This is a genomic window from Streptomyces sp. TBY4, assembly GCF_024213195.1.
In the GTDB taxonomy this organism is placed as follows: Bacteria; Actinomycetota; Actinomycetes; order Streptomycetales; family Streptomycetaceae; genus Streptomyces.
In genome coordinates, this window is sequence record NZ_JANAVF010000002.1 from 564,945 (window position 1) to 680,287 (window position 115,343).

Sequence of the window (115,343 nt, forward strand, 5' to 3'; positions counted from 1 at the left end):
GCCCGGGGCCTGGTGACCTCGGCGTACGACCTCACGGCGGGCCGCGAGGCCCTGGCCCCCGGCAGGGCGGCCAACCTCCTCCAGCTCCACCAGGACTTCCCCAACCAGTACGACGCCTGGGACATCGACGCCTTCTACCGCAACACCGTGCACGACCTCGACGAGGCCGAGTCGGTGTGCGCGGAGGCGGACGGCGTGCGGATCGTGCGGACCTTCGGCGACTCCCGGATCGAGCAGTTCCTCTCCCTCCGGGAAGGATCCCGGCGCCTGGACATCGACACCGGGATCGACTGGAACGAGCGGGAGAAGCTCCTCAAGGCCGCCTTCCCGATCGACGTACGGGCCGACCACTCCAGCGCGGAGATCCCCTTCGGGCACGTCCCGCGTCCCACCCACACCAACACCAGCTGGGACGCCGCCAAATTCGAGTTCTGCGCCCACCGCTTCCTCCACGTCGGCGAACGGGGCTGGGGCGCGGCCGTCGTCAACGACTCCACCTACGGGCACGAGGTCACCCGCGACGTCCGCTCCGACGGCGGCACCACCACGACCGTCCGCCTCTCGCTGCTCCGCGCCCCCCGCTACCCCGACCCGGAGGCCGACCGGGGCAGGCACCGCCTGCGCTACGGGTTCGTGATCGGCGCCGACATCGCGGACGCGGTCCGGGAGGGTTACGGCTTCAACGTGCCCGAGCGCGTCGTGGCCGGTAGCCCGGCGCAGATCGCTCCGCTGGTGGTCACGGACGCGGCCGCCGTCGTCGTCGACACGGTCAAGCTCGCCGACGACCGTTCCGGCGATCTCGTCGTACGCCTGTACGAGGCGCACGGAGGGCGGGCCACGGCACTGCTGACCACCGGCTTCCCGCTGGAGTCGGCCACCGTGACCGATCTCCTGGAGCGCCCGCTCGCCGACGGCGAGGAATCCGGAGCCGCCCGGCGTACCTCCGGGGGGCAGGTGTCCCTGACCCTGCGCCCGTTCCAGATCCTCACCCTCAGGCTGCGGCCGGCGGCCACGGCGCCGACGGCGAACGGGTGACGGAACGAGGGGGAGCACCCGTGTCGCCGCTCCTCTGGGAGCCGACCTTCCGGAGCCTGTGCACTGCCTGTGAAGGGCGTCGCGACCCGGTGTCCACAGCGGTGCAGTGGCTCCGCGCAGAGGAGGGGGCGGAGTCGGCGGCGGGTATCGGGACCCCGTCAGCCGGCTCGGAGGCCGACCGCCAGCGTCAGTTCGAGGACCCGCAGTGGCGATGCGAGATCCGGGAACAGCTCCCGCAGCTGCGACATCCGGTACCGGACCGTCTGGGGATGGACGAACAGCGCTGCCGCCACCTCGTCCCGCCTGCCCTGGTGCAGCAGCCACTCCCGCAGCGTGTCCTCCAGCCGCCGTGCGGTCGCGGCGGGCAGGGTCCGGAGCGGTGCGAGGGCTCGGGCACGCAGGTCCGCGAACGCGTCCGCGTCGGCGCTCAGCACCAGCTCGGGCAGGTGTTCCTCGGTGTCGCGGATGTCGGAGGAGAGGGAGCGCGCGCGTACGGCCCGGGCGTACGAGGCGGACGCGCGCGTCCACGGCCTGGCCGGGCCGACCACGGCGGTGCGGTCGGCCAGCTGCCGCAGGAGGTGCGGTCGGTCGGCATCGGGGACCAGCAGCACACCGGTGGCGTCCGGCAGGTCATCGAGGACGAGGGTGCCCGGGTCCAGCGAGCGGTAGGCGGGCCGGGCCTGGGCGGCGGGCAGCAGGACCGCGGTCAGGGAAACCGGAGCGTGCCACCCGGCCCGTTGAACGGAGGCGAGCAGCACGTCGGTGCTGGCGCCGGCGAGGAGGTCGCGGGCCAGGTGTTCCAGGTGGCGCTCGTGGTCCCTGCCCCGGGCGGCCAGTTCGTCGGCGTGGCCGGCGGCGCTCGCGGCGGAGAGCTCGTCGATGTAGGCGAAGGTCAGCTCGGCGAACTTGGCGACCTCGGCGGCGGGCAGGCCCACGGGTACGGCACCCGCCGCCAGACATCTCCAGGCCACGCGGGCGCCGACGCGGTAGGCGCTGAGCAGGGCGTCCATCGAGCGGCCGTCGCGCACCTCGCCGCGGCCCAGCTCGTAGGCCGCGTCACCGGCGTCGCCGCCCGTGGCGCGTCCGCTCGCGAGGTCGAGGTAGTGCCCCAGGGCGGTACGGACCGATCGGCGGATGGTGGCGCCCATGCGGCCCGAGAGGGCGTTGGCGTAAGGAGGGACCTCGTCGATGATCGCCTGGACGACCTCGTCGGCGGTGTTCTTCAGCGCGGCCCGGAGCGCGGTGACGGTCGTCTCATCCAGGGCCAGCTCACTGGCCCTCCTGACTGCATGACTCACTTTTTGTTCCCTGCGAACAATTCGGCCGGCCAGATTTACGTCCTGTGGTCAGGACTTTACCCCCTGAGGCATACCAAGCTGGGGCCATGACGAGTACAGCCCTCCGCAGCAGGGCCTGGAAGCTGCTGGAGATGGTCACGACGCCGCTGCTGCCGTCGGACTACCTCGACCTGGTCAGCCCGCTGCGGGCGGGCGCGGACCTGCGGGGGCGCATCGAGGCCGTGCACCCGGAGACGGGGGACGCCGCGACCATCGTGATCAGGCCGGGACGGGGCTGGCGCGGCCACACGGCCGGTCAGTACGTGCGGATCGGGGTCGACGTCGACGGGGTGCGCCTGTGGCGTGCCTACTCCCTCACCTCGCCGACGAACCGCCAGGACGGCCGCGTCACGATCACCGTGAAGGCCATCCCGGACGGCAAGGTCAGCAACCACCTGGTCCGCCGGGCCACACCGGGCACGCTGATCCAGCTCGACCAGCCGACCGGTGACTTCGTACTGCCGCAGGCCAAGCCCGCCAAGGTGCTGTACCTGACGGCCGGCAGCGGCATCACGCCCGTGATGGGCATGCTGCGCGACGCCGAGCTCGACGACGCCGTCATGGTCCACAGCGCGCCACAGCCGCAGGACGTGATCTTCCGCAGCGAACTGCACGAACTGGTCGCGGACAAGAAGCTGCAGCTCACCGAGGTGCACACCGATACGGACGGCATGCTCGACATCGCCCGTCTCGACGAACTCGTGCCGGACTGGGCCGAGCGCGAGACTTGGGCCTGCGGGCCCGCGGGCCTGCTCGACGCCGCCGAAGCGCACTGGACCGCGCACGGCGTACGAGAGCGCCTGCACACCGAACGCTTCCGCGCCGGCATCGTCGTCGCCGGTGAAGGCGGCGAGGTCACCTTCAGCGCGAGCGGCAGGACCGTCGATGCGGACGGAGCCACGCCCTTGCTGGACGTCGGCGAGGAGGCCGGCGTGCTCATGCCCTCCGGGTGCCGCATGGGCATCTGCTTCGGCTGCGTCACGCCGCTCAAGGCGGGCGCCGTCCGCGACCTCCGCACCGGGGAGATCACCGAGGCCGAGCCGGGCGTCCTCATCCAGACCTGCGTGTCCGCCGCGGCGGGCCCCTGCGACATCGAACGGTAGGAACACCTTGACCGCCATCGACCCCACCGCCCACCTGACCGCGGAGCAGATCGAGGAGCTCGGCCGCGAGCTGGACGCGATCCGCGACGAGGTGATCGCCAGCCGAGGTGAGAAGGACGCCGCCTACATCCGCAAGGTCATCTCGGCGCAGCGCAAGCTCGAGCTGGTCAGCAGGGGTGTGCTGCTGTTCTCGATCTTCCCGCCCGCGTGGGTGATCGGCACCGCCGGCCTGTCCGTGGCCAAGATCATGGACAACATGGAGATCGGTCACAACATCCTGCACGGCCAGTGGGACTGGATGCGTGACCCGAAGATCCACTCCACCACCTGGGAGTGGGACCACGTCTCGCCGTCCGAGCAGTGGAAGCACTCGCACAACGAGCTGCACCACACCTACACCAACGTGATCGGCAAGGACAACGACCTCGGCTACGGCATCATGCGCGTCGACGAGGACCAGCGGTGGCACCCGTTCCACCTCGGCCAGCCGCTGTGGAACTTCCTCAACGCCTGCTTCTTCGAGTACGGCATCGCGGCGTACGACCTGGAGCTCGGCAGGAACCTCAGCAAGCGCCGCCGCAAGAACCCCGAGTTCCGCGCGCGGGCCAGGGCCGTGGGCCGCAAGATCCGCAAGCAGGTGCTCAAGGACTACGTGATCCACCCGCTGCTGTCGGGCCCGTCCTTCCTCCCCACGCTCGCCGCCACCTTCACCGCGAACCTGGTCCGCAACGTCTGGACCCACTCGGTGATCATGTGCGGGCACTTCCCCGAGGGAGTGCAGGTCTTCGAGCGCCGGTCGATCAAGGGCGAGACGCGCGGCCAGTGGTACCTGCGCCAGATGATGGGCTCGGCGAACATCAGCGGCAGCAAGGCCATGCACTTCATGACCGGCAACCTGTCGCACCAGATCGAGCACCACCTCTTCCCGGACCTGCCGAGCAACCGCTACGCCGAGGTCGCGGTGAAGGTGCGCGCACTGTTCGAGAAGTACGAGCTGGAGTACGTCACCGGGCCGCTGCCCAAGCAGGTGTTTTCCGCCTGGCACAAGGTCTTCCGCCTGTCGCTGCCGAACAAGAAGCCCAAGGTCAGGACCCCGGACCGCGAGCAGGAGCTGGTCGCGGCCTGATTCACCGGTCAGTCGAGCGGTACGGCCGCGAGGCGGTCGACGGTCTGGGGGTAGAGCCGGTTCCCCCGCTGGACGATCATGTTCGGGCCGTCGGGCATGTTCACGGCGCCCGCGGCGAGCGTCCAGGCGACGCGGCGGGCGGCCACGTCCACCGCGACGACCGCCTGACCCTCGCCGCCGACCGCCGCGTAGAGCTCCCCGCCGAACGGGGCGGGAGCCGCCAGCATGGAGACGTACGCGCCCGGGGCGTGGGTCCACACCTTCTTCCCGGTCGACTCGTCGAAGGCCTGGAGCTCCCCGTCCGCCACGTACACCGTGCCGTTCACGCAGACGGGCGCGCTCAGCAGCTTCGGGGCCTCCGGTTCCAGCTTCCAGGCCACGGCACCCGTCAGCAGGTCCACCGCGGTGATCCGCTCCTCGAAGTCGAAGACGTGTCGGTCCGAGACGACCGGGGGGTTGATGCCTCCCGACTTGTCGGTGGAAGTCGCCTCCTGGTCGGTGCGGACCCGGCAGGTCCACAGAACGCGGCCGTCGCGCAGGTCGACGGCGAAGACGCGTGCGGGATCCGAGCAGACCAGCCGGCCGCCGGAGATGACCGACGACATCATGAGGGAGCCGAGCGAGTCCAGCACGGCGCCCTCGATGAGGGTGCGCCAGCGCAGCTTCCGGGCGCCCAGCTCGTAGGAGAGCAGCCAGGCCTCCTCCTCCTGCCGCCGGTCGGAAGAGCGGAAGTACGCCTTCAGGTAGAGGCATTCGGCGTCCGCGGCGAGCAACTGGGTGGTGTGGGTGAGGCCGCCCAGCACGGCCGGGTCGGCCGCGTCGGCGGGGAGACGGCCGGTCGCCGCGTCCAGGTACCCCGCGCTCGCGTTGCCGTCCTCGTCGAAGACGAGGCCCGCGAGGCGGTCTCCGGCCACGACCACGTCGACCTTGGCGCTCTGGGTCTCCCACAGGATCCGGCCGTCGGTGGTCGAGATGCCGCTCAGGACGTCGCCCGTGTGGATCAGGACCTCGCCGGACGCGACGACCGGGGTGGCCGAGAACGGGGACGGGACCGACCACAGCGGGGCCGGTGGGGAGCCCGGCTGCCGGGAGCTCCGGCGGGCGCCGGGCGACGCCGTACGGTTCCCCGAACCGGAGCCGGAGCCGGAGCCCGAGCCCGAGCCCGAGCCGGGGAGGTTCCCAGTGGCCCAGAGTGCGGAGGCGCCGGCCACGGTGGTGAGCGCGGCGGCGGCCGTGCCCGCGATCAGGGTGCGGCGGGAGAGCGCGCGGCGTGGAGCGGGGGCGCGCAGCGGGGCGGCCGCGACGGTGGTGACCTCGCCGATCCGGCGGGACAGGTCGGCGAGGAGCGCCTGCGGCAGCAGCTCGGCGAACTCCCCGGGGTCGAACGGCCCCCACGCGTCGCGCAGTCGGCCGGGTCCGGGCCGGTCGCCCGGTTCCGGTGACAGACAGGCGGTGAGCGTCCCGCGCAGTCCGTCGGGCAGGCCCGTCAGGTCGGGGTCGGCCCCCTGCCGCAGCAGTTCGAGGGTGCTCTGCCGGCCGCGGGCGTCGTAGGGGCCGTGACCGGTCGAGGCGAACACCAGGACCCCCGCGAGGGCGAACACGTCGCCTTCCGGGCCGGGCGGCCCCCCGCGCGCCTGCTCCGGTGACATGTACGCCGGTGTCCCCGCGAGCCCCCCGGCCTCCGTGAGGCGGGGGCTGCCCGGGGCCTGGGCGAGCCCGAAGTCGATGAGCCGGGGGCCCTGCGCGGTGATCAGTACGTTCGACGGCTTGACGTCCCGGTGGACGAGTCCGGCGCGGTGCAGGGCGGTGAGGGCGGCGGCGAGCGCGGAGCCGAGCCCGCGGACGACCGGTTCGGGCAGCGGCCCCCCGGCCGCCACCGCCTCCGTCAGCGAGGGCCCGATGAGGTAGGCCGTGGCCAGCCAGGGCCGGGCCGTGTCGGGGTCGGCGCCGAGGAAGGCCGCGGTGTGCTCCGCCCCCAGGGTCCGTGCGGCCTCGGCCTCCAGCCTCAGCCGCTGGCGGTACTCGGGCCGGTCGCGCAGGTCGGACCGGACGGTCTTGACCGCGGCGAGGCGGCCGCCGGCGGTGCGGGCCAGGAAGACGGTCCCCATGCCGCCGGCGCCGAGCCGGCCGAGGAGGGTGTACTCCCCGAGCAGTTCGGGATCGTCGGGCAGCAGGGGCAGGAGCGTGGACATGACCGGTGGACTCCTTCGGGGCGGCGGTCGAAGAGCGAGGGGTCAGTCCGCCGGGAGGGCGACGACGGCGGACGGCCGGGCGACGAGCAGGGCGCCGGGAACCGCGGCGAGTTGGAACGGTTCCCGGGCCTCCACCCCCGCGAGCCCGGTCTGCCACAGCCGTTTGCCCGAAGGGAGGCCGGTCGCGGTGACCTGGTGCAGGGTCGAGAGGTAGAGGGTGCGTCCGGAGGTGCTCGTGGTCATGGTCCCGAGCATGTTCCACTCCAGGTTCTCGTTGAGCGCCTGCTCCCACCGCGTCCGGCCGGTGTCCGGGTCGACGGCGACGATGGGGCCCGTGCCGTCGTCGGTCAGGTACAGGGTGCCGCCGCTGAAGAGGGGCGGGGCGTTGGTCCCGGCGACCAGGGCCTGCGACTCCCACAGCCGGGTGCCCGTCTTCAGGTCGTAGGCGTGGGCGCGACCGCGGGAGAGCAGGAACAGCCGTCCGCCGCCCGCAGGGTCCACCACGGAGGCGGGGCCGTCGTGCACGTCGGGGTAGGAGCGGTTCCAGAGCATGCGTCCGCTGCTCCGCTCGAAGCCCGCGATCGTGAGGGTCCGCACGGCCGTGACGTCCCGGAACATCTGCCGGGAGACCTGCACCTCCACGACGACCGTCTCGGGTCCGACGGCGGTGGCGAGGTCCCCGATCCCGAAGCCGCTCGGCAGCGGGGTGCGCCACACCTCCTTGCGGTGGTCCAGGTCGAACGCCGCCAGCAGGTATCCGCCCGTCGGACTCCCGTCCCCCAGGAGCAGCCACGCGGTGGCGCCGTCGGCGGCGAGCACCCCCGCGAGCCGCTCGTTGCGCTGGAGCCACTGGGTACGGCCGTCCCGCATCGAGCAGAGCGACAACCCTTCGCGCGTGGCCGTCAGGAAGCGGTCGCCGTCCACGTGGACGGGCGGGGTGCTGCCGCTGTCGGGCAGCTGCCACAGCTCCTTGCCGGTGCGCAGGTCGTGCCCGTACAGGACGTCGCCGCGCTTCATCAGACAGTGGTCGGCGCTGCTCACCGGGAGGAGCCGGGTGCGGGCCGTCGGGTCGTCCAGGCGCCACAGGGCGGCCGGCGGCATGCCGGGCACGCGGGGGCTCGTACCGGAACCGCTTCCTGCCGCGGCCGGCCCGGTACGGGCGTCCGCGCGGGTCAGGGCGGACAGGGCGAGGGTCCCGGAGACTCCCAGGGCCGCGCCCGCCGCGCCGGTCAGCAGGCCGGCCAGGACCCGGCGGCGGGTGGGCGGGTCCGTGTCCGGATCCGGGCCGGGGGCCGAGGGCGTCGCCACCTGGGTGGCGGGGTGCGGGGGCTCGTGCGCATCGGCATCGGCATCCGCATAGGCATCCGTATCGGCGATCTCCAGGTCGGCGATGGCCTGCGTGCGTACGGCCAGTGCGGCGACGACCCGGCCGGGCAGCGGGTCCGGTGTCCGCTCCGGGTCCTGCCCGCCGGGGAGCAGGGTCCGGCACAGCTCCGCGGCGGTGGGGCGGTCCGTAGGGGAGGCGGCGAGCGCCGCGGCCACCACCTCGGCCAGCTCTCCCGGCAGGCCGGGCAGTTCGGGCCGGTTGTGGAGGGCGCGGTAGGCCAGCACGGGCGGCGGGCCGTCCCCGAAGGGCAGCCGCCCGGTGGCCGTGTGGAGCAGCAGCACCGCGAGCGAGTACACGTCGGCAGCGGCGGAGGCAGGCCGTCCCGCGGCCACTTCCGGGGCCATGAAGCCGGCGGGCACGGTCGACACCCGGCTGTGCGGTTCGGGACTCCCGGGCTCTGCCGGGGGGCGCGGCTCCTGGCCCGGTCCCGGTCCCGGCCCCTGGCCCGGTCCCGGCCCCTGGGCCCGCCGCCGGTCCGGTTCGTGAGCCGAGCGCGGGGACGGCGTACGGCAGGCGTGCACGGCCATCAGCAGGGGGCGGCCCGTGGTGAGCCAGACGCCGTCGGGTGCCACCGCGCCGTAGCTGATGCCCAGGGCGTGCAGGGCGGCCAGGGTGTCGGCGATCTCCGCGGCGAGCCGCACCGACTGGTCGAGCGGCAGGGTGCCGGACTCCGTTCCGGGCCGCCGCCCCACGTCGGAGAGGGACACGGCCGGGGTGTGTCCGAGGGCCGCCCAGGCGGGCTCGGTGCCGGTGCTCAGGTCCAGTACGGCCGGCACTCCCGGAACGGGGCCGCGGTTCAGGATCTCGGCCGCCCGGTACGCGGCCGGGGGCAGCAGGCACACCACGGCGTGCCCGTGGTTCCGGTCGCGGCCGATGTACATGCCGCCCCGCGGCGGTGCCGGCGGGGGGCCCGGCCAACGGGCCAGCAGCCGGTACGGCCCGGCCGACCGCGGGTCTTCCGGGCGCAGGGCCTCGCCCAGACGTCCGCCCCCCATGCGTTCCCCCCTCACCTCGTGGCCCCGCGAGGGGCTGGTCACATGCCCGGCAGGGCGCGGACCGCGCTGCCGCGTTGCCAGATGACGCTGCCCCCGGCGACCGCACCCCGCCAGGGAACCTCGGCCCGGACCTCCCCGGCCGGGGCCGGTGCGTACACGTACTGTTCGGCCGCTCGCCCGCCGTGTACCACGAGGATGCCGAGCTCGGGCCTCCGCAGCGGCGCGAAGATCCCGGATCCGGCCACCAACGGAGCCTGTTCCCGGTCCAGTTCCTCGGTGGCCAGTACGGTCCAGGCGGGGGCTCCGGTCTTCGCACCGATGCTCCGGAGCTGGCGGCCGTCGGCGACGTACACGTGCTCGCCGGCCGGCGCGGGCACGCCGAAGCCCGCACTGTCGTCCGCGGGAAGGGTCCACAGCTGTTCGCCGCGTCCCTGGTCCAGGCAGGTCAGCGTCCGGTCCCCGGCCCCGCCCAGCAGCACCCCGCCCGCGGTCAGGGCCGTCCGCGAGCCGTCGCTGCCGGCGGGGCGTTGCCACACGGGGCCGCCGTCGGCGGCGGACAGGGCCACCACCCCGCCGGCGGCGGAGGCCAGGAGCAGCCGCCCGTACCCGGCGGCCGCCGAGAGCACCGTGCCCGACAGGGGGAGGGGCACGCGCCAGCGCACCGCGCCGTCCGCCCGCTCGAATGCGGCCAGGCGGCCGTCCGCGTGGAGGACGTACACCTGGTCCTCGTCGGCGGCGAGCAGCCCGCTCACCCCGTCGCGCGCGCGGTGGCGGACCGTACCGCTGCCGGGGTCCAGGAACAGCAGGGCGCCGTCCGGGTCCAGGGCGACGGGCCGGCGGCCGCCGACGAGGCCACGCACCACCGGTCCGAGCCACCGCCGTTCGCCCGAAACCGGATCGTGGAGGAGGAGCCTGCCGTCGCCGTCCGCGAAGCACACCCGGCCGTCGACCTCGACCGGCCCGAAGGCCGGCTGCGCCGCGGCGCCGTCGTACGACCACAGGGGCTCCGGCACCGTGCCGGGCGGGCCGCTCCAGCGGGGGGCGGCCCGCCCGTGACGCCGCAGGCCGGAGCCGTCGTCCTCCCGGAGGGCGCGCAGGGCGGTGACACCGGTCGCCGCGAGAAGGACGGCGGCACCGGCGCCGGTGAGCACCCTGCGCCGGGTCGGCAGCCGGCCTGCTCCCAGAGCGGCTGCGACCCGTGCGATCTCGGCGGCGTCGGCGAGCACCGCGGGCGGCAGCCAGCGGGTGGCGGCGCGCAGGGCGGCGCCCTGCGGGTCGAGTTCCGCAGCCACCTCCGCGGCGGTGGGCCGGTCCTCCGGCTGCTTTTCGAGGCAGCCGCGGACTACGGGCGTCAGCCCGGCCGGAACGCCGGTGAGGTCGGGGGGCTCGTAGACGATGCGGAAGTCCGAGCGGACCGGGTCCCCGTCGTAGAAGGCGTGCCGGCCGGTCAGTGCGAAGACGAGCAGCGCGCCGAGGCAGAAGACGTCGCTGGGCGGCCCGAGGGGACCCTTCACCACCTGTTCGGGCGACATGTAGCCGGGCGTTCCGGGGCGCTGCCCGGTCGCGGTCAAGGTGGCGTCGCCGGTCACCCGGGCGATGCCGAAGTCGACGACGCGGGGGCGGTCGGCGCCGAGGATGACGTTCGACGGCTTCAGATCGCGGTGCACGACCCCGGCCGCGCCCAGGGCCGCCAGTGCCCGGCCGAGCGCCCCGGCGAGGACGCGCACGGCGGGCGCGGGCAGCGGGCCGTGGCGCCGTACGGCGTCGGCAAGCGTCACGCCGGGGACGAACTCGGCTGCGATCCAGGGCACTTGCTCGGCGGTCGAGGAGCCGAGCACGTTGGCGACGAAGGGGCTGCGCACCGCCGCCGCGGCGGCGGCCTCGCGGATGAACCGCTCCCGCAGCTCCACGTCCCGGAAGAGTTCGGGCCGGATGGTCTTCAGGGCGACCGGACGCCCCCGGCGGCGGGCGAGGTAGACCGTCCCCATGCCGCCGGCCCCGAGCACCCCGAGGATCCGGTGACCTCCGAGCTGCGCGGGCGTACCGCCCGGCAACGGGGCGATCACTGGTGTCATGCCGTTGATCGTATGCGCGCGGTCATCAACCATCCTTGGAATCAACAAAGTTGACGCACCCCCTGGACGGACGGGGGAGCACCGGCGCTTCGGCTTCCCCGAACACCGAAGACCTCCACGGCCGCGTCGGCCACGATCCGGCGCACCGGGCGGGTAGAAGGGATGGCACCGACGAACCCCGGAGTCCGGTTCCGGGACGAGGAGCACCATGTCGCATGCCCGGTCCGCCCTCCGCCGCCCGGAAGCCGGGCTCGCTCTCGTACTGGCGTTCGCGGCTGCCGCCGTGGTCTTCGCCGCCCTCTTCCTGTTCGGACGGGCGATCACGCCGGACTACACCGCGACGCTGTTCGGGCATGCGGACACCGACGCCGTACGTCTCAAGGCGCAGCTCGCCACCGGCGTCCTGGGGCTGGCCGCTCTCCAACTGCTCCTGGCGCTGTGGATGTACCGCCGACTGCCCGGGGTGCGACGGGTGCCGGGCCCGGTGCCGGTCGTCCACCGGATCACCGGGGTGGTCCTGTTCGCCCTCACCGTCCCGATCGCGGTGCACTGCGTCCGGGCGTACGGCGTGCAGCTGACCGGCTCGCGCGCGGCAGTCCACTCGATCGCGGGCTGCTTCTTCTACGGAGCGTTCGCCGCCAAGGTCCTGCTCGTGCGCAGCCGCCGCCTGCCCGGCTGGGCCCTGCCACTGGCCGGGGGCGCGCTGGCGGTCGCGGTCGTCGTCCTCTGGTACACGAGCGCGCTGTGGTACTTCAACGGAAACAGCGTGCCGCTGCTGTCGCTCGGACACCACCAGCCGGGACCGGGGTAGACGGCCGGGCGGGAGCCCCGTTCCTCAGGCGGGATCGCCATTGCCGTCGTCCGGCCCTGCGGGCTCCTCCGGCTTCCCCGGGGGAAGGAAGGCGACCGCCACGACCGCGGCGAGCAGTACTGCCGAACCGGCGTAGAACGCGGCCGACACGGCATCGGTGACCGCGCCCTTGAGCGCGGGCAGCAGATCGGCCGGGATCCCGGCAGGCAGGCGCGCGCCCTCCTGGGTCGCCTCCGCCGTCCTGCCGATCGACCGCTCGACCTCGTCGAAGCGCTCGGGAGGGATGCGGGCGTCCCGGTGCAGGATCTCCTCCAGCCGTGAAGCCTGCACGTGCGCCACGATCGCGCCCATGACCGCGAGCCCCAGCGCCGCGCTGATCTCCCGGGCGGTCTGCATCACCCCGGCCGCATAGCCGCGCATCGGGCCGGCGGTGCCGTGCAGGGCCGTCATCCAGGCAGGGCTGACACAGAGGCCCATCCCGATGCCCATCACGCAGTAGAAGGCCACCAGCCACGCGTAGTCCTGCCGGTGCAGTGCCACCGCCGAGCCGAGCAGGGCCGCCACGCACAGCACCATGCCGATGCCGAGGGGAACGCGCGCTCCCAGGCGGTCGTAGAGCCTTCCGCCGAGAGGAGCGAACAGGACCGTGGGCAAAGTGAGCGGCAGTACGGCGACACCGGCTTCGAAGGGCGACAGTTCCATGACGTCCTGGAGCCAGATGACCCCGAACACGGCGAATCCCACGAACGCGAAACGGACCGTGGAGATCACGGCCGTCCCCACCGCGAACTCCTGGTGCGCGAACAACTCGAAGTGGAGCAGCGGATGGGAGATCCGGCGTTCGCGCACGATCAGGAGCGTCAGCAGCACGACCCCGGCGCCCAGCAGCGTGATGACGGCGACCGAGGCCCACCCCCAGTGCCGAGCCTGCATGAGGGCCAGGACCACGCACACCAGCCCCCCGATCAGCAGCGGTGCGCCACCCCAGTCGACCCGTTCGCGCCGAGGCGGGTCGCCGGTGAGCAGGAGGCGCGCGAGGACCACCGCGGCGATGCCGATGGGAGGGTTGACGAAGAAGATCGCGCGCCAGGAGAGCGCCGAGGTGAGCAGCCCTCCGATCAGGGGCGCCATGCCGTAAAGGAGGGTCGAGACGCTGGAGGAGATGCCCATGGCCTGGCCGCGCTGCCCGCTGTCGAACTCCTCGTAGATGAGTACTTGGGAGGCGGGCCGCAGGACCGCCGCCCCGGCCCCCTGAGCGGCGCGCGCGGCGATGAGCCAGGCTTCGGACTGGGCGAGGCCCGCAGCGACCGATGCCAGAACGAAGATCAGGGTCCCGATGCGGAAGGCGCGCTCGTGCCCCAGGACGTCCCCGAGGCGTCCGCCGAGCACACTCACGCCGGCGAAGCTGAGCAGGTAGGCATTGATGATCCACTGGAGTCCGGTGGTCGAAGCGCCCAGGTTCCGCTGGATCGTCGGCAGGGCCACCAGCACCGCCAGAGCGTCGATGGCGATCATCGACGAAGCGCAGGTCATCGCGGTCAGGACCCACCACCGGTGACGCCTGGTCAGGAATTGCCGGGGCCGTTCCACCCGTTCCCTTCCGGTAGATCCGGAGTGAGCGTCCGGGTGGCCCCGTCCGTCACACGGGTTCCCGGATGCAGCAGTGCACACAGGAAGGCCATGCCCAGGGCGATGGCCATCCCGTAGAAGACCCACTGGTTGCCCGCGGCGTAGTCGGCGCGGATGGCGCGGCCGGAGCTCCGTATCAGAACGGCCGCGGGCCCGTCACCGGTGGGGGCGCGGTCGTCCGGATGGCCGGTGATCGCCTCCGTGACCTTGCGCGCCGCGCTGCGGGCCTCGCCCGCCGGCATGCCGTTCGCCGTGAGCGTCGAGGTGACCCGACTGGTGGTGACGTGGACGAGGACCGTCCCGAAGACCGTCATGCCCAGGGCGGAGGCGTAGTTGCGCAGCGTCTGGGTCAGGCCGGTGACCTCGCCGTACGAGGAGTCGATCGCCCGGTTCACGGCGTCGGTGGAGGCCGGGGAGAGCAGGAAGCCGATGCCGGCTCCGGCGAGGCAGACGTAGGGCCACTGGTCGTGGGCCGACAGGACGGTCAGCTTCCACGCCCACAGGGCGAAGCCCAGGCAGCCGAGCGCCGAGCCGATCAGCATCGCGGGCCGGGCACCGCGCTTGTCGAGGATCCTGCCGCCGGCCTGGGCCGCGAGGGCGAAGCCCGCGAAGAAGTACAGCAGGTAGAACCCGGCCTGGTACGTCGAGGCGCTGAGCGAGATCTGTGCGTACACCGAGGCGAAGAACATCACCGGGACGAACGCCAGCATCGCGCAGAAGAGCACGAGGACGTCGGCCGTGAACGCCCGGTCGCGGAAGACGCGCAGCTTGATGAGGGGATCGGCGGACCGCAGTTCGTGCCGGCAGAAGAGCACGATCAGGGCCAGCCCGCCGATGATGCACGCCCATGTCGCGAAGGAGCCCCAGCCCCAGGACGGAGCCTGCTGCAGTCCGAGGACGCTCAGTCCCAGTCCGGAGGCGACGAGTACGGCGCCCGGCACGTCCAGGCGTTCGGGCCGCCGCGGGTTCGGGATGCGCGCGGCTGCGACGAGGAGGAGCGAGACGAGTGCGATGGGGAGGTTGACCCAGAAGATGGCCCGCCAGGTCCAGGTGGTCAGCACGCCGCCGAGCAGCGGGCTGACGACGGTGAGCGAGCCGGCCACGACGTAGAACACGGCCAGGGCCCTGCCCCGTTCGTCGACGGGGAAGGCATCGACGACGATGGCGACGGCGGCCGGGAAGAGCAGGGCCGCGCCGATGCCCTGCAAGGCGCGGGAGAGCACGAGCCAGCTCTGGGCGAGGTCTCCCACCGGCGCCGCACTGCACAGCAGGGACGCTCCGGCGAAGACCACGATGCCGATGACCACCATGCGGCGGTGCCCGAAGATGTCGGCGAGTCGCCCGCCGAGTGCGAAGAACGCGGCGAGGGCGAGCAGGTAGGAGTTGACCACCTGTTGCATGCCGGACGCGCTGAGGCTGATGTCCGCCACGATGTAGGGGGCCGCGATGCTGACGATCGTCTGGTCCACGAAGATCATCGAGACGGCGAAGAGCATGGCCGCCAGGGTCAGGACCCGCCTCGGGCCACCGTCCCGCCCCTTGCTGCCGTTCACACGTTCCATCCTCCCCGCGGGGGATCGGTGGCGCACACCGGGGGAGACCGGCGGTCCGTCAGGGCCGGCGGCGGTCGTGACCGGGGCAACCGGGTGCGCGGGTGGCCGCGTGGGTGGTGGTGCCGAGGAAAGCGGCCCTGTAGCAGTCGGGGGCGCCCTTCCCGCCCGGGACCGTGCAGGTGGCCTCGCCCCGGCCGTCGGCCGTCTCGATGCAGAGCACCTTCGAGCCGGTGGAGAACAGGACCTCCTCGCCCGCCAGGGGCCGGCCCCCGCTGGTCAGCCGGGCCTTCAGGGTGGCACCGGGGTTGCTCGGCGCACCCGGTGCGTCCGGGCGCGAGGCCGGCTCGGCGGCCCGGCCCTTCCCGTGGCCCTGGACCTCCAACGTGAGGCCGGCCGGGGTCGTGCCGACGGTCCTGGTCCCGATGGCGATCCCCAGCGGAATGTCGAAGCCGTCGATGGGGGGCTCGATGACGGTGTGGGTGGTGGTGTCGATCGCCGAGACGCTGTCGTTCCCGGAACTGGTGACGTAGACGCGCGAGCCGTCCGGGGTGACCGCCACACCCTCGGGCTGCTGTCCGGAGTCGACGTTGGCGATGACGGTGGGCGGGGTGGCGAGGAGGTCGATCACCGACACGTTGCCCGCGCCGAAGTTCGCGGTGTACGCACGCCTGCCGTCCGGGCTGACCGCCACGTCCGCGGGGCTCGTCGTCCCCCCTCCGACACTGAAGGTCTGGACGACGGTGTCGTTCGCGGTGTCGATCACCGAGACCGTTCCGTCCCCGAAGTTGGTGACGTAGACGCGCGTGCCGTCCGGGCTCGCCGCCACGCCCTGGGGGAACGAGCCCACGGGGATGGTGCGTTCGAAGGTGTTGTTCACGGTGTCGAACACGGCCACGGCCCCCACGCCGAAGGAGGGGCGGACGGCGATGTACGCCTTGGTGCCGTTCGCCGCGAGCGCCAGGTCCTGGGGGTTGTTCCCGACGCCGAAGGTGGCGACCTGCACCGGGACGTCGACGGTGTCGACCACCGACAGGGAGCCGTCGTTCTGATTGGTGACGTAGGCCCGGCCGCCGTCCGCGCTCAGCGCCACGGCCGTGGGGTTGTTGCCGACGTCGACGGTGAGGAAGCTGTTGTCGGCGGGGAAGACGATCGCCATGGTGTTCGCCAGCGCGTTGGCGACGTACACGCGCGTGCCGTCCGGGCTCACCGCCACACCGTTGGGGTCGGCATTGGGCTCGGGGCTGACGGCGAAGGTGCCGGTGACGGTGTTGTCGGCGGTACTGATCATCGTCAGGCGGTCCGACCCGCCGTTGGCCACGTAGGCGAAGGTGCCGCTCTGCGCGCCGATCGGCGGCGGCGGGGTGGCCGCCGAGGCCGGGGCCGCCACCGAGGCCAGCACGGCCAGTCCCGCCACCCACCCCCGTGCGGGCGTCCACCACCGGCCACCGGCGGGGCGCGGCCCCGTTGGTTCCTGTTCCGCCTCGTTCAGGACCGTGAGGGCCGACACCATGAAAGACCTCCTGCAGGGGACGACACGACGCTAGGAGCGGCGGACGCGGAGATGCGCCCGACACCCCGGACGAGAACCGTTCGGAGGATCCGAATGGGCCGTCCGGCTCCGACGGCGGTCCGGTCATCGACTGCGCGGGCTCCACCAGGATCGGACTCACCGTGCGCGGTGGCCCTCCGGCGGGGCGGACGCGGGCCACACTGACCCATGAGCGAACTCACGGTCACGGCTCCGAGGAGACTCCTGGCCGGCGGCCTCCTCTGGGCGTCACTGGTCCAGATCTTCATCGTGAACAACGCCGTCGTCATGCCCCGCGCGTCGCGGCAGAGCCTGACGGACGAGATCATCTCGGCGCTCGGCGTCACGCGGTGCGCGCGGGTCGAGGGCATCCGGTTCTGCTCGCCTTGGCACGAGGCCGCGAACAGTGCATGGATCGTCGGTGGGCTGTGCCTGGCCGTGGGCGCGGTCCTCAATGCGGTGATCCTCCCGGCCGGCCGGCGGCGGGCCGTGACCACCGGCGCCTTCGTCCTCAGCGGACTGGGGCTCGTCTCGGCCGGACTCAACCCCTACAACCTCCGGCTGGCACTCCACCTGTTGTCCGCCGGGACGTGCTTCATCGCCGGGGCGGTGGGCGTCCTGCTGCTCGGCAGTGGGTTCCGGCACATGAACCGCTCCTCCTGGGGAGTGACGGGCATGGTGTGCGGGGTGGTGTCCCTCGTGGGCACCGCCGTCACCGCGGTGCATCCGGCGCCCTCGTTCCAGGGGCTGTTCGAGCGGGCGTCCGCATGGCCGAGCGTGTTGTGGATCATCGGTACGGGGGTGGTCCTGGCCCGTGCGGCCTGGCGTACGCACCGCCACCGGGACGACCGCCCTACCCTCTGACCATGCCTTCTCCAGAGCCGGATCCAGCTCCGGAACCGTTTCCGCCCGCTCGGGCGCTGCCGGGCAGTGACTTCGCCCGGCTGTCCAAGAAGATCAGGGCCGCCGGCCTGATGGACCGGCGCCCCGCCTATTACGCCCTGCGCATCGCCGTCGTGAGCGCGCTCTACGTCGCGGGCTGGGCAGCGCTCGTAGCGATCGGCGACAGCTGGTGGACGCTGCTGGACGCGGTCTTCCTCGCCTTCGTGTTCGGACAGGTCGCCCTGCTCGCCCATGACATCGCGCACCGGCAGGTCTTCCGGTTGCGCCGGGCGACCGAAGCCGCGGGGCTCCTCGTCGGGAACTTCTGCATCGCGATCGGCTACGGCTTCTGGCGGGACAAGCACACCCGCCACCACACCCACCCCAACAACGAGGAGCTCGACCCCGACGTCCGTCCCAGCGTCATTCTCTGGACCCAGGACCAGGCCCGCGCCGCGAAGGGTCTGCCGCGGCTCGTCGCCCCCGTCCAGGCGTTCCTGTTCTTTCCCCTCCTCACGCTGGAAGCCTTCAACCTCCACCTGGGCTCGATCCGGTCACTGTCGGACAGGTCCCTGAAGAACAGGGGGTGGGAGGCGGCCCTGCTCGGCGCGCACTTCGCCGCCTACCTGGGCGCCCTGTTCCTGGTCCTGCCGCCCGGCAAGGGGATTGCGTTCCTGCTGGCCCACCAGTGTCTCTTCGGCATCTACCTCGGCTGCGTCTTCGCCCCCAACCACAAGGGCATGCCGACCCTGCGGGGCACGGACCGGACCGATTTCCTACGCCGCCAGGTACTCACCTCGCGCAACGTCCGGGGCGGCCGGATCACCGGCATCCTCCTCGGCGGCCTCAACCACCAGATCGAGCACCACCTCTTCCCGAGCATGCCCAGCCCGAACCTGCGCAGGGCCCAGGCCATCGTCCGCAGCCACTGCCAGGAGCTCGGGGTCGGCTACCTGGAGACCAGCCTGACCGAGTCCTACCGACAGGCCCTCGCCGGCCTCCATCACGCGGGCGCGCCGCTCCGGGAAGCCCGTACGACCTGACGTCCCGCACGGCTGTCAGCCGACTGGGGCGGGGTTGCGGGGGTCGGTCGGACGGGGATCCGCCGGGCGGGGGACGAAGACCGGGGAGTCCGACTGGTAGAAGAGGTCGATGTCGGCCTCCTCGCCGCCGACGATCAGGGTGTCCCAGGCACCGCTCTCCCGCAGGGTGCGGAGGGTGGCCGGAGCGATCGAGGCGAGGTGGGAGCGGAGTTCCCCGTCGCCGGGCAGTCCGGGCATCCGGGGCGCCAGCCGCTCGCGGATTGCGGCCATCCGGTCCAGCAGTGCTTCCAGGTCGCTGCCGCCCCCGGTGTCGGCCGTGCCGGGGAGGCCGGCTGCACCACCGCCGGCCTCCGCGCTGCGCGCGATGATGTCCTTGATGGCGCGGGTGACGCCCTGTTCGTCGGTGGTCACCATGGCGTTCCAGGCCCGGCTCTTGTGCCGGTACTGGAGCATGGACATCGCCGCCTCGTGCCGGATGAAGTCGGCGTCCCGCAACGGCTTGCCCCGCCAGGCGCGGCTGAGCGAGCGGGCCAGCGAAGTGGCCGAGGCCAGGCCGCTGTTGAGGCCGCGGCCGGGCCAGAAGTGAATGGCGTTGGCCGCGTCGCCCAGGAGGAAGCCGTAGGTGCCGGGGGCGGTCGTGGTGGGCCGGTGCAGCTGGGCGGTGAACCGCGGACGCTGCACCATGTCCAGGCGGAACGAGGTGATGGCGGACAGGTCCTCCTCGGCCACCCCGAACAGGCTGAGTCCCTGGCGGATCTCCTTCCACAGCGGGGAGCCGCGCAGCAGGGCGGGCAGGAACAGGGTGCCGTGGGTGGGGCAGCGGAACTCGTTGTCCTCCTCCTGCCGGCTCATCAGGCAGGGTCGGGCGGCGATGCACTCCTCGAAGACCTGGCGGACCGGGTCGATACCGATGACGTTCTTGGTCTCCTCCCGGGTGAGCCGCATGTTCAGGAAGCCCTCGCCGCGCAGCGAGTTGAGCAGGAACCGGTTCTGCGACACGGTGAGCAGCACGCTCATCGGGTCCGGCAGCCTCGACTTGACGCGCAGCCCCAGCACGACGTCCTGGAGGTGCTCGCCGTCGAGGGAGTAGATCGAGGCGTCGGCCGCGCCGAAGCGGTCGGCGTAGTGCTCGCGGGTGCGGGAACGGCCGCCCTCGGCGATCACGAGGACGTGTTCCTGGGAGATCCGGTTCTGGCTCTCCGCCGCGTCGAAGCGCTGGGGGACCAGGCGGATCGACGGCCTGTCGTTGGCCAAGTCGAGCAGCCGGTCCTCGATGTGGGCGATCCGGATGTTGCGGGGCGGGCGGCCGTCGACCGAATCGGGGCCCACGGGCCACATCTCGGAGTAGGCGCCACCGTCGTCGAAGAGGGCACCGAGCACCTCCTCGGACAGGGCGAGGTACTGCCGGCTCTGTACGGTCACCACCTGCTGGCGGCGGAAGTTCCCCTGGGTCTCGTCCTTCCAGACGACTGACGGGCCCTTCCTGGTCCAGCGCCCGTCGTAGACGGTGATGGCGGTCCGCCCGGGCAGCATCTCGTCGAGGGCCAGGGCGAAGGCGAGCCCGACAGGGCCGCCGCCGGTGACGGTGACCCGCAGGGTGCCGGGGTCCGCGGCGCTGGGCCGGGGCGCATCCAGGAGGGAGAGGTCCATGACCGTCTCCATCACGTCGGAGGCCTCGTAGAGGAACGTTTCATCGCCGATCCGGATGCAGTCGTTCGGACGCAGCACATGCCGGGTGACGCGCTGGTCGTTGACGAAGGTGCCGTTGCGGCTGTCCCGGTCGTAGAGGACGAAACCGGCGTCCTCGGCAAGGATCTCGGCGTGCAACCGGGAGGCACTGGGGCTGACGATCACGACGCCGCTGTCGCTCTTGCGCCCGAAACTGAGGGGCTCGCTGCCCAGGACCAGGCTCTGCCCGGTGAAGGGACCCGTGCATCCAACGATGACCGAAGGCACGCCACACTCCTTGATGAAGACGCCTGCTGACTCCTCGTACGACAGCAACACGCCGTGCCGAAGGTGTTCGGTTCAGCCAATCCCGAAAAATCTCGACCACCCCGTTGAACCGGAGGTCCCGGTCCGTACGTGATGTCGGCGTCGGTAGGCGATCAGAGGAGAACCGCCCCATGCAGAACGAGGAATCCGAGACCGTGACGGAGAGCGCGCTCGCTGCCGCCGCGACGGGCGCGACTCTGGCCGCCACCGCAGCCGGACCGGCCGCCCCGGGCGGGGAACGCCTGGTCGCGGGCCGCTACCGGCTGCTGTCCCGGCTCGGCGAGGGCGGTATGGGCACCGTGTGGCGGGCCCGGGACGAGACGCTGCACCGCGAGGTCGCCGTCAAGGAGGTCCGGGCTCCGGCCCACCTGCGGACCGGCGACATCGAGCGGATGTACAGCCGGCTGGAGCGGGAGGCGTGGGCGGCGGCCCGGATACCCGACCGCAATGTGGTGACGGTCCACGACGTGGTCATGGAGGACGACCGGCCCTGGATCGTCATGGAGCTGATCCGCGGGCGGTCGCTGGCCGATCTGCTGCGCGCCGAGGGGCCGCTCGCACCGCGCCGTGCCGCGCACATCGGCGCGGAGGTGCTGAGCGCGCTGCGCGCCGCGCACGCCGTCGGGGTGGAGCACCGGGATGTGAAGCCGGCGAACGTGCTGCTCGCGGAGGACGGGCGGGTGGTGCTCAGCGACTTCGGCATCGCGGCGGTCGAGGGCGGCACCGCGCTGACCATGACCGGCGAGGTGGTCGGCTCGCCCGAGTACCTGCCGCCGGAGCGGGCGCTGGGGCGCCCCTCGGGCCCCGAATCGGACCTGTGGTCCCTCGGCGTGCTGCTGTACGCGGCCGTCGAGGGGATCTCGCCGTTCCGGCAGGACTCCGCGCTGAGCACCCTGCGGGCCGTCGTGGACGAGGAACCGCCGCGGGCCACCCGGGCCGGCCCGCTCGCCCCGGTCATCGAGGGGCTGCTCCGCAAGGAACCGGCCGAGCGGACCCCCGCCGCAGAGGCCGCCGCGGCCCTGCGGGGAATCGCCCACGAACCGGATGCCACGACGACCGCCGCCCGAGTCCTGCCGGGCCCGCCGGAACCCGCCACGGCCACGGCCGCCGCAACCGCGCACCCGACGGCCACGGCCACGGCCACGGTCACGGCCGCGGCACCCGCGCACCCGACGGCCATGGCCGCCGCACCCGCACCCGCGCACCCGACGGCCGGGGCTCCCGCCGCCCCGCCCGGCAAGCGGCGCCGTACGGCTGCCTTCGTCTCGGCCGGCGTGGCCGGCTGCGCACTGATCGCCGCAGGGCTGGTCTACGCCCTCAGCGGCAACGGCGAGGAGTCCAAGGCGGGTTCGGGCGGCGTACGGATGTCGGTCGCGGGCGCGAACACCACGTACACCGGCAGCTGCCCGACCCCCGAGGGCCGGGCCCCGGCCTTCACCGCGACCTTCACCGCCTCCGAGCCCACCCTGATCTCCTACCGTTGGGTGTCCGGCGACGGTTCGGTGGTGGATCCGCACTGGCGCACGATGTCCATCGGGGACAAGGCCAACCCCACCGGGCACGACACCGTGCGGCTGACGACCTACGCGAAGGCCGGCACCCTGACCACCGGAATGGCCGTGGAACTCCAGAGCCCCACCCGCACCACCTCCAACCCGGTCCCCTTCTCCATCACCTGCACCGGCTGATCCGGCGATCGGCCTTCGCGTCAGCGGGCGGCGCCGAAGTCCTGGGTCCAGTACTGGCCGGGCTGTGCGAGGCCGATGCCGATCTCCTTGACGCTGCAGTCGAGGATGTTCCGCTTGTGGCCCGGACTGTTCATCCAGCCCTCCATGACCGCGGCGGCGGTGGGGTAGCCGTACGCCACGTTCTCGGCGTACGTCCTCCACTGGTAGCCGGCCCGGGTGATCCGCTGGCCCGGGTCGGAGCCGTCGGAGCCGGTGTGGGACATGTTGGAGTGGGCGGCCATGTCCTCGCTGTGGTCCTGCGCCGCCTTCGTGAGCTTCTCGTTCACGGTGAGTACGGGGCACCCGACCGCGGTGCGCTCCTTGTTGACGAGCGCCAGGACCTCGGCCACGGCACCGGAGGGCGCCGCGGAGCCCGCGGGTGCGGGGGCTTCGGCCGGCGCGGCGGGCGGCTGCACCGGCTGCTGCGCCTCGGGCTGCGCGGGGGGCGCGTACTCGACGGGCTGCTGCACGGGGGACTGCTCGACCGACGGCTGCTCGAAGATCTCGGTGGGGGCGTCGGCCTGAACCGGGACCTCCACGGGCTGCTGAGCACCGGGGTCGCCGTACCAGGGACGGCCGTCCCGCTCGGCCGCGACGGACCGCATCCGGTCCGTTCCCTGCGGGTCGAGGCAGGCCATGGCCGTGGCGGGTACGGCCACGAGGGCCAGTGCTCCGACCGCGACGGCTATCTTCCGGTGGTGCGTCTTCTTACGGTGCTTCTTCATGCGGGACCTCACTCGGTGATCGCGAAGCTCCCGGCGCCGGACCGCGAGGGCGCCGGAGGAATCGCCATTCTTAGAAGCCCTCCGGCGGCCTGGCAACCCGATGCCGCCCGGGCGCGCCGGATGCTCGGAGCGGGGCTTGAAACGGCCGGAAGATCGTGCATCCGCGCGGCGCGGCCCCGGCGGCACCCACCTGGCCCGCCGCCAGAACCCGTCCCCGCCGGGCCTGTTGGAGCCGGAGAAAAGGGAGTGTCAGATTCCGTTTCCGGCGGAGTGCGGCATGTCAACGCCAAACAGGGACATACGGGTAAATGTCCCGAGCGGATGGATCTCCGTGGAGGGCCGCAGGGTGACCTGCGGGCCGTGAGGCATGTCACGGCCCGCGACGGGAACCGGACGGTGCCCGGACCGGGGCCCTCTCGGAGCGGCGTACCTTATTGCACATAGCTTGCAATTACTTCCCCAGTGCGAAAGGGGCTCCCGTGGGCCTTCCTGTGGTGCTCGGCATCGAGTCGTCATGTGACGAGACCGGTGCCGGGATCGTGTCCGGCGGGCGGCTGCTCGCGCACGTGGTGGCGTCGAGCATGGACGAGCACGCGCGGTTCGGCGGGGTCGTGCCCGAGATCGCCGCCCGCGCCCACCTCCAGGCCTTCAACCCGGTCGTGCGCCAAGCCCTGGACCAGGCGGGACTGCGGCTCTCCGACATCGACGCCGTCGCCGTCACCACCGGGCCGGGTCTCTCCGGCGCCCTGCAGGTGGGGCTGGCCGGGGCGAAGACCCTGGCCTACGCGGCCGGCGTGCCGCTGTACGGGGTGCACCACCTCGCCGGGCACGTCGCCGCCGACACCCTGGAGCACGGGCCGCTCCCCAACCCGTGCATGGTGCTGATCGTCTCGGGCGGGCACACCTCGCTGCTGTTCGTACGGGACCTCGTGCGCGACCCGATCGTCCACCTCGGGGACACCGTGGACGACGCGGCCGGGGAGTGCTTCGACAAGGTGGCCCGGGTCTTCGGCCTGCCCTATCCGGGCGGGCCCGCCATCGACCGCGCGGCCCGCGGGGGCAACGGGTGCGCCGTGGCGTTCCCGCGCCCCCTCACCCGTCCGGGGGATGCTCCGTACGCCTTCTCCTTCTCCGGGCTGAAGACCGCCGCCGCGCGCTGGGCCGAGCAGCACCGGATCGCCGGTGAGGAGATCCCGCTGGCCGACGGCGCGGCCTCCCTCCAGGAGGCCGTCGCCGACGTGCTCACCCGCAAGGCGCTGGCCGCCTGCAAGGAGTACGGGGTGCGCACCCTCGTGGTGGTCGGCGGGGTGGCCGCCAACTCCCGGGTGCGGGAGCTGGCCGAGGAGCGCTGCGCCGCCGCCGGGGTCGAGCTGCGGGTGCCGCCGCTGACCCTGTGCACCGACAACGGAGCGATGATCGCCGCCGTCGGCGACCTGCTCGTGCGGGCGGGCGCGGCCCCCGCGCAGCTCGACATGTCCATCGACCCGTCGGCTCCGCTGGAGTACGCGGCCCTGCACCCCGCCGCCCGGAAGACTCCGTCAGCTCCGTCGGATCACTCCGCCGCCAGCCGCGGGGTGCGGGACGGCACCGTGCGCCGGGAGCCGGTCTTCTCGAAGGCCGCGGCGAGGGTCAGCAGCGCGTTGTCGTCGTAGGCGCGGCCCGCGAAGGTCAGCCCGACGGGCATGCCGGTGTCCGCCATGGCGCCCATCGGCACGGTCACCGTCGGGATGCCGAGGTGGCGGGGGACCAGGTTGCCGTTGGCGACCCAGACGCCGTTGCGCCAGCCGAGGTCGGCGGACTCCCGGCGGACGTCCATGTCGGCGGGGGCCACGTCCGCGACCGCGGGGAAGACCACCGCGTCCAGCCCCAGACCGTCCATCCACAGCTCCAGGTCGACCCGGCGCGTCTCCTCGAGACCGCGCAGCCCCTGCTCCAGGTGCGGCATGTCGGCGAGGGAGGCGTACGGGCGCTCGCGCACGAACCGCGGGTACTCGCCGATCGTGTCGTCGAAGCCGTCGTAGCGGTCGGGCAGTTCGCCCTCCTGCTTGGGCCAGATGCGGGAGCTGTCGACCTCGGCCAGCGAGGACAGGGCCGGGTCGCCGTTGGCGCGCAGGAAGTCGTCCCAGGCCCAGGCGGACAGGTCCTCGATCTCGAAGGTGAGGTAGTCGCGGCCGACCAGTCCGCGGGTGAACAGCGAGGGCGCGCCGGGGCGGTCGGACTCGTAGTTGGTCACGACGGGGAAGTCGACCTCGACGACCTCGGCGCCGGCGGCCTCCAGGTCGCGGCGTGCGGCCTCCCACAGGGCGATGACCGAGGGGCGCGTGTCGATGCGCTGCCCGGTCTGGCCGCCGATGCCGCCATCGGGGTTGGTTCCGGCACCGGGGTCGGCGTTGATGTACATCGCGGGCACCCCGACCCGCTTGCCGGCGAGCGCGCCGGACGCGGCCTCGACGTCGGCGGGCGCGAGCGCCGGGTACGAGGCGGGCCGTACCTCCGAGGCCGCGGGCAGCGCCACCCACGGCTGTGCGCGCCACAGGTCGCCGCGCGTCTGCGCGTCGTCGGCCACGACGACGTCGAGGAGTTCGAGCAGGTCCGCCATGGTGCGGGTGTGCGGGACGACCACGTCCATGGTCGGTACGAGCGGCCAGTTGCCGCGGACCGAGATCACGCCGCGGCTGGGCGTGTAGGCGCACAGCGCGTTGTTCGACGCGGGCGCCCGGCCCGAGGACCAGGTCTCCTCGCCGAGGCCGAACGCGCCGAAGGACGCCGCCGTCGCCGTTCCGGAGCCGTTGGAGGAGCCTGAGCCGTACGCGCTGGTGAGCCAGTCGGCGCTGTACGGGCTTTCCGCGCGCCCGTACACACCGCGCTGCATGCCGCCGTTCGCCATTGGCGGCATGTTGGTCAGGCCGATGAGGACGGCCCCGCCCGTGCGCAGCCGCTCGATGGCGTAGGCGTCGCGCTGCGCGACGAGGTGCTCGAACGCGGGCGAGCCGGAGGCGGCCGTCAGCCCCTTCGCGAGGTAGCTGTCCTTCGCGGTGTACGGGATGCCGTCCAGCGGGCCGAGGGTCTCACCGCGCGCGCGGCGCGCGTCGGAGGCCTCCGCTTCCGCCCGGGCCTCCGGGTTCATCACGACCATCGCATTGAGAGCGGTGGCCGTACCGGGCCGGTCGTACGCCTCGATCCGCGCGAGATAGGCGTCGAGCAGCCCCACGGACGTGGTCTCGCCCTTCTCCAGCGCAGCGCGCAGGTCGGCGATACAGGTCTCCACAACATCGAATCCGCGCGTCATGCCGGTGTCTCCAGGGGTGATCGGTGCACTGACTAGATTTTCAGTCTAGACTAGCGCTCTAAATTCGAGAAGTGAGGTGAGCCCATGCCGGCGCCAGAGACCGGCCCGCGCGACCGCAGGCGCCAGCCCAGCGGGGACGAGGCGCGGGGGCGGGCGATGAGGGCTGCCATCAGCGTCATCGCCGAGAAGGGGACGGCGGCCCTGCGGATGTCGGACATCGCCGAGCGTGCCGGTATGAGTACCGGGCACATCCTTTACCACTTCGGCAAGAAGGACCGGCTCCTGCTCGAAGTGCTCGCCTGGAGCCAGGCGGACCTCTGGACCCGCTTCCAGCAGGCCGCCGACCGGGCCGCGTCCCCCGCCGAGAAGCTGGACCTGTTCGTCCGCTTCTACCTGCCCAGCCACCAGGGCGACGAACGCTACGCCCTGTGGACCCAGGTACTGGCCCAGCGCCACGACGAAGAGGGCCGCCGCATCCTCACCGCACTGCTGGACGGCTGGGACGAGCGGCTGGAAGCCATCCTCCGCGAGGGCCGGGAGCTGGGGCACTTCGCCGAGGTGGACCTCACCGAGTTCACCATCCGGGCCGTGGCCCTGCTGAGCGGGATCTCGGAAGACGTCATGTTCGGACGGTCCCGCTGGCAGCACGCCTCCCCGCACGCCTTCGCGCTGTCCGCCCTCACCCGCGAACTGCTTCCCGCCGGCGGATGAAGTCCACGGGCGTGAGCATCCCGTGAGCGGTTCGCTCTGGACCGAGCCCGGCCGCACCGTCGGCCTCCCCCTGGACGAACCGCCGCGCGTGGCCGGACTCGGCGTCCTGTACCGCTACGGCGCCGAGGTGTGGGGTGCGCTGTGGCGCGTCGCGGCCCGCGGGCGTACGGCGTACGGCGTGCCGTGCGCGGTGCCCCAGAGAGCGACCCCGTCGTGGTGGCGGGCCGTGAGCACGGCGTACCCGGCTCCGGCGCGGGCCGGGGCCCGGTGGGCGCGTGGTGGCCAGTCGCCAAGACTGGTCCGTTCTCACCTGGCGGGGCTCTCCTCGCGCGCCGCCACCACGTCAGGTGTCGGAGGTCCGGGGCGAGGGGCCGCGTCGCAGGCGGCTCACCCGGATGCTTCACCGTGTTGCGAGGGCATCCGGAGCAGGGGGAAAGAAGGCGAGTGCTGGCCGGCTCGAACCGGTGACCTGCAAGGAACCAGGAGATCCGAAGTGCGTGTGCTGCTGACGACGTGGGGATCGCGCGGGGACGTCCAGCCGCTGGCGGCGCTCGCGGTGGCCCTGCGGGAGCTCGGCGCGGAGGCGGTGGTGTGCGCTCCGCCGGACGAGGAGTTCGCGACGCTGCTGGATCGTGCGGGGGTGGAGCTGGTGCCGGTCGGCCCGACCGTGCGGTCGGTGACCGCCGGCGCGAAGCATCCCACGGCGGCGGACGCGGTCCGGCTCGCCTCCGATCTGGTCGCCGAGGGCTTCGGCACGCTCGCGGCGGCGGCCGAGGGGTGCGACGCGGTGCTGGCGAACGGCATGATGGCGGCCGCCGGGGCGCGCGGAGCGGCCGACCGGCTGGGCATCCCGTACGCGTACGCGTGCTACCACGTGCGCGGACTGACCCCGCGCAGGACCGCCCCCGAGGCGAGCGGACAGTCCGAGAAGGACGCGGCCGACAAGGCGCACTGGGAGCAGGGCCGGAAGGCGACCGCGATGTTCGCAGAGGCCCTCGGCAGCCACCGGGCCGGCCTCGGCCTGCCTCCCGTGGACGACTACATCGACCACGTCTACACCGCCCGGCCCTGGCTGGCCGCGGACCCGGTCCTGTGTCCCGCGCCGCCGGAGCGGACCGACATCGACGTCGTGCAGACCGGAGCGTGGATCCTGCCCGACCACCGACCGCTGCCGCCCGAGCTGGAGGCGTTCCTGGAGGCCGGGGCCCCGCCGGTGTACGTGGGATTCGGCAGCATGGCCACCTCCTCGCCCGCGGACACCGCCCGGGTGGCCGTCGAAACCGGCCGCGCCCTCGGCCGCCGGGTCCTGCTCGCCCGCGGCTGGGCCGGGCTGGCCCCGATCGACGGAGCGGAGGACTGCTTCGTGGTCGGCGACGTCAACCAGCAGGCCCTGTTCCCGCGGGTCGCCGCGATCGTGCACCACGGCGGCGCGGGCACCACCACCGCAGCCTCCCTGTCCGGCACACCCCAGGTCGTGGTCCCCCAGATCGGCGACCAGCCCTCCTGGGCCGCCCGCGTCGCCGCACTCGGCATCGGCGTCGCGCACCAGGGCCCCACAGCCACCGTCGACTCCCTGACCAGCGCACTCACCACCGCCCTGGACCCCCACACCCGTACCAGGGCCCGGGGCGCGGCCGACACGATGCGCACCGACGGAGCGAGCGTCGCCGCGCGGCTCCTCCCCGAGGCAGCCCGTGGGGCAAAGCGGTGAAAGCGCTTTCTGCGGCGGCGGGCGCCCGGTAGCCTGCGGAGGCATGGCACCTCTGTCTCTGATCGTCGTCGGCGCGGGCGACCGCGGTACCGGGCACGCCCGATGGGCTCTGCGCCATCCCGACCGGGCTCAGGTCGTAGCCGTCGCCGAGCCGCGCCCGACGCGGCGCCGGCGGTTCGCGGCCGAGCACGGCATAGCCGAAGCCGGGGCCGTCGAGGACTGGCGGGAGCTGGCCGCGCGCGGGCGGATCGCCGATGCCGTGCTGATCTGCACGCAGGACCGGCTGCACCTGGAGCCCGCGCTGGCCTTCGCCGAACTCGGCTACCACATCATGCTGGAGAAGCCGATGGCGCTGGACGAGCCGTCATGCCGGGCCATCGTCGAGGCGGTCGAGCGGGCCGGGGTGATCCTGTCCGTCGGCCACGTCCTGCGCTACACCCCCTACACCCAGGCGCTCAAGGCCGTTCTCGATTCCGGGCGGCTCGGCGATGTCGTGAGCGTCCAGCACACCGAGCCGGTCGGGCACTGGCACCAGGCGCACTCCTTCGTCCGCGGCAACTGGCGCCGCGCGGACGAGGCCACCTCCATGCTCATGGCCAAGTCCTGCCACGACCTGGACTGGCTCCAGTACATCGTGGGACAGCCGCCCACCCGTGTCTCCAGCTTCGGCAGGCTCTCCCACTTCACCCCCGCCAACCGCCCCGCCGGCGCCGCCGACCGCTGCCTGGACTGTTCCGTCGAGAGCCAGTGCGCCTTCTCGGCCCCGCGTTTCTACGGTGAGCGGCTGGCCCGCGGACAGCACGGCTGGCCGCTGTCCGTGGTCGTGGACGAGCCGACCGGGGAAGCGCTCGAGGCGGCGCTGCGGTCCGGCCCGTACGGCCGCTGCGTCTACGCCTGCGACAACGACGTGGTGGACCACCAGGTCGTGTCGATGGAGTTCGCCGACGGCGCGACGGCCTCCTTCACCATGACCGGCCTCAGCCGGATGGCCAACCGCCGCACCACGGTCTTTGCCACCCGCGGCGAACTGCACGGCGACGGCACCACCCTGCGCATCCACGAGTTCCTCACCGGCCGCGACGAGATCATCGACACGACTCCCAAGGGCGACATGTCCGCCGGCGGCGGCCACGGCGGCGGCGACGCCGGACTGATGGACGCCTTCGTCACCGCCGTCGCCACGGGCGACGCCTCCCTCGTCCGCTCCGGCCCGCACGAATCCCTCCTCAGCCACCTCACCGTCCTCGCCGCCGAACGCGCCCGGCATGCCGGAACCGTCGAAGAGGTCGCGACCGGCAGCTAGTTCCCGGCCGGAGGTCTCGAGGGCCCTGGCGGGGCCGGGCCGGACAGGTCGCCGCTCACATGTTCACGCCCGAGGAGATGGCCAACCACCTCGGGATGCTCCAACTCGACCTGTCCGAATCCGAGTTCCGCGCCCATGCCGCCGCGCACACCCGGGCCGTCGACGCGGCGCTGCGGGAGCTGCTGCGCGATGCCGTCGCGCAGGGCGAGCTGCCCTCCGGGACCGACGTGCCGCGCCTGGCCCGCGCCGTCAAGATCACCACCGACGGCTCGCTGCTGCGGTGGGCGCTCACCGGTGACGGCGACCCCGCGGCCCTGCTCCACGACGACCTCGACCACCTGCTCGGGAGGATCTCATGACCTTCACCGCCACCGTCTTCATCGGCACCAGCCTCGACGGCTACATCGCCCGCCCCGACGACGACATCGAATGGCTGACCTCGCGCGGCGAGAAGGCCGGCGACATGGGCTTCTTCGAGTTCCTCGCATCGGTCGATGCCGTGATCATGGGTCGCAACACCTACGACAAGGTCATCGGCTTCGGCGAGGAGAACTGGCACTACGGCGACCGTCACGTGGGAGTCCTGAGCACCACCCTCGCCGAGGACGCCGACCCCCGCGTCACCGTCTACCGCACGATGGACGACCTCGTCTCCGACCTGAACGAGCGCGGGATCCAGCACGTCTACCCCGACGGCGGACGCCTCGTCCAGAGCTTCCTGCGCGCCGGCCTCGTCGACCGGCTCATCATCAGCATCGCCCCGGTCCTGATCGGGGCCGGTCACGGCCTCTTCGGTGACCTGGCCCAGGACGTGTCCCTCCGCCTGGAAACGGCCGCGGACCTCGGCGGCGGCTTCGCGCAACTGCGCTACACCGTGGAGAAGTAGCAGCCCTGCGGCAGCCCTACGAGGTCCGGCGCAGGACCAGGCAGACGAAGCCGAAGCTGTCCCGGTACACGCGCAGCCAGTCCGAGCGCGCGGCGGTGGCCGTCTCCAGCACCTGTGCGGCAGCCGGATCGTCGGGGTGGTCCAGAGCCCATGCGGCCAGCGAGCCCCAGCAGGCCCACTCGTAGGCGTCCAGCTCGGCGCGGGTGCTGACATGGCCCTGGACGGGGGTCCATCCGGCGGCGACGACGCTGTCCACGGTCGTCGCGAGGTCGGCGAGCTCGCCGAACATCTCGACCGCCTCGGGTGAAGGGGCGCGGTCCCAGAACGACTCGCCGATCAGCACGCGGCCGCCGGGAGCCAGGTGCTCGCGGGCCGCCGCGAGGGTGGGGAGGAGGCCGCCGAAGGCATGCGCGGCGCCGACGCTGATCACCAGGTCGAACGGCTGGGAAGAGGTGAAGGCCGCGGCCTCCTGCTGGTGGAGGAGCAGCCGGTCCCCGACTTCGAGTTCGTCCGCCGCCCGGCGGGCACTCGTCAGGGAGACTTCGGAGACGTCGACCCCCTCGGCGTGCAGGTGCGGGCGCGTCGCCAGGGCGCGCAGGAGCCACTCCGCCGTACCGCATCCGAGGTCGAGCACGCGCTCGTCGCCCCGCGGGAGGCCGCTTTCCAGCAGCCGGCCGACCGACTCGTCGGCGAGCGGGGACTTGATCGGATGGTCGGCGTGGGCGATCGCGGAGATCTGTTCGCGGCTCAGCGGTGCTGCATCCGTTGCACCCGCGGTGGGCGCTGCGGGCGCCGTGTCGAGGAGCAGCTCCGCGGCCACCGCCGTGCCGTCGGTACGGATCGTGAGGGCGACCTCCTTCGCCCGCGCTGCGGTCGCCGGGGTCAGAGCCTCCCCGAGGGCGGCCGAGAGGGACTCGAAGGTCGGGGTCGGGCCGTCGTGTGCCGCGCCGATGCCCAGCCCGGCCACGCGGGCGGCCCAGTACGGCTGGTCCGCCAGCTGGGGGACCACCACCTGGGGTGCGCCGGCCCCGGCGGCGGTGGTCGTCGTACCCGCGCCGCCGTGGTGCACGACGGCGGCCACGCGTCCGAACAGCTGCTGGTGGTTGACCTCGCCGACGGCGAAGCAGTCGTCCCTGTCGTCGATGAGGCCCAACTCCGCCCAGCCGCGCCCGAGGAGGACCCGGCGGCCCTGCGCGCGGACCGCCTCGACGGCCACCCGGGCGGCCTCCTCGCCCCCGCGCACGGCCATGCTGCCGAAGCCCACGTACACGGGCGGCGCGCCGGCCTCCAGGAAGGCCACCAGCTCCGCCGGGAGCGGCCGCTCGTCGGGCAGCACCCACGCCCCGGTCTGTACGACGTCCAGCTCCGGGGTCTCCAGCCACGGATCCAGCACCGGATCCGTCGCCAGCCAGGGCCGGTCGCCGAAGGCGTAGTCGCGGACGTTGACCACCGGAGCCAGGCCGATCGACGCCCGGCTGGTGTTCAGCGCCTCGCCGAACAGCGCGTCGATGCTCCGGGCGTCCAGCTCCCACAGGGCCCGGTTGTCGGTCACCTCCGGCGGGAACGGCCGCCCGGGGTACGCCAGCGGCGGGCGCTGGGGCGAGGGCAGCGTCAGCTGCTGGAAGATCACGGACACGCAGCCGATGCCCAGCTTCTCGGCCACCGACCGGGCCCCGGCGATGGCCGGCATCGCGCCCGTCGCCACCATCAGGTCGCAGCCCTCCGCGACCGGGGGGATCACCTCGAACTGACTGGCAATCAACCCAGCGGCACGCTGCGGCAGATTGGTCCCGGACGGCGGCGGCGCCGCGGTCGTCAGCGCGCGCGCCGACTGGCCTACGCCCACCACGGACACGCCTATCCCGGCCAGCCGCTCCGCGAAGTCCTCGTCCGGTGGCGCGCACACCCGTACCTCCGCGCCGAGTTCCCGCAACCGCACCGCGAGCCCCACCAGCGGCTCGACGTCCCCGCGCGACCCGTAGGTCGACAACAGCACTCGCACGTCTCGAATCTCCTGATCTCCGTGGTCCGGCGCATCGTGTCGTGCGCCTTCAGCTCTTCCTGCCTTCACCCTGCACCCCGGAGGGCGAAGGCCGCGGGAATGATCAACTGTGTCTCCAGGCGAGGGAGATGGCCGCCGTTCAGCCGGCGGGCGCGTCGAGGTCGAGCTGGAGCTCGCAGGTGCGCCGGTAGGAGCGGAATCCCAGGCGGTGGTTGACCGCCAGCATGTGGACATTGTCGTCGGCGTTGTCCGTCTCGATCTCGACGACTCCGGGGTGCTCGGCGCGCAGCCGTTTCACCATGGCGGCCTTGACCCACAGGCCCAGCCCGTGACCGCGGTGTTCGGGTACGACGGCCGTGTCGTACTGCTGGACCCGCGGCGGCGCCCCTCGGGGGATCACGATCTCGGTGTAGCCGGCCAGGGAACCGCTGTCGTGCACGGCGGCGACGGTCAGCAGCGTGTCCCCGCGGTCGGCGACCACCCGGGCCATGGCGCGCACGCGGTCTGTGTCCCACGCCACGCTCCCGAAGTCCACGTCGCCCATGGGCATGTCGTTCATCGCGCTCTTCGCCGCGGCGAAGGCGGTGGCGAGGCCGTCGGGAATGGTTCCGGTCCAGCCGGTCAGCCGGTACCCGGGGTGCTCGGCATCGGCGATCCGGAGCAGATCGGGCCCGTCGGCCCCGTCCGTCCCGTCGAGGCGCAGCACGAGGTGAGTCAGGGCCAGTGCCCGGCGGAAGCCCCGCCGTCCGCCGAACGCTTCGCCCGGACCGTCGGCCGCGGTCGTGGCGATGAGGCTGCGCCGGTTCTCGGCGCGGCAGGCCGCGAGGGCCGCCGACAGCAGGCGGGAGCCGGCTCCCAGGCGGCGGTGTGCGGGGGAGACGTGGAGTTCCAGCTCGGCGAGGTGGTCCTGGCCCGGGGAGGTGAACACCCGCAGGGCGGCGACTCCGACGGGGACGCCGTCCGCGGCGGTCGCCAGCCACATCAGGCGGTGGCTGCCCAGAGCGGGCCGGGCGAGCTGGGCGTGGATCCGTTCGGGGTCCGGGACCGGCACTCCGGGCAGGTCGTGGGCCGTCGAGGCGGCGACGACCTGGTGCCAGGCGAGGGCGTCGGCGGCCGAGACCTGCTGGAGCGGGCTGACGTGTACTGATGCGGGCAAGGTGGTGGCCTTCGTGGTCGAGCCGGTCGTACGCCGGCTACGGGGAGCGCTTCGGATGGGTGGTGTCTTCGTCCAGTCGGTGTGGCGCACGAGCGGCCAGTCGACTTCGGCGCGGGCAGCCGTCGCCAGGTAGTTGGTGAACACGTTGAGGGCGACATGGGCGATGACCTCGACGATCTGCCCGTCGGTCAGCCCGGCGCGCCGGGCCGCGGCAAGCCGCCCGTCGGCCACGGCCCCGCGGTCACGGACCGCCGAGGCGGCCAGCTCCAGGACGGCGGCTGCCCGCGGGTCGTCGGCCTCGCCCCGGCGTGCGCCGGTGGCCCCGGCCGCACTCAGCCCGGTCGTCCTGGTCCCGCGGAAGGCATGTACGGACAGGCAGTAGTCGGATCCGTTCTCCTGCGCCACCAGCAACGCGATGCTCTCGCGCACCTCCGCCGGCAGGGTTCCCTCCGCGCTCAGGGTGGTGACCGCGCCCAGGTACCCCTTCAGTACGGCCGGGCTGTTGGCCATCACCCTGGCCAGGTTGGGGACGACCCCCAGGACCCGGTGCGTGGCGGTGAACAGAGCTGCGGTTTCACCGGTCGCGGTCTCCGGTTCAACGGTGTGGAGTGACATGCAGGCAACCATGCGGGTCGATCTTGATACATTCGCGATGCTTCTTCGATGCACGTACTGGGGACCCCGGGAGGAACGGAATGCGGTTCACGATCCTCGGCCCGGTGGAGGCCGTGGCTCCCGGTGCCGACGCCCCCGGCCTGGCACCCCGGCATCGGGCCGTACTCGCCTACCTGCTGCTGCATGCCGGGGTCGCGATCAGCGCGGATCGGCTGGTCGACGCGATGTGGGGGCCGCTGCCGCCGGACTCCGCCCGCGCACAGATCCAGACGACCATCGCGGCGATCCGGCGGATGCTGCGCGCTTCGGAAGCCGACGGGATGCTGGCCACACGGCCCGCCGGGTACGTGATCACCCCGGAGCCGGGGCAGCTCGATCTGGAGGAGTTCACCAGCCTGACCGCCGGGGCGGCGGGCGCCTCCGACGACCCGGGGAAAGGCGCCGCGGACCAGTTGCGTGCCGCGCTGGCGCTCTGGCGGGGAGAGCCGCTGGCCGACGTCACCGGCCATTACGTCCAGAGCGCCCGAGCGCGTCTCAACGGCCAGCTGCTGACCGCCGTAGAGCGCCTGGCAGAGCTGGACCTGGCCCGGGGGCGGCACGACGACCTCATCGACGAACTGTCCGTCCACGTGGCGGCCAACCCCTTGCGGGAACGGCTCTGCTGCCACCTGATGCTCGCCCTGCACCGCGCCGGACGCCAGACCGACGCGCTGGAGGTGGCAAGGACCTTCCGGACGACCCTGGCCGATCAGCAGGGACTGGACCCCGGCCACGCCTTCACCAAGCTCGAACAGGACATCCTGCGGGACGCCCCCGAACTGCGGACGCCGCCGGCCGACGCACCGGCGAACCCGCCCGTGGACCCCCCGGCGAATCCGTCGGTGAAGCCGCAGGGGATCAATTTCCTGCCCTACGACGTCCCGGACTTCACCGGCCGCGAAGACGAGCTGGACGGCCTGATCCGTCTGTGGTCGGGCAGCGACGGCGGCCTCGTGACCATCTCGGCGATCGACGGGATGGCCGGGGTCGGCAAGACGACGCTCGCGGTCCACGCGGGGCACCGCATGGCGGACCGCTTCCCCGACGGACAGCTCTTCGTCGACCTTCAGGCGCACACCGCCGGTCAGGCGCCGCTCGACGCCGGTGCCGCGCTCGAAATCCTCCTGGGGCAACTCGGCGTACCCACGCAGCAGATACCGGCGTCGGTCACAGACCGCGCCGCGCTGTGGCGGTCCGAACTCTCCGGCCGCCGCGTGCTGGCCGTGCTGGACAACGCGCTCGGCGCCGAGCAGGTACGCCCGTTGCTGCCCGGGTCCTCCCGCGCCCTCGTCCTGATTACCAGCCGGCGGCGGCTGACCGACCTGGACGGGGCACATGCCCTGTCCCTGGACGTGCTGCCCGCCGAGGACGCCCTGGAGCTGTTCCACGCGATCGTCGGCCAACGGGCGGAGACCGAACCCCTGGCCGTCCTCGACGTCCTGCAGCTGTGCGGATTCCTGCCGCTGGCCGTCCGCATCGCCGCCGCGCGCCTGCACCACCGCCCGCGCTGGACCGTCGCCCACCTGGCCGACCGGCTCCGCGACCAGCGCCGCAGGCTCTCCGAGCTGGCCACCTCGGAGCGAGGAGTGGCGGCGGCGTTCACCCTGTCCTACGAGCAGCTCACCGCGGACCAGCAGCGGATGTTCCGGCTCCTGGGGATCCAGCCGGGCCGTGACATCAGCCCCGAGGCGGCGTCCGCGCTGTCCGACCTCCCGCTGGACGAGGCCGAGGCGCTCCTGGAAGACCTCCTGGACGCCCACGTCCTGACCCAGCACCAGCTCGGCCGCTACACCTTCCACGACCTGCTGCGCGAACACGCCCTCGCCACCGCGGCCGCCCAGGAAACACCGGGCGCCCGGCACGAGGCCCTCGACCGGCTGTTCCACCACTACCTCCACACGGCGTGCGCGGCCGTCGACCACCTCTACCCCGAGGGCAGGGACCGCAGGCCGCGCATCCCCGCGCCGCAGAACCCGGCCCGGCCCCCGCAGGACGAGGCCGAGGCGATCACCTGGCTGGACGCCGAACGCGCGAACCTCATGGCGTCCGCCCAGTACGCGGCCGACCACGACCGGCTCCCGCAGGCCGGCCAACTGGCCGTTACCCTGCACCGCTACCTGCTGGGCCACGCCCACCAGGCCGACGCAATGATCCTCAACGGCCTGGCCCTGGAAGCCGCCCGCCGGAGCGGCGACGCGGCCGCCGAGGCCCGTACGCTCATCGACCGCGGCCAGGTCTACTTCTGGTGGCACGGCGACTACGGGCAGGCGGCCGAGCACTTCCGCAGCGCCCTCGACCTCGCGCACGAGGCCGACGACCGGGGCCTCGCGGCCAGCGCCCTGGCGGCCCTCGGGACCGTCTCCACGCGGCGGCGGGACTACGACCGGGCCCACGACCAGTGCGCGCAGTCCCTCGCGCTCTTCCGGGAGCTCGGCGATCGCGGCGGCGAAGCCAGATGCCTGACCGATCTCGGCATCGTCCACGAACGCCGAGGGCGGTACGAGGAGGCCCACGAGCACCACCGGCAATCGCTGTTCGCGTACCGCGAGAAGGGATCGCGCATCGGCGAGACCGTCGTACTGAACAACATCGGGCTGCTGTACCAGCGGCAGGGCCGCTACGACGAGGCCCGGCGCCATCACTGCGAGGCCCTGGAGCTGAGCCGCAGGTTCGACTTCCCCGGGGACGAGGCCGAGTCGCTCAACGCCCTCGCGGAGGCCGCCCGGTCCATGGGCGACCTGGAGCGGGCGGCGTCCGAACACGACAACGCGCTCACCATGGCCCGGGAGTCCAGCTACCGCCCCGAACAGGCCCGCGCCCACGACGGCCTCGCCCGCGTCCACCACGACCTCGGCCGCATCGACCTGGCCCACGACCACGCCCGACAGGCCCTCGACCTCTACACCGCCCTCGCCGTCCCCGAGGCCGAGGAGATCCGCAGCTTCCTCACCGGCCTGCCGGCGACCACGAGCACGGGCGAAGGTTCGGCCGTCCCTTGACCTTGCCGCGACGTCAAGGTCTCTACTGGGGGCATCCCAGTCCCGAGCGATCACATGGCTCGCAGGACGGCCCCCGGAGAGGACATCGAGATGACCAGCTCGCCCGAGAAGAACATGACCCTGCTGCGCACCGCGTACCGGGCGGTGGAGAGCGGAGACCTCGACTCGGCGGAGCGGATGCTGACGGAGGACTTCATCGCCCACGTTCCGGGCAGCCCCGTGCCGCTGGTCGGCCGTGACGTCTGGCGCCTGGGCACGCAGGCGATGAAGGAGGCCTTCCCCGACCTGAGGATCGACGTCCGGGACATCTTCGGTGTCGGCGACAAGGTGACGGTGCTGGTCCACTTCGAGGGAACGCACCAGGGCGCGTTCCAGCAGATCGAGCCCACGGGGCGGCGGGTCGGCTTCGGCAGCATCGAGGTCTACCGCATTCAGGGGGACAAGATCGCCGAGGAGTGGGTCGCCCCGGACATGATCAGCCTCATGGGCCAGATCTCGCCCGCCGCCGGGCACTGAACCCCGCCGGCCCGCCTGCCGCGGCTTCGCCGGGCCCCCGCCCCGCGCAGCGGTCTAGCATGAAGTATGGCGTTCGACTCGGCCGGCTTCGGGCAGGGGGACGGCTGCCGCTACATCCCGATCTCCGAGCACGGCCTGATCGGAGATCTCCGTACGGCCGCGCTGGTCGGCACGAACGGCACCATCGACTGGTACTGCTGTCCGCGCTTCGATGCGCCCAGCGTCTTCGGGGCCATCCTCGACGCCGACCGGGGCGGCTCGTTCGAGCTGGCCGCCGAGGTCCCGACCCGTACCCGGCAGTTCTACTTCCCCGACACGAACGTGCTGATCACGCGGTTCTTCGCCGCCGACGGGGTGGCGGAGATCCAGGACTTCATGCCCGTGGTCGACGCGTCGCGCGAGGCGGCCCGGCACCGGCTGATCCGGCGGGTGATCTGCGTCCGCGGAACCCTTCCGTTCAGGGCGCGGATCGCCCCCCGCTTCGGCTACGGCGCCGAAGCGCACACCACCCACCTCGACGGCCGCACGGCCGTGTTCCGCTCCCCGTCGCTGACCCTCGCGCTGACCGCCACCGCACCCCTGGAAACCGACGGCCTGGACGTGTGGAGCCACTTCAAACTCCTCGAGGGCGAGTCCAACGTGTTCGCCCTCGACCAGATCGGCGACGACGTCCCGCCCCGGTCGTGCCCGCGCGCCGAGGCCCAGGAGCAGGCCGACGCCACCGTCCGGTTCTGGCGCCAGTGGCTGGCCGGCTCGCAGTACCACGGGCGGTGGCGGGAGATGGTGAACCGCTCCGCACTCCTGCTGAAGCTGCTCACCTACGCGCCGACCGGGGCGATCGTCGCCGCACCCACCACCAGCCTGCCCGAGCAGATCGGCGGCGAGCGCAACTGGGACTACCGCTACGTCTGGGTCCGCGACGCCGCCTTCTGCGTCTACGCGATGCTGCGCCTGGGGTTCACCTCGGAGGCCGAGGCCTTCATGGGGTTCATCTCCGATCGGGGCGTCCTGCGGGGCACGGGGGAGAGCGGTCCCCTGCAGATCATGTACGGCATCGACGGGCGCACCGACCTGCCCGAACACGAGCTCCCGCACCTGGAGGGATACCTCGGCTCCACACCCGTCCGGGTGGGCAACGCCGCCACCGGCCAGCTCCAGCTGGACATCTACGGTGCGCTGATCGACTCCGTCTACCTCTACGACAAATGGGGGCAGCCGATCAGCAGCGACCGCTGGGACGAGGTCGGTGCCGTGGTCGACTGGGTCTGCGCGCACTGGGACCAGCCCGACGAGGGGGTGTGGGAGACCCGGGCGGGCCGGCAGAACTTCGTGTACTCGCGCCTGATGTGCTGGGTGGCGCTGGAGCGGGCGATCCGCATGGCGAACCGCCGCGGTCTGCCGGCGGACCTGACCCGCTGGCGGGAGTCCCGCGACGCCATCTACCGGCAGATCATGCGACGCGGATGGTCGTCCGAGCGGGGGGCGTTCGTCCAGGGGCTGGACGGCCACGTGCTGGACGCCTCGCTGCTGATGATGCCGATGGCCAAGTTCGTCTCGCCCACCGACCCCAAGTGGCTCTCCACCCTGGACGCGCTCACGGCGGACCTCGTCTCCGACTCGCTCGTGTACCGCTACGACCCTCTCGCCAGCCCGGACGGGCTGCACGGTCCCGAGGGGACCTTCTCGATCTGCTCCTTCTGGTACGTGGAGGCGCTGGCCCGCGCCGGCCGGCTGGAGGAGGCCAGGCTCGCCTTCGAGAAGATGCTCACCTACGCCAACCACCTCGGCCTCTTCGCGGAGGAGATCGGCCCGACCGGTGAACAACTGGGCAACTTCCCCCAGGCCTTCACCCACCTCTCCCTGATCAGCGCCGCTTTCAACCTCGACCGCGCACTGGGCTGACGCAGGCCGCTCTTCCGTGCGTCGAGCCGGTCCCGGGAGGGGCGGAGCTCTAGCGTGGGTCCGGAATGATCCGGTGCGGACCGCCGCGCGGATCCAGGCCCTACGGAGACACCTTGACCACGAGTCCCGCCCTCGCCGAGCTCACCGGGGACTACGTCCTCGACCCCGCCCACACCCGGATCGGCTTCATCGCCCGCCACGCCATGGTGACCAAGGTCCGCGGTGCGTTCCACCAGTTCGAGGGCACCGCCCACCTCGACGGCGCTGATCCGGCCCGTTCCACCGCCCAGGTGTCGATCAAGGCCGACAGCATCGACACCGGCGTCGAACAGCGCGACCAGCACCTGCGCACCAACGACTTCCTGGACGCTCCCAACTTCCCGGAGCTGACCTTCCGCACCACCAAGGTCGAGCCGCTCTCCGGCACCGAGTACCGGGTCACCGGCGACCTGACCATCAAGGACACCACCCGCCCCGTCGCCATCGACTTCGAGTACACGGGCAACGCCGTCGACCCCTACGGCAACCTCCGCGTGGGACTGGAGGGTTCGGTGAGCATCTCCCGCAAGGACTTCGGCGTCACCTGGAACGCGGCCCTCGAAGGCGGCGGCGTCCTGGTCGGCGACAAGGTCGTCCTGGAGTTCGACATCTCCGCGATCAAGCAGGCCTGAGGCCCCGCGCTGCCCGCCCCGCCGATCGGCCGGCCACGGCCGGTCCGGCGCGATCTCCCCTTCCTCCTGGTGTCGGAACAGCGGCAGTGTCGGTTTTCCGGCGTACTGCCGCGGTGCTGTGGGCCCTACTGTCTGGCCCACATCCCCACCCCCACCAGGAGGAAACATGAAGCGGTTCGCGATATCCGCGGGCCTCGCGCTGGCAGTCGGCGCGGCGTTGGGTACGGTTCCGGCCGCGGCTCAGGACGGCGCAGCGGCGGTCGACGGAGGAGGCCGGTACGTCGTCGTGCTGAAGAGCGGTGCCGCCGCCGACCCGGCCGCTCCTGGACCTCCACGACCCGGCGCTCTTCCCCGCGGGTGGCACCGGCGGCCCCGACGCCACCTTCACCGGCGCCTGCGACAACACCGGCAGGACCTGCACCCTCGACGCCGGCCTCTCCACCGGCTCCGGCCTCACCTACCGATGGGACTTCGGGGACGGCACCACCGGCACCGAGCTCAAGCCCAGTCACACCTACCCGGCCGCTACCGCCACGTACACGGCCAAGCTGACGGTCACCGACGCCAAGGGCGCCACCGGCACCACCCCGGCGACCATCGCCTGCACCAAGCAGACCTACCTGACCATCTGCGCCGCCTCCTGACGCAGGTCCACCAGCAGCGCGCCGGCCCGAAACCGGTGCTCGCCATGTGCCGGAAATCGGTGGAGCCGTGATCCCCACGGCTGTTACCGTGCTCCCGCCCGTAGTCGCCGCTGGTAAGGACGCGCCGTTGTACACCAAGTGAGATCCCCCGAGCGCTGAACCGTCGCGCGTCGCACCTGTGCGCCGTGCTCCTTTTCGCTGCGGTCTTCTCACTGGAACCGGTGTATTTCTATGTCCACAACCTGGGTGGTCGCTCCCACCTGTCTGCCGATCGTCCTCCGCCGGTGCGGGGACGCCATCAAGCTCGCCGTACGGCCCGAGCTCCTGAAGCTGCTGCACGCCGGCGGCCACGTGCCCGGGCCGGCGGCGGTGCTGCTTCCGGGGCCGGTGCTACGGCGCCACGAGCTGGGCCTCCCGGTCCGGAGCGACCGGCCGGCCTGGCAGTCCCCGTACGGTCCGCCCTCGCACCGGGCGCACCGCGGCCGGTGGGCCCCCGTGCCGGGGGTGGCCAACCCCCGGTCCTCCCTGCCCCGCGAGTACCTCTGCGGCCGGTGCGACTGATCAGCGAAGGCGCAGCGCGGCGCGGACCCCGCCGCTAGCATGCCGGGATGGAGATCAGAGTGGGCCCGACGGAGGTCCACTACGTGGAGCACGGGACCGGCCGGGCCGTGCTGGTGCTCCACGGCGCCGGCGTCGACCACCGTGAGGCCGAGGCCTGCTTCGAGCCGGCCCTCGGTGGCGTCGCGGGGCTGAGGCGGATCTATCCCGACCTTCCCGGCATGGGCCGGACGAGCGCTCCGGAGACGCTGCGCAGCGCCGACGACGTCCTCGGCACGCTGCTCGACTTCGCCGACGAGGTGACCGGCGGGAGTGCGTACCTGCTCGTCGGTCACTCGGCGGGCGCCTACTACGCGCGGGCGATGGCCGCGAGGCGCCCGGCCCGGGTCGCCGGTCTGGCGCTCGTCTGTCCCCTGCTGCCGGGACTGCGGGAGGTTCCGGAGCACCGTGTCGTCGTCGCCGGGCCGGGCGAGATCGGTGACGAGGTGTTCCGGAGCTACTTCGTGATCCACACACCGGAGATGCTCGAACGGTACGAACGTCACGTCGCCCCGTCCGCCGCGCTCGTCGACGAGGCGGCGCTCGAGCGCATCGGCGGGCGGTGGGAGCTCGCCCCCGATCAGGGGCCGCCCTATGCGGGTCCGACCGTCGTCGTGGCGGGGAGGCTGGACTCGGTGGTGGGGTACGCCGCCGCTCGCGACCTCGCCGACCACTATCCGCACGCCTCGCTCGCGGTGGTCGACGACGCCGGACACGCCCTGCCCCACGAGCAACCGGACCTCCTGCGCGCCCTCCTCACCGAATGGCTCGTGCGCGTGGAGCGCTCGGACTGACCGCCTACGGTTCTCCGGCCGAGGTCAGGCCCGCCTGGTGGCCGAGGATCGCCGCCTGGGTGCGGTTGTCGACCTTCAGGACGGACATCAGCCGTGACACGTAGGCCTTCACGGTTCCCTCGGACAGGTGCATCGACCGCGCTATCCCGGCATTGGACATCCCGGCGACGAGGTGGCGCAGGAGCTGGCGCTGCTGGGTGCTCAGGCTCTCCACCGCCGGCGGTCCGGGGGCCGGTCCGGCGGCGGAGTCCGACCCGCACGCGAAGCCGGGAGGCGGAAGCGGCTACAGACAGGCCCTGGAAGAGACCCGCGCCCTGCTCGACGAGGCGGTCCTCCGGGTCGAGGAGCTCATCGGCCGGCTGGCCCACCTGTACGAGGCCGAGACCCAGGCGGGCCTGCGCACCGCCCGTGCGGAGGCCTCCCTCGAGGCGGCCGTCGCCGCACACGACGCCGCCGTCCGTCGGGCCGCGGCCGCGGAGGAGGAGCGCGCGGTGGCGGAACGCCAGCGGTGGGCGGCCGACGCGGCGGCCGTGGAGGCGGTACGGGCCCTGCACACGGCCCAGCCGCAGTCCCAGTCCCAGGACGCGGCCCGCCGGCCGGCGGCGCCGGAGGTGCAGGTCACCCCGTCGCACCTGGCCCTGGTCCGGGAACGACAGCGCTCCGCCGCGCCCGCCACACCGTCCATGCCCGTCGTGCCCCCCGCGCCGAGGCCGGAGCCGCCCGCGTCCACCGGTCCGGAGCCGGGAGAAGGTACGGCAAGCCACTCCACCGCCGCTCCCGCCGGGGACCGGAACCCGATCCGTCCCGTGACCGCGTGAGCGGGTGTGTGCAGGCGAGATGGGCCGTGATGCTGGAGGGCATGGACGCGAGGACCCGGTTGTCGGCGCGGGTCGGCTACCGGAGCGACAGCCCCTTCGAAGTGTCGATGACCTTCTTCCACGGGCGAACTCCGCTCCGTAGCTGGGTGTTCGCCCGCGACCTGCTCCTGGACGGCCGCACGGCGTTCGCCGGCGAAGGGGACGTCTTCGTCTGGCCTGACGAGGAGGACGGTACCGACCGCCGGATCTGCATCGCCCTCTCCTCTCCCGACGGCGAGTGCCTCCTCGCCGTGGCCGAGAGCGACGTCGACCTCTGGTGCCGCCGGATGACGGACCACGTACCCCGGGGGTCCGAAGCCCGCCACTTCGACATGGACGAGAAGTTGAGGCAGCTCCTCCGCTGACGCCAGGGCCGTCCCTATGGCCTCGGCGTGGGGGCAGCGCGTCCGGGCGACAGGACGACACTCCGAAATGCGCCCAAAGTGGCGATATGGCCGGATATTGAGAATGATCTCCCTGCGCCGTCCCGTGCCGCCGGCCCATCCGTTGGGCGCCGTCCTCGCGGCCGGCCTTCTCTCTTCCCTCCTGGAGGCACCCCCGTGAACACCCCCCGACCGGCGCCGCAGACCGACCGCACCACCGCGTACCGCTACCCCGAGCGCGTCACCTACGACCGCGCGGACGCCTACGCGATCCTCGACGAGGCCCTCCACGTCCACGTCGGATTCACCACCGAGGACGGCCCCTTCGTCATTCCCTCCCTCCACACGCGTGAGGGGGACCAGCTGATCCTGCACGGCTCGGCCCACGGGCGGTTCGTGAAGACCGTGTCCTCCGGAGCGCCGATCTGCGTCACGGCGACCCTCGTCGACGGTGTGATCCTGGGCCGGGCCGCCTCCCATCACTCCGCGGCCTACCGCTCCGTCATGGTCTTCGGAACCGCCACCCCCGTCGAGGACGCGGCCGAGCGGGCCGAGGCCCTCGCCCGCGTCGTCGAAAGCGTCGTGCCCGGCCGCATGAGCGGAGCCAACGCGGCACGCCGCCCCTCCGTCCAGGAGGCCGAGTACACGGCCATCATGACGATGCCCATCACCGAGTTCTCCATCAAGGTCCGCGCCGGATTCGCCCGCGACGAACCGAAGGACGACGAGGTCGAGGCGTGGGCCGGGTGGATCCCGCTCACGACCACCCCCGGCGCCCCCGTTCCCGACACCATCACCGCGGGCCGGTTCCCCGCCCCGGCCTACGACCCCACCGTCCACCGCTTCCGCCAGGACCTCTGAGCCCCCCGGCGGAGCGGCGCGCCCCGGCCGGGGCTCAGTCCCCGGTGAGGAGGCGGAGTTTCGGGGTGGCCGCGGTCATGGCGAGTCCGGCGACGACCGCGAAGCCGCCCAGTGCCACGTAGAGCACGGCTCCGGTCAGGTGGGTGGCGACCTGGCTGCCGATGGCATCGCCCGCGGCCACCGCCAGGAAGAACAGCCCCACGAGCTGCGATCCCGTACCGGCCGGTGCCAGTTTGTGGCTGATGGACAGTCCGGTCGGCGCGAGGATCAGCTCGCCGGCGCTCAGCAGTACGTACAGTCCCACCAGCCAGAGCAGCGAGACGTGCACGCTGCCCGTGGCCCTGGACGCCGCGAGGGCGAGCAGGAGGAACGACATGCCGCCGAGGACGAGTCCGGTGGAGAACTTGGCCGGGGCCGAGACCTTCACCCTGCGCCAGACGGCGGCGAGGACCCCGGCGAAGGCGATGGTCATGACCGGGTTGAGCGCGGCCTGCCAGGTGACGGGCAGCCCCATCATGTCCACGTGGTCCGCGGCGAACAGCTGCACGCTGGATCCGGCCAGGTCGAGGATGCAGAAGAAGGCCACGGCCGCCGCGAAGAGGCCGGCGTAGGCGCGCAGACCCGCGCGGCCGCGCTCGTCGAGATCCCTGCGGCGCAGCAGCCTGCCGATGCAGACGGTGGGCACGATCACGGTCAGGACGGCGAACGCGGTGAGGACGTGGGGGAGGGTCAGCAGGCCGGCCGTCCAGAGTCCGGGGCCGACCACGAGGACCCCGGCGATGGTCCACACCACGCGCACGGCCACCGAGTGCGCCTCGGCGGGGCTCAGCGGGCGGCCGGGCCGGTTGCCCGTCTCGCGCAGGCTGCCCGAGAACCAGAACACGACCAGGCTGAAGGCCATGGCGACGACGGCGGCGCCGAAGGCGACGCTCCACCCGAAGCGGAGCCCGAGCCAGCCGACCAGCAGGGTGGCGACCAGTCCGCCGGCGTTGACGCTGGCGTAGAACCGGCTGTAGGCGGAGTCCCGCTCCTGGTCCGTGTGGTCCGTGTACAACGTGCCGACCATGGCGGTCATGTTGGGCTTCTGCAGGCCCGTACCGACCGCGATCAGGACGAGCCCCGCATACACGCCGGCCGTTCCGGCCTCCAGGGCGAGCACGATGTGGCCGGCCAGGATGGCGCAGCCGCCGGCGAGGGCGGCCCTACGGGCGCCGATCAGCCGGTCGGCGATCCAGCCGCCGGGCAGGGCGGTGAGGTAGCAGGCGGACAGGTAGGCCCCGACCAGGCCCACCGCCGTGGTCTTCGACATCCCGAGGCCGTTGGAGCCGTCGATCAGGAAGAGTGCGAGCACCGCCCGCATTCCGTAGAAGGACCGCTAAGGAGAACCGCTCCGCCGCCTCGCTCAGACAGAGCGGCAGCAGACCCTTGCGGGTTCGGTTCCCTGCGATCACCTCCGTCCTCGGCTCGGTGGACGTCGACGTCGACATGGTGGAGCTCCAGCCTTTCGGGGGTATCCGGTCACCGGCCCAGGCGGGGTACGCACCGGCCTCTCGGTCCAGTTGTACCAATCAGATACCAAATGGACCCCGGGTCCTTCGGCCCGTCCCGCACCCCTTTCGGCTCCTCCCTTCGTCCTACGGGTCCCGGGCCGAGCGGACTTCCCCTAGGGCCTGTCGTCAAAATCCCGTCTGCCGCGCGGCGCCCGGCACGCGCTCTCGGGATTTTGACGACAGGCCCTAGGCGGGCGGGGCTGCGGTCGAGCCGCGTGCCTGGAGTACGGGCGGGGGGTCCTGGATCTGGCGGGGTGCGTCGCCGTCGAGGAGGGCGAGCAGTTCCAGGGCCGCGCGGTGACCGAACTCGTCGGGCTTCCTGACCAGTGAGGTGAGCCGGACCGGGAGGCTGCGGCGCAGGGCCGAGTCCTCCCAGGAGACGACGGACAGGTCGCCGGGGATCCGCAGCCCGAGCTCCGCGGCCACGCTCAGCGCCGCCATTGCGATGACCTCGTTGTCGCAGATGAGGGCGGTGGGCGGAGCGGGTGCCGAGAGCAGCAGCCGGGCCGCCCGCGCGCCCTGGCGGTCGGTGAAGTCGGAGGTGACCGAGACGGCGTGCTCCAGGCCGAGGTGGCGGGCGGTGGAGCGCAGCGAGGCGATGCGGCGGGCGGTGTGGGCGAAGCCGGGGGTGCCGGCTATGTGGGCGATGCGGAGGTGCCCGAGCCCGTGGAGGTGGCGGACGATCAGGTCCATCGCACCCACGTCGTCCGCCCAGAGGTTGGACAGCTTGGCGTGGGCCGTCAGCGGGGGAGTGCCCGCCGAGCGCGGGGCCTCCATCCCGCCGACGACCACGGCGGGGAGGCCGAGCACGGCGAGGGCCTCGGGGCGCGGGTCGCTGACCCTGGGGTCGACCACGATCACCCCGTCGACCCGGCCCTCCGCCCACCAGCGCCGGTACAGCTCGCACTCGGCCCGGACGTCGCCGACCATCTGGAACACCAGCGCGTGGTGGCGCGGGGCCAGGGTGGCCTGGATGCCGGACACGAGCTGGAGCAGGAAGGCCTCGATGCCGAGGCTGTCGGCGGGGCGGGCCAGTGCCAGTCCGACGGCGCCGGACCGGTCGCCGGACAGGGCGCGGGCCGCCGAACTGGGGCGCCAGCCCAGCCGGTCGGCGACGCGGACCACCCGGCGGCGGGTGGCGTCGGAGACGCCCGGGCGGTCGTTGAGAGCGAAGGAGGCGGCGCTGACGGAGACCCCCGCCTCCCTGGCGACGTCCTTCATGGTCGGGCGGCGCGGAGCCGCGCCGCCGCTGTTGCGCATCGTCTGGCTCACCCCGTGATCGTATCCGGCGGAGGGTGAAACTAACGCGGTTTAGCCAGGCGAAAATAAAGCGCATTAGTTAGTCCCGCACAAATCAGGTCGTTAGTCCTCTTTAGTGGCTCTGACCTGCGGTTTTGCTTCAATCAGGCACTTATCTGGCGTTGACGTGCGGAGAAACTCTGGTGCAGGGTGTCGAGCAATGTCACGGACGATGGCGTCCTGTATGAGGCGAAGGAGTCAGTCACTCATGTCCCTGAATCGCAAGTCCGCGATCCGGACCGTTGTCGGCGTCGGAGCCGCCCTTTCCCTGACCATGCTCACCGCTTGCGGCGGGGGCGGTGCGGGGTCGTCGACCTCGGGAAAGGCCGACGGTGAGATCAAGTTCCAGACGTGGAACCTCCGGGCGAAGTTCAAGGACCATTTCGAGGGCCTGATAGCCGAGTTCGAGAAGGAGAACCCCGGCGCCAAGGTCACCTGGGTCGACCAGCCCGCCGACAACTACGCGGACAAGCTGAGCGCCGACGCCTCCGCAGGATCCCTCCCCGACGTCGTCAACCTCTCCCCGGACCTCGCGTTCCCGCTCGCCAAGGCCGGGGTCCTCATGAACCTCGACAAGGACGAGACCGCCGGGAAGTTCAAGGACGAGTACCTCGAAGGGGCCTGGGCCGGCTACGAGATGCCGGGCATGGACGGCGCGTACGCCTTCCCCTGGTACCTGAACAGCGGCCCGCTCTTCTACAACAAGGCGATGTTCAAGGACGCGGGCCTCGACCCCGAGAAGCCGCCGAAGACCTTCGATGAACTGTTCGCGAGCGCCAAGCAGCTCGCCGCCGGCGGCAAGGCCACGCTCGGCCAGCCGCCGACCGTGGAGGACTTCGGCCGCTACGGCGTCGAGGCGATGGACGAGAAGGGCGAGAAGTTCACGCTGAACAGCGAGAAGGGCGTAGAACTCCTGACCCGCTACAAGGAGTTGTACAAGGAGGGCGGTCTGCACAAGCAGACCCTGACGCTCAAGGACGACTCCACGGGAACCAAGTTCCTCCAGCAGGAGATCGCCATGAACCCGGGCAGCGCCCACGACCTCGAGAGGTTCAAGTCGGAAGCCCCCTCGCTGTACGAGAGCCTCGGCATCACCGACGTGCCGACCAACACCGGCAAGCAGAACATGTACCTGCAGGGGCTCGCGGTCAACGCCAAGAGCAAGAACGCCGCCACCGCCGTGGCCTTCGCCCACTTCGTCACCAACCAGAAGAACCAGGAGGACTTCGGCCACAAGGTCGCCGTCTTCCCCTCCACCAAGGGCTCCCTGGACAAGGACTACTGGGCCAAGGAGGACGGCACCGAAGAGGGCAAGATCCGCGTTGCCTCGGCCAAGATGCTGCCGACCGCCGTCAACTACACGCCGGTGCTGTTCAGCGACGAGATGAAGACGATCCTGCGCAACGAGATCGCCAAGTGCTTCCAGGACAAGGCCACCCCCAAGGAGGCCCTGGACAGCGCCGTCGCCCAGATGGACAAGCTCCTCCAGCAGCACTGACCCGGCGAGGCTTCCGATGACCACTTCCACCGAACCGGCCCCGGGCGAGATCTCCGCCCGGGGCGGGGGCCCGGGCGATGCGACCGCCTCACGCGGCCGGCGCGCACCCCGCCCGGCCGTCCCGCGGACCCGCCGGCCCTTGCGGACCCATCAGCCCCTGAGCCCCTGGCTGTTCCTGGCGCCGGGCCTGCTGATCACCCTGGCCTTCAACCTCTACCCCTTCTTCTCCACCGTCTGGAAGTCGTTCACCGACGCCCGCACGCTGACCCCCGGCCGGTTCGTCGGCTTCGACAACTTCAGCGCGCTCCTCCAGGACGAGCGGTTCTGGGTGGCCCTGCGCAACAGCGCCCTGTACGTGGTCGTCGTCGTGCCGTGCATGGTCCTGCTGCCCCTGCTGCTGGCCCTCCTGGTGCAGAAACAGATCCCCGGCATCGGCTTCTTCCGGTCCGCCTACTACACCCCGGTGGTGGCGTCCGTCGTGGTCGTCGCCCTGATGTGGGTGTGGATGCTGGACGACCGCGGGTTCGTCAACGGCATGCTCCAGATGGTCGGGATCGATCCGGTGCCCTTCCTCTCCAACCAGTGGCTGCTGCTGCTCAGCGCGATGGCGCTGACGGTGTGGAAGGGCCTCGGCTACTACATGATCATCTACTTGGCGGCGCTCGCGAACGTACCGCGCGAACTCCACGAGGCCGCCGAGGTGGACGGCGCTGGCCCCGTCCGGCGCTTCGTCTCCATCACCATGCCGGCAGTCCGCTCCACGATGGTCCTGGTCGGCGCCCTCTCCTCGGTCTCCGCCTTCAAGGTCTTCTCCGAGGTCTACATGATCGCCGGACCCACCGGCGGACCGGGCGGCGAGGACACCACGCTCGTGATGCTGATCCAGCGGGTCGGCACCGGCCTCCAGGGCCGCACCGGCTACGCCTCGGCCATGTCGATCGTGCTGTTCGTCCTGACCCTGCTGCTGATGCTCTTGGTCCTGCGGGCCGACCGGAAGGAGAAGGACTGATGACGGCGAGCGCTCCCACCACCGTACGTTCTGCGTCTGCGCCCGAGCCCGAGTCGGGGCCCGAGCGAGGGCCCGCACCCCGGCCGAAGCGCAGGCCCCGCCGCGCCGGCCCGGGCTGGCTCACCGCCCTGCGCTACGCCGGCCTCCTGCTGATGCTGCTGATCATGATCGGGCCGTTCCTCTGGCAGCTGTCCACCTCGCTCAAGGGCCCCACCGAGGACATCTTCACCTCGCCGCCCCGGCTCCTGCCCCAGGACCCGACCTTCAAGAACTACCAGGGCGTCGCGGACATCATCCCGGTCTGGGACTACATCCTGAACTCCCTCAAGGTCGCCTGCACCAGCGTCCTGACGAACATCCTCGGCGCCGCGATGGCCGGCTACGCACTCGCCCGGCTGCGCTTCAAGGGCCGGGGCCCGGCCGGGATCGTCTTCATCCTTGCCCTGCTGGTGCCGATGGAAGCGATCATGATCGCCCAGTTCGCCACCATGCGCACCCTGGACCTCAACGACACGCTCGTCGCGGTCGTCCTTCCCGGCTGCATCGGCGCGATGAACGTGCTGCTGATGCGCAACGCCTTCCGCAACATCCCCTACGAGGTCGAGGAGGCGGCCATCGTCGACGGGGCCAACGTGTGGCAGCGGTTCACCCGCGTCGCGCTCCCCGCCGTCAAGGGAACCCTCGCCGTCGTCGCCATCTTCGCCTTCATGGGCGCCTGGGACGACTTCCTGTGGCCGCTCATCGTCCTTTCCGACTCGGCGAACTTCACCCTCACCGTCGGGCTGAACTTCCTGCACGGCACCTTCGCCAGCAACCAGCGGGTCATCGCGGCCGGCACCATCATCGCCGTCGCCCCGCTGATCGTGATGTTCGCCTGCCTCCAGAGGTTCTTCTTCAAGGGCGTGGGCGAAGGCGCCGTCAAGGGCTGAGCACCACACCTCCCGACGCACCACACCGCCCGCCGCGCCACACCTCCCGGCGCACGCGAACACGACGGAGCATCCCCTGATGAAACCCCCGCGCATCGGCGTCAACTACACGCCCAGCCGCAACTGGTTCCACCACTGGCTCGACTACGACCCCGACGCGGTCCGCGCCGACCTGGACTCCATCGCCGACCTCGGCATGGACCACGTACGGGTCTTCCCCCTCTGGCCGTACTTCCAGCCCAACCGCGCCCTGGTCCGCCCGCGCGCCGTGGAGCACCTCCTCGATCTCGCGGACGCCGCCGCCGAACGCGGACTCGACGTCAACGTGGACGGGCTCCAGGGGCACCTGTCGAGCTTCGACTACCTGCCCGCCTGGACCCGCACCTGGCACCGGCGCAACCTCTTCACCGACCCCGAGGTCGTCAGCGGGCAGGCGCACTACCTGCGCACGCTCGCCGCCGCCCTCGCCGACCGGCCGAACTTCATCGGCATGACGCTGGGCAACGAGATCAACCAGTTCTCGGCCGGTCCGCACCCCGACCCGGACCGGGCCACCCCCGCCGAGATCGACGCCTGGCTCACCCGGATGCTCGCCGCCTGCGAGGAGGGAGCCCCCGGCAGGACGCACCTGCACGCCGAGTACGACGCCTGCTGGTACCAGGACGACATGCCGTTCACCCCCGACCAGGCGGCCCGGCACGGCGCGGTCACCGCCGTCCACTCCTGGGTGTTCAACGGCACCGCCCAGCGCCACGGCCGCACCGGAACCGCCACCGAGCACCACGCGGCGTACCTCGTCGAGCTCTCCAAGGCGTGGGCCGGCGATCCGCACCGCCCGGTCTGGCTCCAGGAGGTCGGCGCCCCCGCCCCGCTGATCCCGGCCGGGGACGCGGCCGCCTTCACCGAGGCGACCGTGGAGAGCGCCCTGGACTGCGAGGACCTGTGGGGCATCACCTGGTGGTGCTCCCACGACGTCTCCCGCGAACTCGCCGACTTCCCCGAACTCGAATACGGCCTCGGCCTGATGACCAACGACCGCCGGCCCAAGGATACCGCCCGGGTCCTCGCCCGTACCGCGCGCGAGCTGCGGGAAGGCGCCCGCACCTACGCACCGGCCCCGCGCACCACCGCCCTCGTCGTCGACGCGGGCGAGCGCACCACCGCCCCGGCACGGTCGGTGTGCGCCCCCGGCGGCGCCGTCTTCGAGGCGTTCTTCAAGCTCACCGCCGACGGCGCCCGCCCCACCACCGTGCTAGCCGACCGCGCCGCCGACCCGGCACACCTCGCCGCACGCGGGATCACTGAGGTCGTCACCCCCGACCAGGTCCCGTAGCACCCCCCTCTTTCCCGGAACACCCTCCCGCTGCAAGGAGTACCCCTGATGCATGACGACCGCGCACTTGTCGAAGGCCGGCTCAAGCGAGTCCTGGACGAGCGCATCCGCCCGGCCGTCCACCCGGCCTCGGTTCCGCTCGACATCGGGGTGTGGGTGGCGCCCGGGGAGCCCGTACCGGTGGAGGAGGGGCTGGCGGCCGGGACGGTGCCGGCGAAGGTCGGCGACCTGTGGGGCACCCCCTGGGGGACCACCTGGATCGAGGTCCGCGGGACCGTGCCCGAGGAATGGGCGGGGCGGACCGTCGAGGCGATCCTCGACCTCGGCTTCGACGAGAACATGCCCGGCTTCCAGTGCGAGGGCCTCGTCTACCGGCCCGACGGCACCCCGGTCAAGGGCCTCAACCCGCGCAACCAGTGGGTGCGCATCGGCGCCCCCGTGGCCGGCGGAGAGCAGGTCCACCTGCGCATCGAGGCGGCGTCGAACCCGGTCATCCTCGACTACGACCCCTTCCTGCCCACGCAATTGGGGGACAAGGACACCGCGGGGTCCGAGCCGCAGTACAAGCTGACCCGGATGGACCTGGCCGTCTTCGACGAGACGGTGTGGCAGCTGGTCATGGACCTGGAAGTGCTCGGCGAGCTCATGCAGGAGCTCCCCGTCGACTCCGCCCGCCGCTCGTCCGTCCTCAGGGCCGTCGCCCGGTCCCTCGACGCGGTCGACCTGACCGACATCAACGGCACCGCGGCCGCGGCCCGCGCCGAGCTGGAGGAGGTCCTCGCCTCGCCCGCCGAACCCTCCGCGCACCGCATCAGCGCGGTCGGGCACGCCCACATCGACTCGGCGTGGCTGTGGCCGCTGCGCGAGACGGTGCGCAAGGTGGCCCGTACGACCTCCAACATGACCGCCCTGCTGGAGTCCGAGCCGGACTTCGTCTTCGCGATGTCCCAGGCCCAGCAGTGGGCCTGGCTCAAGGACCACCGGCCCGAGGTGTGGGCCGAGGTCGTCAAGGCGGTGGCCGAAGGGCGGTTCGTCCCGGCCGGCGGCATGTGGGTGGAGGCCGACACCAACATGCCGGGATCGGAGGCGATGGCCCGTCAGTTCGAGCACGGGAAGAGGTTCTTCATCGAGCACTTCGGCGTGGACAACGAGGAGGCCTGGCTGCCCGACACCTTCGGCTTCGCCGCCGGCCTGCCCCAGATCATCAAGGCGGCCGGGTCCACCCGGCTGCTGACCCAGAAGATCTCCTGGTCCCAGACGAACAAGTTCCCGCACCACACCTTCCAGTGGGAGGGCATCGACGGCACCCGGATCTTCACCCACTTCCCGCCCGTCGACACCTACAACTGCTCCATGAAGGGCAGCGAGATCGCCCACGGGGCACGCAACTTCAAGGACAAGGGCGTCGCCCGCCACTCCCTCGCACCCACCGGCTGGGGCGACGGGGGCGGCGGCACCACCCGGGAGATGGTGGCCAAGGCGGCCCGGATGCGGGATCTGGAAGGCAGCGCCCAGGTCGCGTGGGAGACCCCGCGGGCCTTCTTCGAGAAGGCGGAGGCGGAGTACCCCGACCCGCCGGTCTGGGTCGGCGAGCTGTACCTCGAACTGCACCGGGCGACGCTGACCAGCCAGGCGAAGACCAAGCAGGGCAACCGCAGGAGCGAACACCTGCTGCGCGAGGCCGAGCTCTGGGCGGCCACCGCGGCGGTCCGCGTCCCCGGGTTCTGCTATCCGTACGAGGAGCTGGACCGCATCTGGAAGACGGTCCTGCTGCACCAGTTCCACGACATCCTGCCCGGCTCCTCCATCGCATGGGTCCACCGCGAGGCCGAAGCCACGTACGCCGAGGTCGCCCGGGAACTGCTCGGCATCATCGACACCGCCCAGCGGGCCCTGGCCGGCGAGGGCGCACAAGCGCTGGTCTTCAACTCCGCCCCGCACGCCCGCCGGGGCATCGCCGCGGGCGGCGCGGACGTACGGACCGGGGCGCCGGCCTGTGCGCGGACGGTCCGCGCCGACGGCGGGTTCGTCCTCGACAACGGCCTGCTGCGGGTGGAGGTCGACGCACGCGGCCTGGTCGTGTCCGCGTACGACCTGGTGGGGGAGCGCGAGGCGGTGGCGCCGGGGCAGGCGGCGAACCTCCTCCAGATCCACCCCGACTTCCCGAACATGTGGGACGCCTGGGACGTGGACGTGTTCTACCGGAACACCGTGACCGACCTCCTCGACGCCGACGAGGTCGCGCCGGGACCCGACGGATCGGTCCGCGTGGTGCGCTCCTTCGGAGGGTCCCGCGTCGTCCAGCTGCTCTCGCTGGCGCCGGGATCGCCGCGGCTCGACATCGACACGGAGGTGGACTGGCACGAGACGGAGAAGTTCCTGAAGCTGGCCTTCCCCCTGGACGTGCACGCCGAGCGGTACGCCTCGGAAACCCAGTTCGGCCACTACCACCGGCCCACCCACACCAACACCTCCTGGGAAGCCGCCAAGTTCGAGGCGTGCAACCACCGCTTCGTCCACCTGGAGGAGCCGGACTGGGGCGTCGCGCTGGTGACGGACTCCACGTACGGGCACGACCTGACCCGCACCGTGCGCCCCTCGGACCGCGGCACCACCACCACGCTGCGCGCCTCGCTGCTGCGCGCCCCGCGCTTCCCCGACCCGGAGACCGACCAGGGCCTGCACCGCTTCCGGCACGCACTGGTGACCGGGGCCTCCATCGGGGACGCGGTCCGGGAGGGCTACCGGGTCAACCTCCCGGAGCGGGAACTCCGGGGAGCCGCGCCGGTGGCGCCCCTGGTGTCGGTCTCCGACGACGGAGTCGTCGTCACCGCCGTCAAGCTCGCCGACGACGGCAGCGGCGACGTGGTGGTCCGCTTCCACGAAGCACGCGGCGCCCGCGCCCGGGCCACCCTGTCGGCCGGATTCGCCGCCGCCTCGGTGACCCCGGTGGACCTGCTGGAACGGCCGGTCGGCCCGGCGGAGCCGGTGGACGCCGCGATCCCTGTCGAGCTGCGCCCCTTCGAGCTGCGCACGCTCCGCTTCACCCGGGCCTGAACGCCCCGGACCCTCGCACCGGACCGCCGGTGCCCGACTCCGCCGTCGCCGGAGCCGGGCACCGGCGGTCCGCGCGTTCAGGACCGGGCGACCACCACCACCTGCGTGCCCCGCTCCCTGATGGCGCGGATCTCCCGCGCGCCGAGCCCGTCGTCCACCACCAGGAAGTCGAAGTCCGTGAGCGGGGCGAGCGCGTACAGCCCCTCCTGCCGGAACTTCGTGTGGTCGGCCACCAGCACCCGGCACTTCGCGGCCCGCAGCATGGCCCGCTTGACCTGGACGGTCTCGGGCGAGGTGTTGTAGAGGCGCCCCCGGGTGATGGCGGTGGCCGACATGAACACGATGCCCGCGCTGTACTCGCGGATGCTGTCGGCGGTGTGCGGCCCCATGTGGGCCTCGTACGCGGGGAAGTAGGTGCCGCCCAGCGAGATCAGCTGGACTCCGGGCTGCCGGGCGAGGCCCGTCATCGCCGGGAGCGAGTTCGTGATCACCGTCAGCGGCGCCGACTCCACGAAGTAACGCGTCATCTGCGCGCACGTCGTGCTGTCGTCGAGCATCACCGTCTGCCCGGGCGTGAGCAGTTGGGCCGCGGCCCGCGCGAGTCGCCGCTTGGTCGAGGCCATGGCCTCCGTACGGGCGGTGACGCTGCCGTGGAAGCGGGGCGAGGACTCGCTCGTCGCCCCGCCGCGCACCTTGCGCAGCCAGCCCTGGGCCTGGAGGTGGTCCAGATCCCGGTGGACGGTCATCAGGGAGACGTCGTGCACGGCCGCGAGATCGGCGGAGCGTACGAACCCCCGCGCGAGCGCCTCCTCCCGGATGAGCCGGCGCCGCTCCTCGCGGGCCTCGCAGCGGTCCTGAGCGGGAGCGGCCCCGTCGGGACCGCTCCCGTCGGTACCGCTCCCGGCCTCCTCCGCTGGAGCTGAACTCGGTGCCATCCGCGCCCTCCTCGGGTGAAGTTCTCTGCTTCTTCACTCGATCCTCTGGTATCCCCGCAGGTCAGACGGCGAGTCTTAAGTCCTTCTCACATGGGATACGGCCCCTTCCGAGGGAGATGTCCACAGGAAGTTGACGCCGGTTTCACCGGAATTGTTAGCTCGTTCCTGCCAGGGTCACCCAGCACCGGACCGCCACCGCCGCCGGTCCGCAGACCCGCCTCCGCGGCCCCGCCGCCATCCACCCCACCGCATCCACTTCATCGCATCGACTCCATCGACGCCGATCGGGGACATCAATGACGAAGACCCCCCAGCCCCTCGCGCACTGCGGAGAGGGCCCGCCCACCTCACGCCTCGCCCGCATGGGCATCCCGCAGTCCATATCCTCCGGCTACCTCGGCCTCGTCATCTTCATGACGGGCGTGGGCATCGAGGCCGGATACCTCTCGCCCTACCTGGAGGGCCTCGGCATCGCCGCCTCCGACGTGGCGATGATCTTCACCGTGTACGGGCTCACCGGCGCCGTCGCGGCCTGGCTCTCCGGAGCGCTCTCCGATCTGTGGGGCCCCCGCAAGGTCATGTGGTGCGGGCTGATCACCTTCGCGGTCACCCACGTCTTCTTCCTCGCGGTCGCGATCCCCTCCAAGGAGTACGGCCTCCTCCTCATCGGCTACGCCCTGCGCGGCCTCGCCTTCCCGCTCTTCGCCTACGCCTTCCTCGTCTGGATCGCCGCGGTCGCCCCGCCCCGCCAGATGGGCAGCGCCATGGGCTGGTTCTGGTCGGCCTTCTCCGCGGGCCTGCCCACGCTGGGATCCCTCTGCGCGAGCCTCCTCATCCCGGTCATCGGCGAGTACGCCACCCTGTGGGTCGCCCTCGGCGTCGTCGCGGTCGGCGGCCTGCTGCCGCTGCTGCTCATCAAGGAGAAGACGGGATCCTCCCGCCTCGCCCCGCCCGGCGAGAGCCCGATGGCCGGCCTGGTCGGCTCCCTGACGATCCTCTACCGCAACCCGCGCGTGGGCGCCGGCGCCGTCGTCCGCATGTTCAACACCGCCTCGCAGTTCGGCTTCATGGTCATGCTGCCGGTCTGGTTCATGAACACGGTCGGCCTCAGCAACGAGCAGTGGCTGCGCCTGGTGGCCGTCATGTTCGGCACCAACATCGTCACCAACCTCGCCTTCGGCGTCATCGGCGACCGCATCGGCTGGCGCACCACCGTCGCCTGGTGCGGCGGCGTCGGCTGCACGATCTCCTCCCTCCTCCTCTTCCACGTGCCCGACGCGGTCGGCGGCGTCTACCCGGTGTGCCTGCTGGTCGCCGTGTTCTACGGGGCCACGCTCTCCGGCTACGTACCCCTCTCCGCGCTGATGACGTCCATCGCCCCGAGCCACAAGGGCCAGGCCATGGCCGCCCTCAACCTCGGCGCCGGCGCCTCCGCCTTCCTCGGCCCGCTCACCGTCAGCCTCTTCCTCGGCCCGCTCGGGGTCGGCGGGGTCACCTGGATCTTCGCCGGGTTCCACGCGGTCAGCGCCCTCCTGATGCTGGTGATCAAGACGACCGGCAGCGGCGCGTCGCCGACGCCGCGCACGGCGGGCGCCCCGGAGGCTGCTGCGGAGGCCGACCCGAAGGCCGGGAACCTGCCGCACGCCGACCCCACCGAAAAGCTCCTCTCCCCGAACACGAAGGGACGGTGACCCACGATGTCCGTACTCGCCATCGACGTCGGCACCACCATGATCAAATCGGTCGTCTTCGACGACCAGGGCAACGAGCTGGCCGTCTCCCGGCTCGGCACCGAGGTCCTGCGCCGCCCCCCCGGCTGGGCCGAACAGGACATGGACACCGTGTGGAACACGGTCGTCTACACCGTCCGCAACGCCCTCTCCGACATCGACGACCCCGTCTGGCTCGTCACCTTCACCGCCCAGGGCGACGGCGCCTGGCTCATCGACCGGGAGGGGCGCCCCACCGGCCCCGCCATCCTGTGGTCCGACGGCCGCGCCGGGGACATCCTCACCGGCTGGGAGAGCGAAGGGCTCCTGGAAGAGGCCTTCCGCCGCAACGGCTCCCTCACGTGCAGCGGCATGCCGAACGCCGTCTTCAGCTGGCTCGGCTCCCACGACCCCCAGCGCCTGGCCGGATCGGCCGCCTCCCTGACCGCCGCGGGCTGGCTCTTCCTCAACCTCACCGGCACCGTCGCGACCGACGAGTCCGACGCCTCCGCACCCTTCCTCGACCACGCCACCGGCGACTACGACGACACCATCGTCGACCTCTTCGGCCTCGCCGCGCACCGCAGGCTGCTGCCGCGCGTCCTCGGGGAGGAGGAGCGGATCGCCGAGATCACCCCGCAGGCCGCCGGACAGCTCGGCCTGCCGGCCGGACTACCCGTGGTCATGGCCCCGTACGACATCGCCGCCACCGCCCGCGGCGTCGGGGTCGTCAACCCCGGCCAGGCGTGCACCATCCTCGGCACCACCCTCTGCACCGAGATCGTCCGCAAGGGCATCGACACCACCGGCGAGCCCTCCGGCATCAACATCGCCTACCGCGGCCGCGAGCGCGTCCTGCGGGCCTTCCCCACCTTCAACGGCGCCGAGGTCCTGGTCTGGGCGTCGAAACTGCTCGGCCTGGACGGCCCGCCCGATCTCACCCGGCTCGCCTTCGACTCCGTACCGGGAGCGAACGGCCTGAGCTTCCTGCCGTACCTCTCGCCCGCGGGGGAGCGGGCCCCCTTCCTCGATCCCGGCGCGCGCGGCACCTTCTGGGGGCTGTCCCTGGAACACTCGAACGCCGACGTGGCCCGCGCCGTCCTCGACGGGCTCTCCCTCGTCCTGCGCGACTCGCTGGTGGCCTCCCGTACGAACGTCACCGAGCTGCGGCTGTGCGGCGGCGGGGCCAACAGCGACGACTGGTGCCAACTCATCGCCGACGTCACCGGAGTGCCCACGGCCCGCTCGGTGGACACCGAACTCGGCGCGAAGGGCGCCTTCCTGACGGGCCTGGTGCTCTCCGGCGCCGAATCCTCGATGCACTCGGCCGCCTCCCACTACGTCCGGATGACCTCCGGCTGGGAGCCGGACCCGGAGCGCGCCGACTTCTACGCGGCCCGCTACGGGGAGTTCCTGAACTGGCGCGGCCTCGTCCGCGAAGCGGGCTGGACCTGCGGCCCGGCGCCCCTCTCCCTCTCCCGCCCGACCACCCGCCCGACCCGCACCGGGGAACTCCAAGGAGCCGTACGTGCCTGACCGCGCACCCGAACCCGGACCCGTTTCCCTGCCGCAGGACGCCGTCTGGCTCGGCCTCGACCTCGGTACGCAGTCCGCGCGCTGCCTCGCCGTCGACTCCGCCGGCCACGTCCTCGCCGCCGCCTCCCGCCCGCTGACCAGCCACCGCGACGGCAACCGCCACGAGCAGGACCCCGAGCAGTGGTGGAGCGCCCTCACCGGGGCCTGCCGCGAGGCCCTCGACGGGATCGAGCCCCACCGCGTCCGGGGGCTCGCCCTCGACGGGACCTCCGGCACCATCCTGCTCGCGGGCCCCGACGGCACCCCGCTGACCCGCGGCCTCATGTACGACGACGGGCGCGCCGCGGAGCAGGCCGTACGGGCCAACGAGGCCGGGGCGCGGGTCTGGCAGGAGCTCGGCTACCGCTCCATGCAGCCCTCCTGGGCCCTGCCCAAGCTCCTGTGGCTCCTGGAGAACGAACCGGCGGCGGCCGCCCCCGGGACCCGGCTGCTCCACCAGGTGGACCTCGTCACCTGGCGGCTGGCCGGCCGGCAGGTCGCCAGTGACGCCAGCCACGCCCTGAAGACGGGCTACCACCTCCTCGAGGAGCGCTGGCCGGAGAAGGAGTTCGCCGACCTGGGCGTCCCCGCCGGGCTCCTGCCCGAGGTCGTACGCCCCGGCGCCGTCATCGGCAGCGTCGGCCCCGAGGCGGCCGAGCTCACCGGCATCCCGGAGGGAACACCGATCGTCGCCGGCATGACCGACGGCTGCGCCGCGCAGATCGGCGCGGGCGCCCTCGCCCCCGGCGCCTGGAACTCCGTGCTCGGCACCACCCTGGTCTTCAAGGGAGCCAGCCCGCACCTGGTCCGGGACCCCCACGGCGTCGTCTACTGCCACCGGGGCCCCGGCGACGCCTGGCTCCCCGGCGGGGCCTCCGGCAGCGGGGCCGGCGTGCTGTCCCGCGAGTTCCCGGGCGCGGACCTCGACCGGCTGACCGTCGAGGGCGCGGAGCTCGACCGCGACACCGTCGCCTACCCGCTGGTCTCCACCGGCGGCGAACGCTTCCCCTTCCGGGCACCGGACGCGCGGGGCTTCCTCCTCGCAGCGGGCGGGGAGGCCGGGGAGGCGGGCGAGCCCGGGGAGGCGGGGGAGGCCGAGCGCTTCCACGCGTACCTCCTCGGCGTCGCCTGCCTCGAACGCCTCTGCTTCGACTACCTCGACCTCCTCGGCGCCCCCGTCGACGGCCCCCTCACCCTCACCGGCGGCGGCGCGCGCAACGCCTACTGGAGCAGGCTCCGCGCCGACGTCCTGGGCCGCCGGGTGCGCCTGCCGGAACACGCCGAGGGAGCCCTCGGCATGGCGGTGCTCGCCGCCACCTCCTCGGGTGCGTCCCTCCAGGACGCGGCGGCGGCCATGGTCCGCATCGAGCGGGAGATCGAGCCCGACCCCGCGCGGACCGCCCGCTGGCTCCCCGTCTACGTCTCCTTCGTGGAGGAGCTCGTCCGGCGCGGCTGGCTCGACCGGGCCGTGGCCGACCACGCGAGGGGAAGGGCCGCCCGGTGACATCCGACCCGGTGAAAGCCGACCCGATGAAGGAGCACCCGGTGCAGGACCGCCCGACGACCGACTTCGTGCTGGTGCGCCACGGCGAGACCGTGTGGCACGCCGAGAACCGTTATGCGGGCCGCGCCGACGTCGCGCTGACCGAGCGCGGCCTGCGACAGGCCGATGAACTCGCTGACTGGGCCCGCGGGCAGCGCTTCGACGCGGTGCTGCACTCCCCGCTCGCCCGGGCCCGCCTCACGGCCGCACCCGCCGCCCGCTCCCTGGGCATCGCACCCCGCGAGGACGCCCGCCTCTACGAGATCGACTTCGGCGAGGGCGAGGGGCTGAGCCTGGCGGAGATGCGCGCACGCTTCCCCCAGGAGCACGCGGCCTTCCTCCGCGACCCGGTCGCCCACCACCTCCCCGGCGGGGAGGACCCCCGCCGGGCGGCGGCCCGGGCCCGGGCCTGCCTGGAGGAGACGGCCCGCACCCTCCCCGGCGGGCGCGTGCTCGTGGTCGGGCACAACGCGCTCTTCCGGGTCCTGCTCTGCGACCTGCTGGGCATCGAACTCGGCGCGTACCGGCAGGTGTTCCCCGTCCTCGACAACGCCACCACCACCGAGATCCGCCTCTCCGGGGCCACCGGAGACGGCCGGGCGGCGCTGCTGTCCTTCAACGCCCCGACGCGGACGGGGGATCCGGCTCCGCGATGACCCGTACCCCCGCATCCGTACCCGTACCCGCCCCGACCGCACCGCACCCCGCTCCCGAAGGAACCCGCCCGATGAACACCAAGGTCCTCGCCGCAGGCGACCACTTCGTCCTCCCGCACCTGCTGACCGAAGAGGTCCGCCGGGCGAGCGACGGCGCCTGCGAGGTATCCGAGATCCAACTGCCGTGGCCCCACACTCCCTTCGGCCCGGTCGCCGAAGTCGTCGAGGCCTCCGGCACCGAAGAGGAGATGATCGAGGCGCTCCAGGGCGCCGAGGTCTGCGTCACGCAGCTCGCCCCGCTCACCGAGCGCATCCTGGCCGCGTGCCCCGACCTGAAGCTGATGTGCATCAGCCGGGGCGGACCGGTCAACGCCAACCTGGAAGCGGCCACCCGCCACGGAGTGGCGGTCTGCTACGCCCCCGGCCGCAACGCGGTCGCCACTGCCGAGCACACCCTGACCCTGCTGCTGGCCGCCGCCCGCGGGGTCGGCGACACCCATGCCGACATGCGCCGCGGAGTGTGGCGGGGCGACTACTACGACTACGACAACTGCGGGATCGAGATCGAGGGGGCCACGGTCGGCCTGATCGGCTACGGGGCCATCGGCTCCCGCGTCGCCAAGGTGCTCGTCGCGATGGGCGCCGAAGTCCTGGTCCACGACCCGTACGTGAAGCCCGACCTGGTCGCGGGCATCGCCGAACTCGTCGGTCTGGACACCCTGCTGACCCGTTCCCGGATCGTCTCCCTGCACGCCCGCGTCACCGAGGAGACCACGGGCATGATCGGAGCCGAGCAGATCGCGATGATGCCCCGGGGCTCCGTGCTCGTGAACTGCGCCCGGGGCGCCCTCCTCGACTACGAGGCCGTCTGCGACGCCATCGACTCCGGGCAGCTCGCCGGAGCCGGATTCGACGTCTTCCCGGTCGAGCCCGTACCGGCCGGCTCCAGGCTGCTCACCACCCCCGGCATCGTCATGACCCCGCACATCGCGGGCGGCAGCCAGCAGGTCGCCCACAAGGCCGCCCGGATCGTGGCCGGCGAGGTCGGCCGCTACCTGCGCGGCGAGCCCCTCGCCCACTGCGCGAACCCCGAGGTCTTCGGGACCGCCGCGTCCTGACCGCACACGGCCGCCCCACCCTCCTCCATTCCTCCCCCCACGCACTCTGGAGATCGAACCATGGACCAGTCGAACCGCTACGCGAACCTCGCCCTCAGGGAAGAGGCCCTGATCGAGGGCGGCCGCCACGTGCTGTGCGCCTACACCATGAAGCCCAAGGCGGGGTACGGCGACTACCTCTCCACCGCCGCCCACTTCGCCGCGGAGTCCTCGACCGGAACCAACGTCGAGGTGTGCACCACCGACGAGTTCACCAAGGGGGTCGACGCCCTGGTCTACGAGATCGACGAGGCCCGGGAGCTCATGAAGATCGCCTACCCGGTCGACCTCTTCGACCGCAACATCATCGACGGCCGGGCGATGATCGCCTCCTTCCTCACCCTGACCATCGGCAACAACCAGGGCATGGGCGACGTCGAGTACGCCAAGATGCTCGACTTCTACGTACCGCCGGCCTACCTGCGGCTGTTCGACGGCCCGACGATGAACATCCAGGACATGTGGCGCGTCCTGGACCGCCCGGTCGTCGACGGCGGCATGGTCGTCGGCACCATCATCAAGCCCAAGCTGGGCCTGCGCCCCCAGCCGTTCGCGGACGCCTGCCACCAGTTCTGGCTGGGCGGCGACTTCATCAAGAACGACGAGCCGCAGGGCAACCAGGTCTTCGCGCCGCTGAAGGAGACGATGAAGGCCGTCGCCGACGCGATGCGCCGCGCCCAGGACGCCACCGGGGAGGCGAAGCTCTTCTCCGCCAACATCACCGCCGACGACCCGGCCGAGATGGTCGCGCGCGGCGAGTACATCCTGGAGACCTTCGCGGAGAACGCCGACCACGTGGCCTTCCTGGTCGACGGCTACGTCGCCGGCCCGACCGCCGTCACCACCGCCCGGCGCAACTTCCCCGGCCAGTTCCTCCACTTCCACCGGGCCGGCCACGGCGCCGTGACCAGCCCGCAGTCCCGGCGGGGCTACACCTCCTTCGTGCACTGCAAGATGACCCGCCTGCAGGGCGCCTCCGGCATGCACACCGGCACCATGGGCTACGGAAAGATGGAGGGGGACACCGCCGACAAGGCCATCGCCTTCATGCTGGAGCAGGACACCGCCGACGGCCCCTTCTACCGTCAGGAATGGCTGGGCATGAAGCCCACCACCCCGATCATCTCGGGCGGCATGAACGCCCTGCGCCTCCCCGGGTTCTTCGACAACCTGGGCCACTCCAACGTCATCCAGACCTCCGGCGGCGGCGCCTTCGGCCACCGGGACGGAGGCACGGCGGGCGCCAAGTCCCTGCGCCAGGCGCAGGACGCCTGGCAGCAGGGCATCAAGCTGGTGGAGTACGCCAAGGACCACCCGGAACTCAAGGGCGCCTTCGCGTCCTTCACCGCCGACGCGGACCGGCTCTACCCGGGCTGGCGCGACGAGCTCGGGACCGGAGCGTAGAAACGCCGGAACCGGCCCTCCCCCCGCATCGGGGGGAGGGCCGGCGTCGTTCGGGGGTGGTGCGGGGGTCAGCTCGTGGGGAAGTTGTCGGCGGTGCGGATCCGGTCACGGATCCAGACGCCGGCCGGCTTCAGGGACGAGGTCCCGGTCCACGGGCCGTTGCTGTTGCAGGTGCCCTCCTTGAAGACGGCGCCGCTGCGGTTGTCGTCGGAGAAGTTCCAGTTGGTCCAGCTGATCTTCTTGGCGGCCATCAGGTCCAGGTACTTCTGCGTCATGGCGAAGTCGTTGGCGCCCTCACCCGCGTAGTTCTGGGTGCCGAACTCGGTGACGAACACCGGGATCCGGTCGGCGGCGCGGGACAGGGTGTCCAGGTACTCCTCGCGGTGCGAGAACGCGTAGAAGTGGAAGGTGTACATGATGTTGGAGGCGTTGACCTGGTTGTTCACGACCTCGGTCTCGTCGCCGCCCTCCGAGACCCCGAAGGAGGACCAGGCGCGCGTCCCGACCAGCACCGGGGCGTTGGAGTCGATGCCGCGGATCACCGGGATGATCTGCTCGGCGTAGGACTTCACCTTGGCCCAGGTCACCCCGCTGGGCTCGTTGGCGATCTCGTAGAGGACGTTGCTCTTGTCCTTGTGGCGGTTGGCGATGGCCGTGAAGAAGGTCTTGGCCTTGGAGAGGTTGGCGTTGGGGTCGCCCGGGTCGAGCATGTGCCAGTCCACGATCACGTACATGCCGCGGGCGGTGGCCTGTTCGATGAGTGAGTGGGCGAGGTCGGTGAACTTCTGCGGGTCGGTCTCGTAGCCCTCCTCCTGGACGTACGTGGAGACGCGCAGGATGTCGGCGTTCCAGTCCTTGGCGAGGGCGTCGAGCGAGCCGGAGGTGAGGCACTGGGCGTACCACTGGGTTCCGTGGGTGCTCATGCCGCGCAACTGGATGGGCTTGCCGTACTGGTTGCAGAGCTTGGTGCCGCAGACCGTGAGCTGGCCGTTGACGGCGACCGGGGTGCTGCCCGTGGGCGGGGTGGTCGTCCCCGTGTCCACCGACAGGTGGTCGACGTTGGGCCCGCCGTTGGAGGTGGTGGCGGTGGCCCGGATGGTGTTTGCGCCCGCCTTGAGGTTCGCGGTCAGGGCGGTGGTGGCCCAATTGGTCCACGCGCCCGTGCCGTTGAAGGCCTTGTTGGTGGCGACGACGGTGCCGTTGACCGTCAGGGTCATGGGCCGGTTGGTGGTGGTGCCGTTGGCGTACCGGAGGGTGAGTCCGGCACTGCCGGCGGCGGCCGCGTTCACCGTCCACTCGACATAACTACCGTTGAGGTTGTCGTAGTTGACGAATCCACTGCCGGTGAAACCGGAGTGGTTGGATTCTACGAGGCCCTGCGAGATGCGGGCGCTCTCGGCCTCGTGGGTGACGGCGGCGGCAGAGGTGGCAGCCGAGGTGGGGGCGGGGCTGCCGGCGGTGGGGGCGGCTATGCCGGGTGCGCCGGCCAGGCCGACGAGCAGGCTGCCGGTGAGGGTTCCGGCGGCGGCGAGGGTGCGCAACCGGAAGCGTGGGGGTCTCAAGACGTCTCCATCCCGTTGACGATCCTGCGATCGTAAGGAAAGTTTCCTAACGGCATGGAATGGAATATCAGCCTCCCGCGATCCACCACAAGAGTCTTGCGCTCAATCCACATATGTGGACTGGAAATTGATGAAGAGACAGTCATTGACCGACTGGACGTCTGCCAGCACGATGTAGCGCGGCTCACCTCCCCAACTCCCCCCACCACCGCAGGAGGAACGTTGTCCGCACGATGGAGAACCGCCGCCGCATGCGGCGGCGCCACGGCCCTGCTCATGGCCTCCGGCGTCGCCCTCGGCTCCCTGGACGGCGGCGCTCAAGCCGCCGTCCCCACCGCCTCCGCCGCTGTGACCGGCGGCCTCGACCTGTCCCAGGGCAACCGGCGCACCCCGGTCAGCGGGCTCTACGACTGGTCCAAGGCCGGCTACCGGGGCGGCGCCGATCTGCCCGGCCCGGGACAGGCGAACCCCGACGCCGCCTGCCAGATCACCCCCACGGAACTGGCCGGCCTCGGCGTCACCCCGAACGACGGAGCCGACGACTCGGCCGGACTCCAGGCGGCGATCGACCAGATCCGCACCAACTGCTCGCCGGGAGCCGGGCACGGCAAACTGTCGCTGATCACTCTCCCCGCCGGGGTCCTCGACGTGAGCCGGCAGATCTCGGTCGACGCCGACTACCTCGTCCTGCGGGGCGCGGGCAGCGGCGCCGGCGGCACCCGGTTCGTGTTCCGGCCCGACGCCAACACCCGCTACGACGCGCTCACTCCGGACGGTTCCGACTGGGACGAGGACGGCATGACCGCCGGCTCGGCCAAGGGCGGATGGATCTGGCCCGGCCGCGGGCTCTTCCGTGTCCAGTCCCGCGGTGTGCACTCCGCCTACGCCTCCGAGTACGCGGCCGCCCCCGCCAACCGCAAGGACCTCTTCGAGGGCACCGTCAACGTGCACTGGAAGGCCGGGCTGAAGCTCCGCGACAAGGCCGGCGACACCGGCTTCGCGGCCCGCGCCGGGGACAAGGTCGTGCACCTGGCCTCCTCGGGGGCGCTGGGCGCCTTCCAGCCGGGCGGCCTCGTCAACATCCGGGCGGCGAACACGCTGAAGTTCTACGCCCAGCAGGACGTCCAGCCCGCCGACGGCACGCTCCAGAACATCCACATGCGCCAGCAGATCTTCACCGTGGCGGCCGTGGACACCGCCAACCGCACGCTGACCCTGGACAAGCCGCTGGAGTTCGACGTCCCGGTGAGCTCCACCTCGGACGGCTCGGCGCCGATCGCCGGCGCGGTCTACGACTCCAAGGCCGCCCCGCTCGTCGACCCGGTCCTGGGCGTCGGCTTCGAGGGCTTCGCGCTCACCCACGAGATCCCCGGACTCGCCGCGGCGGACGCGAAGTTCAACTACGGCAACATGGCGCCGGCCGAGGAGATGCACGGCATCGTCTTCAAATGGGCCGCCGACTCCTGGGTCCGGGGCATCCGGACGGAGATGACCGGGTCCCACCCGATCGTCACCGAGGAGGCCTACCGCCTCCAGATCGTCGACAACCAGCTCGACGGATCGTGGAACAAGGGCAAGGGCGGCAACGGGTACTTCCGCGGCTCGCGCGTCTGGGACTCCCTCTACGCGGGCAACACCTCACGCAACCTGCGCCACTTCACCTTCCAGTGGTCGGCCTCCGGGAACGTGGTCATCGGGAACGACTTCGATTCCGACCTCAACCTGCACGGCGGCTGGGAGCGCAACAACCTCTTCGAGAACAACACGGTGACCGTGCCCTACGACCACCGCTCCGGCAACTGCCGGGCGAACTGCGGCGAGGAGGGCGGCGGCGGCCCCGACGCCTCCACCTGGTACCCGATCTGGTGGGGCGCGGGCAAGAAGGCGGTGAAGTGGTCCGGCTCCTCCGGCCCGCGCAACGTCTTCTTCAACAACGCCATGAGCAAGCAGACAGCGGCGGGCGCGGGCTACACCCCGTACTACTCCGACGCGGGCCGGATCTACCAGTTCGGCTGGAGCGGCACGGCGTGGAAGCACCTCGACCAGGGCGGCACGGCGATCCCCGACTGGGCCGGCCGTGAACGGCTCGACTACACCGGCGGCCACGGAGTGGACGCCACCAGGACGGACACCGGAGCCTCGCTCTTCCTGAAGTCCCTGACGGGAGGGCCTACGCCCACGCCCACGCCCACACCGACGCCCACCCCCACCCCGACACCGACCTCCTCGCCGACCACCCCGCCGCCGGCCGGCTGCCTGACCGTGCGGACCGTCCGGACCAACGCCTGGAGCAGTGGCTACGGCATGGACGTGTTCGTCAAGAACGACTGCGACACCGCGGTCGCGGGCTGGAAGGTCGAGTTCACCCTGCCCTCCGGCACCACCGTGTCCAGCCACTGGTCGGCGAACAAGACGCAGAGCGGCCAGCGGTACGGATTCACCAACGTGGCGTGGAACGGCGCCATCCCCGCGGGCCAGGAGAAGGGCTTCGGATTCAACGCGGCCGGGCTCGGCCTGCCCACCCAACTCACCGTCGTCCGCCAGTAGGAAGCGAGCCGAACACATGCGCAGAGCGATACCGGGAGCCGTCGTGGCGACCGTGGCCGGTCTGGTGGCGGCGGGGGCGCTGACCCTGCCCGCCCAGGCCGCCGCACCCAGCCTCACCGCCCGCGTCACGCAGGCCAACGCGTGGGACTCCGGCTACGGAGCCGACGTGGTCGTCACCAACGGCGGGGACGCCGCCGCCACGGCCTGGAAGGTGGAGTTCGACCTGCCGGCCGGCACGACGGTCAGCAGCCACTGGTCGGCGAACAGGACCCAGAGCGGCCAGCACTACACCTTCACCAACGTCAGCTGGAACGGGGACATCGCCCCGGGCGGCTCGAAGGGCTTCGGCTTCAACGCCTCGGGCCTCGGCCTGCCGCTCAACTGCAAGATCAACGGCGCTCCGTGCACGGGCGGCGGCCCGGGAACCCCGACGCCTACCCCCACGCCGACCCCCACCCCGACTCCGACTCCCACGCCGACCCCGACTCCCACGCCGACCCCCACCCTCCCGCCCGGCCCCGTCGTCGACGTCAGCACCTCGGCCGAGCTCCGCAGCGCGCTGGCCGCCGCCGCGCCCGGCCAGACGATCCGGATGGCGGCCGGTGAGTACCGGGGCTCCTTCGTCACCGAACGGGACGGCACCGCCGCCGCGCCGATCACCCTGACCGGCCCGCGCACCGCCGTGCTCGTCAACGACGGCCCCTCCGGCACCGCCCCGTCCTGCCCCGCACCCACGGCGGGCTGGGACTCCGGCTACGGGCTGTGGCTGTACGGGGCCCCGTACTGGAACCTCACCGGCTTCACCGTGAAGGACTCCAAGAAGGGCGTGGTGATCGACGACTCCCACCACGTCAAGGCCGACGGGCTGTACGTCCACCACGTCGACGAGGAGGGGGTGCACTTCCGGAAGTCCTCCGCCGACGGCGTGATCCGCAACTCCGTCATCGAGCACACCGGCCTGGTCCAGCCCGGCTACGGCGAGGGCGTCTACCTCGGCTCGGCGGGTTCCAACTGGGGTTGCCACGGCAACTCCGGCGGGGTGGACCGATCCGACCGGGTGCTCGTGGAGAACAACCGGATCGGCCCCTACGTGGCCGCGGAGGCCATCGACATCAAGGAGGGGACCTTCGCCGGGACCATCCGCGGAAACACCTTCGACGGCCGGGGGATCACGGGACAGAACTCCGCCGACTCCTGGGTCGACGTGAAGGGCGTCGACTACGTGATCGAGGGCAACAAGGGCACCTTCGCCCCGCCCGGCACCTTCGCCAACGGCTACGAGACGCACAACCCCTCCACCACCCCGGCCTTCGACAACGGCTGCGGCACGGTGTGGCGGAACAACACCTCGGACCTCGGCGGCGCCGGCGCCTACGCCGTCAAGGTCACCTCGGTGTCGAAGTGCTCCGCCCGGCCGAACGTCGTCCACACCTCCAACACGGTCACGGGGGCCACGTCCGGTCTGACCAACATCCCGGTCACACCGTAAGGGTGACGGTTCATCTGATGCCGTGACGGCGCAGCGTGTTCGCGAGGGCGGTGGCATGGGAAACGACCGCCTTCGCGACGCGCTCGGTCTCCGCCTCGGTTGCTGCCTCCACCGGCATCGAGCAGCTGATGGCGTCCGAGGCGGGGATCCGGTAGTGGACGGGCGCCGACAGGCAGGCCACTCCCGGGGTGCCCTGCTCGCGTTCCAGGGCCCAGCCCCGGTCCCGTACCAGGGCCAGCTCGGCGTACAGCGCGGCGCGGTCGGTGACCGTGTTCGGGGTGAATGCCTCCAGGTGGGCGGGCAGTACCGCGTCCACCTCCTCGGTGGTGAGGTCGGAGAGCAACGCCTGTCCCAGCGCGGTCAGATGGGCCGGCAGCCGGCGGCCGACCCGGGAGATGGCGCGGACGTTGTCGCGTGCCTCGCGGCTGGCGAGGTAGAGGACGTACGCGTCGTCGCGGCGGGCGAAGTGGACGGTGTAGCCCGTCTCCTCGCGGAGGTCCTCCATCACCGCGTGCGCGTACGGCAGCGCGGGGTCGCGGTCGAGGTAGGCGGTGCCGGAGAGCAGTGCGTGCGGGCCGACGCCGAAGGCGGAGCCGCTGTCGTCCGCCTCCACCCACTTGAGCTCGCGCAGGGTCCGCACGAGCGCGTGCAGGCTGCTGCGCGGGTACCCGAGGCGGTCCTGGAGCTCGGACACCGTGAGTTTCTCGGGGGAGGAGGCAAGTGCCTCCAGGATGCGCACGGTTCGCTCGGCGGACTTGACCGTCGCGACGTCGGGCGTGACTCCGGGCATGTACATCCTCCAAATTCCGCGCGGCTGTTGACCGGCATGGTAGCGGACGCTTACTTTCCCTTGCAGGGCAACCACATGCTCAGATCCTGTCCACATATCTAGACGAGGATCCACCTCTCATGAATCGCACAACCACCGTCCTGGCCGCCTCGCTGGCCGCCGTACTCGCCCTCGGGACCCTCGCCGGCTGCGGCGCGGAACCCGGGGACGACAGCGCCGGAGGCGACGACAAGGCCCCCCTGGAGATCTGGGTCCGCAAGCCCCCCGGCTCGCCCACCGAGAAGACCCACCAGGACCTGGCCGCCGCCTTCACCCAGGCCACCGGGGTCGAGGCCAAGGTCACCGCACTCTTCGACGACTTCGAGACCAAGCTCCAGCAGGCCGCGGCGCAGAAGGACCTGCCGGACCTGATCGTCAACGACACCGCCCAGCTCGGCACCCTCGTCAAGCAGGGCCTGGTCCGCGAGGTCAGGCAGTCCGAGGTGGCGGGCGGCGACCAGCTGATCCCCAGCTCCTGGGAGGCCGCCCGGGCCGCCGACGGCAAGTACTACGGCGTGCCCTTCTCCGCGCAGACCTTCGCCCTCTTCGTCCGCAAGGACTGGCGGGAGAAGCTGGGCATCGCACCGCCCACCGACTGGGACCAACTCGACGCCCTCGCCGCCGCGTTCACCAGCAACGACCCCGACGGCAACGGCAAGCCCGACACCTACGGCTACGTCATCCCCGGCACCACCAAGCGCGGCTACATGGACTGGTACTTCTCCAGCTTCCTCTGGTCGGCGGGCGGCGAGTACTTCACCGGCGAGGGCAAGGCCCTGAAGCCCGCGATCGACAGCCCCGGGGCCGTGGCGGCCGCCCGGCACCTCAAGGACCAGTTCTGCACCGACAAGAGCGTGGTCCCCGGCGCGGTCACCGCCGAGACCACCCAGGCGCACCCGCTGTTCGAGACCGGCAAGGGCGGCATCTACCTCACCGGCCCGTACAACATGGCCCGCTTCGACAAGGCCCTCGGCAAGGACAAGTACGAGATCCTCCCGCTGCCGCCCGGCCCGGGCGGCAAGAGCGCCGTCCTCGCCGAGGGCGAGAACACCTACCTCATGGCCGGCTCGAAGAACCCCAAGGGCCAGCTGAAGTACGCCGAGTTCCTCATCGGCGCCGAAGGGCAGAAGGCCGGCATGGCGGGGGACACCGCGGGCAACGTGGTCCGGCTGCCCGTCAACAAGTCCGTCCAGCTGTCCGCCGTCCGCCAGGACACCCGCTGGCAGGTCTTCGACAAGGTCTACCGCGAGTCCGGCCGCTACTCGCCCGTGGTGAAGGAGTGGACCCCCTTCCGCCAGGCCGCCGCCGAAGCCCTCAACGGCATGGTCGCCGACTGCGGTTCCGACCCGGCAGCCGTGCTCGGCAAGCTCGCCGCCTCGTTCACCGAGGAGCTCAAGAAGCAGGGGGCGGGGTCCTGATCCGGCAGACCCGCCCCGGGAGCCGCCGCCCCCGGCGGGGGAGGCTGACCCCCTGGCTGTTCCTCGCCCCGGCACTGCTCCTCTTCGCGCTCTTCAAGTTCCTGCCGATGTGGCGGGCGATCGAGATGAGCTTCCACGAGGTGCGGCCCTACCTCGGCGACCGCTGGGTGGGCACGGCCAACTACGAGCAAGTGGTCACCGACGAGGCCTTCCTCGACGCCATCGGGCACACGCTCGTCCTGGCCCTGGGGCAGACCGGCGGCTCGGTCGTCCTCGGCCTGGCGCTCGCCCTGCTCCTGGAGGGCACCGCCCGGCGGCTGTGGATCGTCCGCACCGCCGTCTTCCTGCCGACGGTCACCGCCATGGCGGTGGTCGCGGAGGTATGGCGGATCCTCTACCACCCCGCCGCCGACGGCGCCGTCAACACCCTGCTGGGATGGCTCGGTTCCGGTCCCTCGCAGTTCCTCAACAGCCCCGACAGCGCCCTGTGGTCGGTGATGGCGGTGGGCGTGTGGCGCGGCGCCCCCTACGACATGATGATCTTCCTGGCCGCGCTGGCCGGCGTCGACCGGACGCTCTACGAAGCCGCGGCCGTGGACGGGGCCGGAGTGCGGCGCCGCATCTGGCACGTCACGCTGCCCGCACTGCGCCCGGCGTTCGTCATCCTCTTCACCCTCGCCGCCATCCGCTCGCTGCGGGTCTTCACCGAGATCTTCCTGCTCACCAACGGCGGGCCCGACGGCTCCACGGAGGTGCTGATGACCCTGATCTACAAGCTCGGCCTGGAGCGCAACGAACTGGGCGTCGCCGCCGCCGGATCGATGGTGCTGCTCGGTGTGTCCGTCGCGCTGACCCTGGCCGTACGACTGTCCGGCCCCCGCGGAAAGGAGGCGGCGCGGTGAACCGCCTCGACACCGCCCTGGGCCTGGAGGAGCGGCGCGGCCCGGCCGCGACCCTCGGCAAACTGGCGCTGTACGCGCTGCTGGTGATGGTCTTCGCGGGGCCGCTCCTGGCCCTGCTGGCCAGCGCCTTCAACCGGAGCACCGACCCGACCGCGCTCACCCTGCTGCCGACCAGGCCCACCCTGGAGAACTTCCGGGCCGCCTTCGACCGCGACGTACTGCTCTACCTGCTGAACTCCTTCCTGGTGGTCGGCGGCGGGCTGCTGCTCCAGATCGGGGTCAGCATTTCGGCGGCCTACGCCCTCGCCCGCAAGCGCTTCCCGGGACTGCGGCTCGTCTTCCTGCTCATCCTCAGCACCATGATGCTGCCCGAGGAGATCCTCGCGATCCCGCTCTCCCTGGTCCTCTCCGACCTGTCGCTCACCGGCAGCCTCTGGGGAATGATCATCCCGGTCGGGGCCTGGGCCTTCTCCATCCTGGTCACCGCGGAGTTCATGAAGGAAATCCCCGTGGAGCTCGAGGAGGCCGCCCGTCTCGACGGGGCCGGCGACCTGCGGGTCTTCTGGTCGGTGATCCTGCCGCTGTGCCGGCCCGCACTCGGAGTCATCGGCATCTTCGGATTCACCATGATCTGGGACCAGTACATGCTGCCGCTGCTGGTCGCCACCGATGCCCGGCAGTTCACCCTCCCGCTCGCCCTGCGCACCCTGCGCGCCGACGAGGAGGTCGGCATCGGCGTGCTCCTCGCCGCGGCCCTCCTCGCCCTGCTGCCCAGCGTCATCGCCTTCATCGCCATGCAGCGCCAGTTCATGCGCGGCCTGACCTCCGGCGCCGTCAAGGGCTGACCCGCCCTCCCACCACCACCTCTTAGGGGAACCCATGCGCCTGCAAGGGCTGCTGTCCTTTCCACTGACCCCGTTCACCACCGACGACAAGGTCGATCTGGCCGTCTTCGCCGACCACTTGGAGCAGCAGATCGCCGCCGGCCCGGCCGGCCTCTTCGTGGCCTGCGGCACCGGAGAGTTCACCGCGCTCTCGGCCGACGAGTACCGCGACCTCGTCGCCACCGCCGTCCGCGTCGCCGACGGACGCCTCCCGGTCGTCGCCGGCTGCGGCGGCGGCCCCCGGATGGCCGGCGAGTTCGCCGTCATCGCCGCCGAGTGCGGAGCCGACGGCCTGCTGCTCCTGCCGCCGTACCTCATCTCCTCCACCCCGGCCGGACTCCTGGAGCACATCCGCTACGTCGCCGCCGCCACCGCGCTCCCGATCACCGTCTACCAGCGCGCCAACGCCGTCCTCGACGAGGCCGCCGCCGTCGGGCTCCTCGACATCCCCACCGTCACCGGGATCAAGGACGGGCGCGGCGACGTGGACGCCATGCTGCGCCTCGTCACCGCCATCCGCACCAGCGGCCACCCGCGCGCCGCCGAATTCGGCTTCCTCAACGGCCTCCCCACCGCCGAACTCTCCGTCCAGGCCTACGAGGCCATCGGCGTGGCCTGCTACTCCTCGGCCGTGCTCTGCTTCGCCCCCGACCTCGCCACCGCCTTCCACCGCGCGGTGCGCGCCGGGAACAACGAGGCCGTTCAGGTGCTGCTCTCCGAGTTCTACCTGCCGTTCGTCGCCCTGCGCGACGCCGCACCCGGATACGCGGTCTCGCTGGTCAAGGCCGGAGCACGGCTCGGCGGACTGGCCATGGGCCATGTCAGGCCGCCGCTCGTGGACGCCTCGCCGGAGCACGAACACCGGCTCGCCGGGATCATCGCCCGCGGCCGCGCCGCCCTCGCCGCACTGGAGGTGTGATGCGCGTCCGGGAGGTGGTCGTCACCCCGGTGGCCTTCCCCGACCCGCCCCTGCTCAACTCCGCCGGGGTGCACCAGCCCTGGGCCCTGCGCGCCGTCGTGGAACTCCGCTGCGGCGACGGGCTGACCGGGCTCGGCGAGACCTACGGGGACGCCCCGCACCTCGAGCTGCTCCGGGCGGCGGCCGGGGCCCTGGTCGGGCTCGACCCGTACGACACCAACGGGCTGCTGCGCCGGATCCGGACCGTGCTCGGGGGCGCCGACGCCCCCGACCGGCACGGCCTGACCGGCGGTTCCACCCCGGAGAAGACCGTGCTGCGGGTGCTCAGCCCCTTCGAGGTGGCCTGTCTCGACCTCCAGGGACAGCTGGCCGGGCGGCCCGTCGCCGACCTGCTGGGCGGCAGGGTCCGCGAGCGGGTGCCGTACGCCGGGTACCTCTTCTACAAATGGGCCGGCTCCGATCCGTACGGCGAGGCCCTGGACCCGGACGGGATCGTCGCGCAGGCCAGGGCGATGGTGGACACCTACGGCTTCCGCTCCCTCAAGCTGAAGGGCGGGGTGCGGCCGCCGGGGGAGGAGATCGAGGCGATCCGCGCCCTGCGCGAAGCCTTCCCCGGCCACCCGCTCAGACTGGACCCCAACCAGGCCTGGAACGTAGAGACTTCGATGAAGGTGGCCGCGGAGACGGAGGGCCTGCTGGAGTACCTGGAGGACCCCACTCCAGGGATGCCCGGGATGGCGGAGGTCGCGCGGACGGCCGCCATGCCGCTGGCCACCAACATGGTCGTCGTCGGCCCCCAGGACATCCCCGAAGGCTTCGGCCGGCGCGCCGTCGGCGTGGTGCTGGCCGACCACCACTACTGGGGCGGGCTGCGGCGCTCCGCCGAACTCGCCGCCGTCTGCGGCATGTTCGGCGTCGGCGTCTCCATGCACTCCAACAGCCACCTCGGGATCAGCCTGGCCGCCATGACCCATCTTGGGGCGGCACTCCCCGAGATGACCTACGCGGCGGACACCCACACGCCCTGGCAGTGCGGGGTGGACGTGGTCGCCGAGCCGCTGGAGATCGAGGACGGCTCGGTCGGGGTCCCCGACCGGCCGGGCCTCGGCGTCCGGCTCGACACCGACGCGCTCGCCCGGCTGCACGAGAACTACCTGCGCTGCGGCATCCGCGAGCGCGACGACACCGGCTACATGCAGACCTTCGACCCCGGCTACGAGAAGAGGCGCCCCCGTTGGTGACCCCGCCCCCGACCCCGCCCCCGGCCCCGCTTCCGACCCCGGCCCCACGCCCGCCCCGCCCCCCGGTCCCGCCGCCCACGGTCTCCGGCCACGCCTACCCCTGGGACGTCCTCGGCGATCCCGGCTTCGCGGACCGGGTCCGCGAAGCCGGGCTGGACGCCGTGACCCTGGCCGTCACCTACCACTCCACCCGCGCCGCCACCCCGCTGCACCCCCGCCGCCGCTTCGTCGACGCCCGGCACTCCGCCCTCTACCGCCCCGTGCGGGCCCGTGCCTGGGCCGGGCGGCGCCTGGTTCCGGCCGGCGCCCCCTGGGCGGAGGACCCCGACGCGGCGGGCGCCGCCACCCTCGCGCTGGCAGGCGCCGGCATTCCGGTGAGCGCCTGGCTGGTCCTGGCCCACAACAGCCGGCTCGGCGACCTGTACCCGGACCTGACCGTCACCAATTGCTTCGGCGAGACCTACCCCTACGCGCTCTGCCCCGCGCAGGAGGAGGTCCGGGAGTACTGCGCCACCCTCGCCACCGAGGCCCTGCGCGGCCTGCCCACGGACGCGGTGCGCGGGGTCTCGCTGGAATCCGCCGGCCAGCTGGGCGCCGTACACGCCGGCTGCCACGAGAAGACCGACGGGGCGTACCCTGCGGCCGAGCTGCGCGCCCTGTCGGTGTGCTGCTGCACCGCCTGCCGCACCGCGTGGCGGGCGGCCGGACTCGATCCCGACCAGGTGGCGCGGTGCCTGCGCGGCGGGCGGGAGCTCCCGGCGGAGCTGGGCGAGGCGCTCCTGCGCGTCCGGCACGACGCCGCCGACGCCCTGCGCGGGCGGGTACTGGAATCCGTACGGGCCACCCTGCCCGCAGCGGAGGTGACCCTGCACGCCCACCCCGACCCGTGGGCGACGGGCCCGTCCCCCGGGCTCACCGAGCGCGCCCGCACGGACGCGGACGCCCTGCTGGTGCCGTGCTGGCCCACGGGACCGGAGAGCGCCGAACTGGTGCGGCGGGCCGCAGCACCGGGCCTGCCCGTCAACGCCTACGTCACCGCCCAGCCCCCCGCCGACCCGGCCGCGCTGCCCGCCCACGTACGACGCCTGCGCGCCGCCGGTGCGACCCGGCTCAGCCTCTACCACCTCGGCCTGCTGCCGGGGGAACGACTGCCGCTGCTCGCGGCCCTGGCCAAGGAGTTCCGCGCATGACCCGCCCCCGCACCCTCCTGCTGACCGGCGCCGCGGGCGGGGTCGCCACCCTGCTGCGCCCGCTCCTGCCCGCCTACGGCTACACGCTGCGCCTCGCCGACATCAAGCCGGTCGACGGGGCCGCGGGACCGGACCACCTCACCTTCGACCTCCGGGACACCGAGGCGGTCCGGTCGGCGGTGCGCGGGGTCGACGCCGTCGTGCACCTCGGGGGGATCTCCCTGGAGGACAGCTTCGAGGCCGTCCTCGACGCCAACATGCGCGGCACGTACCACCTCTACGAGGCGGTCCGGGCGGAGGGCGTGCGCCGCGTGGTCTTCGCCAGCAGCAACCACGTCGAGGGATTCGTCCCGCTCACCGGCGGCCCCCTGCCGGCCGGTACGGAGCCGCCGGTCCGGCCGGACACCTACTACGGGCTGTCCAAGGCCTTCGGCGAGGGCCTGGCCTCCCTCTACGCGGACAAGTACGGCGTGGAGACGGTCTCGGTGCGCATCGGCTCCTGCTTCGAACGCCCCCGCACCGTGCGGATGCTGTCGACCTGGCTGAGCCCGGCCGACTGCGCCCGGCTGGTCCACGCCGCCCTGACCGCTCCCGGCGTCGGCCACACGGTGGTCCACGGGATCAGCGCCAACACCCGTGCCTGGTGGGACCTCACCTCGGCCCGGGCCCTCGGCTACGAACCGCAGGACGACGCGGAGTCCTACGCGGCCGGGCTGCTGGCCGAGCACGGCGAACTCGACCCCGCCCACGTGGACGCCCGCTTCGTGGGCGGGCACTTCACGCTGCAGCTACCGCCGACCTGAGTACGCCTACTCATGCCGGCCCGCGCCGGCCCGAGGACCATGGGCCGTCAGGGGCACGGACGGGAGACGGGGCAGGGGCATGAGCATGGGCACGGGCAGGTCTCTGGGAGCGGTGGCGGCCGTCGTGGCGGCGGTGGCGGCGCTGGTCTTCGCGTACGCGGCGGGGGCGCCGCCCGCGGTGGTGCTCGCCGTCGGGGCGGGCGCGCTGAGCCTCCTGTGGCTGCTGCTCCTGCTCACGCTGCCCTGGAACCTCTACTTCCGTGCGCAGGCGGTGCTCGCCGAGATCGCGGTCAGCCGCGAGAAGGGCATCGAGGTCTCCCCGGCCCGGGACGCCGAAGCCGCGCGCATCGCCCGCGCGATGCTCCGTACGGCCGTCGCGGGGCACGTCCTGACGGCGGCCCTCGTCCTCGCCGTCACCTGGGCGACGGGCGGGTTCACGGGGTACTGGTTCGCCGCGTTCTTCCTGCTGAGCACCTTCTTCCGGCCGGCCGGCGCCTACTTCGGCCAGCTCCGGCGGCGGCTCGGCACCCTCCTGAAGGACGTCACCCATCCGCGGGACGACGTGGTCGAACTGCGGGCCCGGCTGGCGCAGGGCGAGGCCGGGATCCGAACCCTGGAGGAGAAGGCGGAGGAGCAGTACCGGGCCCTCGCCGAACTGCGCCGCACCGTGGACGCGCTGGCCCTGAGCTCGTACGAGCGCACCGAGGAGGCGAACCGCAGGATCGCCGCACTGGGCAGGGAGTTCGAATCCACGGTGAACCGCCTCACCGACAACCAGGAGATCATCGCGGGCGTCAAGGCGTTCCTGCGCCTCCTGCGCTCCACGGACGCGGGGGTCGCGGGCGCGGGGGCCGAGGACACGGGAGCCGAGGGCGCGGCGCTGGAGGGCCGCGGGGCCCGCCGCCCGCGTGGCGAACATCCGAGGGGGCCGGAAGAATGATCACTGCTCCCCTCGTGCCGGACACCGGGCCCGACGAGGCCCCGGGGCGGTCGCGGCGGGAGTGACAAGGAGATGGGTATGGCCAGTCCCGCCGACCGAGCCGACCGCGGCCGGTCCGTCCGCCGGCAGGTGACCCGGTCCTCGCACGGGCGGTGGACGGCATCGGAGGACCGGCCCGACCCGCTCGACGTGCTGGCGCGGCAGGCCGCCGACCGGGTCGCCGAGCTGCTGCCGGTCCGCTACGGGCGGATGGCCGACTCCCCGTTCGCGTTCCTGCGGGGATCCGCCGCCGTGATGGCCGCGGACCTGGCCGCCCGGCCCCACACCGGCCTGACCGTGCAGCTCTGCGGCGACGCCCACCTGCTGAACTTCGGCCTCTTCGCCTCGCCCGACCGGGCCCTGCTGTTCGACCTCAACGATTTCGACGAGACCCTGCCGGGGCCCTTCGAATGGGACGTCAAACGGCTCGCCGCCAGCGCGGCCGTGGCCGCCCGGGACGACGGCCACGGCGACGACCGGGCGTGGCAGGCCGCCCTCGCCGCCGCCCGGGCCTACCGCCTGTCGATGCGGCGGCTCGCCGGGCAGGGCGAACTCGACGTCTGGTACCAGCGGTTCGACACGGCCGAGCTGATCCCGATGATCCGCCGGAACAAGGTGCGCAACAGGGTCGAGGCGAGCCTGGCGCGGGCCCGGCGGCGCACCAGCCTGCAGGCGTTCGCCAAGCTCACCGAGACCCGGGACGGCCGCCGGCGCATCATCCACGACCCGCCCCTGCTCGAACCCGTGACCGCGACCGAGAGCCGGGCCGTCGACGAGATCTTCAGGGAGTACCGCGCCACGCTCCCCGAGGAGCGGCGCCGCCTCCTGGACCGCTACCGGTTCGTCGAAGCGGCACGGAAGGCCGTCGGAGTCGGGAGCGTGGGCACCCGCTGCTACGTCGTCCTGCTGACGGGCCGCGACGAGCGGGACCCGCTCTTCCTCCAGATCAAGGAGGCCGGACCCTCCGTCCTGGAGGACCATCTCCCCGCCGCCGGCCACGACCACCACGGCCACCGGGTGGTCGCCGGGCAGAAGCTCCTCCAGTCGGGCGGAGACATCTTCCTGGGATGGACGACCGGCCCGGCCGGGCGCCACTTCTACCTCCGGCAACTGCGCGACATGAAGGGGTCGGCCGTCGTCGAGACCATGACCCCGGACATGCTCCGGCAGTACGTGGAACTGTGCGGCACCGCACTGGCCCGGGCACACGCCCGCTCCGGCGACCGCATCGCCATCGCCGGGTACCTCGGCAAGGCCGACGCCTTCGACCGCGCCACGGCCGACTTCGCACTCCGCTACGCGGACCAGACCGCCCTGGACCACGCCCTGCTCACCGCGGCCATCTCGCACGGAGCCATCACCGCCACCCACGGCATCTGAGGGGAGAGCGGGGAGCGCCGCGGACGGCGTTCACACGATCGGCTCAACCGAAGGTGCGGATCCGGCGCGGGCGTGTGTCCCATGGGACGGATGTCCGTTGGGACGGATGTCCGTCCTTCCCCGTCCCGGGAGTGCCATGAGTCTGCCGTCCGAGCCGCTCGACGAGGCGCACGCGACCGAGCCGGTCCGCTGGAACCTCCGCATCCTGGCCGGACACCTGCTCCGCTCGGCAGCCTCGGTCGTCCTCCTCACGGCCCTGTACTACCTGGCCCCGCTGGACGGCGGATTCGGCGTCCTGGCCGTCGTACTGCTCGTACTCGGACTGCTGCTCTTCGGCGGCCTCGTCGCGTGGCAGACCGCCGCCATCACCCGTGCGGAGTATCCGCGGCTGCGCGCCCTCGAAGCGCTGGCCACCGCCGTCCCGCTCTTCCTGGTGATGTTCTCCGCGTCGTACTTCCTGCTCTCGAAGGAGCTGCCGGAATCGTTCGCGGAGCGGCTGAGCCGGACCGACGCGCTGTACTTCACCGTCACGGTGTTCGCGACCGTGGGATTCGGGGACATCGCCCCCACGACCCAGGCCGCCCGTGCGCTGGTGACCGGACAGATGGCCCTCGATCTGATCGTGGTCGGCGTGATCGCCAAGGTCCTCTTCGGCGCGGTCAGGATCGGGATGCGCAGGCGGGGCGGACGCTCGCCGATCCCGGAGGACGACTCCTGACCGATCCGCGGCGGCCCGGGACGTGCGGGGCGTAGGGAGCTCACGGGTGGGGAACTCCACTAGGGGCAGGCCGAGTTGACGGCTCAGTGCGGGGGACGGGATCCGTCGGTCGTCGGCACCACCGAAACCCTGGGGGGCTGACGCGCGTGGATTCCCAGATCATCGTGAGTCTGGCGTCCAAGGGGGTCGCAGGGCTGGCGGTCGTCGCGAGCCTGGTGACGACCCTGCTCTCCCTGCGCGCGCAGCGGCAGAACACGCGCGACACGCTCGAGGCTCAGGAGCGGCTGTCCGCCGTGCAGGAACGCGCGCTCCACGAGCGGTCGCACGCGCAGGACCTGCGCGACAAGCGGGCCGATCCGTATCTCGCCCTGATCAAGTGGGCCGGACGCCTGCTCGAAGCCCTCGACGAACTGGACGAAGCGGCAAAGCCGTACCTGTCGGTGGAGGAATGGAACATCGACCCCGACGTCGACGACCTCCTCGACCTCTACGCCTCCGACGGGATCCACGTGCGGTACGCGGCCCTCCGCGGGCGGCTCATGGGGCTCGTCGCCGCGAACGGCCCCTTCCTGCCCAAGGCCGTGACCTGGACGGAGTCCCGGGGTGAGGTCGCCGACTTCACGATCGAGCCGGAGCCGCCGTGGACCGCCTGGCCGGCCCGGGCGGAGGCCCGTGACCGGCTGATGAACGAGGCCATAGACCTCATCGCGCAGGTCAGGGCCGAACTGCAGGGGAGGACGAGCCGCGGCTACTTCATCATCTGGCGGCTGTCCTGACCGGCCCTGACCGGTCCGGACCGAACCAGGGCGGCGGCTCGGCGCGGATCTCGAGGCCCTGCGGAGGGCCGTAGAGCGTCCGTTCGGGTGGCGTTGGCCCCTGGACGGTGATAAGTGCGCCTGGAAGTCCGCCGGTCCGTGCTGTGCTGTGGCCACGGCCCGAAGGGGGTCGTACGCGGGCCCGCCCGCTGTTAGCGGCAGGTTCGGCCCCAACAGCGAAGGAGGACTGATGTCGCGCTACCGCAAGGACCGGCGAAGGCGGAGTTTGATCGGTCAACTGCTCGTGCTGGTCGCGGTGTTGACGGTCTCGGCTCTGGACGTCTCCGGGGCGCATGCCGCCGCGGTCCACTCCAAACAGGACCCCGACTGGGATGCCATCGCCCGGTGTGAATCGGGCGGGAACTGGCGGGCGAACACCGGCAACGGCCATTACGGCGGACTGCAGTTCACCCAGTCGAGCTGGAAGGCGGCGGGGGGCCGCAAGTACGCGCCACGCGCCGACCTCGCCACGAAGGCGGAACAGATCGCCACGGCGAGGAGGCTCGCCAAGATCCAGGGAATGGGGGCCTGGACCTGCGCACGCCGCAGATGAGGGGGCGGACGAGCGCGAAGCCGAGGGGGCAGGCAAGGGGTGCGATCGCCGGGTCCGTCAGATGGCGAGGCCGTCGATCAACTCGGCGCCGGGCAGCTCCGCGAACAGCGTCCCGGGCGCGATGATCTTCCCGCGGCGGCGCCCGCTGCCGATCAGTACGTACGGCATGTCGCGGACGGCGGAGTCCACCAGCAGGGGCCAGCCGTCCGGAAGTCCCAGCGGGGTGATGCCGCCGTACTCCATGCCCGTCAGCTCCACGGCCGTCTCCATCGGGGCGAAGGAGACCTTGCGCGCGCCCAGATGACGGCGGACGGCGCCGTTCACGTCGACCCGGGCCGCGGAGGGCACCACGCAGGCGGCGAGCGTGGTCTCGCCGCCGCGCTTCGCGGCCACCACCACGCAGTTCGCCGACTGGTCCAGCAGTTCCGGGCCGAAGTGCGCGACGAAGGCGGCGGTGTCGGCGATGGCCGGGTCGGTGTCGACGTAGAGGATCTGCGCGGCGGGTACCTCGCCCTGCCAGCCGCCGACCGCTCGCGCCACGGGCGGGGTGAGCTCGTCGAGGCAATCGGGGGCGGGTACGGCGTGGTCGAACGGCCCGATGGGAGTGCGCATGATCGCACGCTAGCACCGGGCCCGACGGCGTCTGTCAGCGGGCCCGCACACCATCTCTGACCTGCTATTTCACCGGGAATGCCGGTGGGGTGGGGGTGGGGCGTGCGGATGCGGGCCGGGTGGCCCTGTGCCAGCTTGGTACGAGTGGGGGCTGGAACGGGGGGCGTCTTCCCCGAAGGGGTGCATCACAGATGAACCGACTTCTCGCCACGGCGGTGAGCACGGCCGCCGCAGGGCTTCTCGTGGTCGGCGGGGCCGCCTCGGCCCTCGCCGCCGGTCCCACCGACGACGCGACCACGAAGCTGTGCAGCAGTCTGACCGAACTCAAGGCCGACAACGCGAAGTTGCGTGCGCTCGACCCGGCGACCGCCACCAAGGACCAGATCAAGGACGCGCACAACGCCGTCCAGGACGACTGGAAGACCGTCGCCGAGTCCACCGCGCAGTTCAACGCCGCGCAGAAGGACGCGGTCAAGTCCGCCGCCAACGACCTGAAGAAGACGTACGAGGACCTGCCGGGCGACACCACCGGCGCCGAGGTCCTCACCAAACTCACCCCGGACCTGCAGAAGCTCGACACGGCCGTCGCGAGCGCCCAGACCGGCCTGCAGTGCGGCTGACCCCGACGCCCGGCCGGGGCGGGGCGCGGTAGGGGCGCCCCGCCCCGGCCGGGCACCCGCAGAGGCCCGCAAGCGCCCGTGGACGCCCGGATCCGGGCGCGCCGGGCGGGCCGGGGCCGTAGGGCGGATGCTGGAGTATGGACACCAACCGGCGCCCCGTGCGGCGCCCACCGCTCCGGGGCGTGGTTCTCGCCCTCGGACTCGCGGGCGCCCTCGCCCTGGGGAGCGCGGCCCCGAGCGCGGGCATTCCCCGCGACACCGCCCCGCCCTCCAGAACCTGGGGGCAGACGCAGACCTACAGCGACGGTCTCGGCGTCACCGTCGCCCAGCCGACCCCGTTCGCGCCGAGCGGCACCGCCGCGGGGCACCGTGAGGGCCATCAGGCCGTGGCCTGGAAGATCACCCTCAGGAACGGCACTCCGGAGCCCTTCAAGGCCGCGCTCGTATCCGTCTACGCGAAGTACGGGACGGCCGGCGAGCAGGCGGAGGCGGTCTTCGACAGCGCCAACGGCATCGGTTCCAGTTTCGAGGGGAGCATCAGCCCCGGCCGGTCCGCGACGGTGACCTATGTCTTCGACATCCCCAGGAACGGGACGGGCACCCTCGACCTGGAGGTCGTGCCCAACGTCTTCGACTACGAGGGAACCCACTGGAGCGGGCCCCTGAACACCCCCGCCGGACGGAGCTGAGCCCCTCGCACCGGTTACCGGGAGTGAGGGCGAGGGTGAGGGCAGGTGAACGAGCGCAACCCGGTCGACGAGCTGATCGTCAGCGCCGCGCAGGCCGCCGGCGGCTGGCTGGGGGCGCTGCCGGTCGCACTGGTGGCCACCAGCGCGGACGGCACCATCGTGCGCTGGAACCAGCTCGCACAGGAGCTGCTCGGTTACGCTCCGCCGCAGATGCTGGGACGCAACATCGCGGACCTCCTGCATCCGGGATCCGACCGCAGTCTGGGCCGCTCCCTCTGGGAGGCCGCGGCCGCCGGGCGGGGCGTGATGGGCACCGTGACCGCCTGGCACCGCGACGGGCACCCGCTGGAGCTGGAGATCTGGGCCTCCCCGGTGTCCGACCGCCGGCACGACGTGGCCACGGTGCTGGTCTTCGCCGCCGACGCCCACGCCGCGCGCCGCATCCGCGGCTCGTCGGCGGTGTGGGACGGCCTCTTCGCCCGCTCCCCGGTCGGCATTGCGATCCTCGACTCCCAGCTGCGGTTCCTCCAGGTCAACGCCGCACTCGAAGCCATGAACGGGCTGCCGGAATCCGCGCACGTGGGACGCAGCCTGGCCGAGATCCTCCCGGAGGTGAACGCCCGCGAGATGGAGGAGGCCATGCTCCAGGTGCTGGAGACCGGACGGCCGGTCCTGGACCGCCGCCGGGTCGGACGGACGCCCGCGGAACCGGACCACGACCGCGTGTGGTCCTGCTCCTACGTGCGGGTGGAGGATCCCGCCGGCATGTCGATCGGGGTCATCGCCTCGCTCGTCGACATCACCGAGCAGCAGCGCGACCACGTCGAAGCCGAAGCCGGACGGAGCCGGCTCGCCCTGCTCAGCGAGGCCAGCATCCGCGTCGGCTCCAGCCTCGACCTGGAGCGCACCGCGCAGGAACTGGCCGATCTCGCCGTACCGCGCCTCGCCGACGCCGTCACCGTGGACGTCCTGGACGCCATGGCGCACGGGGACGAGCCCGGCATGGGGCTGATCGGCGGGGTCGCCCTGCGGCGCCTCGGCAAGGCACCGCTGTCCGGGTCCAGGGTGACCGACATCCTCGCCCCCCTCGGCAGGACCCTGCTCTTCCCCGTCGCCGCCCCCTACACGCAGGCGCTCGCGGCCCGGCAGCCGTACTTGATCGCCCGTCTCGACGAACAGGCCGTCGCCCCCGCCGCCCGGCACACCTCCAAACCGGCCCAACTGCTCGCGGTGGGCGTGCACTCACTGGTCATGGCCCCCCTGGTCGCGCGGGAGACGGTCATCGGCGTCGCCACCTTCTACCGCACCCGCCCGGTGGGTTCCTTCGGCTCCGAGGACGTCACCCTCGCCGGTGAACTCGCCGCCCGGGCCGCGCTCAGCATCGACAACGCCCTGCTCTACCACCGTGAGCACGACACGGCCGTCCTCCTCCAGCGCAGCATGCTCCCCCAGCACATCACCCCGCCGCCCGGCATCGAGGTCAGCCACCGCTACCTCCCCGCGAGCGACGTCAACGAGATCGGCGGGGACTGGTACGACGTCCTGCCCCTGGCCGGCGGCAAGGCGGCCCTGCTCATCGGCGACGTCATGGGGCACGGCATCGCCGCCGCCGCGGTCATGGGCCGGCTGTCCGCCTCCGTACGGGCCCTGGCGCGCCTGGACCTGTCGCCCGTACGGCTGTTGCACCAGCTGGAAGCCGTCCTCGGCGACCTGGCCGAGCCGATGCTCGCCACCTTCCTGTACGTCGTCTGCGACCCGGCCACCGGACACTGCACCGTCACCCGGGCCGGACACCCCCCACCCGCACTCGTGCTCCCGGACGGAACGGTCCGCCTGCTGGACACCCCGCCCGGTGTCCCCCTGGGGGTCGGGGGCATCGCCTTCACCCCCACCGAGATCACCGCACCCCCCGGCAGCCTCCTCGTCCTGTACACCGACGGGCTGATCGAAGCCCGGGGCCGTGACCTCGACGAGCGGCTCGCCGAAATGACGCGCCTCCTCGCGGATCCCCAGCGCCAGCTGGACCACCTCTGCGACTCCCTGATCACCCACCTCGTCCCGGCGGCGGCCGACGACGACGTAGCCCTCCTCATCGCCCGCGTCGGCGGGGTGCCGTGAGCAGCTACGGGGCTTCGCCGCCCGAGACGGCGGCGCGGCACTCGGCGGCCTCCTGCAGGACACTGGCCCTGCCCGCGGGGTCGTGCGCGAGCAGGGCGACCGCCTGCTCGTAGTACTCCACTGCCTCCGCGCACCGGTCCTGGGCGCACAGCCACCGGGCGTTCCACAGACGTACGGTCCACAGGGGAGCCGTGCCGCCTTCGGCCGAGGCCTTCTCCGCCCGCTCCAACTCCGTCCGGGCCTGGGCGAAGAGCCCCTGGGCGATGAATACGCGGACGAGTGCGATGTGCAACTCGATCGTCAGGGAGTCGGTGTCCCGGCCGGTCTCCAGCTGATGACGCAGCAGCGCGCGCAACTCCTCCTCGGCGTCCGAGCTCTGCATGAGCTCCAGCTGAAGGCTGACCCGGGTCTGCACGAGGTCGGCGAGATGTCCGGGACTGGAAGGGGAGTTGTCCCCGGCCGGTACGTAGAGGTCGAGGAGACGGCCGATCAGCACGATGGCCGCGCGTTCACGCCCGCTGTGGAGGAGCAGCCCGAGGAGCTCCAGGGAAATGTCGTGGTAGAGGGGGGAGAGCTGTTCGTCCGCTTCGTCGAGGCGGGCCAGGAGCGCACCGAACACGTTCTCCGCAGGCTCCGTCCGGTGCCCTTCCGTGAGCGCGTGACCCACCTGGTGGAGCACGTTGATGTCCAGTTCGGCCGGGTTCGCCTCGACGACGGCCAACAGGGCCTGGGCTTCGGCAGCCGCACCCTCGTCCTTGCCCTGGCTCGCGAGCACCTGCACCAGGATGGCGTGGACCAGGAGGCCGCTGCCCACGTGCCGAGGGGAGCGCAGCTCGTCCAGAACGGCGCGCAACTGCTCTTCTGCCTCGGGGAACCGACCGGTCGAGGCCAGGGCGCGCGCCCACCGGAAGCGGAGTTGCAGTGTTGCCCCGTCCTGTGGTCCCCGCTCGTCTCGATACCCCTCGTAGAGCTTGCGGGATTCGTCCACGTCGCCGATGTCTTCGTAGTACTGCCCGCGAATCGCACCCACCACGAGGAGGGACTCGGGCAGGGCGGCGGAACGCTCCATCATCAGCCTGAGCAGTTCGCCGGCCTGGTCCCGGCGGTTGGAGGCGAGGCAGAAGCCGTACGCGGCCCATCCGGCTTCGACGAACCAGGTCAGCGACTCCACATCGTCCGAGGGCGCCGAGCCCAGGGCCGCCAGCACGTGAGGGAGCTGGACCTGCCACCTCTTCCAGTGGTCGGGAGTGTTCGTATCTCCCCCCATCCATCGCACGACATTGACGGCAGCCCGCCAGACCTCGGCGGCTTCGTCTCCCGCGCGGACCTGCGCGGCATTGGTGTCCAGTACCAGCGGGTGGGCGGTGACACAGGGAGGCGCCGCGTTCGCCGCGTCGCTCCCGCCGGCTGATGTGCCGGGGTTCTCCACGTTCAGCAGGCCCACGTCGACGAGTGCGTCGACAGCGAGGTCGCCGTGCTCGAACCCTGCGGGGGACCCGTCTTCCGGGCTGACGAGCCCGTACGCGAGCAGCGGGGCGGGGAACGGGTCGGGGGCGAAGCACGAGAGCACCCGCATGAGCATTCTGGCCTCCGGCAGCCCTTGCCGGGCGAGCAGGTCGAGGCTGATCTCCCAGGTGTGGCCCACCAGCCTGCGCAACCGCTGGTCGTCCACGCCGAGCCGGGACGGTTCACCCGCGTCCAGCAACGGGGCACCCAGTCGGTCCAGTTCTGCCGTATACCCCGCGAAGTCGCCGGTGGGGCGGGCACCGACCGTGCCGGGTACGAATCCGAGGCCCCTTCGTACCCGCGCCAGGTACGCTCCGGCCAGGTGCAGCGCAAGGGGGAGCCCGCCCAGCCTTCCTGCGAGCCTCCGGGCATCCCCCACCGGTCCGGCATGTCCCGCCAGGTCGGTGAGGACCTGTGCTCCGTCCTCGGCGGACAGCACCTCCACCGCCCGGCACACGGCTTCCCCTCCCCACAGCAGCGGGTTGCCGACGCGACTCGTCACCACGGTGAGACCGGCCCGGCTCGGCCGGATCCATCCGGTGCCGTCCCCGGGCGAGCCGTGCTCCGAAGCCACGACGGAGAGATCGTCCACGGCATCGACGACGAGCAGCCAGCGCCGGTCCGCACGGTCCAGGAAACGCCACACGAGATCCAGGGCGCTCGACCGCCCCGCCCAGGCGTGGTGGAGGTCCTCGTCCGCCGCGCCCAGTTCACGGGCGATCTGGGACATGCCCGTGAGCAACCGCTCGTGCGTCGTCGCCGACACCCAGAACACCTGGTGCCCGAGGTCCCGGGCATGCCGGGCGAGCCGCAGTGCGGCCGTCGTCTTTCCGCATCCGCCGAGCCCGTGCAGTACCTGCACCTGCCCGTGCTCCTCGGTCACGGCCCGTGTCAGATCGGCCAGCAGAGAGTCGCGGCCGTGGATGCGGACGGGCAGCTCACCGTACGGGGGGCGCACGGAGTACGTCCCCGGCCGCCGATCCGTGTCGGCTGAAACCTCGCCGGCAGTACGGAGCAGGCCCTCCACGGCCGTTCGGCGGGGGTTCTCCGCAGCCGTGCGGCGGCGTTCCTGGTCCGCGGCGCTCCGCTTCGCCCGCCATGCGGCCGGACCCCGCCGGGGCGTGCCCGACTTCTGCTGCGCCTTGGCTTCCAGCAGGTCCACCAGGACGGCGAACGGGCGACCGTCCTCGGGCACGCTCTTGCCGCTGAACCACAGGCTGAGCTTGCTCTTCCCGAGGGTGACCGGGGGGCGCTGCTGCAGGCCCCAGGCCGCCATCCGGCTGAACGTAGGCGTTCCCGCGTCGGTCCGCAGGCGCCGCAGGTCAGCCGCGAGACGGTCGGCTGCGGACTGGTCGTCCATCGGTCCCCGTTCAGTCTGAACTCTCGGTGAACACCCATTGCACCAGGCCTGCCCTGCACAGATGTGGTGTTCAGCGAGAAACCAGGCAGTTGAACCACCCGCGGACCAGGTCGCATGGTCGCCGACCGGTCGGAGGGACCGGGCCTGGAGAGAGGATGCGCGGTGAAGGAATACGCGGCGAAGTGGCGTGACCGGGTGTGGAGGCGCGAAGTGCTGAAGACAGCGGGAGGGTGGGTTGTCTCGGGGCTGGTACGTGAACTCGTCGGCAGGGTCCTCTCCTTGTGGTGGGGGCTGTGAGTCGCCCGCCGGGTGCTGACCGGTCGCACATGTGACGTCCGCGCCGTCGGGGCCGTGCACCGCCTCCGGTGCACGTGCCCCGGCGACGGCAGGTCAGCCGCAGCCGGCGGTCAGGGCTGCGGTGAACTCCCCGGCCAGTTCGGTGATCACGGGGAGGTCGAAGGCCAGTGCGTTGTACTGGAGCCAGCACCGCAGGCCGCCGTCCGGCTGTTCGACCACGGTGAGTTCGGGTACGCCGCGGTCGCCGCCGGGGAGGGGCCAGGGGACGGTGCTTCCGCGCGGCAGTTCCCAGGGCTCGCAGGTCAGGCCGGGGAGCTGGGCGGGCGCGGCCCAGGCCTCGTAGCGGAGCCAGGCCGCGAAGGGTACGGACGGGCTGAACTCGGCGAACGGGTAGAGCTGGTGGTCCAGCGCCTCGCTGTAGACCGTCCGCAGCCGGTCCACCAGTTCGGCGAAACCGGGGCCCCCGCTCGCGTCCACCCGGAGCAGCAGCGACTGGACGAAGCAGCCCACCGTCCGCTCGGAGTCCGGGCGCGGGCGGCCGGGTACGGGGGTCATCACCACCAGGTCGGGACGGCCGCTGCGGCTCGCCAGCAGTCCGGCCCAGGCCGCCGTGACGGCCAGGAACGGGGTGGCGCCCAACTCGGCCGCCCGGGCCCGCAGGGCTTCCGCCAAGGACGCCGGTATCTCGAACTCGTGCGCCTGGGTCAGCACTTCCTCCACCGTGCGGCGGCCCGCGAACTGCTCCAGGGCCTCCGGGGCCCCGGCCAGCGCGGTGGCGAAGTGGGCCCGGGAGACCGGCCACTGGGCGTTCGCCCGGTCCACCAACTCCGCGTAGTCCGGCCCCGATCGGGCCGGCGGGGCCGAACGGCCGCGCCGCAGCGCGGAGTAGAAGACACCGAGGTCGGAGAGGAGGACCCCGGTCGACCAGCCGTCGGAGACCATGTGGTGGACCGCGACGAGCACGATGTGGTCGGTCTCCGAACGGGTCACCACCAGGAGGCGGGCCATCGGGTCCCGGGCCAGGTCGGTCAGCCGGTCCCGCTCGGCCAGCAGCAGGGCGTCCACCTCCGCGTCCGTGGCCCCCGGGACCCGGGTGAGGGTGATCCGTACCCGGGGCTCCTCGTCCAGGACGGCCCGTACGACCCCTGCGCCCGCGGCCTCTGCGCCCGCGGCCTCTGCGCCCGCGGCCTCTCCACCCGCGACCCCTGCGCCCGCGGCCTCGAACCGGGTCCGCAGCGCCGGATGGCGCCGGACCGCCTCGGTGAGCGCCCGGCCCAGGGTCTCCGGCTCCAGCCGGTCGGTCACCCGGAACAGCGCCGTCACCGCGCCGGCGTCCCGGCCGGGGGCCTCGGCCATCCAGCGGAAGAAGTTCTCCTGCTGCGAGGTGAGGGCGACGGCGTGCGGCTGGGCCCGGAGCGCGGCCAGGAACGGCGTCACGGTCTCCGTCCCGGCAGGAGCTCCGCCCACAGTGCTCCGCCGCCGGTCGGGGTGGTCCACCCAGGCGGCCTGGGAGCGCAGCGAGGGCCGCTCGAAGATCAGGGCGGTGCCCGCCCGGACCCCGAACCCGGCGCTGATGCCACTCGCGAGCTGGACCGCCCGGAACGAGTCGCCGCCGAGCGCGAAGAACTCGGCGGCCACGTCGGTGACCGGCCGCCCCAACAGGCGCCGCCAGAGCGCGGCCAGCCGCAGCTCCGTCGGGGTGGCCGGGGCGAGCGCGGGACCGGAGGCCTCCGCGGGCGCGTCGAACAAGGGGCGGAGCCAGTGCTTGACCACCTTGCCGCTCGGGTTCCTGGGCAGGTCGTCCGCGAGCAGGATCCGGACCGGCAGTTCGGGCCGGCTCAGCCGGGCGCTCAGGAACAGCCGCAGCTCGTCCAGGTCCACACCGCCGGGCCCGGCCACCACGACGGCCACCGGGACGGCCCCCATCACGGGGTGCGGCAGGCCGAGCGCGGCGGCGTCGGCGACCGCGGGGTGCTCGTGCAGCACCTCCTCGATCCGCAGCGTGGAGACCTTCAGGGCTCCGCTCTTGATGACGTCGCTCTCCCGGTCGACCAGGTAGAGGTAGCCGTCGGGGTCGAGGCGCCCGAGGTCGCCCATCCGTACCCAGCCGTCCCGGAACACCTTCGCGTTCTCCCCGGCGGCGCCCAGGTAGCCGCGGGGCGGTCCGGGCTGGCGCAGCCAGACCTCGCCGACCTGACCGGCGGGCAGCGGCAGCCCTTCCGCGTCGAGGATCCGCAGGTCGCGGGGGTCGGCCGGGCGGCCCAGCGATCCGGGGCGGCGGGTGTCGACCACGGTGGAGATCTGTGCGGGGGAGGCCTCGGCGGAGGTGTAGGTGTTGACCAGCGTCGCGCCCGGCAGCGCCGAGGCCAGCGCGGCGGCCACCGGCACGGGGAGTGCGGCGGCGGAGGAGTTGACCAGGCGCAGACTGCTCAGGTCGTACCGCCCGGCGGTCCCCGCGTTGACCAGTTCGATCGCCATCGAGGGCACCAGGAAGGCGGTGCCGATCCCGAACTCCTCGACCGCGGCGCCGAACCGGTCCGCGTCGAAGCGCGGCAGGCTGACCGTGGTGGGCGCGGCGGTCAGTGCGGCCAGCAGCATCACCTGACCCGCGTTGGTCCCGATCGGGAAGGCGTGCAGGGCGTGCCGCGAGTGCGCGTAGGCACGGCGGCGGGGATGCGCGGCCAGGCCGGCGGTGAGGTTTCCGTGCGCGGCGAGCACGCCCTTGGGCGCGCCGGTGGTGCCCGAGGTGCCGATCACCTGGGCCGGGTCCTGCGGACCGACCCGGTACGGGGGGCCGGCCGGCGGTTCAGGGTGCGCCGCGAGCAGGGCGTCCAGTTCGTGCCCCACCAGGCCCTGTACGCCGGGCAGTTCGGCGTCCCGCAGGACGGTGCCGACCCCGGCCAGCTCGGCCAGGGCGGCGGCATCGGCCTCGGAGAGGTCCTCGCGGACCGGGACGGGCACCCCGCCCGCGTACTGGACGGCGAGGAAGGCGACGGCGTACCGCTCCCAGCGCGCGTTGGAGAACCGCAGCAGGACCCGGTCGCCCGGACCGACCCCGGCGGCGGCCAGCCCGGCGGCGGCGCGCAGCGCCTCCTCGCGCCAGCGGCGACAGCTGAGCTGCCGGCCGCCGACGACCTGCAGGGCTATGTGGTCCGGCTGTTCGGCGGCCCTGGCGTCGAGGAGCTCCGGGACGGTCGTGGCGGCGGGCGGCGCGGTGGCGGGCGGCGCGGTGGTGGCGATGGCGTTCTCCGGTGGAATTCAGGGGGATTCGGGAGTACGGGGCGGGCGGGCGGAGTCAGTCCAGCCGGTCGGCGGCCTCCTGCTCGCTGAGGGCATCGATCTCCGCGATCAGCAGGGCCTCGATCCGGGCCGCCAGGGCCGCCGGGGTGGGGCTCTCGAAGACGTCGCGGATCGACACGTCGAGGCCGACCCCGGCCCGGATGCGGGCGGCGATCCGGGTGACCAGGAGCGAGTCCCCGCCGAGGGCGAGGAAGTCGTCCAGTACGCCGACCTTCGGTACGCCGAGCACCTCCTGCCAGAGCTCGACCACCAGGGCCTCGGCATCGGTACGGGGCGCCAGGTACCTGGCGGCTGCGCCCGCGGGGTCCGGGTCGGGCAGGGCCGTGGTGTCGAGCTTGCCGTTGGCGGTGAGCGGGAGGGTGTCGAGCGGCACCACGGCGTCCGGCACCATGAAGGCCGGCAGCCGCAGGGCCAGGTGCTCGCGCAGTTCGCCTGGCAGCGGCACGGCAGCTGCGTACCCCTGTCCGGCGGCCGGCCGCAGGACGGCGTAGGCGATGAGCCGGCGGCCGTCGCGGACGAGTACGGCCGCGCGGCTGACGGCCGGGTGGGAGGTGAGGGCGGCCTCGATCTCGGCGGGCTCGATCCGGTAGCCGCGGATCTTGACCTGGCCGTCGGCGCGGCCGAGGAACTCCAGCTGCCCGTCGGTGCGCCACCGGGCGCGGTCCCCGGTGCGGTACATCCGCCCGTCCGGGACATCGGTGAACGGATCCGGGAGGAAGGCCTCCGAAGTCAGGTCGGGCCGGGCCAGGTAGCCGCGGGCGAGGCCGCGGCCGCCGATGTACAGCTCGCCCTCGGAGCCGGCGGGCAGCAGGCCGCCGCGCTCGTCCAGGAGGTAGAGCCGCACGCCCGGCAGCGGACGGCCGAGCGGCGGGCGCTGCCCGCCGGCGGTGGCGCCGCCGGGGTGGTCGCCGGGGGTCCCGTTCGGGCGGCCGGAACCGCCGCCGTGCCCGCTGTCGGGGCCGCTCGGGTGCCCGCCGCCGAGCTCGCCCGCGGTGACGATGACCGTCGCCTCCGTCGGGCCGTACGTGTTGACCAGCCGGACGCTGTCGCCGTGCCGCTCCCGCCACCGGGCGAGGGTGGCCGCGCGGGCCTCGGAACCGCCGAGGACCACCAGTCGCAGCGCCGGCGGCCACGGAGCCTGGTCTCCGAGCGCCACCAGCTCCTCCCAGTACGCGGTGGGCAGGTCGAGCACGGTGACGGACCGTCCGGCCTCGCCGCGCAGCAGGTCGGGCAGCATCCGTCCGCCACCGGGCAGCAGGACGACGCAGGCGCCGGCGGTGAGGGCCGGCCAGATCTCCTCGGCGTGGGTGTCGAAGCCGATGGAGGCGAACTGGACGATCCGGTCCCCGGGCCGGAGCCGGTAGCCCTCCGGCCCGGCCATCCACCGCACGCGCTCCGCCAGAGCGGCGTGCTCGACGGCGACCCCCTTGGGCACGCCGGTGGAGCCCGAGGTGTAGAGGACGTACGCGAGGCCGCCCGGGTCGCTCCCGGGCAGCGCGGCCCCGGCGGGCCCCGGGCTCTCGGGCCCGGGCCGGGTGCCCGCGGGCCCGGCCGCGGTGTCCGGATCGCCGGCGACCGGCACCGGGACGGCCAGCACCGGGACCCCCAGGTCCGGCTGCTCGCCCCCGGTGAGCAGCAGGGCGGCGTCCGCTTCGCCGAGCATCAGCCGCTGCCGCTCGGCCGGGTGCGCGGGGTCGAGCGGCAGGTAGCCGGCGCCGGCCTTCCAGATCGCCAGCAGGGCGGTGACCAGGGCGAAGGACGGCTCGATCCGGACGCCCACGGCGCGGCCGGCCACCGGTCCGAGCCGTCGGGCCAACTCGTCGGATAGGCGGTCGAGTTCCCCGTAGGTGAGGATGCGGCCCGCGCATTCGAGGGCGGGCGCGCCGGGGCGCACGGCCACCTGTTCCGCGAAGCCGCGCAGGACCGGGCGCGCGTCCTCGGCGTCGGCGGGTCCGGCGCCGAGGGTGAGCAGCGCGGCGCGCTCCTCGCCGGTCAGCAGCCAGTCACCGTGCAGCGGGACCCGTACGTCCGCGACGGCGCGGGCGAGCAGGTCGCGGACCCGGCGTGCCAGGGACTCCACCGTGGCGCGCTCGAAGAGCTCCCGGTCGAAGCAGAAGGAGAGGGTCATCCCGCCGTCCGGGGTCCGCCAGCTGTCCAGTAGCAGATCGGTCTTGGCCCGGTCGAAGCCGGAGTCCATGCCCGCCGTCCGGACCCCCGCGGGCAGCGAGGCCCGCTCGTCGGCGCCGGCCAGTTCGTACTGGCTCTGGTGGACGAACACCGCCTGGTAGAGCGGTCCGACGCCGGGCAGTACGGGCAGCCCCAGCTCGGCCGCCACCCGCTCGACCGGGAGGTCCTGATGGCTCAGCGCGGCCATCGTCGCGGAGCGCACCCGGCGCAGCACGGTGTGGAAATCCGGATCGCCGGTGAGGTCCGCACGGATCACCCCCGTGCGGGAGAAGTAGCCGAGCAGGGCCTCGTGGGCGGTCTCGTTGCGGCCGGCCAGCGGGGTGCCGACGGCGAAGTCGTAGCTGCCGCTCCAGCGGGCCAGTACGCACTGGTAGGCGGCCAGCAGCACCATGAACGGGGTGCACCGCTGCTCACGGGCCAGGGCATCGAGTCCGGCGACGAGCTCGGCGCCGAGGGCGAGGTCGGCGAAGCCGGCCGGGTGGGCGGGCTCGGCGGGCCTGGGACGGTCCAGCGGCATCCGCAGCGGGCCGGTGCCGGCCAGCCGTCCGCTCCAGTACCGGACCGCCTCCTCGGCGGCGCCGCCGTCCAGCCTGCTCCGTTCGGCGCGTGCGAAGTCACCGAACTGGAGCTTGAGGTCCGGCAGTTCGGCGGGAGCCTCGCCGATCTCCTCGCGGTACAGGGCGAGCAGCTCGCGCCACAGGACCGTGAACGACCACCCGTCGGAGACGATGTGGTGGACCACCACGCTCAGGGCGTGCTCGTCCTTGTCGGCGCTGACCAGGACGGCCCGCAGCGGCGGGCGTCCGCCCAGGTCGAAGGGGGCGTTGACGAAGGGGGCGCAGGCCGCGGTGAAGGTTTCCTCCGCGGCGTCCGGCACCGGAACCAGCGTGAGTTCCGCCTCCCGTACGGGCTCCACGAGCTGGACGGGATGCTCGCCGTCCAGGGCGAACCGGGTGCGCAGCACCTCGTGCCGTGCGGTGAGCCGGGTGAGCGCCGCGCGCAGCGCCCGCGGGTCGATCGGCCCGCTCCAGCGCCGGTTCAGGTACATGTTGAACCCGGCGTCCTCGGGGTTCAGTTGCTGGAGGAACCAGAGGCGGCGCTGCTCGTCCGTCAGCGGATAGCGGGCGATCGGGGTCGGGTGAGTCATCTGTTCGTCTCGCTCTTCGTGCGGGCCTGCAGGGTCTCCAGGCCGATCAGGTCGTCGGACTCGGCGTCCGGGACTTCCCGGTCGAAGCGGGCCAGGACGGGAATGCAGAGGCTGATCAGGACCAGTGCGGCCATGGCGAGGCCGAACACCAGGTACAGCAGGCCGATGCCGCGCCCGTCGCCGGTGCCGATCAGCGCGCCGACGCTGGAGGCCAGCGCGCCGCCCTCGTCCATCAGGGGCTGGAGCAGCCCGGGGCCGGCCGGGGCGACCAGGGCGAAGCCGATCGGCAGGGTGGACCAGGCGACCAGGGTGTTCACCGCGATCACCCGGCCGTGGAAGCGCATCGGCACCTTGGTCTGGATGACCGTCGCGTAGATGCCGTTGAGCAGCGCCAGCCCGTACGTCATGCCGAACGCGCCGGCTGCGACCACGGTCACCGAGGGCCGCAGGCCGGTGAGGACGCAGGCTGCGGCGAGGCCGAGCGTGGCGAACAGGACCCCGCGCAGGCGCATCCGGCGCGGGCCTCCCCAGACCAGCAGGGTGAGACCGCCGAGGACGGCGCCCAGCCCGGCCGCCGTGGAGACCCAGCCGGCCGCCGCGGTGGAGGAGAAGGAGAGCACGAGCGGGGTGATGAGCAGGAAGAGGGGGGAGAGGAAGATGTTCAGCGCCGCGAACCAGAACAGCATGGCCCGGAAGTGACGGCTCCCGAGGGCCCGTTGGAAGCCGGCCCGGATCTCGGCGGCGACGCTCTCGCGGCGGGCGGCGGCCATCACGTCGGGGAAGCGCACCGCCAGGGTGACACCGGTGGCGATCAGGTAGCTGACGACGTCGAAGACGAGGATGCCGCCGAGGCCGATCACGTGCAGAATGCCGACCGCGATCAGCGGAACGAGGAACTGGGCCAGCCCGAGGGCCATTTGGACCACACCGTTGGCGCGGCCGAGGAACCGCTTGGGCACCAGCTGCGGCACCGCCGAGCCCCAGGCGACGCGCTGGAAGGCGAGCGCCGCGGAGAGCAGGGAGATCATCACGTAGCAGTGCCAGATCTCCAGCGAGCCGGCGAGGTAGAGCCCCAGCAGGGCGGCCTGGGTCAGGCCGGCCGCGACGTCGCCGTAGAGCATCACCCGGCGGCGGTCGCCGCGGTCGACGATGGCGCCGGCCAGCGGGGCGACCACGATGCCGGGCACCAGGCCGCAGGCGGCGAGCATGCCGAGCTGGAACAGCGAGCCGGTCTGCAGGTAGATCCAGATCGGCAGGGCGAACTCGGTGAGCGCCGAGCCGATCATCGAGAGCTGCTGGCCGGTGGCGATGGCCAGGAAGCGGCCCATGGTCGGGCGGACCGGCTGGCGCCGGCGCTCGGCCTTGCGGGCCTTCCGCGGTGTCCCGGGTTGCCCGGCCGCATCCGGCCGTACCGGTTCCGCAGCGGGTTCCGTCACGGAGTCCCGTCCGGGTTCCGGCTCCGCCCCGGCTGCGTCGCGCGACAGCCCGGCCAGCCACCAGGTGGCATCGGGGGTACGTGTGTGGCGCGCCTCCTCGCCGGCGGCGATCGAGCGGTGCACCCCGGTCACGATGCCGGCCAGCTCCTCGGCGCGGTACTTGAGGTAGAAGTGCCCGGCCTCGTCCAGGACCACCACGGCGGTGGTCCCGGCGATCCGGTGCCACTCGCGGAACCGCTCCTGGTAGAACTCGGTGGCCGGATCCCGGTCGCCGCAGACGGCGATCACCGGCGCCGTGAGGGTGCCTCCCTCGCTCTCGTACAGCTCGCCGAAGTAGCGCTCGGCGCCCAGGGTGCCGACCCGGCGGTTGTGCACGATCAGCCGCAGCTGCTCCTCGTCCACCTCGTCCACGTCCAGGCCCGCCGCGGCCAGGGCGTTGATCATGCCCTGGTCACTGCGCAGCCGGGCGGCCAGCTCGGCGAACCGCTCGGCCAGCGCCGCGCCGCGGCCCTTGGGGCGGGCGAACGGGAAGATGCCGCCGAGGTGGACGGCGTCGATCTCCCGGCCGGCCGCCTCCACCCGGCGGGCGATCTCCACGGTCAGCCGGACGCCGACCCCGCAGTGACCGTAGAGCACCAGCGGTCCGGCGACGTGGGCGACGATCTCCTCCGCGCAGAGCCGGGCCACCTCGTCGATGTCCATTGCCTCCTCGCCCAGCTCGTGGCCGGGTACGGCGATGGAGTGCAGGGCCCAGTCCGCCGGCATGGCGTCGGCGAGCGGCTTGTAGATCAGCGCGCTGCCGCCGCCGTAGGGGGCGCAGACCACGCTGGCGGCCACCGTGCGGCGCTCGGGGGTGAGCAGGTGGAGCAGCCGGCGCGGACCGCGGTCGGCCTCGGGGGTGGCGACCAGTTCGGCGAGCCGGCGGACCGTGGGGTGCTTGAAGAGGTCCATCACGCTGACGGGGGTGGCCAGTTCGGGGAAGGCGCGGCGCATCCGGGCGACCACCTGGGTGGCGAGCAGGGAGTGGCCGCCGAGTTCGAAGAAGTCGTCCAGCGCGCCGACCCGGGGGAGGTCCAGCAGGTCCGCCCACATGGCGGCGATCACCTGCTCGGTCCCGTCCTCGGGGTCGACGTGGGTGCCGGCCGCCGGGCCGTCCGCCGGCTCGGGCAGCGCCTTGCGGTCGATCTTGCCGTGGGCGAGCAGCGGCAGCCGTTCCAGTACGACGTAGCGGGCCGGGACCATGTAGTCCGGCAGCACCTCGCCCAGGGCGGCGCGCAGCGTCGCGGCGGCGGGCGGTTCGCCGCCGGCGGGGCGCTCCAGGTAGGCGACGAGTCCCTGCTTGACGCCCTCACCGCGGGTCAGGACCACCGCCTGGGTGATGCCCGGCAGGGCGGTCAGTGCGGCCTCGATCTCGCCGGGCTCGACGCGGTAGCCGCGCACCTTGATCTGGTCGTCGCTCCGGCCGAGGTAGTCCAGGGTCCCGTCGGCGCGCCAGCGGGCCAGGTCGCCGGTGCGGTACATCCGCGCGCCGCCGCTTCCCGGGGCGTACGGGTCCGGGAGGAAGCGCTCCTCGGTCAGGTCCGGCCGTCCGAGGTAGCCCCGGGCCAGCCGGTCCCCGCCCACGTACAACTCGCCGGTGACGCCCGGCGGAACGGGGTGGCGGTCCTCGTCCAGCACGTAGCAGCGTCCGCCGGCCAGCGGGCTGCCGATCGGGGTGCTGCCCGGTGCGTCCAGGCCCTCGGCGGTGACCTCGTGGACGGTGATCCCCACCGTCGCCTCGGTCGGCCCGTAGTGGTTGAACACCGCGCACCGGCCCAGTGCGGCGATGCCCGCCGCCCAGGACCAGCTGCTGGCCTCGCCGCCGAGGACCAGCGAACGGCGCGGCAGCAGCCGCTCGATCGGCGCGTCGGCGGTGAGCGCGGCCAGGTGGGACGGGGTCATCTTCAGGTGGTCGATGCCGGCCCGCTCGATCTCCGCGGCCAGTTCCACGCCCGCGATGCGGCGCGGCAGCAGGTGGACCCGGCCGCCGGTCGTGAGCGCCAGGTAGAGCATGGTCATGCTGAAGTCGAAGGAGAGGGACTGCAGCAGTCCGAAGGAGGCGCCGGGCTCGATCCGCAGCCGTTCGCCCGCGCCCGCGAGGTAGTTGAGGATCTGGCGGTGCTGGACCGCGACGCCCTTGGGGGCCCCGGTGGAGCCCGAGGTGTAGATCACGTACGCCAGGTGGTCGGGGCCGGAGACCTCCTCCAGGGGCGCCCCCTCGCCGTCGGCGTGGGTCTCACGGCCGTCGGTCAGCAGGTCGGCCGCCGGGTGGTCCCCGAACCGCGGCCGCAGCACGCTGTCGGTGATGAGGACCTTGGCTCCGGCGTCGGCGACCAGGTGGGCGAGCCGGGCGGGGGGCTGTTCGGGGTCGAGCGGCAGGTAGCCGCCGCCGGCCTTGAGGACGGCGACCAGGGCGACCGCCAGTTCGGGGGACTGCTCCAGGCAGACGGCCACCCGGTCGTCCGGACCCACCCCCAGCGAACGCAGGCGCCGGGCCATGGCGTTGGCGTGCCGGTCGAGGTCGCCGTAGGTCAGCGTGCGGTCCTCGAAGACCAGCGCAGGTGCGGCAGGCGTACGGGCCGCCGCCCCGGCCAGCGCCTGCGTGAGCGTGGCGGGACCGCCGTCGGGCAGCGGGGGACCGGCGGCCCAGGTCCCCAGTACGGCGGCCCGCTCGTCGGCGCCGAGCAGCGGGAGCCGGTCCACCAGCAGGGTGGGGTCGGCCGCACCGGCCGCGGTCAGCAGCTCGAAGCGCTCGGCGAGACGCTCGACGGTCCCGGCGTCGAAGAGGTCGGTGCGGTACGTGAGCAGCCCGTAGAGGCCGCCGTCCGGCTCCTCGCGCATGTAGAGGGCGAGGTCGGCGTGCGTGGTGGTGGCCTCGTAGCCGAAGCCCTCGGTGTCCAGGCCGGCGGTGGGGGTGGTGGCGCGGTCGCCGTAGTTCTGGAAGGCGAAGGTGGTCTGGAAGACGGCGGCGCGGCTGACGTCCCGTTCCACCGCGAGATCGCTGACCATCTGCTCGAACGGCACCTCCTGGTGCGCGTACGCGTCGAGCGTGGTCTCGCGGACCCGGCTGATCAGCCCGCCGAAGTCGAGGCCGGCCGAGAGCCGCGCGCGGATCGGCAGCATGTTGACGAACGCGCCGACGACGCCCTCGAGTTCATGGTGGAGGCGGCCGGCGACGGCGGAGCCGACGGCGAAATCGCGCTGGCCCGCGTGCCGGCCCAGCAGGGCCTGGAAGGCGGCCATCAGCACCATGTACGGCGAGGCGCCGTAGGTCCGTGCCACCTCGGCGACCCGGCGGGAGAGTTCGGGGCTCCAGCGGAACTCCGTCGCCGCCCCGTCGAAGGTGAACAGCGGCGGGCGGGGCCGGTCGGAGGGCAGCTCCAGGGCGGGGACACCGTCGAGTTCGGCGCGCCAGTGCGCGCGCGAGGCGGCGAGCCCTCCGTTCTCCAGCCGGTCCCGCTGCCAGGCCGCGTAGTCCCCGAACTGGACGGGGAGGGCGGGCAGTTCCCCCGGAGTGCCATGGGCGTGGTGGGCGTAGCGGAGGTCGAGCTCGCGGTTGAGGAGGTCGATCGACCAGCCGTCGCAGATGATGTGGTGCATCACGAGGGCGAGGACGTGGTCGTCCTCGGCGATCCGGACGACCAGGGCGCGCAGCAGCGGGCCGGCCTGCAGGTCGAAGGGTTCGGCGATCAGCGCGCCGAGTGCGGCGGCGGCGCGCGCCTGCGGATCGGGGTCCGCGGTGGCGTCCAGGTGCCGGGCCGCGAACGGTGCCGGCTCGACGACCAGGACCTCGGCGGTGCCGGCCTCGGTGGTGCGGAAGGTCATCCGCAGGCTCTCGTGCCGGGCCACCAGGTCGGTCAGCGCGGAGTCCAGCGCGGCGCGGTCGAAGGCTCCGCGGAGCCGGCGGGCCGGCGCCAGCGTGTACGCGGTGGAGCCGGGGGCGAACTGGTCCATGAACCAGAGCCGTTCCTGGCCGCTGGAGAGCGGCGGCGAGCTGTCCGCCGGGCGGGGGTCCACGGCCCGGGCGGGGGCAGCGGTTCCGCGCAGCCGCTGACTGAGGAGGGCACGCTTGGCTGCGGACCAGTCGGTGGGCAGGTCCTGGGTATCCGTCATCGGGTTCCTGTTCGGGCGTGCGGCAGGGAAATCGGAGGGTGCGGGGCGCCGGGCCGGGCCGGCGCGGGCGCGGCGTGGCGGGGCGCCGACCGCGGCCGAGCGGCCCGCGCCCGGCCTACGGGGCGCAGGGCCGGGGCCGGGCCGCATCGTTCGCGGAGCGTGTCGCCGGGCCCGGCGGGCGCCGGGGAGAGCCGGAGAGAGCCGGTGAGAAGCGGTGGGAGTCGGTAAGGAGCGGAGGCGGCCGGAGGGCCGGAGAGAAGGGGAGGGGCCGGTAAGGAGCGGAGGGGGTCGGAGGGGGCCGGCGAGGAGCGGTGGAGTCGGAGGGGGCCGGAGGGCCGGACTACCTGCGCTCGCGGACGGCGGCGGCGATGCCGGCCGGGGTCGGGACGTCGAAGAAGACGTCGAAGTCGAGCTCCACACCGAGCGCGTCGCGGATCCGGACGGCGATCTGGATCACCGTCAGTGAATGCCCGCCGAGGTCGAAGAGGTCGTCCTCGGGGCCCACGTCGGGCAGGTTCAGCACCTCGGCCCAGATCCGGCGGACCGTCGCGGTCGTCCCGTCGCCGTCCGCGCCGTCGCCATCGGCGGCCGTGTCGGAAGCCTGCGGCACCGGAGCCTCGCGCGGCGGTACGGGCAGGGCCCGCCGGTCGAGCTTGCCGTTCGGGGTCAGGGGCAGGCGCTCCAGGGCGAGCCAGCGCTGCGGCACCATCGCGGCCGGCAGCGTGCGCGTCAGGTGCTCGCGCAGGTCGGCGGGGGAGGGCGCCGGGGCTCCGGTCGCCGGGATCAGGTAGCCGGCCAGGAAGGGCTCGCCGTCCTCCTCGGTGCGGACCGCCACGGCGGCCTGGGCGAGGGCGGGATGCTCCAGCAGGGCCGACTCGATCTCGCCGAGCTCGATCCGGTGGCCGCGGATCTTGACCTGGTCGTCGATCCTGCCGAGGAAGTCGAGTTCGCCGTCGGGGGTCCAGGCGGCGCGGTCCCCGGTCCGGTAGAGCCGGGAGCCGGGCGGGCCGAAGGGGCTCTGCACGAAGCGCTCGGCGGTGAGTTCGGGGCGGCCGAGGTAGCCGTGGGCGACGCCGTCCCCGCCGATCAGCAGTTCTCCGGGGATGCCGAGCGGGGTGGGGTTCAGCTGCTCGTCGACGACGTAGGTCCGGGTGTTGGCGATCGGGCGGCCGATCCTGACCTGCTGCGGATCGGCGGGGAGTTCGGCGCAGGTGGACCAGATGGTGGTCTCGGTGGGCCCGTACACGTTGAACAACCGGGCGGTACGAGAGCGCAGTTCGCGGGCGAGCGGCAGCGGCAGCGCCTCGCCGCCGGCCAGGCCGGTGACGGCGGTGAGCGCGTCCGCGCCGGTCCCCGCCGCCAGCATCACCCGCCACCCCGACGGCGTGGCCTGGACGTGCGTGACGCCCTCGGCGGCGATCAGCGAGAGCAGGCCGGCGCCGTCGACGGCGAGGCCGTCCGGGGCCAGGACCAGGCGGCCGCCGGTGATCAGCGGCAGGTAGAGCTCCAGCGCGGAGATGTCGAACGAGAGCGAGGTCAGGCCGAGCCAGGCGTGCCGGGGGCCGGAGCCGAGGCGGTCGGCGAAGGAAGTGAGCAGGTTGACCAGGGCCCGGTGGCCGACCGCGACACCCTTGGGGCGGCCGGTGGAGCCGGAGGTGTAGAGGACGTACGCCACGTCGTCCGGACCGGGGGCGGCGGCTTCGGTGGCAGCACCGCGGCCCGCCGCGGCCTCGTCCGGCGCCGACGGCGCGGGAACCCGTAGGACCGCAGGGGCGGCCTCGGCGACCGCGGGCGCGGGCTCGCGGTCGGCGAGCACCAGGACGGCTCCGGAGTCGCGCAGGACGAGGGCGAGGCGCTCGGCCGGATAGCCGGGGTCCAGCGGCAGGTACGCCGCCCCGGCGGCGAGGACCGCGAGCAGCGCGGCGGGCAGGTCGGCGGTGCGGTCCAGGTGGAGGGCGACCAGGTCCCCGGGCTGGACACCGCCGGCCCGCAGAGCGAGGGCCAACTGGTCTGCCCGGCGCAGCAGTTCACCATACGAAAGATCGCGGCCCGAAGCGCTGACGGCGATCGCCCCGGGGGTCGCCGCGGCCTGGGCGCGGACCAGGTCGAGCACGGTCCGGTCGGCCGGGTAGGGCCGCTCGGTGGCGTTCGGAGCGGTGGTGACGGCCCGGAGCTCGGCGGTGTCCAGCAGTGGCAGGTCCACCAGCCGGGCGCCGGGCGCGGCGACCGCGCCGGCGAGCAGGGTGCTGTAGTGGCCGGCGATCCGGCGGGCGGTTTCCGGAGCCAGCACGGCCGGGTCGTACTGGAGGCTGAAGTCGAGGCCGCCGCCCGGAGCGCCGTCGGTACCGGGGGCTTCGACGACCTGGAGGTGGAGGGTGTTGCGGGCCGTGCGGTTGGGCACGGCCCAGGCGATCCGGCCGCCGGTGCCGGTGAAATCCGGGTCCGGGCCGCGCTGGCGGTAGCCGAGCGAGACCGGGGTGAGGCCGACGCGGGGGGAGAGCCCGGTGACGGCGGTGCCGAAGGGGACGCCGCGGTACGGATAACCGGCCCGCAGCTCGGCCCGGACGGCCGCGGCGAACCCGGCGAAGGTCTGCGAGGCATCGGCCGCAGGTGCGTGGACGGGCAGTTCGTTCACGAACAGCCCTATCTCCGCGCCGAGTTCGGTTGTGCGGGTGGAGAACGGGACGGACACCGGCACCGCCTCGCCGCCGTACCGGCGCAGCAGCCCGTGCAGGGCCGCGAGCAGGAACTCGAAGACGGTGGTGCCGCCGAGCGCGGCCGCGGCGGCCAGTGCACCCGCCTCGGCTTCGTCGAGGCGCCATTCGACCGCTTCACCGGCCCCGGCGACGGTCGGGGTGCGCGGCGCACCGGGCAGGACCGGATCGGTGGCGGCGGCCCAGCGCGGCCCGTACCACTCGGCGGCTCGCCGGACGGTGCTCGGATCCGGGGTCGGTGCGGTCGCTACGGTCGGCACGCCCGGCGCGGCGGTCACGGGCAGCGGCGACGTCGAGCCGTACGCGGCCGCGAGGTCCCGGAGCAGGACGTCCTTGGAGTTCCCGTCGAAGACGGAGTGGTGGGCGGTGACCAGCAGTTCGGCGCTGCCGTCGGCGCGCCGGTGCAGGGTGAAGCGGCCGAGCGGGCCGGTCCCCAGGGCGAAGGGCCGGGCGGCCTCCTCCTCCAGCCGCTTCTCCAGGTCGGCCTCGTCCGCCGGTGCCGCGAGCTGCACCAGTTCCGGCCGCTGTGCCGCCGGCTCCTGCCAGACCTGGCCGTCCCGCTCCACCAGCCGCGCCGCGAGGGCCGGATGACGCCTGGTCACCGCATCCACTGCGCGGACCAGCGCCGCCGTGTCGATCCGGTCGAAGGAGACCCGCACCGGCATGTGGAACGCCTCGCGGGCCAGGCCCAGCCGTTCGGTCAGCCAGACGCCCTGCTGGGCCGGGGAGGCCGGGGTGCGGTCGGGCAGGGGGAGTACTTCGGGCATGGGCAGCTCGCTTAGGACGTCGGAGCAGGGTCGAGGAGCGGCACGGGTGAGCGTGCGGAAGCGGCTTGGCACGGGCTGCCGCACGCCGGGGCTCCGGAAGCCAACGGCGGTCCGGAACAACGGGGTTCGGTGGGGCAGCGGCCACGGTGTGGCGTCCGGTCCTCCCCCGGGGACCGGCCGACGGCCGTGAGCGGTCTGGACCCCCGGACGTCGCGGGACATCCGGGGTCGTCCGACAGCGCGGGCCCCCGCCCGAGCAAGACAATTGGTCCAGACCTGTCGAGAGATTCGCACAACGCCCAATCACCGTCAAGGGCCGCCCATGGCTGGAATCGGCCGCCGCGGGGGCGTCCTTCCGCCCCCGCCCATCCCCTGATTTCCGTAGCCGCGATCACCGCTGACGGTGTGTCAACCCCCAACTTTCCAGAGGTGAATAGGTCGAGGTGGGGACACCTGAGGTCGGTCTCGACGCACCCCTCCGGCCGACCGGGACAGGGTGCGCCCCCTGAGTGGGCGCATCGACCGGACCGGACCGGCGGCCGCCCTCGTCCGCATGCATACGGTCGGCGGCATGTTGGCGTGTTCTTTTCGATTCCCGGACGGCTGCCCGCCCAGCGATCATGGGTCCTCCCTGTGTGCGAACGCACAAGGAACCATTGGCGCCGACGGACACGGTGTACGTCGCGGCCGAAGCGTGCGTGGGGGGCATTGTCAGTGCCCCGGGAGAAGATCCCTCCATGACGATCGATTACGCCGCTGAGGCGCAGTTCGGCCTGCCCGCCCCCCTCGACTACCCCGCCGCGCTCCGGCGACTGCGCGAGGCGTCCCGGGCCTACTACGGGGGCGAGAGCGGGCTGCTCGACGACGCCGCCTACGACGCGCTGCGGCTGTCCGTGCTCGCCTGGGAGGCGGAGCACCCGGACGAGGTCGCCCAGGATTCCCCGACCGGTCTCGTGGGTGACGGGGCCGCCCCCGTCGGAGACATCGCGCACACCACCCGGCTGCTCAGCCTCGACAACGTCTTCGACCCGGACGGTCTGGTCGCCTGGGGAGCCTCGCTCCAGCGCCGCCTGGGCCACGAGCCCGCCGGCGGGTTCACCGTCGAGCCGAAGATGGACGGCGCGGCCGTGGCCGCACGGTACCGGGACGGCCGGCTGGAGCAGATCATCACCCGCGGCGACGGTACGCACGGCGAGGACGTCAGCCACGTCATCGGCACCATAGAAGGCCTGCCCGAGCGGCTCCCGGTACCCGCCACCTTCGAGGTGCGCGGCGAAGTCCTCTTCACCCAGCAGCAGTTCGAGACGGCGAACGAGGTCCGCACCGCGCACGGCGCACAGGTCTTCGCGAACCCGCGCAACGGCACCGCCGGCACCCTGCGGGCGAAGGACCGGCCGTACCGGCTCGCGATGACCTTCTGGGCGTACGGGGCGGTCGAGCTCGACGGCGTGGCCCTCGCACCCTCCGGCGCCACCCACGCGGAGCTCCTGGCCGCAGTAGCCCGGGCAGGAGTCGCGACCACGGCCGACACGCCCGCCGGTCTGCACCTGGTCGCCACCCTCGCCGAGGCGCAGCGGAAGGTCGAAGAGATCGCCGCGCTCCGCCCGGTCCTGCCCTTCGGCATCGACGGGGTCGTCATCAAGGCGAACGACTCCGCCGAGCAGGCCGAGGCCGGCTTCGGGAGCAGGTTCCCGCACTGGGCGATCGCCTTCAAACTGCCCGCCGTCGAGCGGCGGACCGTGCTCAAGGACGTGGTCTGGGAGGTGGGCCGCACCGGTGTGCTCGCCCCGACCGCGATCCTCGACCCGGTGGACATCGACGGATCCACCGTCACGCGGGCCACCCTCCACAACCCCGCGGACATCCGCCGCCGCGACCTCCACCTCGGCGACACCGTGACCGTGTACAAGGCGGGCGACATCATTCCGCGCGTCCAGGCCGCCGTCACGGGCCTGCGCCCGGACGGGGCGCTCGAGGTGCCGCTGCCCACGGCCTGCCCCCAGTGCGACGGAGAGATCAACAAGGAGCAGGAGCGCTGGCGCTGCGCGAAGGGGACGGCCTGCGCACTGCCCGCGCTGATCGAGTACGCCGCCGGCCGCGACATGCTCGACATCGACGGCCTGGGCAGGACGTACGTCCGGGCCCTCGTCGAGTCCGGTGACGTCGCGGACGTCGCCGACCTGTTCACCCTCACCGAGGAGCAGCTCACCGCCGCCTCCGGGAGCGCCAAGCGGGGCGCGAAGCTGGCGGAGCAGATCGCGGCCGCCAAGTCCCGCCCGCTCAGCCGGATCTTCTGCTCGCTGGGAGTCCTCGGCACCGGACGCAGCATGTCCCGCCGCATCGCCGCGTACTTCGGCACCATGGACGCCATCCGTCAGGCGGACGCCGCACGGATGCAGGAGGTCGACGGCATCGGCGGGGAGAAGGCCCCGGTCATCGTCGAACAGGTCGCCTCCCTGGCCGCGGTCATCGACAAGCTGGTGGCCGCAGGCGTGAACATGAGCGAGCCGCGGCAGCCGGAGGAGACGGGCGAGGGTCCGCTCGCCGGGAAGACGGTCGTCGTCACCGGCAGGATGAGCGGCCCGCTGGCGGGCGCGGGCCGCTCGGAGATCAACGCACTGATCGAGAAGGCCGGCGGCACGGCGGGCAGCAGCGTCACCTCCCGGACCGCCTACCTGGTCTGCGCGCCGTCCGCGAGCGGGAAGCCGAGCTCGAAGGCGGTCCGGGCCGCCGAGTTGGGCGTCACGGTCCTGACCCCGGAGCAGTTCGCGGAACTCGTGGCCGAGTTCGTGGCCGACCTCGGGGGCGTTGGCTGAAAGCGGCGGTCGGTGGAGGACACCTTAAGGGTTCATTAAGGCCGGTCTGCGCATGCTCGTTCCCCGTTCGCACGAATGTCGCCCAACGGAAACGTACGCAGACCGACTCCTCCCCTCCGACCGATCCAGGACCCCGCTTCATGATCCGCTTGTTCACACGCCGCCCGCGCGGCACCTCCTACCGGCGGGCCGTGACGGTGGCGGCCGCGCTGACGCTGACCACCCTCACCGCCTGCTCCTCCCTCAACGGCGTCGTCTCACCGGCCGCCGTCCGGGCCGCGGTCGCCCGCTCCGGGGGCGAGCAGGCCTCCGGCCCGGTGGACTGTACGGTCGCCAAGTGCGTGGCCCTCACCTTCGACGGCGGCCCGAGCGAACCGACCCCGCGACTGCTCGACTTCCTGAAGGAGGCGCAGATCAGGGCCACGTTCTTCCTCCAGGGGAAGGGCCACACCGACACCTATCCCGACACCGTGCGCCGCATGGCGGCGGAGGGCCACGAGATCGCGAACCACACGTGGTCGCACGAGAACCTCACCGAGCTCAGCCCGGACGGGATACGCGCCGAGATCGAGCCGGTCCAGCGGGACATAGAGAAGGCCACCGGCCACGCGCCCACCCTCATGCGCCCGCCGGGCGGCGCCACCGACGACAAGGTGTCGAAGGTGCTGAAGGAGCTCGGACTCGCCCAGATCCTGTGGAGCGTCACCGCGAAGGACTTCGCGACCACCGACACCGCGCTCATCGTGAAGCGCGTGCTCGACCAGACCGAGCGGGACGGGATCATCCTGCTCCACGAGCGGTACGCCGGAACCATTCCCGCGGTCCCCACGATCGTCCGCGAGCTCCACGACCGCGGCTACACCTTCGTGACCGTCTCCCAACTGGCCGCACCCGCGACCCTCGAACCGGGCAAGGTCTACCGGCCCTGACCGGGGCGCGCCGGCCTACGCGGGCAGCCGCAGCAGGAACGCCGCTCCCCGGTCGGCCGGGACGACGGCGAGGGTGCCCCCGTGGCGCTGTGCCAGGTCCCTCGCGATGGCGAGGCCGAGGCCGGTGCCACCGGTGTCACGGGTACGGGCTTCGTCGAGGCGGGTGAAGCGCTCGAAGACGCGCTCGCGGTCGGCTCCGGGGATCGGGGCGCCGTCGTTGTGGACGGTGCACTCCAGCCGGCCGGGCCGCGGGTCGAGCGTGACGGTGACCCGGGTCGAGGCGTGGCGGGCCGCGTTGTCGAGGAGGTTGCGCAGCAGGCGCCGCAGCTGGTCACGGTCGCCGTGCAGGGTGACCGGCTCCGCGGGGGCGTCGAGAACGAGCTCCGCACCGGCTTCGGGCCGGGTGTGCGGGAGTTCGAGGAGGAGTTCGCGGACGAGCTCGGTGAAGTCCACGAGCGCGGTGTCCACCACCGCCCCGGGGGTGGCGTCCAGCCGGGCGAGCGTCAGCAGGTCGTCGACGAGGTACTGCAGTCTCCGCGTGGCCTCCAGGGCGTCGCCGAGGGCGGCGGGCCGCTCGGGATGGGCCACGGCGACATCGAGGACGGTGCGCAGACCCGTGACCGGGCTGCGCAGTTCGTGAGCCGCGTCGGCGATGAAACGGCGCTGGCGGCGGGCATGGGCGTCGAGCACGTCGAGGGTGCGGTTGGTGGTGCGGGCGAGCCGGGTGATCTCGTCCTCGGCCAGGGGGACCGGCACACGGGTGCCGGAGCCGGGCTGGTCGACGGTGGCGAGGCGGGTGCGGATGGCCTCGACCGGCCGCAGGGCACGGGTGGTCGCCACCCAGGCGCTGAGGGCGACGACCAGGGCGGCCAGCGGCACCGCACCGCTCAGGGCGGGGAGGAGCGCGTCGGCGGTCCGGGCGGCTTCGGACCGGGTGATGGCGACGTAGACGGTGTAGCGCCCGGCCGGGGCCGCCGACGGGCTGGGGGTGCTGGGGGAGTGCACCTCGATGCTGGTGCCGGCCATGTCGACGGTCAGCCCCGCCAGGGTGGCCGCCTGGGCGAGGCAGCCGGGGAGGGGCTCCCCGGTGGAGGCCCGGGAAGGGTCCTCCCGGCAGGCCGGATCCGGGTCGCCGAACCGGACCGACCGTACGGTGGCCCAGGCGGGCGGCGCCGACGCGGGCGCGGGCGTGAGCTCCTTCAGCGCCCCGGGGAACGCCCGGGGGAGCCAGGAGTCGAAGGGGCCGTCCGGGCCGATGATCAGTACCGGCGAGCGGTCGAGGATGTCGCCGGTGGTCTCCCGGTCCCTGGCCCGGACACCGGCGAACTCCAGGGCCACGGCCCGGGACTGGCCCAGGGCGCGGCCGCGCGCCTCCTCCATCTCGGTGGCGTACACGTCGCGGTGCAGCCACCACGCCCCGGCGCCGGCGAGGACCAGGGCGGCCGTTCCCGCGGCGAGAGCGGTACGGGCCCGGGTCGGCAGGCCCAGCCACCAGGCGGACCACCACACGGGCCTCCGGGCGGGATCGCGGTCGGGGTCGCCGGGTGCGGCCTCAGGCATGGGACTCGTCCAGCCGGTAGCCGTGTCCCCGGACGGTCACGATGCTCCGGGTGCCGTAGGGCTGGTCGATCTTGCGGCGCAGGAGGCTGACGTAGACCTCCACGATGCTCGCCGCGCCCCGGTAGGCGATGTCCCACGCCTCGCCGAGGATGGCCTCCTTCGACAGCACCCGGCCCGGCTCCCGCATCAGGCATTCCAGCACCGCGAACTCCTGGCCGGTCACCTCGATGCGCTCATCGCCGCGCCCACAGGTCCGCGCCCCCGGGTCGAGCCACAGGTCGCCGGCCCGCAGCACCTCCTGCGCCCCGGAGCCCGCGGCGCCCGCGCCCCCGCCGGCGCTGCGGCGGATCAGAGCGCGCAGGTGCGCGGTGAGGACGAGCAGGGAGAACGGCTTCGTCAGATAGTCGTCCGCCCCGATGTCCAGGCCGTGCGCCTCGTCGCGCTCCCCGTCCCGGGCGGTCAGCATCAGCACCGGAGTGCCGATGCTCAGGGCCCTGAGCCGCCCGCACACGGCGAACCCGTCCAGGGAGGGCAGCATGACGTCCAGGACGATCGCCGCGAACCCGCCCGTGGCACCCAGCTCCACCGCGGTCAGACCGTCGGACGCCAGGGTGACCGCGTACCCCTCGGCCTCCAGGCCGTCCCGCAGCGCGGCCGCGATCACCGGATCGTCCTCCACCAGCAAAATGTCCACCTTGTCAGGATGCCATCCGGGAGCCCCCGCCCTCGCCCCCGATCGTGCCCGCCCCCCTGCGAACCGGCCTTCAGGAACGGCTAAGCATGATCTGCGCACAGTGGGGCACGACCCGCACGACCCGCACCACGGCCGGACCCGAGCACGCCGGCCGGTCCCGTCCCGTCACCGAAGGGCCCGGCGCCGCATGCGTATTTCCTTCCTGCTCCACAACGCCTACGGCATCGGAGGGACCATCAGGTCCACCTTCAACCTGGCCGCGGCGCTCGCGGAGCAGCACGACGTGGAGATCGTCTCGGTGCTCCGCCACCGTGACGCACCGACCATGGGCGCGCCCGCCGGGGTCGTCCTCCGCCCCCTGGTCGATCTGCGCCCGGGCTCCCCGGACTACGACGGCGAGGACCCGCGGCACGCGCTGCCCGCCCGGGTCTTCCCCCGCGCGGACGGCCGGCACCGGCAGTACAGCCGGCTCACCGACGAGCGCATCGGCCGGTACCTGACCACCCTCGACGCCGAGGTGGTCGTGGGGACCAGGCCGGGCCTGAACGTGCACATCGCCCGGCAGGCCCACCGCGCCGCGGTCCGGGTCGGCCAGGAACACCTCACGCTCTCGAACCACGGCTTCCGCCTGCGCCACGAGATACGCCACCGCTATCCCTTCCTGGACGCCCTCACCACCGTCACCGAGGCCGACGCGAGCGCCTACTGCCGCTTCGGCCCGCGCTCCATGAGGGTCGAGGCCATACCGAACAGCGTTCCCGCCGCCTACGGGGCACCGGCCGACGGCACCGGCAAGGTGGTCGTGGCGGCGGGCCGGCTCACTCCGGCGAAGCGGTACGACCTCCTCGTACGGGCCTTCGCGCAGGTCGTCGCCGCGCACCCGGACTGGCAGCTGCGCATCTTCGGCAGCGGAGACACCACCGGCAACGAGCGGGCCGCCCTGTCCGCGCTGATCGACGGGCTCGGACTGAGCGGCAGCGCCCACCTCATGGGCAACGCCCACCCGTTGGAGCCGGAATGGGCCAAGGGCTCCCTCGCGGTGTCCACCTCCGACCGGGAGTCGTTCGGCATGACCCTCGTCGAGGCGATGCGCTGCGGCCTCCCCGTCGTCTCCACGGACTGCCCGGTGGGACCGCGCGAGATCATCGAGGACGGGGTCGACGGCCGGCTCGTCCGCCCCGGTGACGCCGATGCCGTCGCCGCCGCCCTGCTCGGCCTGGTCGCCGACGAGGAACTGCGCCGGCGCATGGGGGCCGCGGCGCTGAGGAACTCGGCCCGCTTCGATCCCGCGCACATCGCCGAGCGGCATCTGGACCTCTACCGGCAGCTGCTGCGGCGCGGCCCCGGCAGGCGCGGGCCCGGTCCCGTACGGGAAGCCGCGCACCGCGCGCGGGTCCGCGCGATCGACACGGCACACGCCCTGCGCTCCACCGCCCGCGGAACCCTGAAGAAGAGCGGCGCGGCGGGCCCCGGAGATGGACGCCGCGTACCCGCATGAGCGCGGGCTTCGACATTCCGGCGAAGCCGGGGACCGGGCGGACCAGGCATGATCCTTTCCCGAAGGCCTTGGCCGGAACACCCTCCCGACGACGAAAGTACGCATCATGCCGAGCACCATCACCGTCCGCGAGGTCCGCGCGGCGGACTTCCCGCAGTGGCGCGCCCTGTACCGCGGCTACGCCGACTTCTACCGGGTCGAGCAGACCGAGGAGGCCGCCGCCCGCGTGTGGGCGTGGGTGAACGACCCCGCCCACGAGGTGAACGCCCTCGTCGCCGAGGACGGGGACGGCCGCCTCATCGGCCTGGCCCACTACCGCCCGTTCGCCCGCCCCCTCTCCGCCACCACCGGCTGCTACCTGGACGACCTGTTCGTCGACCCCGCGCACCGCGGCTCCGGCGCCGCCGACCGCCTGCTCACGGCCCTGCGCGGGATCGCGGCCGAGCGCGGCTGGAGCGTGGTCCGCTGGATCACGGCCGACGACAACCACCGTGCCCGGGCCAAGTACGACCAGCTGGCCACCCGAACCATGTGGGTCACCTACGACATGGCACCGGGCAGCTGAACGCACACCCTGCGCCGAGTCGCCCCCTCAGAACTGGCAGCTCGCCGCCGTAGGAGTGCCGGCGCGCCGGGCGTCCATCCAGGCGATCGCATCGTCCAGCGGACCGTCGCTGATGGTGTGCCCCTGGTCGGCGTAGTACGCGAACTCCAGCGGGACGCCCTTGTCGCACAGCTCCCGGGCGAGCGTCGCGTTGAGGTTGCTCAGTACGTCGTTCCCGCCCTGCGCCAGCAGCACCGGGACCTCGACCGCGACCTCGCCGGTGGCGTTGCGCTTGAGGGCGGCGTCGAGCGGCCCCAGATCGGCGCCGGCCCGCAGGACCTCCGAGGCGGGCGGGAGCTCGCCGTCGGCGGCCATGCACGGCTGCGTCCAGATGCGGTCCGCCGCGGCCAGGCCCGCCGGGGTGAGGAGTTCGGCGGGTCTGACCTTCGGGTCGGCCGCGGCGGCCCCGTTGATGAGCAGCAGCAGGACCCCGGTGTAGGCGGTGGCCGTCGCGTCCTGCGCGGCGAACAGGGCGGGCATCCACTCGAACCCGACCGCCGGCGCGTTGGCGACCACGCCCTTCAGGTCGATCTCGGGGGCGTACGCGGCGGCGTGGTGCGCGCTCCACATCGCGGCGTGCCCGCCCTGCGATCCGCCGTAGACGAGGGTGGTCGTACCCGACGCCGGGTCGATCGTGCGGGCGGCGCGGATGATGTCGAGGGTGGCGTACGCGGCGGACTCGCCGCCCAGGTACGGGTGTCTGACGCCGGTCACCCCGAGGCCGATGTAGTCGGGCTGTACGACGGTGAACCCGCGCGCGAGCAGCTTGCCGACCGGACTCGTGTCCTGAAGCCCGGCGAAGGCCGGGATGCGGGACGGGGCGCACGCCGAACCGATGCCCATGGTGCCGTGGTCCACGGCGGCGACGGGCCGCCCGCCTGCGGGTGCGGGGCCGTCCGGCACGGTCACCAGCCCGCTGGCGGCCACCGGCCGGCCGTCGGTCCCGGTGCTCAGGTACATCACCAGGAAGGTGCGCGCCGGCTGCGTCAGCTCCGCCTCGGGCGGGGCGTAGGGGCGTTGGCGGATCACCGTACCGGGCTTGCCGGCGGGCAGCGGGCGCGGCGGGTCGTAGAACGCGTCGCCCTCGGGCACCGGCGACGCGGACGCGGCCGGTCCCTCCGCGCTCCGGTCGTCACCGCCGCCGCCCGTACAGCCCGGCAGCGCCAGTGCCGCGGCGATCACCCCGACGAGGGCCCGGCGGGACCACCTGCCGGGGCGGTGATGGCTCTGTCCGTGCCTCAAGGAGGAACCCCTTCGTCCGTCAGTCCGTCAGTCCGTGAGTCCGTCAGTCAGTCAGGGCGCGCCGGGCGATCGCGTCGCGAAAGCTAGCCGAGTTCACCTGTGAGGTCCATGCCGCGCAGCCCGCGAACAAGCTG

The 115,343-nt window shown here is 72.7% G+C and carries 82 protein-coding genes and 2 pseudogenes (1 of these 84 only partly in view); 55 read left to right on the top strand and 29 right to left on the bottom strand.

The window, feature by feature from the left end:
* Positions 1-1,035 carry the end of a glycoside hydrolase family 38 C-terminal domain-containing protein gene (locus tag NLX94_RS06915; RefSeq protein WP_254381693.1) on the top strand. It extends 2,070 nt beyond the left edge of the window, so only the last 1,035 of its 3,105 coding nucleotides appear in the window; its start codon lies beyond the left edge, outside the window; its stop codon occupies positions 1,033-1,035.
* Between the two features lie 158 nt (positions 1,036-1,193).
* Here NLX94_RS06915 and NLX94_RS06920 read toward each other — a convergent pair whose 3' ends face one another.
* Positions 1,194-2,333: a PucR family transcriptional regulator gene (locus NLX94_RS06920; RefSeq protein WP_254381694.1), complete on the bottom strand. Its 1,140-nt coding sequence runs from the start codon at positions 2,331-2,333 to the stop codon at positions 1,194-1,196.
* Between the two features lie 131 nt (positions 2,334-2,464).
* Between NLX94_RS06920 and NLX94_RS06925 the strand changes: the two genes are divergently transcribed.
* Positions 2,465-3,475, top strand: coding sequence for a ferredoxin reductase (locus tag NLX94_RS06925; RefSeq protein WP_254381882.1), 1,011 nt, complete (start codon positions 2,465-2,467; stop codon positions 3,473-3,475).
* A gap of 7 nt (positions 3,476-3,482) precedes the next feature.
* On the top strand, positions 3,483-4,601 hold the full coding sequence (locus tag NLX94_RS06930; protein ID WP_254381695.1) for an acyl-CoA desaturase: 1,119 nt from the start codon (positions 3,483-3,485) through the stop codon (positions 4,599-4,601).
* An 8-nt stretch (positions 4,602-4,609) separates the two neighbouring features.
* On the opposite strand, the gene NLX94_RS06935 is transcribed toward NLX94_RS06930, so the two are convergent.
* Genes NLX94_RS06935 through NLX94_RS06945 form a run of 3 tightly spaced genes read right to left on the bottom strand, consistent with a single transcriptional unit; the run spans position 4,610 to position 11,250 of the window.
* A complete protein-coding gene (locus NLX94_RS06935) occupies positions 4,610-6,793 on the bottom strand; it encodes a serine/threonine-protein kinase (protein WP_254381696.1) in 2,184 nt (727 codons plus the stop codon).
* A gap of 42 nt (positions 6,794-6,835) precedes the next feature.
* A complete protein-coding gene (locus NLX94_RS06940) occupies positions 6,836-9,175 on the bottom strand; it encodes a PQQ-binding-like beta-propeller repeat protein (RefSeq protein WP_254381697.1) in 2,340 nt (779 codons plus the stop codon).
* Between the two features lie 38 nt (positions 9,176-9,213).
* Entirely contained in the window at positions 9,214-11,250 is a 2,037-nt protein-coding gene (locus NLX94_RS06945; RefSeq protein WP_254381698.1) for a PQQ-binding-like beta-propeller repeat protein, read from the bottom strand.
* Between the two features lie 208 nt (positions 11,251-11,458).
* Here NLX94_RS06945 and NLX94_RS06950 point away from each other — a divergent pair, with 208 nt between their 5' ends.
* The gene (locus tag NLX94_RS06950; protein ID WP_254381699.1) at positions 11,459-12,061 is read left to right on the top strand and encodes a DUF6529 family protein; all 603 of its coding nucleotides are present in this window, start codon (positions 11,459-11,461) and stop codon (positions 12,059-12,061) included.
* Between the two features lie 24 nt (positions 12,062-12,085).
* Here the strand turns inward: NLX94_RS06950 and NLX94_RS06955 are convergent, their stop codons facing one another.
* From NLX94_RS06955 to NLX94_RS06965, 3 genes are read right to left on the bottom strand one after another with little or no spacing between them, the layout of a single operon-like run.
* Positions 12,086-13,594 (bottom strand): MFS transporter, encoded by a 1,509-nt coding sequence (locus NLX94_RS06955; RefSeq protein WP_302168854.1) that lies wholly within the window; start codon positions 13,592-13,594, stop codon positions 12,086-12,088.
* Between the two features lie 32 nt (positions 13,595-13,626).
* Positions 13,627-15,252: an MFS transporter gene (locus NLX94_RS06960; protein ID WP_374683910.1), complete on the bottom strand. Its 1,626-nt coding sequence runs from the start codon at positions 15,250-15,252 to the stop codon at positions 13,627-13,629.
* A gap of 49 nt (positions 15,253-15,301) precedes the next feature.
* Positions 15,302-16,753 carry a YncE family protein gene (locus NLX94_RS06965; protein WP_254381701.1) on the bottom strand — a complete coding sequence of 484 codons (1,452 nt, stop codon included), beginning with the start codon at positions 16,751-16,753 and terminating at the stop codon, positions 15,302-15,304.
* Between the two features lie 207 nt (positions 16,754-16,960).
* Here NLX94_RS06965 and NLX94_RS06970 point away from each other — a divergent pair, with 207 nt between their 5' ends.
* Both NLX94_RS06970 and NLX94_RS06975 read left to right on the top strand, forming a co-directional pair.
* Positions 16,961-17,635 carry a DUF998 domain-containing protein gene (locus NLX94_RS06970; RefSeq protein WP_254381702.1) on the top strand — a complete coding sequence of 225 codons (675 nt, stop codon included), beginning with the start codon at positions 16,961-16,963 and terminating at the stop codon, positions 17,633-17,635.
* 2 nt (positions 17,636-17,637) lie between these two features.
* Entirely contained in the window at positions 17,638-18,696 is a 1,059-nt protein-coding gene (locus tag NLX94_RS06975) for an acyl-CoA desaturase (protein WP_254381703.1), read from the top strand.
* A 15-nt stretch (positions 18,697-18,711) separates the two neighbouring features.
* Here the strand turns inward: NLX94_RS06975 and NLX94_RS06980 are convergent, their stop codons facing one another.
* Positions 18,712-20,652: an FHA domain-containing protein gene (locus NLX94_RS06980; protein WP_254381704.1), complete on the bottom strand. Its 1,941-nt coding sequence runs from the start codon at positions 20,650-20,652 to the stop codon at positions 18,712-18,714.
* A 170-nt stretch (positions 20,653-20,822) separates the two neighbouring features.
* Between NLX94_RS06980 and NLX94_RS06985 the strand changes: the two genes are divergently transcribed.
* Positions 20,823-22,379: a serine/threonine-protein kinase gene (locus tag NLX94_RS06985; protein ID WP_254381705.1), complete on the top strand. Its 1,557-nt coding sequence runs from the start codon at positions 20,823-20,825 to the stop codon at positions 22,377-22,379.
* A gap of 20 nt (positions 22,380-22,399) precedes the next feature.
* Here NLX94_RS06985 and NLX94_RS06990 read toward each other — a convergent pair whose 3' ends face one another.
* Entirely contained in the window at positions 22,400-23,143 is a 744-nt protein-coding gene (locus NLX94_RS06990) for a CAP domain-containing protein (RefSeq protein ID WP_254381706.1), read from the bottom strand.
* Positions 23,144-23,634: 491 nt separating this feature from the next.
* On the opposite strand from NLX94_RS06990, the gene tsaD reads away from it, so the two are divergent.
* Positions 23,635-24,795, top strand: a complete 1,161-nt coding sequence (tsaD, locus tag NLX94_RS06995) for a tRNA (adenosine(37)-N6)-threonylcarbamoyltransferase complex transferase subunit TsaD (RefSeq protein ID WP_254381884.1) — start codon at positions 23,635-23,637, stop codon at positions 24,793-24,795.
* Here tsaD and NLX94_RS07000 read toward each other — a convergent pair.
* Complete coding sequence (locus tag NLX94_RS07000; RefSeq protein WP_254381707.1) at positions 24,696-26,432, bottom strand: amidase; 1,737 nt, start codon at positions 26,430-26,432, stop codon at positions 24,696-24,698. The genes tsaD and NLX94_RS07000 overlap by 100 nt on opposite strands.
* An 84-nt stretch (positions 26,433-26,516) precedes the next feature.
* Here NLX94_RS07000 and NLX94_RS07005 point away from each other — a divergent pair, with 84 nt between their 5' ends.
* Positions 26,517-27,143 carry a TetR/AcrR family transcriptional regulator gene (locus tag NLX94_RS07005; protein ID WP_254381708.1) on the top strand — a complete coding sequence of 209 codons (627 nt, stop codon included), beginning with the start codon at positions 26,517-26,519 and terminating at the stop codon, positions 27,141-27,143.
* A gap of 148 nt (positions 27,144-27,291) precedes the next feature.
* Here the strand turns inward: NLX94_RS07005 and NLX94_RS07010 are convergent.
* A pseudogene (locus NLX94_RS07010) lies at positions 27,292-27,401 on the bottom strand (alpha-L-fucosidase); the annotation flags it as partial.
* A gap of 235 nt (positions 27,402-27,636) precedes the next feature.
* Between NLX94_RS07010 and NLX94_RS07015 the strand changes: the two are divergent.
* Genes NLX94_RS07015 through NLX94_RS07030 form a run of 4 tightly spaced genes read left to right on the top strand, consistent with a single transcriptional unit; the run spans position 27,637 to position 31,043 of the window.
* Positions 27,637-28,854 carry a glycosyltransferase gene (locus NLX94_RS07015; protein WP_254381709.1) on the top strand — a complete coding sequence of 406 codons (1,218 nt, stop codon included), beginning with the start codon at positions 27,637-27,639 and terminating at the stop codon, positions 28,852-28,854.
* Positions 28,855-28,897: 43 nt separating this feature from the next.
* Positions 28,898-30,157 carry a Gfo/Idh/MocA family protein gene (locus NLX94_RS07020; RefSeq protein ID WP_254381710.1) on the top strand — a complete coding sequence of 420 codons (1,260 nt, stop codon included), beginning with the start codon at positions 28,898-28,900 and terminating at the stop codon, positions 30,155-30,157.
* 59 nt (positions 30,158-30,216) lie between these two features.
* Positions 30,217-30,516, top strand: a complete 300-nt coding sequence (locus NLX94_RS07025) for a TetR family transcriptional regulator C-terminal domain-containing protein (protein WP_254381711.1) — start codon at positions 30,217-30,219, stop codon at positions 30,514-30,516.
* Positions 30,513-31,043, top strand: coding sequence for a dihydrofolate reductase family protein (locus tag NLX94_RS07030; RefSeq protein ID WP_254381712.1), 531 nt, complete (start codon positions 30,513-30,515; stop codon positions 31,041-31,043). The genes NLX94_RS07025 and NLX94_RS07030 overlap by 4 nt, the downstream gene beginning before the upstream one ends.
* A 16-nt stretch (positions 31,044-31,059) precedes the next feature.
* Here NLX94_RS07030 and NLX94_RS07035 read toward each other — a convergent pair whose 3' ends face one another.
* From NLX94_RS07035 to NLX94_RS07045, 3 genes and pseudogenes are all read right to left on the bottom strand, one after another.
* Positions 31,060-31,794, bottom strand: coding sequence for a cyclopropane-fatty-acyl-phospholipid synthase family protein (locus tag NLX94_RS07035; protein WP_254381885.1), 735 nt, complete (start codon positions 31,792-31,794; stop codon positions 31,060-31,062).
* Between the two features lie 42 nt (positions 31,795-31,836).
* Positions 31,837-33,045 (bottom strand): annotated as a pseudogene (locus NLX94_RS07040) (glycosyltransferase); the annotation flags it as partial.
* Between the two features lie 139 nt (positions 33,046-33,184).
* Positions 33,185-34,816, bottom strand: coding sequence for a GNAT family N-acetyltransferase (locus NLX94_RS07045; protein WP_254381713.1), 1,632 nt, complete (start codon positions 34,814-34,816; stop codon positions 33,185-33,187).
* An 80-nt stretch (positions 34,817-34,896) separates the two neighbouring features.
* On the opposite strand from NLX94_RS07045, the gene NLX94_RS07050 reads away from it, so the two are divergent.
* The 7 genes from NLX94_RS07050 to NLX94_RS07080 all read left to right on the top strand — a co-directional run bounded on the left by NLX94_RS07050 (position 34,897) and on the right by NLX94_RS07080 (position 42,978).
* Positions 34,897-37,854, top strand: a complete 2,958-nt coding sequence (locus NLX94_RS07050) for a BTAD domain-containing putative transcriptional regulator (RefSeq protein ID WP_254381714.1) — start codon at positions 34,897-34,899, stop codon at positions 37,852-37,854.
* Positions 37,855-37,944: 90 nt separating this feature from the next.
* Positions 37,945-38,370, top strand: a complete 426-nt coding sequence (locus NLX94_RS07055; RefSeq protein WP_254381715.1) for an ester cyclase — start codon at positions 37,945-37,947, stop codon at positions 38,368-38,370.
* Between the two features lie 66 nt (positions 38,371-38,436).
* Positions 38,437-40,272: a glycoside hydrolase family 15 protein gene (locus NLX94_RS07060; protein WP_254381716.1), complete on the top strand. Its 1,836-nt coding sequence runs from the start codon at positions 38,437-38,439 to the stop codon at positions 40,270-40,272.
* A gap of 113 nt (positions 40,273-40,385) precedes the next feature.
* Positions 40,386-40,943 (top strand): YceI family protein, encoded by a 558-nt coding sequence (locus NLX94_RS07065; protein ID WP_254381717.1) that lies wholly within the window; start codon positions 40,386-40,388, stop codon positions 40,941-40,943.
* Between the two features lie 299 nt (positions 40,944-41,242).
* Entirely contained in the window at positions 41,243-41,587 is a 345-nt protein-coding gene (locus NLX94_RS38845) for a PKD domain-containing protein (RefSeq protein ID WP_374683911.1), read from the top strand.
* Positions 41,588-41,818: 231 nt separating this feature from the next.
* Complete coding sequence (locus NLX94_RS07075) at positions 41,819-42,148, top strand: hypothetical protein (protein WP_254381718.1); 330 nt, start codon at positions 41,819-41,821, stop codon at positions 42,146-42,148.
* 47 nt (positions 42,149-42,195) lie between these two features.
* The gene (locus NLX94_RS07080; RefSeq protein ID WP_254381719.1) at positions 42,196-42,978 is read left to right on the top strand and encodes an alpha/beta fold hydrolase; all 783 of its coding nucleotides are present in this window, start codon (positions 42,196-42,198) and stop codon (positions 42,976-42,978) included.
* A 4-nt stretch (positions 42,979-42,982) separates the two neighbouring features.
* Here NLX94_RS07080 and NLX94_RS07085 read toward each other — a convergent pair whose 3' ends face one another.
* Positions 42,983-43,192 (bottom strand): LuxR C-terminal-related transcriptional regulator, encoded by a 210-nt coding sequence (locus tag NLX94_RS07085; RefSeq protein WP_254381720.1) that lies wholly within the window; start codon positions 43,190-43,192, stop codon positions 42,983-42,985.
* Between NLX94_RS07085 and NLX94_RS07090 the strand changes: the two genes are divergently transcribed.
* The 3 genes from NLX94_RS07090 (at position 43,176) to NLX94_RS07100 (ending at position 45,079) form a co-directional block, all read left to right on the top strand.
* Positions 43,176-43,796: a hypothetical protein gene (locus tag NLX94_RS07090; protein WP_254381721.1), complete on the top strand. Its 621-nt coding sequence runs from the start codon at positions 43,176-43,178 to the stop codon at positions 43,794-43,796. The two genes, NLX94_RS07085 and NLX94_RS07090, sit on opposite strands and share 17 nt — an antisense overlap.
* Before the next feature lie 41 nt (positions 43,797-43,837).
* Positions 43,838-44,200, top strand: coding sequence for an SsgA family sporulation/cell division regulator (locus NLX94_RS07095; protein ID WP_254381722.1), 363 nt, complete (start codon positions 43,838-43,840; stop codon positions 44,198-44,200).
* A gap of 195 nt (positions 44,201-44,395) precedes the next feature.
* On the top strand, positions 44,396-45,079 hold the full coding sequence (locus NLX94_RS07100; protein ID WP_254381723.1) for a pyridoxamine 5'-phosphate oxidase family protein: 684 nt from the start codon (positions 44,396-44,398) through the stop codon (positions 45,077-45,079).
* Between the two features lie 34 nt (positions 45,080-45,113).
* Here NLX94_RS07100 and NLX94_RS07105 read toward each other — a convergent pair whose 3' ends face one another.
* Together NLX94_RS07105 and NLX94_RS07110 are read right to left on the bottom strand one after the other, a co-directional pair.
* The gene (locus tag NLX94_RS07105; protein ID WP_302168856.1) at positions 45,114-46,439 is read right to left on the bottom strand and encodes a peptide MFS transporter; all 1,326 of its coding nucleotides are present in this window, start codon (positions 46,437-46,439) and stop codon (positions 45,114-45,116) included.
* Positions 46,440-46,815: 376 nt separating this feature from the next.
* Entirely contained in the window at positions 46,816-47,889 is a 1,074-nt protein-coding gene (locus tag NLX94_RS07110; RefSeq protein WP_254381886.1) for a LacI family DNA-binding transcriptional regulator, read from the bottom strand.
* A gap of 247 nt (positions 47,890-48,136) precedes the next feature.
* Here NLX94_RS07110 and NLX94_RS07115 point away from each other — a divergent pair, with 247 nt between their 5' ends.
* From NLX94_RS07115 to NLX94_RS07135, 5 genes are all read left to right on the top strand, one after another.
* Positions 48,137-49,426, top strand: coding sequence for a sugar ABC transporter substrate-binding protein (locus NLX94_RS07115; RefSeq protein WP_254381725.1), 1,290 nt, complete (start codon positions 48,137-48,139; stop codon positions 49,424-49,426).
* A 16-nt stretch (positions 49,427-49,442) separates the two neighbouring features.
* Complete coding sequence (locus NLX94_RS07120) at positions 49,443-50,435, top strand: carbohydrate ABC transporter permease (RefSeq protein WP_254381726.1); 993 nt, start codon at positions 49,443-49,445, stop codon at positions 50,433-50,435.
* Positions 50,435-51,364: a carbohydrate ABC transporter permease gene (locus NLX94_RS07125; RefSeq protein WP_254381727.1), complete on the top strand. Its 930-nt coding sequence runs from the start codon at positions 50,435-50,437 to the stop codon at positions 51,362-51,364. The genes NLX94_RS07120 and NLX94_RS07125 overlap by 1 nt, the downstream gene beginning before the upstream one ends.
* Positions 51,365-51,443: 79 nt before the next feature.
* On the top strand, positions 51,444-52,697 hold the full coding sequence (locus NLX94_RS07130) for a glycosyl hydrolase (RefSeq protein WP_254381728.1): 1,254 nt from the start codon (positions 51,444-51,446) through the stop codon (positions 52,695-52,697).
* Positions 52,698-52,745: 48 nt separating this feature from the next.
* Positions 52,746-55,754, top strand: coding sequence for a glycoside hydrolase family 38 C-terminal domain-containing protein (locus tag NLX94_RS07135; protein ID WP_254381729.1), 3,009 nt, complete (start codon positions 52,746-52,748; stop codon positions 55,752-55,754).
* Positions 55,755-55,831: 77 nt separating this feature from the next.
* On the opposite strand, the gene NLX94_RS07140 is transcribed toward NLX94_RS07135, so the two are convergent.
* Positions 55,832-56,689, bottom strand: coding sequence for a DeoR/GlpR family DNA-binding transcription regulator (locus tag NLX94_RS07140; protein ID WP_254381730.1), 858 nt, complete (start codon positions 56,687-56,689; stop codon positions 55,832-55,834).
* A 296-nt stretch (positions 56,690-56,985) separates the two neighbouring features.
* Between NLX94_RS07140 and NLX94_RS07145 the strand changes: the two genes are divergently transcribed.
* From NLX94_RS07145 to NLX94_RS07170, 6 genes are all read left to right on the top strand, one after another.
* On the top strand, positions 56,986-58,380 hold the full coding sequence (locus NLX94_RS07145) for an MFS transporter (protein WP_254381731.1): 1,395 nt from the start codon (positions 56,986-56,988) through the stop codon (positions 58,378-58,380).
* A gap of 6 nt (positions 58,381-58,386) precedes the next feature.
* A complete protein-coding gene (locus NLX94_RS07150) occupies positions 58,387-59,934 on the top strand; it encodes an FGGY-family carbohydrate kinase (RefSeq protein ID WP_254381732.1) in 1,548 nt (515 codons plus the stop codon).
* A complete protein-coding gene (locus NLX94_RS07155) occupies positions 59,927-61,477 on the top strand; it encodes an FGGY family carbohydrate kinase (protein ID WP_254381733.1) in 1,551 nt (516 codons plus the stop codon). The genes NLX94_RS07150 and NLX94_RS07155 overlap by 8 nt, the downstream gene beginning before the upstream one ends.
* Complete coding sequence (locus tag NLX94_RS07160; protein ID WP_308402395.1) at positions 61,474-62,172, top strand: histidine phosphatase family protein; 699 nt, start codon at positions 61,474-61,476, stop codon at positions 62,170-62,172. Before NLX94_RS07155 ends, NLX94_RS07160 begins: the two co-directional genes overlap by 4 nt.
* A 71-nt stretch (positions 62,173-62,243) precedes the next feature.
* Positions 62,244-63,290: a 2-hydroxyacid dehydrogenase gene (locus NLX94_RS07165; protein ID WP_254381734.1), complete on the top strand. Its 1,047-nt coding sequence runs from the start codon at positions 62,244-62,246 to the stop codon at positions 63,288-63,290.
* A gap of 60 nt (positions 63,291-63,350) precedes the next feature.
* A complete protein-coding gene (locus NLX94_RS07170; RefSeq protein WP_254381735.1) occupies positions 63,351-64,733 on the top strand; it encodes a ribulose-bisphosphate carboxylase in 1,383 nt (460 codons plus the stop codon).
* 68 nt (positions 64,734-64,801) lie between these two features.
* On the opposite strand, the gene NLX94_RS39580 is transcribed toward NLX94_RS07170, so the two are convergent.
* Positions 64,802-66,295 carry a cellulase family glycosylhydrolase gene (locus NLX94_RS39580; RefSeq protein WP_374683912.1) on the bottom strand — a complete coding sequence of 498 codons (1,494 nt, stop codon included), beginning with the start codon at positions 66,293-66,295 and terminating at the stop codon, positions 64,802-64,804.
* Between the two features lie 222 nt (positions 66,296-66,517).
* Here NLX94_RS39580 and NLX94_RS07185 point away from each other — a divergent pair, with 222 nt between their 5' ends.
* The gene (locus NLX94_RS07185; RefSeq protein WP_254381736.1) at positions 66,518-68,842 is read left to right on the top strand and encodes a cellulose binding domain-containing protein; all 2,325 of its coding nucleotides are present in this window, start codon (positions 66,518-66,520) and stop codon (positions 68,840-68,842) included.
* Between the two features lie 16 nt (positions 68,843-68,858).
* A complete protein-coding gene (locus NLX94_RS07190; RefSeq protein ID WP_254381737.1) occupies positions 68,859-70,331 on the top strand; it encodes a cellulose binding domain-containing protein in 1,473 nt (490 codons plus the stop codon).
* 10 nt (positions 70,332-70,341) lie between these two features.
* Here the strand turns inward: NLX94_RS07190 and NLX94_RS07195 are convergent, their stop codons facing one another.
* The gene (locus NLX94_RS07195; RefSeq protein ID WP_254381738.1) at positions 70,342-71,121 is read right to left on the bottom strand and encodes an IclR family transcriptional regulator; all 780 of its coding nucleotides are present in this window, start codon (positions 71,119-71,121) and stop codon (positions 70,342-70,344) included.
* 119 nt (positions 71,122-71,240) lie between these two features.
* Between NLX94_RS07195 and NLX94_RS07200 the strand changes: the two genes are divergently transcribed.
* The 12 genes from NLX94_RS07200 to NLX94_RS07255 all read left to right on the top strand — a co-directional run bounded on the left by NLX94_RS07200 (position 71,241) and on the right by NLX94_RS07255 (position 82,962).
* Complete coding sequence (locus NLX94_RS07200) at positions 71,241-72,578, top strand: sugar ABC transporter substrate-binding protein (protein WP_254381739.1); 1,338 nt, start codon at positions 71,241-71,243, stop codon at positions 72,576-72,578.
* A 107-nt stretch (positions 72,579-72,685) separates the two neighbouring features.
* Positions 72,686-73,480: a sugar ABC transporter permease gene (locus NLX94_RS07205; protein ID WP_308402397.1), complete on the top strand. Its 795-nt coding sequence runs from the start codon at positions 72,686-72,688 to the stop codon at positions 73,478-73,480.
* Positions 73,477-74,325, top strand: a complete 849-nt coding sequence (locus NLX94_RS07210) for a carbohydrate ABC transporter permease (RefSeq protein ID WP_254381740.1) — start codon at positions 73,477-73,479, stop codon at positions 74,323-74,325. The genes NLX94_RS07205 and NLX94_RS07210 overlap by 4 nt, the downstream gene beginning before the upstream one ends.
* 34 nt (positions 74,326-74,359) lie before the next feature.
* A complete protein-coding gene (locus tag NLX94_RS07215; RefSeq protein ID WP_254381741.1) occupies positions 74,360-75,283 on the top strand; it encodes a 5-dehydro-4-deoxyglucarate dehydratase in 924 nt (307 codons plus the stop codon).
* Positions 75,283-76,524 carry a glucarate dehydratase family protein gene (locus NLX94_RS07220; RefSeq protein WP_254381742.1) on the top strand — a complete coding sequence of 414 codons (1,242 nt, stop codon included), beginning with the start codon at positions 75,283-75,285 and terminating at the stop codon, positions 76,522-76,524. Before NLX94_RS07215 ends, NLX94_RS07220 begins: the two co-directional genes overlap by 1 nt.
* Entirely contained in the window at positions 76,521-77,714 is a 1,194-nt protein-coding gene (locus NLX94_RS07225) for a hypothetical protein (RefSeq protein ID WP_254381743.1), read from the top strand. Before NLX94_RS07220 ends, NLX94_RS07225 begins: the two co-directional genes overlap by 4 nt.
* On the top strand, positions 77,711-78,517 hold the full coding sequence (locus tag NLX94_RS07230) for an NAD(P)-dependent oxidoreductase (RefSeq protein ID WP_254381744.1): 807 nt from the start codon (positions 77,711-77,713) through the stop codon (positions 78,515-78,517). The genes NLX94_RS07225 and NLX94_RS07230 overlap by 4 nt, the downstream gene beginning before the upstream one ends.
* 79 nt (positions 78,518-78,596) lie before the next feature.
* Complete coding sequence (locus NLX94_RS07235) at positions 78,597-79,457, top strand: hypothetical protein (RefSeq protein ID WP_254381745.1); 861 nt, start codon at positions 78,597-78,599, stop codon at positions 79,455-79,457.
* A gap of 78 nt (positions 79,458-79,535) precedes the next feature.
* Complete coding sequence (locus NLX94_RS07240) at positions 79,536-80,876, top strand: DUF2252 domain-containing protein (RefSeq protein ID WP_254381746.1); 1,341 nt, start codon at positions 79,536-79,538, stop codon at positions 80,874-80,876.
* Between the two features lie 136 nt (positions 80,877-81,012).
* The gene (locus NLX94_RS07245; protein WP_254381747.1) at positions 81,013-81,594 is read left to right on the top strand and encodes a potassium channel family protein; all 582 of its coding nucleotides are present in this window, start codon (positions 81,013-81,015) and stop codon (positions 81,592-81,594) included.
* A gap of 146 nt (positions 81,595-81,740) precedes the next feature.
* Positions 81,741-82,370 (top strand): hypothetical protein, encoded by a 630-nt coding sequence (locus tag NLX94_RS07250; protein ID WP_254381748.1) that lies wholly within the window; start codon positions 81,741-81,743, stop codon positions 82,368-82,370.
* Positions 82,371-82,599: 229 nt separating this feature from the next.
* Positions 82,600-82,962, top strand: coding sequence for a transglycosylase family protein (locus NLX94_RS07255; protein ID WP_254381749.1), 363 nt, complete (start codon positions 82,600-82,602; stop codon positions 82,960-82,962).
* A gap of 57 nt (positions 82,963-83,019) precedes the next feature.
* Here the strand turns inward: NLX94_RS07255 and NLX94_RS07260 are convergent, their stop codons facing one another.
* Positions 83,020-83,574, bottom strand: coding sequence for a YbaK/EbsC family protein (locus NLX94_RS07260; RefSeq protein WP_254381750.1), 555 nt, complete (start codon positions 83,572-83,574; stop codon positions 83,020-83,022).
* Positions 83,575-83,765: 191 nt separating this feature from the next.
* On the opposite strand from NLX94_RS07260, the gene NLX94_RS07265 reads away from it, so the two are divergent.
* From NLX94_RS07265 to NLX94_RS07275, 3 genes are all read left to right on the top strand, one after another.
* Positions 83,766-84,194, top strand: coding sequence for a hypothetical protein (locus NLX94_RS07265; RefSeq protein WP_254381751.1), 429 nt, complete (start codon positions 83,766-83,768; stop codon positions 84,192-84,194).
* Positions 84,195-84,331: 137 nt separating this feature from the next.
* Positions 84,332-84,883 (top strand): hypothetical protein, encoded by a 552-nt coding sequence (locus NLX94_RS07270; protein ID WP_254381752.1) that lies wholly within the window; start codon positions 84,332-84,334, stop codon positions 84,881-84,883.
* 45 nt (positions 84,884-84,928) lie between these two features.
* Positions 84,929-87,001, top strand: a complete 2,073-nt coding sequence (locus NLX94_RS07275; protein ID WP_254381753.1) for a SpoIIE family protein phosphatase — start codon at positions 84,929-84,931, stop codon at positions 86,999-87,001.
* A 4-nt stretch (positions 87,002-87,005) separates the two neighbouring features.
* Here the strand turns inward: NLX94_RS07275 and NLX94_RS07280 are convergent, their stop codons facing one another.
* The 5 genes from NLX94_RS07280 to NLX94_RS07300 all read right to left on the bottom strand — a co-directional run bounded on the left by NLX94_RS07280 (position 87,006) and on the right by NLX94_RS07300 (position 105,867).
* Complete coding sequence (locus NLX94_RS07280; protein WP_254381754.1) at positions 87,006-89,867, bottom strand: tetratricopeptide repeat protein; 2,862 nt, start codon at positions 89,865-89,867, stop codon at positions 87,006-87,008.
* A gap of 390 nt (positions 89,868-90,257) precedes the next feature.
* Positions 90,258-93,422: an AMP-binding protein gene (locus NLX94_RS07285; RefSeq protein ID WP_308402402.1), complete on the bottom strand. Its 3,165-nt coding sequence runs from the start codon at positions 93,420-93,422 to the stop codon at positions 90,258-90,260.
* A gap of 37 nt (positions 93,423-93,459) precedes the next feature.
* Positions 93,460-96,798 carry an amino acid adenylation domain-containing protein gene (locus NLX94_RS07290; protein ID WP_254381755.1) on the bottom strand — a complete coding sequence of 1,113 codons (3,339 nt, stop codon included), beginning with the start codon at positions 96,796-96,798 and terminating at the stop codon, positions 93,460-93,462.
* Positions 96,795-102,386, bottom strand: a complete 5,592-nt coding sequence (locus tag NLX94_RS07295) for a non-ribosomal peptide synthetase/MFS transporter (RefSeq protein WP_254381756.1) — start codon at positions 102,384-102,386, stop codon at positions 96,795-96,797. The genes NLX94_RS07290 and NLX94_RS07295 overlap by 4 nt, the downstream gene beginning before the upstream one ends.
* Before the next feature lie 340 nt (positions 102,387-102,726).
* Entirely contained in the window at positions 102,727-105,867 is a 3,141-nt protein-coding gene (locus NLX94_RS07300; RefSeq protein WP_254381757.1) for an amino acid adenylation domain-containing protein, read from the bottom strand.
* A gap of 736 nt (positions 105,868-106,603) precedes the next feature.
* Between NLX94_RS07300 and ligA the strand changes: the two genes are divergently transcribed.
* Together ligA and NLX94_RS07310 are read left to right on the top strand one after the other, a co-directional pair.
* Complete coding sequence (gene ligA / locus NLX94_RS07305; protein ID WP_254381758.1) at positions 106,604-108,682, top strand: NAD-dependent DNA ligase LigA; 2,079 nt, start codon at positions 106,604-106,606, stop codon at positions 108,680-108,682.
* A 140-nt stretch (positions 108,683-108,822) separates the two neighbouring features.
* Entirely contained in the window at positions 108,823-109,611 is a 789-nt protein-coding gene (locus tag NLX94_RS07310; protein WP_254381759.1) for a polysaccharide deacetylase family protein, read from the top strand.
* A 15-nt stretch (positions 109,612-109,626) separates the two neighbouring features.
* Here the strand turns inward: NLX94_RS07310 and NLX94_RS07315 are convergent, their stop codons facing one another.
* On the bottom strand, positions 109,627-111,171 hold the full coding sequence (locus NLX94_RS07315; protein ID WP_254381760.1) for a cell wall metabolism sensor histidine kinase WalK: 1,545 nt from the start codon (positions 111,169-111,171) through the stop codon (positions 109,627-109,629).
* Complete coding sequence (locus NLX94_RS07320; protein ID WP_254381761.1) at positions 111,164-111,865, bottom strand: response regulator transcription factor; 702 nt, start codon at positions 111,863-111,865, stop codon at positions 111,164-111,166. The genes NLX94_RS07315 and NLX94_RS07320 overlap by 8 nt, the downstream gene beginning before the upstream one ends.
* A 187-nt stretch (positions 111,866-112,052) precedes the next feature.
* On the opposite strand from NLX94_RS07320, the gene NLX94_RS07325 reads away from it, so the two are divergent.
* A complete protein-coding gene (locus tag NLX94_RS07325; protein WP_254381762.1) occupies positions 112,053-113,363 on the top strand; it encodes a glycosyltransferase in 1,311 nt (436 codons plus the stop codon).
* Between the two features lie 106 nt (positions 113,364-113,469).
* Positions 113,470-113,928 carry a GNAT family N-acetyltransferase gene (locus NLX94_RS07330; protein WP_254381763.1) on the top strand — a complete coding sequence of 153 codons (459 nt, stop codon included), beginning with the start codon at positions 113,470-113,472 and terminating at the stop codon, positions 113,926-113,928.
* Positions 113,929-113,955: 27 nt separating this feature from the next.
* Here the strand turns inward: NLX94_RS07330 and NLX94_RS07335 are convergent, their stop codons facing one another.
* Positions 113,956-115,209, bottom strand: coding sequence for a lipase family protein (locus NLX94_RS07335; RefSeq protein ID WP_254381764.1), 1,254 nt, complete (start codon positions 115,207-115,209; stop codon positions 113,956-113,958).
* Positions 115,210-115,343: the final 134 nt, after the last annotated feature.

Excerpts from the sequence above, each read along its gene's own strand:
- NLX94_RS06925 (WP_254381882.1), top strand. The coding sequence starts at position 2,465 with ATGGTCACGACGCCGCTGCTGCCGTCGGACTACCTCGACCTGGTCAGC.
- NLX94_RS06935 (WP_254381696.1), bottom strand. The coding sequence starts at position 6,793 with ATGTCCACGCTCCTGCCCCTGCTGCCCGACGATCCCGAACTGCTCGGG.
- NLX94_RS06940 (WP_254381697.1), bottom strand. The coding sequence starts at position 9,175 with ATGGGGGGCGGACGTCTGGGCGAGGCCCTGCGCCCGGAAGACCCGCGG.
- NLX94_RS06945 (WP_254381698.1), bottom strand. The coding sequence starts at position 11,250 with ATGACACCAGTGATCGCCCCGTTGCCGGGCGGTACGCCCGCGCAGCTC.
- NLX94_RS06950 (WP_254381699.1), top strand. The coding sequence starts at position 11,459 with ATGTCGCATGCCCGGTCCGCCCTCCGCCGCCCGGAAGCCGGGCTCGCT.
- NLX94_RS06955 (WP_302168854.1), bottom strand. The coding sequence starts at position 13,594 with ATGACCTGCGCTTCGTCGATGATCGCCATCGACGCTCTGGCGGTGCTG.
- NLX94_RS06960 (WP_374683910.1), bottom strand. The coding sequence starts at position 15,252 with ATGGAACGTGTGAACGGCAGCAAGGGGCGGGACGGTGGCCCGAGGCGG.
- NLX94_RS06965 (WP_254381701.1), bottom strand. The coding sequence starts at position 16,753 with ATGGTGTCGGCCCTCACGGTCCTGAACGAGGCGGAACAGGAACCAACG.
- NLX94_RS06970 (WP_254381702.1), top strand. The coding sequence starts at position 16,961 with ATGAGCGAACTCACGGTCACGGCTCCGAGGAGACTCCTGGCCGGCGGC.
- NLX94_RS06975 (WP_254381703.1), top strand. The coding sequence starts at position 17,638 with ATGCCTTCTCCAGAGCCGGATCCAGCTCCGGAACCGTTTCCGCCCGCT.
- NLX94_RS06985 (WP_254381705.1), top strand. The coding sequence starts at position 20,823 with ATGCAGAACGAGGAATCCGAGACCGTGACGGAGAGCGCGCTCGCTGCC.
- NLX94_RS06990 (WP_254381706.1), bottom strand. The coding sequence starts at position 23,143 with ATGAAGAAGCACCGTAAGAAGACGCACCACCGGAAGATAGCCGTCGCG.
- NLX94_RS07000 (WP_254381707.1), bottom strand. The coding sequence starts at position 26,432 with ATGACGCGCGGATTCGATGTTGTGGAGACCTGTATCGCCGACCTGCGC.
- NLX94_RS07005 (WP_254381708.1), top strand. The coding sequence starts at position 26,517 with ATGCCGGCGCCAGAGACCGGCCCGCGCGACCGCAGGCGCCAGCCCAGC.
- NLX94_RS07020 (WP_254381710.1), top strand. The coding sequence starts at position 28,898 with ATGGCACCTCTGTCTCTGATCGTCGTCGGCGCGGGCGACCGCGGTACC.
- NLX94_RS07025 (WP_254381711.1), top strand. The coding sequence starts at position 30,217 with ATGTTCACGCCCGAGGAGATGGCCAACCACCTCGGGATGCTCCAACTC.
- NLX94_RS07030 (WP_254381712.1), top strand. The coding sequence starts at position 30,513 with ATGACCTTCACCGCCACCGTCTTCATCGGCACCAGCCTCGACGGCTAC.
- NLX94_RS07045 (WP_254381713.1), bottom strand. The coding sequence starts at position 34,816 with ATGTCACTCCACACCGTTGAACCGGAGACCGCGACCGGTGAAACCGCA.
- NLX94_RS07050 (WP_254381714.1), top strand. The coding sequence starts at position 34,897 with ATGCGGTTCACGATCCTCGGCCCGGTGGAGGCCGTGGCTCCCGGTGCC.
- NLX94_RS07055 (WP_254381715.1), top strand. The coding sequence starts at position 37,945 with ATGACCAGCTCGCCCGAGAAGAACATGACCCTGCTGCGCACCGCGTAC.
- NLX94_RS07060 (WP_254381716.1), top strand. The coding sequence starts at position 38,437 with ATGGCGTTCGACTCGGCCGGCTTCGGGCAGGGGGACGGCTGCCGCTAC.
- NLX94_RS07075 (WP_254381718.1), top strand. The coding sequence starts at position 41,819 with ATGTCCACAACCTGGGTGGTCGCTCCCACCTGTCTGCCGATCGTCCTC.
- NLX94_RS07080 (WP_254381719.1), top strand. The coding sequence starts at position 42,196 with ATGGAGATCAGAGTGGGCCCGACGGAGGTCCACTACGTGGAGCACGGG.
- NLX94_RS07095 (WP_254381722.1), top strand. The coding sequence starts at position 43,838 with ATGGACGCGAGGACCCGGTTGTCGGCGCGGGTCGGCTACCGGAGCGAC.
- NLX94_RS07105 (WP_302168856.1), bottom strand. The coding sequence starts at position 46,439 with ATGCGGGCGGTGCTCGCACTCTTCCTGATCGACGGCTCCAACGGCCTC.
- NLX94_RS07110 (WP_254381886.1), bottom strand. The coding sequence starts at position 47,889 with ATGCGCAACAGCGGCGGCGCGGCTCCGCGCCGCCCGACCATGAAGGAC.
- NLX94_RS07115 (WP_254381725.1), top strand. The coding sequence starts at position 48,137 with ATGTCCCTGAATCGCAAGTCCGCGATCCGGACCGTTGTCGGCGTCGGA.
- NLX94_RS07120 (WP_254381726.1), top strand. The coding sequence starts at position 49,443 with ATGACCACTTCCACCGAACCGGCCCCGGGCGAGATCTCCGCCCGGGGC.
- NLX94_RS07125 (WP_254381727.1), top strand. The coding sequence starts at position 50,435 with ATGACGGCGAGCGCTCCCACCACCGTACGTTCTGCGTCTGCGCCCGAG.
- NLX94_RS07130 (WP_254381728.1), top strand. The coding sequence starts at position 51,444 with ATGAAACCCCCGCGCATCGGCGTCAACTACACGCCCAGCCGCAACTGG.
- NLX94_RS07135 (WP_254381729.1), top strand. The coding sequence starts at position 52,746 with ATGCATGACGACCGCGCACTTGTCGAAGGCCGGCTCAAGCGAGTCCTG.
- NLX94_RS07140 (WP_254381730.1), bottom strand. The coding sequence starts at position 56,689 with ATGGCACCGAGTTCAGCTCCAGCGGAGGAGGCCGGGAGCGGTACCGAC.
- NLX94_RS07145 (WP_254381731.1), top strand. The coding sequence starts at position 56,986 with ATGACGAAGACCCCCCAGCCCCTCGCGCACTGCGGAGAGGGCCCGCCC.
- NLX94_RS07150 (WP_254381732.1), top strand. The coding sequence starts at position 58,387 with ATGTCCGTACTCGCCATCGACGTCGGCACCACCATGATCAAATCGGTC.
- NLX94_RS07165 (WP_254381734.1), top strand. The coding sequence starts at position 62,244 with ATGAACACCAAGGTCCTCGCCGCAGGCGACCACTTCGTCCTCCCGCAC.
- NLX94_RS07170 (WP_254381735.1), top strand. The coding sequence starts at position 63,351 with ATGGACCAGTCGAACCGCTACGCGAACCTCGCCCTCAGGGAAGAGGCC.
- NLX94_RS07190 (WP_254381737.1), top strand. The coding sequence starts at position 68,859 with ATGCGCAGAGCGATACCGGGAGCCGTCGTGGCGACCGTGGCCGGTCTG.
- NLX94_RS07195 (WP_254381738.1), bottom strand. The coding sequence starts at position 71,121 with ATGCCCGGAGTCACGCCCGACGTCGCGACGGTCAAGTCCGCCGAGCGA.
- NLX94_RS07200 (WP_254381739.1), top strand. The coding sequence starts at position 71,241 with ATGAATCGCACAACCACCGTCCTGGCCGCCTCGCTGGCCGCCGTACTC.
- NLX94_RS07205 (WP_308402397.1), top strand. The coding sequence starts at position 72,686 with ATGTGGCGGGCGATCGAGATGAGCTTCCACGAGGTGCGGCCCTACCTC.
- NLX94_RS07215 (WP_254381741.1), top strand. The coding sequence starts at position 74,360 with ATGCGCCTGCAAGGGCTGCTGTCCTTTCCACTGACCCCGTTCACCACC.
- NLX94_RS07220 (WP_254381742.1), top strand. The coding sequence starts at position 75,283 with ATGCGCGTCCGGGAGGTGGTCGTCACCCCGGTGGCCTTCCCCGACCCG.
- NLX94_RS07230 (WP_254381744.1), top strand. The coding sequence starts at position 77,711 with ATGACCCGCCCCCGCACCCTCCTGCTGACCGGCGCCGCGGGCGGGGTC.
- NLX94_RS07235 (WP_254381745.1), top strand. The coding sequence starts at position 78,597 with ATGAGCATGGGCACGGGCAGGTCTCTGGGAGCGGTGGCGGCCGTCGTG.
- NLX94_RS07240 (WP_254381746.1), top strand. The coding sequence starts at position 79,536 with ATGGCCAGTCCCGCCGACCGAGCCGACCGCGGCCGGTCCGTCCGCCGG.
- NLX94_RS07245 (WP_254381747.1), top strand. The coding sequence starts at position 81,013 with ATGAGTCTGCCGTCCGAGCCGCTCGACGAGGCGCACGCGACCGAGCCG.
- NLX94_RS07255 (WP_254381749.1), top strand. The coding sequence starts at position 82,600 with ATGTCGCGCTACCGCAAGGACCGGCGAAGGCGGAGTTTGATCGGTCAA.
- NLX94_RS07260 (WP_254381750.1), bottom strand. The coding sequence starts at position 83,574 with ATGCGCACTCCCATCGGGCCGTTCGACCACGCCGTACCCGCCCCCGAT.
- NLX94_RS07265 (WP_254381751.1), top strand. The coding sequence starts at position 83,766 with ATGAACCGACTTCTCGCCACGGCGGTGAGCACGGCCGCCGCAGGGCTT.
- NLX94_RS07270 (WP_254381752.1), top strand. The coding sequence starts at position 84,332 with ATGGACACCAACCGGCGCCCCGTGCGGCGCCCACCGCTCCGGGGCGTG.
- NLX94_RS07280 (WP_254381754.1), bottom strand. The coding sequence starts at position 89,867 with ATGGACGACCAGTCCGCAGCCGACCGTCTCGCGGCTGACCTGCGGCGC.
- NLX94_RS07290 (WP_254381755.1), bottom strand. The coding sequence starts at position 96,798 with ATGACTCACCCGACCCCGATCGCCCGCTATCCGCTGACGGACGAGCAG.
- NLX94_RS07295 (WP_254381756.1), bottom strand. The coding sequence starts at position 102,386 with ATGACGGATACCCAGGACCTGCCCACCGACTGGTCCGCAGCCAAGCGT.
- NLX94_RS07300 (WP_254381757.1), bottom strand. The coding sequence starts at position 105,867 with ATGCCCGAAGTACTCCCCCTGCCCGACCGCACCCCGGCCTCCCCGGCC.
- ligA (WP_254381758.1), top strand. The coding sequence starts at position 106,604 with ATGACGATCGATTACGCCGCTGAGGCGCAGTTCGGCCTGCCCGCCCCC.
- NLX94_RS07310 (WP_254381759.1), top strand. The coding sequence starts at position 108,823 with ATGATCCGCTTGTTCACACGCCGCCCGCGCGGCACCTCCTACCGGCGG.
- NLX94_RS07315 (WP_254381760.1), bottom strand. The coding sequence starts at position 111,171 with ATGCCTGAGGCCGCACCCGGCGACCCCGACCGCGATCCCGCCCGGAGG.
- NLX94_RS07325 (WP_254381762.1), top strand. The coding sequence starts at position 112,053 with ATGCGTATTTCCTTCCTGCTCCACAACGCCTACGGCATCGGAGGGACC.
- NLX94_RS07330 (WP_254381763.1), top strand. The coding sequence starts at position 113,470 with ATGCCGAGCACCATCACCGTCCGCGAGGTCCGCGCGGCGGACTTCCCG.